The 115,343-nt window shown below is 72.1% G+C and carries 90 protein-coding genes and 12 pseudogenes (2 of these 102 only partly in view); 42 read left to right on the top strand and 60 right to left on the bottom strand.

The genetic code is table 11. The annotated features are described in order from the left end of the window. From NEH16_RS30820 to NEH16_RS30810, 3 genes are all read left to right on the top strand, one after another. Positions 1–1,321, top strand: the 3' portion of a protein-coding gene (locus NEH16_RS30820) for a hypothetical protein (protein WP_265546379.1). 239 nt of this gene lie to the left of the window's left edge; 1,321 of the gene's 1,560 nt are visible here — the last part of the coding sequence; its start codon lies beyond the left edge, outside the window; it ends in the stop codon at positions 1,319–1,321. Positions 1,322–1,561: 240 nt separating this feature from the next. Then, positions 1,562–2,188, top strand: a complete 627-nt coding sequence (locus NEH16_RS30815) for a hypothetical protein (RefSeq protein ID WP_265546377.1) — start codon at positions 1,562–1,564, stop codon at positions 2,186–2,188. A 126-nt stretch (positions 2,189–2,314) separates the two neighbouring features. Next, positions 2,315–2,845, top strand: coding sequence for an EF-hand domain-containing protein (locus tag NEH16_RS30810; protein ID WP_265546376.1), 531 nt, complete (start codon positions 2,315–2,317; stop codon positions 2,843–2,845). Positions 2,846–2,905: 60 nt separating this feature from the next. Here the strand turns inward: NEH16_RS30810 and NEH16_RS30805 are convergent, their stop codons facing one another. From NEH16_RS30805 to NEH16_RS30790, 4 genes and pseudogenes are all read right to left on the bottom strand, one after another. Next, complete coding sequence (locus tag NEH16_RS30805) at positions 2,906–4,864, bottom strand: amylo-alpha-1,6-glucosidase (RefSeq protein ID WP_265546375.1); 1,959 nt, start codon at positions 4,862–4,864, stop codon at positions 2,906–2,908. Next, a pseudogene (locus NEH16_RS30800) lies at positions 4,861–6,235 on the bottom strand (MGH1-like glycoside hydrolase domain-containing protein). Before NEH16_RS30800 ends, NEH16_RS30805 begins: the two are co-directional and overlap by 4 nt. Next, the gene (locus NEH16_RS30795; RefSeq protein WP_265546373.1) at positions 6,232–7,032 is read right to left on the bottom strand and encodes a sugar phosphate isomerase/epimerase family protein; all 801 of its coding nucleotides are present in this window, start codon (positions 7,030–7,032) and stop codon (positions 6,232–6,234) included. The pseudogene NEH16_RS30800 and the gene NEH16_RS30795 overlap by 4 nt, the downstream one beginning before the upstream one ends. 71 nt (positions 7,033–7,103) lie before the next feature. Continuing rightward, positions 7,104–8,150, bottom strand: a complete 1,047-nt coding sequence (locus tag NEH16_RS30790) for a zinc-dependent alcohol dehydrogenase (RefSeq protein ID WP_073969304.1) — start codon at positions 8,148–8,150, stop codon at positions 7,104–7,106. A gap of 136 nt (positions 8,151–8,286) precedes the next feature. On the opposite strand from NEH16_RS30790, the pseudogene NEH16_RS30785 reads away from it, so the two are divergent. The 5 genes and pseudogenes from NEH16_RS30785 to NEH16_RS30765 all read left to right on the top strand — a co-directional run bounded on the left by NEH16_RS30785 (position 8,287) and on the right by NEH16_RS30765 (position 13,848). Then, a pseudogene (locus NEH16_RS30785) lies at positions 8,287–9,689 on the top strand (ABC transporter substrate-binding protein). 33 nt (positions 9,690–9,722) lie between these two features. After that, positions 9,723–10,703 (top strand): carbohydrate ABC transporter permease, encoded by a 981-nt coding sequence (locus NEH16_RS30780; RefSeq protein ID WP_073969302.1) that lies wholly within the window; start codon positions 9,723–9,725, stop codon positions 10,701–10,703. A 113-nt stretch (positions 10,704–10,816) separates the two neighbouring features. Continuing rightward, positions 10,817–11,644 (top strand): carbohydrate ABC transporter permease, encoded by an 828-nt coding sequence (locus NEH16_RS30775; protein WP_073969373.1) that lies wholly within the window; start codon positions 10,817–10,819, stop codon positions 11,642–11,644. Between the two features lie 17 nt (positions 11,645–11,661). Beyond that, complete coding sequence (locus tag NEH16_RS30770; protein ID WP_265546372.1) at positions 11,662–12,876, top strand: ROK family transcriptional regulator; 1,215 nt, start codon at positions 11,662–11,664, stop codon at positions 12,874–12,876. Positions 12,877–12,999: 123 nt separating this feature from the next. Further along, positions 13,000–13,848: a Gfo/Idh/MocA family protein gene (locus NEH16_RS30765; RefSeq protein ID WP_265546370.1), complete on the top strand. Its 849-nt coding sequence runs from the start codon at positions 13,000–13,002 to the stop codon at positions 13,846–13,848. A gap of 40 nt (positions 13,849–13,888) precedes the next feature. Here NEH16_RS30765 and NEH16_RS30760 read toward each other — a convergent pair whose 3' ends face one another. Both NEH16_RS30760 and NEH16_RS30755 read right to left on the bottom strand, forming a co-directional pair. Continuing rightward, positions 13,889–14,332 (bottom strand): DUF2267 domain-containing protein, encoded by a 444-nt coding sequence (locus NEH16_RS30760; protein WP_073969299.1) that lies wholly within the window; start codon positions 14,330–14,332, stop codon positions 13,889–13,891. 125 nt (positions 14,333–14,457) lie between these two features. Then, entirely contained in the window at positions 14,458–14,889 is a 432-nt protein-coding gene (locus NEH16_RS30755; protein ID WP_073969298.1) for an Hsp20/alpha crystallin family protein, read from the bottom strand. Between the two features lie 124 nt (positions 14,890–15,013). Between NEH16_RS30755 and NEH16_RS30750 the strand changes: the two genes are divergently transcribed. Further along, the gene (locus NEH16_RS30750) at positions 15,014–15,637 is read left to right on the top strand and encodes a type III effector protein (RefSeq protein ID WP_265546368.1); all 624 of its coding nucleotides are present in this window, start codon (positions 15,014–15,016) and stop codon (positions 15,635–15,637) included. Here NEH16_RS30750 and NEH16_RS30745 read toward each other — a convergent pair. The 22 genes and pseudogenes from NEH16_RS30745 to NEH16_RS30640 form a co-directional block, all read right to left on the bottom strand. Then, positions 15,624–17,294, bottom strand: coding sequence for a glycoside hydrolase family 13 protein (locus tag NEH16_RS30745; protein WP_265546365.1), 1,671 nt, complete (start codon positions 17,292–17,294; stop codon positions 15,624–15,626). The two genes, NEH16_RS30750 and NEH16_RS30745, sit on opposite strands and share 14 nt — an antisense overlap. Beyond that, on the bottom strand, positions 17,291–17,962 hold the full coding sequence (locus NEH16_RS30740) for a class II aldolase/adducin family protein (protein WP_265546363.1): 672 nt from the start codon (positions 17,960–17,962) through the stop codon (positions 17,291–17,293). The genes NEH16_RS30745 and NEH16_RS30740 overlap by 4 nt, the downstream gene beginning before the upstream one ends. Beyond that, entirely contained in the window at positions 17,959–19,203 is a 1,245-nt protein-coding gene (gene otnK / locus NEH16_RS30735; RefSeq protein ID WP_265546362.1) for a 3-oxo-tetronate kinase, read from the bottom strand. Before otnK ends, NEH16_RS30740 begins: the two co-directional genes overlap by 4 nt. Continuing rightward, on the bottom strand, positions 19,200–19,892 hold the full coding sequence (locus NEH16_RS30730; protein WP_265546361.1) for an aspartate/glutamate racemase family protein: 693 nt from the start codon (positions 19,890–19,892) through the stop codon (positions 19,200–19,202). Before NEH16_RS30730 ends, otnK begins: the two co-directional genes overlap by 4 nt. Continuing rightward, positions 19,889–20,845, bottom strand: coding sequence for a hypothetical protein (locus tag NEH16_RS30725; RefSeq protein WP_265546359.1), 957 nt, complete (start codon positions 20,843–20,845; stop codon positions 19,889–19,891). Before NEH16_RS30725 ends, NEH16_RS30730 begins: the two co-directional genes overlap by 4 nt. A gap of 60 nt (positions 20,846–20,905) precedes the next feature. Next, positions 20,906–22,375, bottom strand: a complete 1,470-nt coding sequence (locus NEH16_RS30720) for an FGGY-family carbohydrate kinase (protein ID WP_265546358.1) — start codon at positions 22,373–22,375, stop codon at positions 20,906–20,908. Between the two features lie 61 nt (positions 22,376–22,436). Continuing rightward, the gene (locus tag NEH16_RS30715; protein WP_265546356.1) at positions 22,437–23,825 is read right to left on the bottom strand and encodes a GH1 family beta-glucosidase; all 1,389 of its coding nucleotides are present in this window, start codon (positions 23,823–23,825) and stop codon (positions 22,437–22,439) included. Beyond that, complete coding sequence (locus tag NEH16_RS30710) at positions 23,822–25,807, bottom strand: hypothetical protein (protein WP_265546354.1); 1,986 nt, start codon at positions 25,805–25,807, stop codon at positions 23,822–23,824. Before NEH16_RS30710 ends, NEH16_RS30715 begins: the two co-directional genes overlap by 4 nt. A gap of 104 nt (positions 25,808–25,911) precedes the next feature. Then, positions 25,912–28,428, bottom strand: coding sequence for an alpha-mannosidase (locus tag NEH16_RS30705; RefSeq protein WP_265546353.1), 2,517 nt, complete (start codon positions 28,426–28,428; stop codon positions 25,912–25,914). Continuing rightward, complete coding sequence (locus tag NEH16_RS30700; RefSeq protein WP_265546351.1) at positions 28,425–29,060, bottom strand: D-sedoheptulose-7-phosphate isomerase; 636 nt, start codon at positions 29,058–29,060, stop codon at positions 28,425–28,427. The genes NEH16_RS30705 and NEH16_RS30700 overlap by 4 nt, the downstream gene beginning before the upstream one ends. 130 nt (positions 29,061–29,190) lie before the next feature. Beyond that, positions 29,191–30,117: pseudogene (locus NEH16_RS30695) on the bottom strand (ROK family protein); the annotation flags it as partial. A 7-nt stretch (positions 30,118–30,124) separates the two neighbouring features. After that, a complete protein-coding gene (locus tag NEH16_RS30690) occupies positions 30,125–31,045 on the bottom strand; it encodes a carbohydrate ABC transporter permease (RefSeq protein WP_265546349.1) in 921 nt (306 codons plus the stop codon). Further along, complete coding sequence (locus tag NEH16_RS30685) at positions 31,042–31,977, bottom strand: carbohydrate ABC transporter permease (protein ID WP_265546347.1); 936 nt, start codon at positions 31,975–31,977, stop codon at positions 31,042–31,044. The genes NEH16_RS30690 and NEH16_RS30685 overlap by 4 nt, the downstream gene beginning before the upstream one ends. 17 nt (positions 31,978–31,994) lie before the next feature. Further along, the gene (locus tag NEH16_RS30680) at positions 31,995–33,395 is read right to left on the bottom strand and encodes an extracellular solute-binding protein (protein WP_265546346.1); all 1,401 of its coding nucleotides are present in this window, start codon (positions 33,393–33,395) and stop codon (positions 31,995–31,997) included. A gap of 294 nt (positions 33,396–33,689) precedes the next feature. Further along, the gene (locus tag NEH16_RS30675; protein ID WP_265546345.1) at positions 33,690–34,742 is read right to left on the bottom strand and encodes a LacI family DNA-binding transcriptional regulator; all 1,053 of its coding nucleotides are present in this window, start codon (positions 34,740–34,742) and stop codon (positions 33,690–33,692) included. Next, on the bottom strand, positions 34,742–36,592 hold the full coding sequence (locus NEH16_RS30670; RefSeq protein WP_265546344.1) for a hypothetical protein: 1,851 nt from the start codon (positions 36,590–36,592) through the stop codon (positions 34,742–34,744). Before NEH16_RS30670 ends, NEH16_RS30675 begins: the two co-directional genes overlap by 1 nt. Further along, positions 36,589–37,629, bottom strand: a complete 1,041-nt coding sequence (locus tag NEH16_RS30665) for an MBL fold metallo-hydrolase (RefSeq protein WP_265546343.1) — start codon at positions 37,627–37,629, stop codon at positions 36,589–36,591. The genes NEH16_RS30670 and NEH16_RS30665 overlap by 4 nt, the downstream gene beginning before the upstream one ends. Further along, positions 37,560–38,432, bottom strand: coding sequence for an MBL fold metallo-hydrolase (locus NEH16_RS30660; protein WP_265546341.1), 873 nt, complete (start codon positions 38,430–38,432; stop codon positions 37,560–37,562). The genes NEH16_RS30665 and NEH16_RS30660 overlap by 70 nt, the downstream gene beginning before the upstream one ends. A 111-nt stretch (positions 38,433–38,543) precedes the next feature. Further along, on the bottom strand, positions 38,544–41,687 hold the full coding sequence (locus tag NEH16_RS30655) for a GH92 family glycosyl hydrolase (protein WP_265546340.1): 3,144 nt from the start codon (positions 41,685–41,687) through the stop codon (positions 38,544–38,546). Between the two features lie 204 nt (positions 41,688–41,891). Beyond that, the gene (locus NEH16_RS30650) at positions 41,892–42,770 is read right to left on the bottom strand and encodes a carbohydrate ABC transporter permease (RefSeq protein ID WP_374215624.1); all 879 of its coding nucleotides are present in this window, start codon (positions 42,768–42,770) and stop codon (positions 41,892–41,894) included. Then, on the bottom strand, positions 42,767–43,672 hold the full coding sequence (locus NEH16_RS30645) for a carbohydrate ABC transporter permease (protein WP_073969367.1): 906 nt from the start codon (positions 43,670–43,672) through the stop codon (positions 42,767–42,769). Before NEH16_RS30645 ends, NEH16_RS30650 begins: the two co-directional genes overlap by 4 nt. 46 nt (positions 43,673–43,718) lie before the next feature. Next, complete coding sequence (locus NEH16_RS30640) at positions 43,719–45,026, bottom strand: extracellular solute-binding protein (protein WP_265546338.1); 1,308 nt, start codon at positions 45,024–45,026, stop codon at positions 43,719–43,721. A gap of 336 nt (positions 45,027–45,362) precedes the next feature. Between NEH16_RS30640 and NEH16_RS30635 the strand changes: the two genes are divergently transcribed. From NEH16_RS30635 to NEH16_RS30595, 9 genes are all read left to right on the top strand, one after another. Then, positions 45,363–46,646: a hypothetical protein gene (locus tag NEH16_RS30635; protein WP_265546336.1), complete on the top strand. Its 1,284-nt coding sequence runs from the start codon at positions 45,363–45,365 to the stop codon at positions 46,644–46,646. 111 nt (positions 46,647–46,757) lie between these two features. Then, complete coding sequence (yhfZ, locus tag NEH16_RS30630) at positions 46,758–47,696, top strand: GntR family transcriptional regulator YhfZ (RefSeq protein ID WP_265546334.1); 939 nt, start codon at positions 46,758–46,760, stop codon at positions 47,694–47,696. 99 nt (positions 47,697–47,795) lie between these two features. Then, complete coding sequence (locus NEH16_RS30625; protein ID WP_073969281.1) at positions 47,796–48,182, top strand: PRD domain-containing protein; 387 nt, start codon at positions 47,796–47,798, stop codon at positions 48,180–48,182. A gap of 36 nt (positions 48,183–48,218) precedes the next feature. Next, a complete protein-coding gene (locus NEH16_RS30620) occupies positions 48,219–48,575 on the top strand; it encodes a DUF2620 domain-containing protein (RefSeq protein ID WP_073969280.1) in 357 nt (118 codons plus the stop codon). Positions 48,576–48,623: 48 nt separating this feature from the next. Next, positions 48,624–49,961: a YhfT family protein gene (locus NEH16_RS30615; RefSeq protein WP_265546331.1), complete on the top strand. Its 1,338-nt coding sequence runs from the start codon at positions 48,624–48,626 to the stop codon at positions 49,959–49,961. Positions 49,962–50,009: 48 nt separating this feature from the next. Then, positions 50,010–50,963 (top strand): phosphotriesterase family protein, encoded by a 954-nt coding sequence (locus tag NEH16_RS30610; RefSeq protein WP_265546330.1) that lies wholly within the window; start codon positions 50,010–50,012, stop codon positions 50,961–50,963. 2 nt (positions 50,964–50,965) lie between these two features. After that, positions 50,966–52,081, top strand: a complete 1,116-nt coding sequence (locus tag NEH16_RS30605) for an aminotransferase class V-fold PLP-dependent enzyme (RefSeq protein ID WP_265546328.1) — start codon at positions 50,966–50,968, stop codon at positions 52,079–52,081. A gap of 2 nt (positions 52,082–52,083) precedes the next feature. Continuing rightward, positions 52,084–53,250, top strand: coding sequence for an alanine racemase (locus tag NEH16_RS30600; RefSeq protein ID WP_265546326.1), 1,167 nt, complete (start codon positions 52,084–52,086; stop codon positions 53,248–53,250). Between the two features lie 11 nt (positions 53,251–53,261). After that, positions 53,262–54,503, top strand: coding sequence for a phosphopentomutase (locus tag NEH16_RS30595; protein WP_265546324.1), 1,242 nt, complete (start codon positions 53,262–53,264; stop codon positions 54,501–54,503). A gap of 35 nt (positions 54,504–54,538) precedes the next feature. Here NEH16_RS30595 and NEH16_RS30590 read toward each other — a convergent pair. From NEH16_RS30590 to NEH16_RS30570, 5 genes and pseudogenes are all read right to left on the bottom strand, one after another. Beyond that, positions 54,539–55,338 (bottom strand): annotated as a pseudogene (locus tag NEH16_RS30590) (endonuclease/exonuclease/phosphatase family protein). Between the two features lie 38 nt (positions 55,339–55,376). Next, the gene (locus NEH16_RS30585) at positions 55,377–56,381 is read right to left on the bottom strand and encodes a YdcF family protein (RefSeq protein WP_265546322.1); all 1,005 of its coding nucleotides are present in this window, start codon (positions 56,379–56,381) and stop codon (positions 55,377–55,379) included. Positions 56,382–56,491: 110 nt separating this feature from the next. Next, positions 56,492–56,895 (bottom strand): annotated as a pseudogene (locus NEH16_RS30580) (RidA family protein). Next, positions 56,892–58,019 (bottom strand): mandelate racemase/muconate lactonizing enzyme family protein, encoded by a 1,128-nt coding sequence (locus tag NEH16_RS30575; protein WP_265546320.1) that lies wholly within the window; start codon positions 58,017–58,019, stop codon positions 56,892–56,894. Before NEH16_RS30575 ends, NEH16_RS30580 begins: the two are co-directional and overlap by 4 nt. Positions 58,020–58,048: 29 nt before the next feature. Next, positions 58,049–58,843: a creatininase family protein gene (locus NEH16_RS30570; protein WP_265546318.1), complete on the bottom strand. Its 795-nt coding sequence runs from the start codon at positions 58,841–58,843 to the stop codon at positions 58,049–58,051. A 41-nt stretch (positions 58,844–58,884) separates the two neighbouring features. Here NEH16_RS30570 and NEH16_RS30565 point away from each other — a divergent pair, with 41 nt between their 5' ends. Beyond that, entirely contained in the window at positions 58,885–59,841 is a 957-nt protein-coding gene (locus NEH16_RS30565) for an ROK family protein (protein WP_265546316.1), read from the top strand. A 22-nt stretch (positions 59,842–59,863) separates the two neighbouring features. Here NEH16_RS30565 and NEH16_RS30560 read toward each other — a convergent pair. The 5 genes and pseudogenes from NEH16_RS30560 to NEH16_RS30540 all read right to left on the bottom strand — a co-directional run. Further along, positions 59,864–60,634 (bottom strand): annotated as a pseudogene (locus tag NEH16_RS30560) (ATP-binding cassette domain-containing protein); the annotation flags it as partial. After that, positions 60,540–61,490 (bottom strand): ATP-binding cassette domain-containing protein, encoded by a 951-nt coding sequence (locus NEH16_RS30555; protein WP_265546314.1) that lies wholly within the window; start codon positions 61,488–61,490, stop codon positions 60,540–60,542. The gene NEH16_RS30555 and the pseudogene NEH16_RS30560, both read right to left, overlap by 95 nt. Continuing rightward, positions 61,487–62,392: an ABC transporter permease gene (locus NEH16_RS30550; protein ID WP_265546312.1), complete on the bottom strand. Its 906-nt coding sequence runs from the start codon at positions 62,390–62,392 to the stop codon at positions 61,487–61,489. The genes NEH16_RS30555 and NEH16_RS30550 overlap by 4 nt, the downstream gene beginning before the upstream one ends. Beyond that, on the bottom strand, positions 62,389–63,369 hold the full coding sequence (locus NEH16_RS30545; protein ID WP_073969266.1) for an ABC transporter permease: 981 nt from the start codon (positions 63,367–63,369) through the stop codon (positions 62,389–62,391). The genes NEH16_RS30550 and NEH16_RS30545 overlap by 4 nt, the downstream gene beginning before the upstream one ends. Then, complete coding sequence (locus tag NEH16_RS30540; RefSeq protein WP_265546309.1) at positions 63,369–64,943, bottom strand: ABC transporter substrate-binding protein; 1,575 nt, start codon at positions 64,941–64,943, stop codon at positions 63,369–63,371. Before NEH16_RS30540 ends, NEH16_RS30545 begins: the two co-directional genes overlap by 1 nt. Before the next feature lie 54 nt (positions 64,944–64,997). Between NEH16_RS30540 and NEH16_RS30535 the strand changes: the two genes are divergently transcribed. From NEH16_RS30535 to NEH16_RS30525, 3 genes are all read left to right on the top strand, one after another. Further along, the gene (locus tag NEH16_RS30535) at positions 64,998–65,873 is read left to right on the top strand and encodes an IclR family transcriptional regulator (RefSeq protein ID WP_265546307.1); all 876 of its coding nucleotides are present in this window, start codon (positions 64,998–65,000) and stop codon (positions 65,871–65,873) included. Between the two features lie 92 nt (positions 65,874–65,965). Continuing rightward, positions 65,966–67,087 (top strand): serine hydrolase domain-containing protein, encoded by a 1,122-nt coding sequence (locus NEH16_RS30530; RefSeq protein ID WP_265547446.1) that lies wholly within the window; start codon positions 65,966–65,968, stop codon positions 67,085–67,087. A gap of 49 nt (positions 67,088–67,136) precedes the next feature. Further along, positions 67,137–67,877: an alpha/beta fold hydrolase gene (locus NEH16_RS30525; protein WP_265546305.1), complete on the top strand. Its 741-nt coding sequence runs from the start codon at positions 67,137–67,139 to the stop codon at positions 67,875–67,877. Positions 67,878–68,027: 150 nt separating this feature from the next. Here the strand turns inward: NEH16_RS30525 and NEH16_RS30520 are convergent, their stop codons facing one another. Beyond that, a complete protein-coding gene (locus NEH16_RS30520; RefSeq protein WP_265546303.1) occupies positions 68,028–68,195 on the bottom strand; it encodes a hypothetical protein in 168 nt (55 codons plus the stop codon). A gap of 436 nt (positions 68,196–68,631) precedes the next feature. On the opposite strand from NEH16_RS30520, the gene NEH16_RS30515 reads away from it, so the two are divergent. The 3 genes and pseudogenes from NEH16_RS30515 to NEH16_RS30505 all read left to right on the top strand — a co-directional run bounded on the left by NEH16_RS30515 (position 68,632) and on the right by NEH16_RS30505 (position 74,263). Continuing rightward, the gene (locus NEH16_RS30515; protein WP_374215587.1) at positions 68,632–69,195 is read left to right on the top strand and encodes a TOPRIM nucleotidyl transferase/hydrolase domain-containing protein; all 564 of its coding nucleotides are present in this window, start codon (positions 68,632–68,634) and stop codon (positions 69,193–69,195) included. Between the two features lie 251 nt (positions 69,196–69,446). Then, positions 69,447–72,868, top strand: a pseudogene (locus tag NEH16_RS30510) (CARDB domain-containing protein). A gap of 102 nt (positions 72,869–72,970) precedes the next feature. Further along, a complete protein-coding gene (locus tag NEH16_RS30505) occupies positions 72,971–74,263 on the top strand; it encodes a haloacid dehalogenase-like hydrolase (protein ID WP_265546302.1) in 1,293 nt (430 codons plus the stop codon). A gap of 66 nt (positions 74,264–74,329) precedes the next feature. Here NEH16_RS30505 and NEH16_RS30500 read toward each other — a convergent pair whose 3' ends face one another. Continuing rightward, positions 74,330–74,935: a lytic polysaccharide monooxygenase auxiliary activity family 9 protein gene (locus NEH16_RS30500; RefSeq protein WP_265546301.1), complete on the bottom strand. Its 606-nt coding sequence runs from the start codon at positions 74,933–74,935 to the stop codon at positions 74,330–74,332. 271 nt (positions 74,936–75,206) lie between these two features. Here NEH16_RS30500 and NEH16_RS30495 point away from each other — a divergent pair, with 271 nt between their 5' ends. Beyond that, positions 75,207–75,989, top strand: a complete 783-nt coding sequence (locus NEH16_RS30495; RefSeq protein WP_265546300.1) for a calcium-binding protein — start codon at positions 75,207–75,209, stop codon at positions 75,987–75,989. A 41-nt stretch (positions 75,990–76,030) separates the two neighbouring features. Here the strand turns inward: NEH16_RS30495 and NEH16_RS30490 are convergent, their stop codons facing one another. Further along, positions 76,031–77,269, bottom strand: coding sequence for a hypothetical protein (locus NEH16_RS30490; protein WP_265546299.1), 1,239 nt, complete (start codon positions 77,267–77,269; stop codon positions 76,031–76,033). 117 nt (positions 77,270–77,386) lie between these two features. Here NEH16_RS30490 and NEH16_RS30485 point away from each other — a divergent pair, with 117 nt between their 5' ends. From NEH16_RS30485 to NEH16_RS30470, 4 genes are all read left to right on the top strand, one after another. Continuing rightward, the gene (locus NEH16_RS30485; protein ID WP_079193065.1) at positions 77,387–78,220 is read left to right on the top strand and encodes an IclR family transcriptional regulator; all 834 of its coding nucleotides are present in this window, start codon (positions 77,387–77,389) and stop codon (positions 78,218–78,220) included. Positions 78,221–78,359: 139 nt separating this feature from the next. Further along, positions 78,360–80,027 (top strand): OPT/YSL family transporter, encoded by a 1,668-nt coding sequence (locus NEH16_RS30480; RefSeq protein WP_265546298.1) that lies wholly within the window; start codon positions 78,360–78,362, stop codon positions 80,025–80,027. A 53-nt stretch (positions 80,028–80,080) separates the two neighbouring features. Beyond that, on the top strand, positions 80,081–81,148 hold the full coding sequence (locus NEH16_RS30475; RefSeq protein WP_265546296.1) for a hypothetical protein: 1,068 nt from the start codon (positions 80,081–80,083) through the stop codon (positions 81,146–81,148). A gap of 49 nt (positions 81,149–81,197) precedes the next feature. After that, entirely contained in the window at positions 81,198–82,472 is a 1,275-nt protein-coding gene (locus NEH16_RS30470) for an alpha/beta fold hydrolase (protein ID WP_265546294.1), read from the top strand. Positions 82,473–82,550: 78 nt separating this feature from the next. Here NEH16_RS30470 and NEH16_RS30465 read toward each other — a convergent pair whose 3' ends face one another. The 6 genes from NEH16_RS30465 to NEH16_RS30440 form a co-directional block, all read right to left on the bottom strand. Then, positions 82,551–82,718, bottom strand: coding sequence for a hypothetical protein (locus NEH16_RS30465; protein ID WP_265546293.1), 168 nt, complete (start codon positions 82,716–82,718; stop codon positions 82,551–82,553). Between the two features lie 67 nt (positions 82,719–82,785). Then, entirely contained in the window at positions 82,786–82,953 is a 168-nt protein-coding gene (locus tag NEH16_RS30460; protein ID WP_073969255.1) for a hydrophobic protein, read from the bottom strand. A 57-nt stretch (positions 82,954–83,010) separates the two neighbouring features. Next, on the bottom strand, positions 83,011–83,196 hold the full coding sequence (locus NEH16_RS30455; RefSeq protein WP_265546292.1) for a hypothetical protein: 186 nt from the start codon (positions 83,194–83,196) through the stop codon (positions 83,011–83,013). Beyond that, entirely contained in the window at positions 83,190–83,921 is a 732-nt protein-coding gene (locus tag NEH16_RS30450) for a 3-keto-5-aminohexanoate cleavage protein (RefSeq protein ID WP_265546290.1), read from the bottom strand. Before NEH16_RS30450 ends, NEH16_RS30455 begins: the two co-directional genes overlap by 7 nt. Positions 83,922–83,959: 38 nt before the next feature. Next, a complete protein-coding gene (locus NEH16_RS30445) occupies positions 83,960–84,463 on the bottom strand; it encodes a lamin tail domain-containing protein (RefSeq protein WP_265546288.1) in 504 nt (167 codons plus the stop codon). A gap of 195 nt (positions 84,464–84,658) precedes the next feature. Further along, a complete protein-coding gene (locus tag NEH16_RS30440) occupies positions 84,659–85,303 on the bottom strand; it encodes a hypothetical protein (RefSeq protein WP_265546285.1) in 645 nt (214 codons plus the stop codon). Positions 85,304–85,575: 272 nt separating this feature from the next. Here NEH16_RS30440 and NEH16_RS30435 point away from each other — a divergent pair, with 272 nt between their 5' ends. After that, entirely contained in the window at positions 85,576–87,129 is a 1,554-nt protein-coding gene (locus NEH16_RS30435; RefSeq protein WP_265546283.1) for an alpha/beta hydrolase, read from the top strand. A 31-nt stretch (positions 87,130–87,160) separates the two neighbouring features. On the opposite strand, the gene NEH16_RS30430 is transcribed toward NEH16_RS30435, so the two are convergent. After that, the gene (locus NEH16_RS30430) at positions 87,161–87,820 is read right to left on the bottom strand and encodes an MSMEG_1061 family FMN-dependent PPOX-type flavoprotein (protein WP_073969250.1); all 660 of its coding nucleotides are present in this window, start codon (positions 87,818–87,820) and stop codon (positions 87,161–87,163) included. A gap of 332 nt (positions 87,821–88,152) precedes the next feature. On the opposite strand from NEH16_RS30430, the gene NEH16_RS30425 reads away from it, so the two are divergent. Genes NEH16_RS30425 through fxlM form a run of 4 tightly spaced genes read left to right on the top strand, consistent with a single transcriptional unit; the run spans position 88,153 to position 95,192 of the window. Further along, the gene (locus NEH16_RS30425) at positions 88,153–90,012 is read left to right on the top strand and encodes an ABC transporter ATP-binding protein (RefSeq protein WP_265547444.1); all 1,860 of its coding nucleotides are present in this window, start codon (positions 88,153–88,155) and stop codon (positions 90,010–90,012) included. A gap of 37 nt (positions 90,013–90,049) precedes the next feature. Further along, complete coding sequence (locus tag NEH16_RS30420; RefSeq protein WP_265546280.1) at positions 90,050–91,492, top strand: NUDIX domain-containing protein; 1,443 nt, start codon at positions 90,050–90,052, stop codon at positions 91,490–91,492. Further along, entirely contained in the window at positions 91,480–92,841 is a 1,362-nt protein-coding gene (locus tag NEH16_RS30415; protein ID WP_265546278.1) for a phosphotransferase, read from the top strand. Before NEH16_RS30420 ends, NEH16_RS30415 begins: the two co-directional genes overlap by 13 nt. Before the next feature lie 11 nt (positions 92,842–92,852). After that, positions 92,853–95,192 (top strand): methyltransferase, FxLD system, encoded by a 2,340-nt coding sequence (gene fxlM / locus NEH16_RS30410; RefSeq protein WP_265546276.1) that lies wholly within the window; start codon positions 92,853–92,855, stop codon positions 95,190–95,192. Between the two features lie 260 nt (positions 95,193–95,452). On the opposite strand, the gene NEH16_RS30405 is transcribed toward fxlM, so the two are convergent. The 5 genes from NEH16_RS30405 to NEH16_RS30385 form a co-directional block, all read right to left on the bottom strand. Then, positions 95,453–95,719 carry a hypothetical protein gene (locus NEH16_RS30405; RefSeq protein WP_343299536.1) on the bottom strand — a complete coding sequence of 89 codons (267 nt, stop codon included), beginning with the start codon at positions 95,717–95,719 and terminating at the stop codon, positions 95,453–95,455. Continuing rightward, the gene (locus NEH16_RS30400) at positions 95,719–100,668 is read right to left on the bottom strand and encodes a sacsin N-terminal ATP-binding-like domain-containing protein (RefSeq protein ID WP_265546274.1); all 4,950 of its coding nucleotides are present in this window, start codon (positions 100,666–100,668) and stop codon (positions 95,719–95,721) included. The genes NEH16_RS30405 and NEH16_RS30400 overlap by 1 nt, the downstream gene beginning before the upstream one ends. Before the next feature lie 719 nt (positions 100,669–101,387). Next, the gene (locus tag NEH16_RS30395) at positions 101,388–102,371 is read right to left on the bottom strand and encodes an HNH endonuclease (RefSeq protein ID WP_265546273.1); all 984 of its coding nucleotides are present in this window, start codon (positions 102,369–102,371) and stop codon (positions 101,388–101,390) included. Positions 102,372–102,639: 268 nt separating this feature from the next. After that, on the bottom strand, positions 102,640–102,906 hold the full coding sequence (locus NEH16_RS30390) for a hypothetical protein (RefSeq protein WP_265546272.1): 267 nt from the start codon (positions 102,904–102,906) through the stop codon (positions 102,640–102,642). A 3-nt stretch (positions 102,907–102,909) separates the two neighbouring features. Next, the gene (locus NEH16_RS30385) at positions 102,910–103,671 is read right to left on the bottom strand and encodes an AAA family ATPase (RefSeq protein ID WP_265546271.1); all 762 of its coding nucleotides are present in this window, start codon (positions 103,669–103,671) and stop codon (positions 102,910–102,912) included. Here NEH16_RS30385 and NEH16_RS30380 point away from each other — a divergent pair, their 5' ends adjacent. The 3 genes and pseudogenes from NEH16_RS30380 (at position 103,672) to NEH16_RS30365 (ending at position 106,134) form a co-directional block, all read left to right on the top strand. Continuing rightward, on the top strand, positions 103,672–104,331 hold the full coding sequence (locus tag NEH16_RS30380; RefSeq protein WP_265546269.1) for a hypothetical protein: 660 nt from the start codon (positions 103,672–103,674) through the stop codon (positions 104,329–104,331). A gap of 129 nt (positions 104,332–104,460) precedes the next feature. Further along, positions 104,461–104,882: pseudogene (locus NEH16_RS33755) on the top strand (acyl-CoA dehydrogenase family protein); the annotation flags it as partial. A 151-nt stretch (positions 104,883–105,033) separates the two neighbouring features. Then, positions 105,034–106,134, top strand: a complete 1,101-nt coding sequence (locus NEH16_RS30365) for an NUDIX hydrolase (RefSeq protein ID WP_265546266.1) — start codon at positions 105,034–105,036, stop codon at positions 106,132–106,134. Positions 106,135–106,177: 43 nt separating this feature from the next. Here the strand turns inward: NEH16_RS30365 and NEH16_RS30360 are convergent, their stop codons facing one another. From NEH16_RS30360 to NEH16_RS30350, 3 genes and pseudogenes are all read right to left on the bottom strand, one after another. After that, the gene (locus NEH16_RS30360) at positions 106,178–106,732 is read right to left on the bottom strand and encodes a hypothetical protein (protein ID WP_265546264.1); all 555 of its coding nucleotides are present in this window, start codon (positions 106,730–106,732) and stop codon (positions 106,178–106,180) included. Between the two features lie 170 nt (positions 106,733–106,902). Then, a complete protein-coding gene (locus NEH16_RS30355) occupies positions 106,903–107,856 on the bottom strand; it encodes a hypothetical protein (RefSeq protein WP_265547441.1) in 954 nt (317 codons plus the stop codon). A 23-nt stretch (positions 107,857–107,879) separates the two neighbouring features. Then, positions 107,880–108,715, bottom strand: a pseudogene (locus NEH16_RS30350) (SDR family oxidoreductase). Between the two features lie 142 nt (positions 108,716–108,857). Here NEH16_RS30350 and NEH16_RS30345 point away from each other — a divergent pair. Then, complete coding sequence (locus NEH16_RS30345) at positions 108,858–109,223, top strand: hypothetical protein (RefSeq protein WP_265546262.1); 366 nt, start codon at positions 108,858–108,860, stop codon at positions 109,221–109,223. A 91-nt stretch (positions 109,224–109,314) separates the two neighbouring features. Here the strand turns inward: NEH16_RS30345 and NEH16_RS30340 are convergent. Next, positions 109,315–110,891, bottom strand: a pseudogene (locus tag NEH16_RS30340) (amidase family protein). A 134-nt stretch (positions 110,892–111,025) separates the two neighbouring features. Here NEH16_RS30340 and NEH16_RS30335 point away from each other — a divergent pair. Further along, positions 111,026–111,217: pseudogene (locus tag NEH16_RS30335) on the top strand (VOC family protein); the annotation flags it as partial. 23 nt (positions 111,218–111,240) lie between these two features. On the opposite strand, the gene NEH16_RS30330 reads toward NEH16_RS30335, so the two are convergent. Continuing rightward, on the bottom strand, positions 111,241–112,371 hold the full coding sequence (locus NEH16_RS30330) for an NADAR family protein (RefSeq protein WP_265546257.1): 1,131 nt from the start codon (positions 112,369–112,371) through the stop codon (positions 111,241–111,243). A 168-nt stretch (positions 112,372–112,539) separates the two neighbouring features. Between NEH16_RS30330 and NEH16_RS30325 the strand changes: the two genes are divergently transcribed. After that, positions 112,540–113,709 carry an aromatic ring-hydroxylating oxygenase subunit alpha gene (locus NEH16_RS30325; protein WP_265546255.1) on the top strand — a complete coding sequence of 390 codons (1,170 nt, stop codon included), beginning with the start codon at positions 112,540–112,542 and terminating at the stop codon, positions 113,707–113,709. A gap of 15 nt (positions 113,710–113,724) precedes the next feature. Here the strand turns inward: NEH16_RS30325 and NEH16_RS30320 are convergent, their stop codons facing one another. Further along, a complete protein-coding gene (locus NEH16_RS30320) occupies positions 113,725–113,847 on the bottom strand; it encodes a hypothetical protein (RefSeq protein ID WP_265546253.1) in 123 nt (40 codons plus the stop codon). On the opposite strand from NEH16_RS30320, the pseudogene NEH16_RS30315 reads away from it, so the two are divergent. Further along, positions 113,791–114,138 (top strand): annotated as a pseudogene (locus NEH16_RS30315) (MFS transporter); the annotation flags it as partial. The gene NEH16_RS30320 and the pseudogene NEH16_RS30315 sit on opposite strands and share 57 nt — an antisense overlap. 6 nt (positions 114,139–114,144) lie before the next feature. On the opposite strand, the gene NEH16_RS30310 reads toward NEH16_RS30315, so the two are convergent. Further along, positions 114,145–115,343 carry the 3' portion of a carboxylesterase family protein gene (locus NEH16_RS30310; RefSeq protein ID WP_265546251.1) on the bottom strand. 16 nt of this gene lie beyond the right edge of the window, so the window shows 1,199 of its 1,215 coding nt (coding positions 17–1,215); the start codon falls outside the window, past its right edge; the stop codon is at positions 114,145–114,147.

The raw sequence follows: 115,343 nt of genomic DNA, 5'->3' as shown, positions 1-115,343 counted from the left end.
CGCCGCAGTGCTCGACAAGGTCAAGAAGAACCTCGAACTCATCGACACCTTCGTCAAGGGCATCCACGTTCCCGCCAACGCGGGCTTCGCCCAGCAGGCATCCGCGACCGCGAGCGAGGGGCTCAAGCATTCCACCGGCGCGTCGGGGACCGCCGCCGCATCGGAGAACCTCGTCACGGAGACGGCCGGCGCCCTACTCAGTGGAATGGAGGCGGTCAAAGCCAGGAAGGACGCCACGAAGCACAAGGACGGGGCCGCCTTCCACACGGCGGACAAGAAGGCGAACTCCAAGACGGCCGACGCGGTCGTCGGTGCCGCCGGAGCGGGGAACTACGCGCTCGGCATCGCCAAGGAACTGACGAAGGCGCAGATGGCGGCGCACGCCGCGACGGCATCCGAGGTCAGCGGTATCGGCTCCGGCGTGGTGGGAGCGGTGAAGGGCGCCCGCGCGGCGACACGGGTCGGGCTGACCGCTCGCAAGTACCACGCCCTGAAAGGGCTCGAAAGGCACGACCGCACCGACGAGGAGGCCATGGCCCGGCTGGATCTGGCCCGCCGGGAAGCCGAACAGGCCGCGGACGACGCGTACGTCGCGCTGGACGGTCACTGGGACCACGAGGGCGAGGACCGGATGGCCCGTGTCTCCCAGGCCATCGATGCCGCCTGGGCGGCGACGGGCGCCGCCCGTGACGCCGCCGCCGACATCCGGCGCGCCGAAGACGCGAACACCATGAACACCGTGCACACGTACGCGCTGGGCAAGCAGCGCAACAAGATCGGCAAGCAGGCGGCCACCGCCGTGGGCGAGTCCGCCAAGGCCGCGGGCGGCATCGTGACGGCGGTCGCCGCCACAGCGGGCGGAGCCGGTCTGGCGAGCAATCCCGTCGGCTGGGGCCTGGCCGCCGGAGCAGCCGGCCTCATCCTCGGCGTCACCGCGTACAAGGCGGGCCGCGCGGGCATGAAGCGGTACGACGGGGTACGCCACCCGGAACGCTGGGCGGCGGCAGACGAAACCCCGGCTCCGCCCGCCTCTCGGCCCGACGCTCTGAAGGAAGCCTTGAAGTTCTGGAAAAAGGTCGAGAACGGCGAACGCCAGGCCATGGCGCGCAGGATCTACGGACTCGCGGCGGGAGCGGGTATCGAAGGGAGCGGCCAGACGTCGTCCGGCATGCGCGACTCGGCCAGGGCTCTTCTCGTCGCTCTCAAAGCGGGCCCTGACAACCATGGCTTGACCCCGGACGAGTGGGCGGAGTCCCTCAACGACCCCGACAGGAGTGCCGCGTGGGTCAAGGAGATCGCCGAGCAGTTGTCCTCGGCCTGACCCGCGCACATGGCAATGGCCGGCTGAACGCACGCGTGCGTGCGGAGAGGGCGCGGGACGACACACGGTCTTCGCGGGCGATCAGCACCCTTGCCCGGATCGGGGGAAGGGAACTGATCACAGCGCAGTCGTGTCACAAGGGAGTAGGCCATGGTGACGAGCCGGGCAGAGATGAAGTTCAGGCATCCACGTCATGAGCGGCGAGGTGAGGCACGGCTCCCCGCTGTCCTGGCGACCCTTGTGGCGATCGTGCTCTACCTGGCCCTCCCGCAGCAGCTGCTGGTCGCTCCGCGGTTCGTCCTGCCCGGACTGGAAGTACTGCTCCTCGTTCCCCTGGTGGCGATCAATCCCCGGCGTCTGACCCGCCAGACCCGGACGTTCCGCGTGCTGTCCCTGACGCTCGTGCTCGTGATCGCGGCGAGCAACATGACCGCGCTGGGCATCCTGATCCACGAACTGATCCACGCCGGGGTGAAGGACGGCCCCGGGCTGCTCACGGCCGCCCTGCAGGTGTGGCTGACGAACATCATCGTGTTCGGGCTGGCCTTCTGGGAACTGGACCGGGGCGGCCCCGTCACCCGGACGCAGGCGCCCCGCGACGAACTGCCCCTGGCGGACTTCCGGTTCTCCCAGGACGAGAACGACGACGCGGTCCAGGAGGTCGCCGACGGAGCGAGCGTCTCCTCGGACTGGGTGCCGACCCTGGTGGACTACCTGTACATCTCCGTAACCAACTCCACCGCCTTCAGCCCCACCGACACCATGCCGCTCTCCAGCCGCGCCAAACTGCTGATGAGCATCGAGAGCATCGCGGCACTGACGACGTCCCTGCTCGTCATCGCCCGCGCCGTCAGCATCCTGCATTGACCGGGCGCAGCGCTGCGATCACGGTCTCGTTCGGGTGAACGCCGTGTGAGCGGGGACAACGTCTGACAGTTCGTCCCTAGGGTTCGTCATGCGAAGTACGCGGATTGTCTGAGGGGTGAGGTGCTCATGCGCGCTGAAGCGGTCGAGCGGGTCCGGCTGGTGTTCACGTTGTTCGATGCCGATGGGAACGGGGCGATCGAGGCCGACGATTTCGAGCTGATGGCCCGGAGGGTCACGGCTGCGGTTCCTGAGGCGGGCGCGGAGAAGCGCGATGCGATGGTGACTGCCTTCCGGACGTTCTGGAAGGCTCTTGCCGAGAACGCGGACACCAACCGCGACGGCAAGGTGGACCCCGAGGAGTTCCGGACGGTGGTCCTCGACCCGCAGCGGTTCGGTCCGGCGCTCGCGGAGTTCGCCGGGGCGCTCACGGGTGTGGCGGACCCGGATGGTGACGGGCTGGTCGAGCGGGAGACGTTCATGGCGGTCATGGCGGCCATCGGCTTCGCCCAGCCGAACACCCGTGCCCTGTTCGACGCGCTGGAGCCCGTGGGCACGGAGCAGGTAGCGGTCCCGGCCTGGAGCGAGGCCATCAGGGAGTTCTACACCCCCGACGCGACCGGGGTATCGGACCACTTGGTCGGACAGCCGGTGGGCTGAGAGGCGGGACCGCCCGGGGCCGCTCCCGCCTCGTGGACGACTCCGAAGAGGCAGCGCTGGTCAGTGCTCCGTCTCCCGTAGGGCCGTGAGCACGGCCAGCGGTGTCGCGGCCGCCCACGCCTGCGGTGAGCAGGAGTGGGGGTACGGCACCGGTCGGGGGTGCTGGGAGCGCGCGTAGCCCGCCATCACCTCCGGGAGTCGGTGGCCGTGGTGGGCCGACGCTTCCAGCAGGCCGAGGGCGACCTTGCGTGTCTCCTCCTTCAGGCCGCACCGCGCCAGCCCGAGCAGGATGACCGCGTTGTCGTGCGGCCAGCAGGTGCCCCGGTGGTACGAGAGCGGGTGGTAGCCGGGCCGGCCGGATGCCAGGGTGCGGATGGCCCAGCCCGAGAAGAAGTCCGGCTCCAGCAGGCGTCGGCCCACGCGCTCCGCGTGTGGCGCGTCCAGGATGCCGGACCACAGCAGATGGCCCGCGTCCGAGGCCAGCGAGTCGACCTGGCGGCCCCGGCCGTCCAGGGCCAGCGCCGGGAAGTCGGGGCCGGGCATCCAGAAGTCCCGCAGGAACCTCTCCCGCAGGTCGGCGGCAGCGCTGTCGAGGCGGTCGGCGTACGCGGCGTCGCCCCACACCGAGCGGGCCAGCCGCGCGGTGCGCACCAGCGCATCGTAGGCGTACCCCTGCGCCTCCGCGACGGCGATCGGGCCCTCGGCCTGGGAGCCGTCCAGGAAGCAGATCGCGCCCTCGGAGTCCTTCCAGTTCTGGTTCACCAGGCCCTTGGGGTCGGGCGAGTAGACCAGGTAGCCGGACTCGTCCAGGCCGCCGTCGCGGAACATCCAGGACACCGCGGCCCGCGCCTGGTCTTCGAGGCGGGTCGCGAGGGTGCGGTCGCCGGTGGTCTCCGTATAGCTGTCCAGGAGGACCGGGAAGAGCGGGGTGGCGTCGACCGAGCCGTAGTAGCGGCCGTACGGGACCTGGCGGAAGTGGGCCAGTTCGCCGTGCCGGATCTCGTGGACGATGCGGCCCGGCTGTTCTCCCCGGTCCGCGTCGTACGCCGTGCCCTGGGTCGCCGCGAGGGCGCGCAGGGTGCCCTCCGCCAGTTCGGGCCGGTAGGGCAGCGCGAAGAGGGAGGTGAAGAGCGAGTCCCGGCCGAAGAGCGTGAGGAACCAGGGGATTCCCGCCGCGGGCACCAGGACGCGTTCGCCGTCCGGGCCGTTGGCCGGAACACGCAGCGCCGCCAGGTCGCTCAGCCCGCGTGCGCACGCGTCGGCCAGGCCCTCGGGTGCCCCGGCGGGGATGGGCAACGGAGACGCCGTGAAGGCCGCCGTGTCCGCCGCGTGCTCCGCGACGGCCTCGGCCGGGGTGCGGACGGCGGCCGGAGCGGGTGCGCCGTGGGCGAACGCCGTGACGGTGAGCAGGAGTTCGGCCGCGCCGTGGGAGGGCAGCTCCAGATGCCAGTCCAGCCGGTGGGCGGTGTCCGGTGCGCGCACCGGCCGGATCGCAGCCGGGGCGGGGGACGACCGGACGGTCGTACGCGACCGCCATGCGCCTCGCTCGTACGTGAAGGTGACTCCGTCCCCGTCCGTGCTCGCGGTGCGCCGGGCGCCGTCCTTCTCGTACCGGCGCTTGTCGGACCGCAGCTCGAACTGGTCCGCGAAGTCGGCGTCCGCGGTCAGGGAGAGGACCGCCTCGACGGGCACCGGGCGGTTGTTGACCAGTCGCAGAGACTCCGTCAGCACACCGGCGGAGACGGCCTGTTCGCAGAAGACGGTGTACGCGGCCGGCTCGTCCCGGGTGCCCGGCGGTGTGAGGACGCAGAGGGCGGACGCTTCACCGGACGACGGCACCAGTACCTCCGGCGCGGCCCCGTCGACGGTCAGGGTCCATCGGCTCAGATGCCGGGCGTCGCGGTGGAAGAGTCCGTCGGGGGAGGTTCCGCGGCGGCCTCTGACACCGCCGTCGGGTCCGAGGACGGCGAAGGTGCCCGCGTGGACCAGGGTGGTGTCCGGTCCGGGAGCGCCGTTCATGTGCGTACTCCGATCGATAGCGCGTCCGGGGAAGCGGGCTCGTCCGCCAGCAGGTCGAGGGTGAGGGCCGCGGTCCAGCCGAAGGCGCGGGTGCCGCGGGCCTCGGCCGTGAAGGGGTCCACATACTCCGCGAAGGAGCTGGTGCCCGCCGCGTCGAGCATGGCCGCCCGGAGCACGGCCGCCTCACGGGTCTGGCCGTACTGGCGCAGCCCCCGCTCCAGCAGCCAGCTGGTGTTGAACCAGGCGGGGCCGCGCCAGTAGCGCGACGGGTCGAAGGCGTGCCCGGTGAGGTCGTACGAGGGTGCCATAGGGATCCGGCCGAGCAGGAACCCGCTCCCCCGGGCCGTGGCGAGCAGGGTGTCGGCGGTGTCCCGGGGGAGGCCGGGGACGATGAGCGGGACGAGCCCCGCGACGCTGCGCTCGGGATCAGTTCGTCGGCGACCAGGTCCCGGGCGAGGAACATGCCGTCGGCGCGCGACCAGAGCCGCTCCACCAGGGCGTCGGTCAGGCGGGCCGCCCGCTCCTCGTGGGGGCGGGGTCCGCGCCGGTTTCGGCGGCGATCCGGGCCAGGGCGTGTTCCGAGACGATGAGCAGCGCGTTGACGCAGGGGTCCTCGACGGCGAAGGCGTGTGTGCCTCGCGCGTCCGCGTAGCCGCTGTCCCGGTAGTCGGTGGCGAGCCGGACGTACCGGCCGTAGTCCAGGTCGGTGGGGCGTTCCGCGGCCTGCCCGTGGGCGAGGTCGGCGCGCCGGTACGAACCGGGGGCGGCCGGTTCGACGCGCTGCAACGGGCCGTCCCAGCAGGGGCTGTTGTCCATGCCGGGCTCCCACGGGTGCACCATGGCCGCCAGGCCGCCGCCTCCGAGGTCGCGGCGGTCCGTGAGGTAGTCGTGCCAGGCCACCAGCCGGTCGTACAGCCGGGGCAGGAAGCGGCGGCTGCGGGAGGTCTCCGGGTCGGCCCGGTGGACGAGCCAGGCGGCGAGCGCGTGGACCGGGGGCTGGACGATGCCGGAGGTCTCGGTGCCCGCCGGGGCTCCGGAGGGGGCGCCGGCGGTGGAGGAGCGCCAGAAGTCGGGGCTGGGGAAGTAGGCGTCGAGGGGTACCTCGGGGCTGAACACGATGTGGGGGACGCGGCCGTCGGCCCACTGGGCGCCCAGCAGGCTCTCCAGCTCGCGCTGGGCCCGTCGCACCGAGAGATGGCGCAGTCCGATCGCGATGAAGGCCGAGTCCCAGCTCCACTGGTGCGGGTACAGGCCGTGCGACGGGACGGTGGAGGAGCCGGTCCAGTTGGTGAGGAGTACCCGTGCCGCGCCGCGCCGAAGGGTCAGGTCGTCGGCGGCGGCGGGCACGGGGGTTTCGAGCAGCGAGGTCACGCGCCGGACCTCCGGAGGAAGGACGGGATGGACCGGACGGCCGCGAGGGGGTCGCCGGTCAGCCGGCACTCGGCGGCGAGGTAGCCGTCGTAGCCGATGCTGTGCAGCGCCCCGATCCAGGCCGGCCAGTCGAGGTGTCCGGCGCCCGGCTGGAACCGGTTGGAGTCGCTGACCTGGGCGTGGCCGATGTACGGGGCGGCCGCCAGGATCGAGGCCGAGGGGTCGGCCTCCTCGATGTTCATGTGGTAGCTGTCGATGCCGATGCGGACGGAGTCCAGGCCGACCGCGCGGATCAGGTCGACGGCCTGGTCCAGCCGGTTGACCATGTGGTCCTCGTACCGGTTGAGCGATTCCAGGTAGAGGGTGACGCCCTCCTGGCGGGCGTGCTCGCCCAGCTCGGTCAGACCGGCCAGCAGCACCTCGCGGTCCTGCTCCTCGGTGCGCGGCGGCTCGAAGGGCGGGAGCCTGCGCGAGAACATGCCGTACGACGCGGGGGTCTGCACGCCGAGCGCGCCGATCTCGGCGGCGACGGAGAGCTGCGACTTCATCTGCTCGATCGCGTCGCGGCGCAGGTCGTCGTCGAAGGCGGCGAAGAAGTGCAGCATCTCGACGCAGACGGTCGGCATGACCACGCCGTCGGCGAGGGCCTGCTTCAGCTCGGGCAGCCGGTCACGGAAGTGGAAGTCGCCCTTGGACCGCAGTTCCACGGCGTCGTAGCCGGCGTCCTGGGCGAAGGCCCACTTCTCCTGGAGCGTGTCGCCGGGGAGGAGCTGTTCCTGGCAGGCGGTTTTCAGCATGGGATGCCTTTCGGCGCCGGGTGGAGGGCGCTCGGGGTTCTGGGGGGGTGGGGTCGGGGGCGTACGCCGGTTCAGAACTCCAGGACGACCTGGAGGGCGTCGGCGGGCTTCTCGTCGAGCAGCACGTAGGCGTCGGCGGCGTCGGCCGCCGGGACGACATGGCTGACCAGGGACTCCACATCGACCTGGCCTTCGGCGACCAGCGACAGGAAGGTCTGCTGGAGCCGCTCGACGGTCCAGCGGCCCGCGAGCTGCGGGGGGACCCCGCCGATCTGGGAGCAGATCAGCTGTACCCGGTTGTGGTGGAACTCGTCGCCGAGGCGCAGCCCCGCGCCGTCGCCCTGGTAGAAGCCGGACGCCACGACCCGGCCGCCGACGGTGACCGAGCGGACGGCCTCGTGCAGGGCCGGGTAGACCCCGCTGATCTCGATGGCGACATCGGCGCCCGCTCCCCCGGTGGCCTCCCGGATGCGTTCGGCGACGCTCTCGGTGCGGGCGTTGAGGGTGTGGCGCGCGCCGTAGGCCCGGGCTGTCTCGAGCCGGCCGTCGAGCGCGTCGACCGCGGTGACGCGGGCGCCGTTGAGCTGGGCGAGGCGGGTGGTGAGCAGGCCGATGACGCCCTGGCCGAAGACGGCGACGTCCTCGGCGAGGTGGATGTCGGCGGCCAGGATCGCGTTGTACGCGATGGCGCCGACCCGGGCGAAGGCCCCGGCGAGCGGTTCGAGACCGGCGGGCAGGGTGTGGCCGACCATGCGCTCGGCCGGGACGATGCCCTCGCTGCGGTGGCCCCAGATGCCCCAGACCAGGTCGCCCACGGTCGGCATGCCGGGCGTGCCGACGAGTTCCGGGGAGACCTCGGTGACCTCGCCGACCTCGGAGTAGCCCCAGCCGGCCACCGGGTACTCGATCCCGGCGGCCCCGTCGCGGAAGATCCGGGCCTCGGCGTCCCAGGTGCGCGTGAGGTAGGGGTTCGTCCCGCGATAGGCGGTGAGTTCCGTTCCTGCCGAAATGCCGGAGTAGCGGGTGCGGACCCGCAGATGCCCGGCGGGCAGCGGAGCGCTCTCGTGCTCGGCGACTTCGACCTGACGGGGGCCGGTGAACTGGACGACGCGTTCCACGGGGAGCTCCGGTAGCGCTTGGAGGGGTGTTGCTCGCTGACTTCCGTCGAAGATATCTCAGAGTTATGTCTTGTCAACACGCAAAAGTAATGCTGAGATGCGTGAGGTAAGTGCGTAAGTGGCGTGAGGACAGAGCATGGTGATGAAGACCCGACGGTCGAGGGTGACCCTGTTCGGGCTCGCCGCGACCCTGGCCGGGGGCCTGCTGGCCGGCTGCTCCGGCAGCTCGGGCGCGGAGCGGCCCGACAACAGGATCACGGTGTGGTCGCAGGAGAACCTGCCGCCGCGGATGGCGGCGACCAGAAAGGTCATCAGCCGCTTCGAGAAGGAGAGCGGTGTCAAGGTCGACCTCGTCGGGGTCGACGAGGCACAGCTGCCGCAGCTGATCATGTCCGCGGCGGCGGCCGGCAAGCTCCCCGATGTCATCGGAGCGGTCCCGATGGGCCAGGTCTGGCAGATGTACGGCAACGGCCTGCTCAACACCGAGGTCGCGAACCGCATCGTGAAGGACCTGAGGCCGGACACGTTCAACAGCAACGCGCTCGCGCTCACCTCCGACGGGGGCACCCGGCTCGGCGTCCCCTCCGACGCCTGGCTCCAGATCCTCGTCTACCGCAAGGACCTGTTCGCCAAGGCCGGGCTCGACGCGCCGGACGACTACCGAAGCGCCCTGAAGGCCGCCGCCGCGCTCGACAAGGGCGGCCGGGACGGCATCTCGCTGGCCACCGACCCCTCGGACGTCTTCACCCAGCAGAGCTTCGAGGACCTCGCCCTGGCCAACGGCTGCCAGCTGGTCGACGAGGCGGGCAAGCCCGCCCTCGACTCCCCCGCGTGCCGCACGGCCTTCAAGGCGTACGACACCCTCGCCCGCGAGCACGGGGCGCCCGGCACCCAGAGCGTGGACACCACCCGCGCCACCTACTTCGCCGGCAAGTCCTCGATGATGGTCTGGTCGTCCTTCCTGCTCGACGAGCTGGCGGGGCTGCGCTCCGACGCGCTGCCCAGCTGCCCGGAGTGCAAGAAGGACCCCAAGTTCCTCGCCCGCAACACCGGGGTCGTCACCGCGCTGAAGGGGCCCGACGGCAAGGAACCCGCGCAGTTCGGCGAGATCACGTCATGGGCGGTCACCAGGACCGCCGAGACGGGGGCCTCCCGGAAGTTCATCGAGTACATGATGGGCAAGGGGTACGCCGACTGGTTCGGCATGGCCCCGGAGGGCAAGCTCCCCGTCCGCACCGGTACGGCACAGAAGCCCGGCTCCTTCGAGCAGGACTGGCGCGCCAGCGTCATGGGCGTCGACCACCGCGAATCCATGCAGAAGGCGTACCCCCGGCCCTGCTGGACCAGCTCGTCAAGGGCGTCGGCGGCATGCAGCGGTGGGGCCTCACCCAAGGGCAGGGCACCCTCGTCGGTGCCACGAACGGCGAGCTCCCCGTCGCCAAGGCCATCGGCGCGATGACCAGCGGCCAGCTGTCGCCCGACCGGGCCGCCGAGGAGGCCGACGAAGAAGTGACCGCCCTCCAGAAGTCCCTCCAGTAGCCCTACGCCGCTCCCCCACGAGGTAACCGTCCCATGAGCACAATCACGAGCGGCGCGAAGAAGCGCCGCGTCCCATCGCAGAGTTCGAGCAGGCGGGAGAACCGCGCGGGGCTCGCCTTCGTGACCCCCACCTTCCTCGTGGTCCTGGTCGTGGTGATCCTGCCGATCCTGTGGACCGTCCTGCTCGCCTTCCAGAACGCCAAGCTGGTGAACATCCAGGAGAACGGCCTCTTCGGCCGCTGGACCCTGGACAACTTCTCCCAGGTCTTCGGCTCCCCCGGCTTCTGGAGCAGCCTCGGCACCACCCTCCTCTACACCGTCGGCGCCACCGCCGGCTCCGTCGTCCTCGGGCTGGTCGCCGCCCTCGCCCTGCGCAAGCCCTTCCGTGGGCGGGGCGTGCTGCGCGCCGCCATGCTGCTGCCGTACGTCGCGCCCGTCGTCGCGGTCTCCTTCGTCTGGGAGGTCGCGCTCAGCCCGCAGTACGGCATCGTGAACGAGTGGGGCCGCAAGCTCTTCGGGTGGGACGACCCCATCGCCTTCCTCTCCACCAGGTCCTACGAAGTAGGTTTCCTGGGCGTCCACTTCGACATCCCGCTGGCGCTGCTCACCGTCATCGCCTTCGAGACCTGGCGCTACTTCCCGTTCGCCTTCCTCTTCATGCTCGCCCGCCTCCAGGCGGTACCGGCCGGCCTGGAGGAGGCCGCGGAGGTCGACGGCGCCACGCTCTCCCAGCGCTTCCGGCACATCCTGCTGCCGCAGCTCATGCCCGTCATCGCCCTGCTGTCCGTCCTGCGCTTCATCATGACGTTCAACAAGTTCGACGACATCTACCTGCTCACCGGCGGCGGTTCCGGCACGGACGTGGTGGCGGTGCGCGTCTACGACTTCCTCACCTCGCGCTTCGACGTGGGGGCCGCGTCCGCACAGGCCCTCGTCCTCGCCGTCGTACTCATGGCCCTCCTGGGCATCTACTTCAAGTTCTTCGGCAAGAAGATGCAGGAGGAATCGGCATGACCACCGCCCCCACCCTCACCCGCGACCGCACGGAGCGCACCGGCCGCCCGCTGCCCGCGCCACGGCGGAACCGGCTCACCCGGGCCCAGTTCGAGGAACGGTTCTTCGGCGTCATGCGCTGGGTGGTGATCGTCTTCCTCGCCGCGATCACGATCGTGCCCTTCTACTACATGCTGATGCTGTCGGTGAAGCCCATCGACGCGCTGCTCCTCGACCCGGGCAACCTCTGGGTATCGGCGAAGGACTTCACGCTCGACACGTACGAGAGCGTCCTCAAGTCCTCGGAGGACGGCGGCCAGGGCTTCCTCGGCATGCTGGTCAACTCCGCGCTCGTCGCCGTCGCCACGGTCCTGCTCACCCTCGCCGCCGCCGTACCGGGCGCGTACGCCGTCAGCCGGCTGAAGTTCTTCGGCAACCGCCAGGTCAGCGCACTCTTCCTGGCCGTCTATCTCTTCCCCGCCACGCTGCTGGCCGTGCCGCTGTTCGTCATGTTCGCGAAGATGGGGCTGTCGGGAAGTCTGGTCGGGCTCGCCATCGTCTACATCGCACAGACCGTGCCGGTCTCGATCTACATGCTGAAGAACTACTTCGTCACCATCCCCTTCAGCATCGAGGAGGCCGCGGCGATCGACGGGGCGTCACGGCTCCAGACCGTACGCAAGATCATCCTGCCGCTCGCCCTGCCGACCCTGATGGCCACCGGGCTGTACGTCTTCATGATCGCCTGGAACGAATTCCTGTTCGCCCTCCTCTTCCTGGCGGCCGACCCCGACCGGTGGACGGTCTCGCTCGGCCTCCAGCAACTGGCCAACGGCATCGAGGTGTCCAAGACGGTGCTGATGGCCGGATCGGTCGTGCTCACCATCCCTGTGGTACTCCTGTTCTTCTCCGCCGAACGGCTCCTCACCGAGGGCCTGACCAGCGGTGCGGACAAGAGCTGAGGGTGAGGACCACGGGGATGGCACGGAACCAGGCCGGCGCGGGACATCTGCTGCAGCTCATCCGCAGCGGCGAGGCCACCACGCGCGGCGAGCTCCAGCAGGCGACCGGCCTGTCCCGCTCCACGGTGGGACACCGGCTCGACCAGCTCTTCGGAGCGGGGTGGCTGCGCGGCGCGACCGGCACCTCCACCGGCGGACGCCCCTCCGCCCGGCTGGAGTTCGACCCCGGGCACGCCGTCGTGCTCGTGGCGGACCTGGAGACCCGGCACGCCCGCGTCGCCGTACTCGACCTGGCCGGCACCGTCCTGGCCGAACACACCGGGGCCCTCGTCATCGCCGACGGCCCCGACATCGCCCTGGACCGGCTGGCACGCTGGTTCGGCCCGCTGCTCGCCGAGGCGGGCGTGGGGGCCGAGCGGGTGTGCGGCATAGGGCTCTCCGTACCGGGGCCGGTCGACTGGGAGACCGCCCGGATCGTCCAGCCCCCGATCATGCCCGGCTGGGACAGCTTCCCCGTACGGGAACGGCTGCGCGAAGCATGGGCCGAGCACGTCGGGCCGATGCCGACCGAGGGGCCGCTGCCCGTGTTCGTCGACAACGACGCCAACCTGATGGCCCTGGCCGAACAGCGGGCAGGCCACCCGGACTGCAGCGCCTTCGTCCTGGTCAAGGCGTCCACGGGGATCGGCGCCGGCGTCGTCGTCAAGGGCGAGGTCTACCGGGGCATCGACGGCGGAGCGGGCGACATCGGCCATATCCGGCTGCACGACCGTCCCGACGCCCTGTGCATGTGCGGGTCCTACGGGTGCCTCGCCGCCGTCGCCAGCGGACGGTCCATCGCGAGCCAGCTCACCGCGTCCGGGGTGCCCACCGCCTCGGGGTCCGACGTGCGCGACCACCTCGCCGCCGGCCAGCCCGACGCCGTCCGGCTCGCCCGGGAGGCGGGGCAGCGCGTCGGCGAGGTCCTGGTCACGGTCGTCACCCTGCTCAACCCCGGCGTGCTGATGCTCAGCGGCGACCTCGCGGGAACCCCCTTCCTCACCGGCGTACGCGAACTCATCTACCAGCGCGCCATGCCCCGTACCACCGCACACCTCCAGGTCGTCACCTCCGAACTCGGCGACCGCGCCGCCCTGGTCGGAGCCGCCCGCATGGTGATCGACCACCTGTACGCCCCCGACCGCGCCGACGCCCGCCTCGCGGCTCTCGCCAGGAGCGCGAACGGCGTCTGAGACGGCCCGCGCCCCGGGACGCCCGGCGCGAACGCACCGCACCCGCACATCGACGGAGAGCACCATGTCCAGCACCACCCCCTGCCGCCCGCCTGGTCCCATGAACCTGTCCGCACCGGCCTCGTGGGCGCGGGCCCGTGGGCCCGCGCCATGCACGCCCGGATGCTGGCCGCCGGGCCGGAGACGGTGCTCGCGGGGGTCTGGGCCCGCCGCCCGGAAGCGGCGGCCGAGGTCGCCGCACCCTACGGGGCGCCGGTGGCGGGCTCCTTCGAGGAACTCCTCGACACCTGCGAGGCGATCGCCTTCGCCGTACCGCCCGCCGTGCAGGCCGCCCTCGCCCCACGCGCCGCCGCCGCGGGCCGCGCCCTCCTCCTGGAGAAGCCGCTGGGCGCCGACCTCGACACCGCACACGCGGTCGCGGACGCCGTCGCCGAGCACGGGGTGATCTCCCAGCTCGTCCTGACGAAGCGCTACCACCCGGTCACCCGCGCCTTCTTCGCCGAGGCCGCCGGGCACCAGGTGACGGGAGCCCGCTCCTGCTATCTGCACGGGGCCTTCCTCGGCGGGGAGTTCGCCACCTCCTGGCGGCTGGAGCACGGCGCCCTGCTCGACCTCGGCCCGCACCTCCTCGACATCCTGGACACCGCGGTCGCGCCCATCGCCTCCGTACGGGCCACCGGCGACCCGCGCCGATGGGTCGAGCTGACCTGCGAGCACGAGAACGGCGCCGTCAGCCAGGCGTCCCTCTCCGGAAGCGTGCGACTGCCCCGGGCGAGGACCCGGGTCGAGCTGTTCGGCCCCGACGAGGAACTGGTCTACGACACTGCCGGCATCGACCACGAGGAGTGCTGGCCCGTCCTGCGGCGCGAGTTCGCCACCGCGATCCGCACCGGCGTCGGGACCGGCATCGACGCGGCGCACGGCCTGAGCCTCCAGAGGCTCCTCGACATGGCCGCCCGTACGACCGGGTGACCCGGCTGCCGGCTCCCGGGCAGGAGCGGGCCACTTGTGATTACGCGGCCCGGGCGAGTTCGGCGCGGCCGAAGAGCAGCGCGTAGCCGGCGGGGAGCTGGTCGAGGACGCGGGTGATCAGGTCGGGGCCCGCGTGGGCGGCGACGGCCGAGAAGACGGATCCGGTGTCCCAGCGGGTGGGGGCCAGGGGGGCGCCGGAGCGGGTGGCCAGGTCCTTGACGAACGCCCAGCCGGTCAGCGGCTGGAGGCCGGGGACCTGCGCGGTCAGGACCCGCGCGGCCTCCGTGGGCAGGCAGGCGGCCAGGTCCACGCGTTCGTCGCCGGTCAGCTGGCGCCCCAACCCCGCGAGGACCAGGCGGACTGCTTCCTCGGCGCGCTCGCGGGTGGGGTAGGCGCCTTCGTAGCGGACTTTCTCCAGCAGTTGTTCGTACGCCGTCGAGTACTGCTGCTGGTGCCCGAGTGGTGCGCGTACGTCGGTGGTCACTGCGGTCTTTGCCTTTCTCGAAGCCGGAGTGGAGTGGTGCGTCGGGTCAGGTGGGGTGGCCGAAGAGGAGGCGGAGGGCGGAAGGGCCCGGTCGGGCCCCCGCCCTCCGCACGTACCGGGCGGCCTCAGCCGGAGATCTCCTGGCGTCCGGAGCCGACGCCGACCGCGATCTTGCGGGGCTTGGCGCGCTCGGCGATCGGGATGCGCAGGGTGAGGACCCCGGCGTCGTAGTGGGCCTGGATGCGCTCGGTGTCGAGGGTGTCGGCGAGCACGATCTGGCGGGAGAAGACGCCCAGCGGCCGCTCCGACAGCTCGACCTGTACGTCGTCGGACTTCGCCACCGGCCGGCGCTCGGCCTTGACGGTCAGCATGTTCCGCTCGACGTCGATGTCGATGGCGTCCGAGGCGACGCCGGGCAGATCGAACGCCACCACGTACTCGTCGCCCTCGCGATAGGCGTCCATCGGCATGACCGACGGCCTCGACCAGGTGCCCGGGCTCATCATCTGCTGTGCCAGCCGGTCCAGCTCACGGAACGGGTCAGTGCGCATCAACATGGAAAACACCTCCAGCGGGTTCAGGCAGTTGCTGCCAATGCGCCTCACTGGCACTGTTGTAACATGTCATCCAATGGATGACAACCAAGATGTCATCCGAACGATGACGAAGAAGGAGGGGCCCATGGCCGCGGCCGATCAGCCGTCCTCGCCGGGCACCGGAGCTGACGGTCCGGTGTCGTTCCTCGCCGCCGCGGCGGCTCTGCAAGCCATCGACGATGCGCTGCGCGAGGCCCGGCACGGAGCCGCCGACACCCCTGCGCCCGGTCCGGAGCAGGCATTGGCCTCCTTGTCGCTGCTGCGACAGGTGCGCGAGCAACTCGCCGGGTGGGAGACCGGTCTGATCGAAACGGCCCGCGACGCCGGGGCGAGCTGGGCGGACCTCGCCCCTCCGCTGGGCGTCGCCAGTCGCCAGGCCGCCGAGCGCCGCTACCTGAGGGGCCGCCCGGGCCCGGCGGGTACGACCGGCGAGCAGCGGGTCCAGGCCACGCGCCAGGCCCGGGCGGCCGGCCGCGACTCCGCCGCCTGGGCCCGACGCAACGCGGCCGACCTGCGCCGCCTCGCCGGCCAGATCATCGCGCTCACCGATCTTCCGCCCGCCGCCCATCGGCCTGTCGGTGAACTCCGCGCGGCCCTGGCCCACGACGACCCCGCCGACCTGATCGCCCCGTTGGCCGCCACTCGCCACCACCTGACCGGTACGCATGGCGACCTGGCCGCCCAGACCGACGACCTCACTCCTCCCTGACGTCCGTCAGCCAGGCCGCCTCGTCCGGGAGCAGTGCGTCCTGGGGCGCGTCGGCGAGGGTGCTGGTGAGCAGGGGGGAGTGGTCGGTCGGGAGCCTCATGGGCCCGTGGGAGAGATTCACTACGCAGCGCAGGTTTCCGGCGTGGAAGTCGAGGATTCCCGGAGCGCTCCCGCCCTGCCAGCGCAAGGGTGCGTCGGTACCGGTGCCGGCGCTCATGTACGTGCGCCGCAGGGCCAGTGCCCGCCGGTACAGCGCCAGCATGCTGTCCGGGTCGCGGCGTTGCGCCTCGACGCTCAGGGGCCGGTACGAGGCCGGCTGCGGGAGCCACGCGGGGCCGGGGCCGAAGCCGAGCGAGGGACCGGTGGTGGCCCAGGGCAGGGGGACCCGGCAGCCGTCCCTGCCCTTGCGGCGTCCGCGTGACCGGTCGTGCACCGGGTCCTGGAGGACGTCCGCGGGCAGGTCGGCGGCCTCCGGCAGACCCAGCTCCTCGCCCTGGTAGAGGTACGCGGCGCCGGGCAGGGCCAGGAGGAGCAGTGCGGCGGCGCGGGCCCGGCGGGCGGCGCGACCGGGGTCGACGGAGGGGGCCCGCCCGTCGGTGAGGAGCCAGTCGTCGGGGTCGACGCCGGGGGGCAGGGCGAGCCGGGAGGCGTGCCGTACGACGTCGTGGTTGGAGAGCACCCAGGTGGGGGCCGCGCCGGTGCCGGCGGCCAGGGCGAGGGATCGGTCGATCGTGGCGCGCAGGGCGTCGGCCTGCCACGGCGTGTTCAGGAAGTCGAAGTTGAACGCCTGGTGCAGCTCGTCGGGGCGGGTGTAGAGGGCTCGGCGGTCGAGCGCCGCCCAGGATTCGGCCACGGTGGCGCGCGGCGGGGTGTAGGCGTCGGTGACGCGGCGGAATCCGCGGAGCAGGCCGTGGACGTCCTCGCGGTCCCAGAACGGGTGGTCACCCTGCCAGCCGTCGCCGACGATGCGGTGGTGCACCTGGGCGGGGCCGAGGTCGCGCAGGGGGTCGGCCAGGTCCTTGGCCATGCCGTGGGCGACGTCGAAGCGGAATCCGTCGACGCCCCGGTCGAGCCAGAAGCGCAGGATGTCCTCGAAGTCGGCGCGTACCTCGGGGTGGCTCCAGTCGAGGTCCGGCTGGTGGGGGCCGAACAGGTGCAGGTACCACTGGCCGTCCGGAACCCGGCGCCAGGCGGGGCCGCCGAACACGGACTGCCAGTCGGTGGGTGGGGCGGTGCCGTCACCTCTGCCGTCGCGGAAGACGTAACGGGAGCGGGCCCCGCTGCCCGGAGGTGCGGTCAACGCCTTCCTGAACCAGGCATGTTGGTCGGAGGTGTGGTTGGGCACGATGTCGATGATCACGCGCAGGCCCAGCTCGTGGGCGCGCCTGATGAGGTCGTCCGCGTCATCGAGGGTGCCGAAGCGCGGGTCGACGGCGCGGTGGTCGGCGACGTCATAGCCCCCGTCGTGCATGGGCGAGCGGTAGAACGGGGTGATCCACACGGCATCGGCCCCGAGGTCCGCGATGTACGGCAGCCGGGCGGTGATGCCCGGGAGGTCGCCGAGGCCGTCGCCGTCGCTGTCGCTGAAACTGCGGACGTAGATCTGGTAGACGACAGCGGTGCGCCACCACTGGTCGGTGGTCCGGGTCGTGCTCATACGGGGTCCTCGGTGGGCTGTTCGGCGGTCCGGCGGGTCCGGGCGGTGAGGTGGGCCCGCTGGGCGGGGGTCAGGGTGCGGACGCGGGGTGCGGGCGCGAGGGCGAACTGGAGGCGGCTCGCCTCTTCGAGTTCGACCGCCCTGCCGACGGCCTCGTCGAGGTCCCGGCCGACGGCGACCGGCCCGTGCTGGGCGAGCAGGAAGGCGGCGGTGTCCTCGGGCAGGTGTCCGACGCCGTCGGCCAGTTCGGGCGTGCCGGGGTGGGCGTATGGGAGGAGGGGCACGCGGCCCAGGCGCATGACGGCGTACGGGGTGAAGGGGATGAGCGCGTCGTCCGGGTCGTCGGGTTCGGTGCAGGCGAGGGCGACCGCGTAGGTGGAGTGCAGGTGGACAACGGCGGCTGCCCCGGCGAGGCGGTCGTGGACGGCCAGGTGGAGGGGCACCTCCTTGGTCGGTGGCGGCCCCTTCCGGACGCGGCCGCCGCTGTCCAGCAGGCTCAGGCCGCTCGCCTCCAGTGCGGCGAGGGGACGGCCGGTCGGGGTGGCGAGGATGCCGTCGGCGGTGCGGAGGCTGAGGTTGCCCGAGGTCCCGGGGCTCAGGCCGAGCGCGGCGAGGTGGCGGCCCGCGGCGGCGAGCGCGGCCGCGGGGTCGGTGTGCGGGCCGGTCACAGGTGGTCCTCCGCCGTCGTGAACAGGTCCTCGGGTCCGAAGTTGCCTGATTTCAGGGCCAGGTTGAGGGGGCCGCCGCGGTGGTCGGCGCTCGTCCACGGGATGCCGGGGGCGATGGCGGGTCCGACGGTCAGGGCCCGGATGCCGAGTGCCGAGACGACGGCCCCGGACGTCTCGCCGCCTGCGACCAGGAGGCGCCGGACCCCTCCGGCGGTGAGGTCGCGCGCGCATGCGGCGAGGGTTTCCTCCAGCGCCGTGGCGACTCGTTCCGCGCCGAACTCCTTCTGGGCGTCGCGCACTTCTTCACGGTGGTCGGCGCTGTACACGAGGACGCCGTTGCCGGTGTCGAGGTGCGGCCGGGCCCAGGCCGCCAGGTGGCGGGCGGTGGCCGGCGGGTCGGCCACGGCATCCGCGACGGGCACTTTGCGGTGCGGCAGCAGGCGGCGGGCGTGGGCGGTCTGCGCGATCGTCGTCTCGGACACGCTTCCGGCGAGGACGGCGAGCGGGCCGGGTGCGGTGGGGATCGTGGCGGCGGCCGGTGCGGCGCCCGGCGGCAGGGCGAGGGCGAGACCGGACCCGCCGGTGACCAGCGGCAGTTCGCGGGCGCACTGTTCGACGGCGGCGAGGTCGGCGTCGTCGAGGGCGTCGGTGACCAGGACGCGGGCGCCGCCGACCGCGGTGAGCCGTTCGACGTGTGCCCGGGTCGCGGCGGCTCCGGCGCGCAGGACCGCATGGGGCAGCAGCCCGACCGGATGCCGGGTCTGCGCGCCGAGCACCCTCACCAGGTCCGGGTCGGTCATGGGCGTCAGCGGATGGTGACGCATACCGCTTTCGCTCAGCAGCCGGTCCCCGACGAAGAGGTGGCCCTGGTAGACCGTGCGGCCGTTGGCGGGGAAGGCCGGGCAGGCGATCGTCCAGGGTGCGCCCGTCGCGTCGAGCAGGGCGTCGATGACGGGCCCGATGTTGCCGCGCGGTGTCGAGTCGAACGTGGAGCAGTACTTGAACCAGAACCGCGTACACCCCTGCTCCCGCAGGGCGCGGTGGGCGTCGAGCGCGGCCCGGACCGCGTCGGCGGCGGGCACGGTGCGGGTCTTGAGGGCGACGACCACGGCGTCCGTTTCGGGCAGGGGGTCCACGGGCGCGCCGATGGTGATCACGGTGCGGCGGCCCGTGGCGACGAGGTTGCCCGCGAGGTCGGTGGCGCCGGTGAAGTCGTCCGCCATGCAGCCGAGTACGGTCATGAGCGGGCGGTCTCCTCGGGCCGGGCCTCCCCGTACAGGGAGGCGAGTTGCGCGACGCCGCTGCGCGGCGAGGTGAGCACCGGCACGCCGAGAGCGTCGTCCGGCAGCGCGGTGAGCGCAGCTGCCATCGATGCCTGGGCGAGGACGAGGACATCGTGGTCGGCGGCCAGACGGCGCGCTTCCTCGGCGATCAGGGCGTCGTGGCGGTCCTGGTCTCCGGCGGTCCGAGCGGCGTACGCGCCGGGGCAGACCGTGGTGTCGAGGGTGACCGGGGTGCCGGCCTCGGCCGCCTTGCGGGTGACGAGCCCGGCCGTGGGAGCGAGGGTCGAATCGAGCGTGGCGAGGACCGCGATGCGGATTCCGGTGCGGACGGCCGCTTCGGCCATCGGCTCGTCTACGCGCAGCACGGGCAGGGCGGTGAGCGCGCGGACCTCCTCGGCGGCGGGCCCCAGGGAGGAGCAGGTCACGAGCACCGCGTCGGCCCCGGCCGCCTCGGCGTGTGTGACGTACGCGGCGAGACGGGCGGTGGTACGGGGCAGCCGGCCGTGGGCGATCGTGTCGGCCAGGAGGCTTTCGTCCACGACGTGGTAGGGGTCGACGCCGGGGGCGAGTTCGGCGAGCAGGGGCGTGAACACCGCGGGCAGGGAGGCGACGGTGTGCACGAGGCACACACGGGGGCGGCGGCTCATGCGGTCACCGCCGCGGCGGCGGGCGCCTGCCACCAGGGGCGGCCGTGGGCGTCCACGATCTCACCGAGCCCGCGCAGCCGGTCGGTGCCGGGGCCGCGCAGTGCGGCATCGCGGTCGCCGGTCAGGGCGTCGGTCCACAGGGCGCGTCCGGCGAGGAATCCCGAGGCTCCGGCGCGGCAGGCCGCCTCCACGGCGGTGGGGAAGTCGGCGGGGGCGACGCCCTGGGACAGGACCACCCAGGGGACGTCGACCACGGCGTCGATGCGCTCGCACGCGGCGGTGAGCCGGGTGAGCGGGCCGGTGCCGCCGTCGGGGACCTGGCCCTTGTAGAGGGAGGGCCGCAGCGGCGCGAGTTCGCGGGCAGCCTCCACGATGGCGTCGTTGAGCCGGAAGGTGCCTGCGGCCTCTTCGGCGGGGGTGGGCCGGGCGACGGGTTCCAGGACGGAGGCCAGTCCGGCCGCTCGGCACAGGTCCACGAAGCGGGCAGCGAGGGCCACGCGTTCGTCGCGTCGGTCGTCGCGGCGCCAGATGACGAGGAGTTTCAGGCCGTGGGTGCCGTCGGCGGCGGCCGCCGCGGGGTCGATGTCCGGGTCCAGGGAGGTGTCTTCGACGGGCTGCCCGGGTTTTTGGTCGAGGGCGTCCACGGCGAGGATCGGGGCACAGCTCGCCGGGAGCACCTGCTCCGCGACGAGCCGGTGGTAGCCGTAGTGGCGGTCGATGAGGAGCGCGGAGGCGTACGGGCCGAGCGTGCGGGCGACGGCGAGCTTGAACTCGGTGAGGTCGTCGTCGGGGACACGGTCGCCGGGCACCCCGGCGCGTTCGGCCATCATCGTGCGCAGCGAGTCGCGCTGGTCGGCGGCGACCATCGCGAAGGTGCCGGTGGGGCGGGCGAGGCGGCACGGGGCGACGGAGCCCCCGGCGAGCTGGGCGGGGCGGTCGGCGCGCGTGGTCATGGTGGGGTCTCTCCGGTGTGTGCGTCGGGTGGGGTGGTACGGGCGGCCTCGGCCGCAGGGTCACGGGGGTGGCGGTGCGACCGCTGCCAGGAAACGGTCGTGGTGGAAGGCCCGGTGGGCCTCGGCCGTCGCCGGGTCGGGGACGACCGGGTCCGAGGGTGCGGTGGGCGCGGCGGGGTCGAGCCCGAGGGCGGCGCCCGCCCAGTGGGCGGCGCCGAGGGCGGGCGCCTCCGGTTCGGCGCACAACCGGGTGGGCCAGGGGCAGACGGCTGCCTTCAGTTCGGTCCACGGGCGCAGCCGGGTCGAGCCGCCGAGCAGGGTCACCGAGTCGGGGGCGGCGCCGCACACGGTGGCCTGGACGTCGGCCATCCAGCGGGCGTGGTGCGCGGTGCCCTCCAGGACGGCGCGGGCCAGGTCCGCGGGGCCGTGGCCGAGGCCCAGGCCCCGGAGGTCGAGCGTCGCGTGCGGGTCGGGCCGCGGTGCGCTGCGCCCGCCGGGGTACGGGGTGAGGACGAGGCCGGTGGGTGTCGCGGGCAGCGACCGGACGAGGCGTTCGAACGCGGCGTACCGGTCGCCGCCGCTCGTACCGGTCAGGAACCGGTCGCAGACCCATTCCACGAGCACTCCCGAACCGCGCATGCCGGCGAGCAGGATGTAGTGCTCCCCGTTCGCGTGCCTCCCCCAGGACATGCCCTCCTCGGCGGCTGCCGCGTGGTCGGGTGGTGTGGCGCTGACGGTGAGGACGGCCTCGGCGGTTCCCATCGAGTCGGCCACCTGCCCGGCCGTGCGTGCTCCGGCCGCCCAGGCGCCGACGAGGTGGTCGTGTCCGGCGACGACGACGGGCGCCCCGGCGCGCAGGCGGTGGCGCAGGGCGACGGGCCGCGTGACGGTGCCGACGGGGTCGCCGGGCGCGTGCACGGGCGGCATGTGCCGCGTGGTGAGCCCTGCCTCGGTGAGCAGTTCCTCGATCCATCGCTTGTGGTGCGGGTCCCAGGCCATGGTGCGCTGGGCGAAGGTGGCGTCGGTGCCGAGGCGGCCGGTGAGCGCGTGGACCAGCAGGTCGGCGGCGCCCGCCCAGGTGTGCATCCGGGCGGCCGTCTCCGGTTCGCGGTCGGCGAGTTCGCACCATTTGGCCAGGGGCACCTTCGCGCTCGGCAGGACGCCGGTGGCACGGTGCAGGGCGCCGGAGCCGAGCCGCGCGCCGAGGCTGTGGGCGTACGGGGCGGGCTCGGGGTCGGACCAGGCGCGCAGGTCGTCCAGGGGCCGGCCGTCGCGGTCGAGGGGCGCGCCCGTCTCGGCCATGCCGGTCACGCCGATCGCGTCGGGCGGCCGACCGGTGGCGTCGGCGCAGTCGGTCAGGGCGTCCAGGGCGGCGGCGAGTACGCCGTCGGCGGGGTGCCGGTACCCGGGGGCGACGGGTGTGCGGCGTACGGCGCGGGCGAGCACGGTGCCGTCGGTGTCGCTGATCAGGGCCTTGATGTGGGTGGTCCCGATGTCGATGCCGGCGAGGAGCGGTGATCGTGTGTTCATGCGGTGCCTCCGGTGCGCGTCCGCGACGGGGGCGTGGGGCCTGCGGCCGGTGCCGGTGGGGTCATCGCGGGATGCCGCCCGTGCGGGCGGCGCGGGCGTACCAGTGACCGCTGTCCTTGACGGTGCGCCGCTGGGTGGAACGGTCGACGTGGACGAGGCCGAAGCGCGGCCGGTAGCCCATCGCCCACTCGAAGTTGTCCAGGAGCGACCAGTGGTAGTAGCCCTCGACCGGAGCGCCCTGGGCGAGGGCCCGGTGCACGGCCTTGAGGTGGGCGTGCAGGAACGCGGTGCGGGGTGCGTCGTGGACGGCGCCGTCGGCATCGGGCTCGTGGTGGTACACGGCGCCGTTCTCGGTGATCAGGAGGGGGACGCCCGGGTACTCGCGGTGCAGGCGCAGCAGCAGGGCGGTCAGGTCGTCGGGGACGATCTCCCAGCCGAGGTCGGTGCGGTCCACGTCGGCCCGGCCCGGTTCGACCCGCCAGGGCCAGGGGCCGTCACCGGGGCGGGCCGAGACGATGCGCCGGGTGTAGTAGTTGACGCCGATGAAGTCGCTCGCGGCGGCGATGGTGTCCGGGTCGCCGTCCTCGATGAAGTCCAGGGCGCCCACCGCCCGTTCCCAGTGGGTGCGCGTGTCGTCGGGGTAGCCGCGGCCGTGCACCGGGTCGAGGAACCAGCGGTTCACGTAGCCGTCCGAGGCGTGTGCGGCGGCCCGGTCGGCGGCGCTTCCGGGGTTGTCGGGTGTGTGGGGGAAGAGGCTGTAGGCGATGCCGGTACGGGCGTGTGCGTCGCCGTCGTGCAGCACGCGCGCGGCGAGTCCGTGGGCCAGCAGCAGGTGGTGCATGACGGTCACGGATGCCTTGAGGTCTCTCTCGCCCGGTGCGTGCAGGCCGAGTTGGTGGCCGAGGAGGCCCACGATCCAGGGTTCGTTGACGGTGACCCAGTCGTGGACGCGGTCGCCGAGGCGGTCCTGGCACACGGCGGCGTAATCGGCGAACCGGTGGGCGGTGTCGCGGTCGCGCCAGCCGCCGCGGTCCTGGAGGGCCTGGGGCAGGTCCCAGTGGTAGAGGGTGACGAGCGGGTGGATGCCGTGGGCGAGCAGGTCGTCGACGAACCGGTCGTAGTGGTCCAGGCCGCGCTGCTCGGCGCGTCCCGTGCCCTCGGGCTGGATGCGGGGCCAGGCCAGGGAGAAGCGGTGGGCGTTGGTGCCGAGTCCGGCCATGAGGGCCACGTCCTCGGAGCGGCGCCGGTACTGGTCGACGGAGACGTCGCCGGTGTCACCGCGCTCGATGGCACCGGGCACCCGGCAGAAGCGGTCCCAGACGGATTCGCCCCGGCCGTCGGCGTCCACGGCGCCCTCCACCTGGTAGGCGGAGGTCGAGGTGCCCCAGGAGAACCCGTCGGGGAAGCGCAGGGTGCCGAGTGTGCTGTCGCGGGGGGCGGTGCCTGTCACAGGTCCTCCTGGAATTCGGGGAGTTCGCGGGCCCGCTCGCAGGCGTACAGGAGCACGCCCGCGGACCAGGCATGGGAGAGCGTGAGGAGCATGCCCTTCGCCTGGAAGCACTCGGTCTGGTAGAAGCGTTCGCTGACCATGCCCCGGTAGGCGTTGAAGTCGCCGTCGGCGCGGGCCACGAACTGCCGGAAGCAGTCGAGGTTCTCGCGGGCCGAACTCAGGTAGTAGGGGTCGCCGAGGTGTCGGGCGAGCCGCACCCACTCGGGCAGGCAGATCAGGCCGAAGGCGTGGAGGTGCTGGTTGGACGGGGACGCCTGGTCGCCGCCCCGGGTGCGGAAGCCGTAGCGGCCCAGCAGGGTGTGCTCCGCGAACGCGACGTCGTAGCTGTACCGGAAGGTGAGGGTCCAGTCGGCGGCGCGCCGGGCCAGGCCGAGCCAGCGGCCGTCCCGGTCGCCCGCTTCGTGGAGCAGCGTGTACGCGATGACCGCGTTGTAGCCGTCCTCGGAGGTAGGGGCGAGGGACACGTCCTCGGGCGCGCCGCACAGGAACTCGGAGCGCACGTCGTCGGCGAACGCGTCTCCGGCCCGTCGTGCCGCGTCGAGGTACGCGGGCTCTCCGAACAGGTCGGCGGCCTCCACCAGGGCGGCGATCCAGGCGAGCCCGGCGGCGCCCTCGTGGTCGAGCGGTTTGCCGGTTTCGGTGTCGTGGGCGGCGGCGAGGCGTCCGGTGAGGGGGTCCTGCCCGGCGAGGGCGGCGGCCAGGTTGGAGCGTACGGCCCGGTCCCATGCGGGGTGCTCCGCGCCGTGGGCCCGCTCGGCGGCGAGGGCGCGCAGCGTGAACAGGGTGGCGTCGCCGAGCGTGCGGGCGTGCACGCGGCACCGGTCGCCGGTCCATCCGGCGGACCAGCCGCCGCTCGCGCTCCACTGGCCCCAGAACGTGCCGCCCGGGGTGAGGTGGGCGCAGATGTGGTCGATGACGGCGGCCGCGTCACGGGCCATGGTCTCGTCGCCGACGCGGCGGGCGTGGAGCAGCAGGGCGTACGCGTACGGGGTGCCGCTCACCCAGGAGACGTGCATGGCGGGCCGGTCGCCGTTCTCGCCGAGGGCTTCCCGGTCGAAGGCGGCGGTTTCCAGGAGGACGGGCGGGTCGGGGCGGTAGTGCCAGCGGTGCAGTCCCTCGGCGGAGAGCCGGGCGGCCTCCTCGATGCCGATCCAGGCGGCGGGCTCCGGGTGGGCGGGGGTCGCCCGGTGCAGGGTGCGCAGCACGGGGGCGTAGGCGTGCGGGTCGGTGTCGTGCAGGTGGACGGTGAAGCGCAGGGTGCGCTGCTCGCCGGGCTGCCAGAGGTGGGTGGGGGTGTCGGCCGGGCGCGGGGTGCCGGAGCCGTAGTAGGAGACGGGCTCCTCGCGGTACGGGAAGTGCAGACGCAGAACGGGTCGGCCGCCGTCGTCGGCGAAGCCCACGCCCTGCTCGCCGAGCGGGCCGTGCTCGGCGGTGGCCAGCGCGGCTCCGCCCTCGGTGTCGCGGGCGAACACGGCGGGCGTGGCGCACCGGTCGGCGCGCAGCGACCAGGCGGGCGAGGTCAGGCCGGTGGGGTCGGCGGCGCACTCGGCCGGGTCGGGGTGGTAGCGGGGGTAGGGGCGGGTGCAGTCGGCGCGCCGGTTCTCGCCGTAGAAGGCGCCGGGCACAAGCCAGCCCGGATCGTCGCCCGCGCCGAGCCGCAGTTCGACGCGGAGTCCGGCGGCGAGGGCCCGGTCGGCGACGCGGTCCACCGTGAGGGTGGCCTGGTAGGACGGCTCGTCCCGGCGCGGGGTGAGGGTCAGCCGCGCGGCGAAGCCGTGGGCCTCGCCGCGCAGGTGGAGGGCGCCCGAGGGGTCCCGGACCAGGTCGTCGGCGGGGACCGGCAGCCGCCCCTCGTCCGTCAGCAGCATGACGACGTAGGGCAGTTCGGCCAGGCCGCCCTGTGCCCGGGTCCGAAGTGTCACGCCGTTCCCGCTCGCGGCAGCGCGGTGCGCCGTCATGCGTGTTCCCGTCTTCCAGGTGTACGGAGCGCCCGCCGGGCCCTCGGCTTCGTCGGGTCGGGTGCCTGTCAGGCGCCGATCGGGCCCGGCCGGGCCGCGAGTGAGGCGCCCCCGGGTGCTCCGAGGGGCCGTTCGAGCAGGTCGGTCTCGACGACCGGTGACGCGGGGTCGCGAGGGATCCGGAACGTCTTGATCTCATGGGGCCCGAACTCGGCTTCCACACAGCGCTGTTCGCCCAGCATGGGCAGGGCGACGCGCACCGTGGCGGGGCGGCCCTGCGACTCGTACCCGCGCACGACGAAGTCGCCGTCCTCGCCGCCCTTGACGACGGTGACCACGACACCGCCGGCACCGTCGTCGGCCCAGCTCGCGCGCTGGGGGACCGGGCCGGTGTGGAAGGTCTCCAGGAGGGCGAACGGGGGCTGGTTGAGTTCGGCGGCGCGGCGGACGGGGTCGGCGGCGCGCCAGTCGGCGCCGTGCGGGAGCAGCGCGTAGCGGAACTCCTGGCGTCCCTGGTCCAGGTAGTCGTAGACGCCGTCCTCGTCGAGGATCCTCGGCTCGTGCCAGGCGTACACGGGGCTGCGGAGGGCGGTCGTGCCGATCTCGCCGCCGAGTACGTCGTGGCCGTGCTTGCTGTCGTTGAGGACGGCGAGTCCGGCGCGGGTGCCGCCGGGCAGGGTGCCGGTGACGTCGACCCAGGCCTGGGTGGGCTCCTCGGTGCCGTCCGGGATGCGCTCCAGGTGGCCGTACGGGATCTCGTGCGTGGCGGTCACGTCGGTGAGGGCGGTCGGGAACCGCAGTTTGAGCAGCTTGAGGCGCTCGTGCCAGTCGACCACGGTGCGTACCTCGACCTGCCGGGCGCCCGCCGACAGCACGATCTCCTCGGACATCGTGGACGTGCCGTACGCCGACTCGACGCGCAGCACGGCGCGGACCGGGCCCGATTCGACCAGGCGGACGCGGCTGGGCGTGAAGGAGCCGATCGCCCGGTCGTAGGCGCGGACGCGGTGGCCCCAGGTGTCGCTGGCATCGTCCACGACGACGGCGTGTGCTCCGGGGCGTTCGGGGATCAGTTCGGCACCGGTGGCCTTGTCGTACAGGGAGGAGAGCCAGCCCGTGGCGGGGTCGACCGTCAGGCGCAGGTGCTCGTTCTCCAGCGTCGTGCCGGTGGCGCGCACCGGGCTGTCGCCGCCCCGGTCGGCGCCGGGCAGCAGGTGGTAGACGCGCAGGCCGAGCGGCGGCACCTCGGCGCGGAAGGCGAGGCGGCCCCGGCTGCCCTGCATGGTGGATTCGGAGCGGGTGAGCTGGACCGGCACGGGGGCGCCGGTGTCATCGGTCAGGCGCACGGCGGCGGCCTGCGCGTACTCGAACTCGACGTCCGACTCCAGGGTCCACGGGTGGGGGTTGAACACGACGAGGGGGACTGTTTCCTCGCGCAGCGGGATGTCGACGCGGCGGGCGATCGCCTGCACGGCGCGGTTGAACACCTCGGCGGCGATCGAGCGGGCCCGCCCGTAGTCGTCGCGGGCGTCCTCGTAGGCGGACCGGATCGAGGTGCCGGCCAGGATGTCGTGGAACTGGTTGAACAGGACCAGCTTCCACGCTTCCGTCAACTGGTCCGCCGGGTATGCCTCTTCGGCAACGGCGGCGGCGACGGCGGCCCATTTCTCGGCGCGCTGGAGGTCGTTCTCGGCGCGCCGGTTCCACGCCTTGACGCCGGAGTGCGCGGAGTAGCAGCCCGGCCCGTGGTGCTGGAGCTCGCCCGTGTGCACGGGGATGTCGTCGCGGTCGCGGACGCGGGCGAGGAACTTCTCGGGGTGGCTCTGCTCCATGCGGGGCAGGCCGCCGAGTGCGTCGAGGCGGGCGATGGAGTCCAGGTTCGCCTTGGTGGGGCCGCCGCCGTGGTTGCCGACGCCGTAGAACACCATCAGCTCGGGTTCGTCCGGCGGCATCATCGCGAGGGACTTGTCTATGTGGTTGCCGATGTCCTTGCCGGGGGTGCAGTACTCGTTGGGCAGCCGGTAGGCGATGACCCTGGAGCCGTCGGGGGCCTCCCAGTGGAAGAACTGGCCGGGCAGCACCTGCTCGTGGGGCCCGGGCCGCAGGAACACGTAGCCGTCCATTCCGGCGCCGCGCAGCAGTTGCGGGATGGTCGCGTTGTGGCCGAACGGGTCGAGGTTGCAGCCGACGGTGGCCGCCTTCCCGAACTTCTCGATCAGGTAGCGCTGCCCGTAGAGAGCCTGGCGGACGAAGGACTCACCGGAGGGGATGTTGCAGTCCGGCTCGATCCACCAGCCGCCGACTATCTGCCAGCGGTCTTCGGCGACCCGCTTGCGGATCTCCTCGAACAGCTCCGGGTCGTGCCGCTCGATCCATTCCAGGTACATGACGGAGTCGCAGGTGAACACGAAGTCGGGGTACTCCTCCATGCGGTCGACCGCGGAGCGGAACGTGGCGCGGATCTCCTGGAGCCCTTCGGGCCAGCGCCACAGCCATACGGGGTCGATGTGGGCGTTGCCGACGAGGTGGAGGGTGCGCTCGCGCGAGGCGGGCGACACGGGCGGGGTCGGGTCGGGGGTGCTCATGCGGGGGTCTCCTGCCGCGCGTCGGTAAGGGGGGCCGGTGCGACGCCCGCGGCCCAGGCGTCGACGTGCTCACTGAGCAGGTGGAGCAGCGTGAGGTGCATCTCCTGGATGCGGGCGGTGGCGGTGGCCGGGGCGACCAGCACATGGTCGGCGTGGGCGGCGGCCGGCATGCCGCCCTGCTCTCCGCCCGCGAACAGCACGGTGACGGCGCCCCGCTTGCGGGCTTCCTCCAGGCCGCGAATCACGTTGGCCGAGCGGCCGGAGGTGGTGAAGCCGACCACCATGTCGTCGGCGGTGGCGAGGGCTTCGACCTGGCGGGCGAAGACCTCCTCGTACGCGTAGTCGTTGCCGATGCAGGACACCACGGACGGGTCGGTGACGAGGGATACGGCGGGCAGGGCGCGGCGTTCGCGCAGGTAGCGGCCGATGAACTCGCCTGCGAGGTGCTGGGCGTCGGCGGCGCTGCCGCCGTTGCCGAAGGTGTAGAGGCGGCCGCCGCGCCGGAACACGCCGATGAGGAGGTCGCCGACCGTGTGGAGGGCGGGCAGCACCTCCTCCAGACGGCGGGCGGCGGCGAGGTGGTCGTCGAGTTGCAGCGGTGCGGGGACGCGGCCGGGGGCTGGGGCGGACATGGGGCTCCTGATTGCGGTGGGGGGCCGGGCGGTCAGGCGACCGGCAGGGGGCGGGGTCGTCGACGAGGCGTTCGAGGGCGATGGCGGCGGCGCCGAGGACTCCGGCCCGGTCGCCGGCCCGGGCGCGCACGATGCGGGCGTTCGCCGCGGGCCTCATGGCGAGGCGGCGCGTCTTCTCCCGCACCGGGGACAGAAGTTGCTCTCCGGAGCGGGTGACGCCGCCGCCGAGGACGACCAGCTCGGGTTCGTAGAGGTTGACGATGGAGGCAAGGCCCTCGGCCAGCAGGTCGGTGGTCTCGTCCCACAGCGCCGTGGCGAGGGGGTCGCCGTCGCGTGCGGCGGCGGCGACGTCGGCGGCCGTGGGCCCGGGGTGGGGCAGTGCGGCGAGAACGCTCCGCTGGTCCCCGGCGGCGAGGGCCTCACGGGCCCGCTCGGCGATGGACGTGCCCGAGGCGTACGCCTCCAGGCAGCCGGTGCGGCCGCAGCCGCGACAGGGGCGGCCGTCGGAGCGGACGGTGACGTGGCCGGGCTCGCCGCCGTTTCCGGTGGCGCCCCGGTAGGTGCGGCCGTCGAGGACGACGCCGCCGCCGATCCCGGTCGACACGGTGAGGTAGACGAGGTGGCGGGTGCCCCGGCCGGCTCCGAAGCGCCACTCCCCCGCCGCGCCCGCGGTGCCGTCGTTGTCGAGGACGGTGAGCAGTCCGTACTGCTCATGGGCGAGCCGGGTGATGGGGATGTCCAGCCAGCCCGGCAGGTGCGGCGGTGCGATGAGGACGCCGCCCGCCGAATCGAGCGGACCGCCGCAGCCGACTCCGCAGCCGGCCAGTCGGTCGGCGGCCCGCTCCGGGGCGATCCCGGCCGCGGTCAGCGCCTCCCGGCCGAGTGCGAACAGCCGTTGCAGAGCCGCTTCGGGGCCCTCCTCGGTCCGCGTCGGGCAGGTCACGAAGGAGCGCGCGGTGCCGTCGCCGGAGACCACGCCCGCGGCGAGTTTCGTGCCGCCGATGTCGAGGGCGAGCACGGCGCGGTCGCCCGGGGCCCGGTCGTCGTAGAGGATCATGGACAGGTCAGCCCTTGCTTCCGGTGGTGGCGATGCCCTCGGTGAAATGCCGCTGGCAGACGAAGAAGGCGATGATCATCGGGACCGTCACCACGACGCTCGCCGCGCAGACGATGTCCCAGCGCATCTCGCCGCCCGCGCCGAACTGGTCCAGCACGGCCTTCAGCCCGCGCGGAACGGTGTAGAGCTGCGGGTCGCGCAGGTAGACGAGCGGCCGGACGAGGTCCGTCCAGGAAGCCTGCACCTCGAAGACGAAGGTGACGATGAGCGCGGGCCGGCACAGCGGCGCCGCGATGCGCCAGAACATCGTCCAGTAGGAGGCTCCGTCGATGCGCGCCGCCTCGAACAGCTCGCGGGGCAGGCCGAGGAAGAACTGGCGCAGCAGGAAGATGTAGAAGGCGCTGCCGAACAGGTTCGGTGCCCACAGCGGGACCTGGGTGCTGGCCAGGTGCAGCCAGTTCCAGATGAGGTACTGGGGGACCATGGTCACCACCGCGGGCAGCATCATCGTGCCGATGACGAGCGCGAACAGCGCGTCACGCCCGGGAAACCGGAAGTAGGCGAAGCCGAACGCGACGAGGGCGCTGGAAACGGTGACCGTGACGGCCGCCGCGAGGGTGACGGCGATGCTGTTGCCGACCCACTGGAGCAGGGGGACGGCCCGCCAGATCTCGGCGTAGTTGTCCAGCTGCCACACACGCGGGATCAGCGCGTTGTCGAAGACGTCGGTCGAGGGCTTCAGGGAGGCGCTGATCAGCCACAGGAACGGATAGAGGAAGACGCCGGCCGCCACCAGGAGGCTCGCGATCCGCAGGGCCTTGCGCGCGGGCCGTTCGGTCTCCCGGCGCCGGGGCGCGGTGCGCGCGACGACGGCCGCCGGGGAGGCGGGAGCCTCGGTGGGCTCCGGCCGGGCGGTCAGCTGGGTCATCGCTGGTCCCCCTCGTAGTAGACGAACCGCTTGCTGACCTTGGCCTGCACGATCGTGATGAGGAGGATCACGAGGAACAGCAGCCAGGCGAGGGCCGAGGCGTACCCCATGTGCATGTACTGGAACGCCTGCTGGAAGAGGTACACGACGTAGAAGAGGGCGGCGTCGTTGTTGTACGTCTGCGAGTTGGAGCTACCGAAGAAGGCCGTGTACGCCTCGGTGAAGGTCTGCAGCGCGGCGATCGTGTTGACGATGAGGGTGAAGAAGAGGGTGCCGGATATCTGCGGCAGGGTGACGTGCCAGAAGCGCCTCCCCCGTCCCGCGCCGTCCAGTTCCGCCGCCTCGTAGAGGTCCTTCGGGACGCCCTTGAGCGCCGCGAGATAGATGATCACGGTGGATCCGACCGACCACAGGCTGGTCAGGACGAGTCCCGGCTTGACCCAGGAGCCGTCGGTGGTCCAGGCCGGGCCCTGGATGCCGACGAAGCCGAGAACGTGGTTGATCAGGCCGACGTTGCCGTTGAACAGCAGCAGGAAGAGGATGCCGACGGCGACGGACGGTGTCATCACCGGCAGGTAGAACAGCGTGCGGAAGATCCCGGAGGCGCGGCCGGCCCTGAGCAGGAGCATCGCCAGGAGCAGGGCGAACGCCATGGACAACGGCACGCGGAGCGCCGCGAACACCAGGGTGTTCAGCAGGGACTTGGTGACGGCCGGGTCCTGGAAGAGCTGCCGGTAGTTGGCGAGTCCCACGTTGTGCGAGGCGCCGATGCCGTCGTAGTCGGTGAAGGACAGGACGAGGCTCGCGATCATCGGCCCCGCCGTGAAGCCGAGGAAGCCGACGATCCACGGCGAGATGAAGCCGTACGCGGCCCAGGTCTCACGACGCCGCCAGACGCTACGCGGCTTGTGGCGTACGGGTGTTGTCGTCACGGGATGCGCCACTCCGGTCACCTCCGCCCCTCGTTGGCGAGGTCGAGGGCGCTCTGCGCCTCGCGCTGCGCCTGGTCGAGGGCCTGCCGCGGGGTCTGCTCACCGGACAGGACCCGGTTGACGGCGTTCTGCCAGGCCGTCTTGAACTCGGTGCCCGCCGCGTTGGACGGTACGGAGAAGCCCTTGCGGGCGAGGTCGAACACGATGCGGGTCGCCTGGTCGAAGGCGGCGTGACCCGTGGGCTTCCACACGTCGTGTTCGATGATCCGGTCGGCCTCGATGTTGGCGGTCACGTCCCCGGTGTAGGGCGCCCCGGCCTTGCGTACGTCCTTCGCCTTCGCCCGCGCCGCGTGCACCCACGACGACGTGGACGTCATGTTCTTGATGAACGTGCAGGCGGCCTCGGGGTGCTTGGCCCCTTTGGGGATGGCCCAGCCGAGCCCCGAGGCCCAGTTGAGGGTCTTCCCCTCGCGGTCCTTGAAGACGCCGGCCGCGAGATCGACGTCGGGCGAGGCACCGGCGAGCACGTTCACGTACCAGTCCTCCATCGGGTACGAACCGACCTGGTCCTTCACGAACTGGTTCTTCGCGCCGAACTGGTCGAAGGAGTCGCGCAGCGACTTGAAGCGGCTCCAGCCGCCCTGGGCGTCGATCAGGCTCACGGCGTACGCGAGGGCCTGGACCGCTCTGGGGTCGTCGAGTTCGGCGGTGCGGCCGTCGGCGCTGATCAGGTCGGCGCCGTTGGCCTTCGCCCACAGCGGGAAGAACTCGGGGATCTTCGGGTCGAAGCCGATCCGGGTCAGTTTCCCGTCGTTGTGCCGGGCGACGGTGCCGGCGAGCTTCTTCAGCCCCGTCCAGTCCCCCGTGTCCACCTGGGCGGCTTCGGTCCCGGCCTGGTGGAGCACCCGGTCGTTCGTCAGCAGCAGGCGGCTGTCGTACGAGTCGGGGAGGGCGTAGACGACACGGTCGAGTGAGCCTTCGGCGATCGCGTTCGGGTAGTAGTCGCCGGTGTCGATGTGCTCGCGCGCGAGGCAGTCGGTGAGCGGCAGCAGCGCGCCCCGCGCCGCGTAGCCGCCGATGAGGGTGCGGTCCATGTCCACCACGTCCGGCGGGTCGCCGGCGGCGACGGCGGAGAGGAACTGCTGCTCGTCGAAGGCGCCTTCGTTGACCTTGACCGTCAGCCCCCGCGCCTTCAGCGCGGTCCGCGCGGTGTCGAGGCGGTCCGCGGCGAGGGCGTCGCCCAGACCGAAGCCCATGGTGGTGAACGTGTCGGAGCGGGAGTCGGCGAAGGTCACTCCGCCGCATCCGGTCAGTGCGGGAAGCAGGACGAGGGCCGCGACCAGGGCCTGTCCGGCGGACCGTGGTCCCGTTGTGCTGCGGAGCGCCCGGTCGCGGGGCTGAGGTGGTGGAGCCGCCATGGTCTCTCCTTCGAGCGGCGGGCCGGCTGCGGGGATCGACGTCCACGCGGGTCGCGGGGCGGGCGCTGCGGCTCTCGCCCCCCGGTTCCGCCGTGTGGCATCGTTCCCACATGAGAACGTAGCCACATCGGGGACGAGCGTCAACGGTTCAACCGGCCCCGGCTGGGGCGATTTCCCGGACGAGCGGACCCGAGCCGCGCTCAGCGGTGGCGATTTCGGGGACACGGGGGCAGGGCGCGGACACGCGGACCGGCCGCCCCTGCGCGGGGGCGGCCGGTCCCGGACGCGCGGCGGTCAGCCCCTGGGTGGCGCGGTGGAGCCCCGGACGATCAACTCGGGCTCCAGGAGTGTGTGTTCGCTGCGCCCGCCGCCGCCCCTGGCCATCCGGGCGAGGAGCGCTTGCGCGGCCTCGCTCCCCATGCGGAAGACGGGCTGCCGTACAGCGGCCAGCCCAGGGGCCACCATCCGCATCCAGCCGAGGTCGTCGAAGGCGATCACGGAGACCTCGCGCGGCACCGAGGTGCCCCGACGGGCCAGCTCCTGCCAGATCAGCTCGGCCATCACGTTGTTGGCGGCGAAGACGGCGGTCATGTCGTCGTTCGCGGCGAGGAAGCGGGCAACCTCCTCGTCGGGCGGCCCGGCGGTCTGGCTCAGGTCCAGCACATACCGGCGCGACACCGCGAGCCCAGCCGCCCGCATGGCTCCGCGATACCCCTTGAGGCGGCCCCTGCCGGTGTCCCAGCGGATCTCGTCCACGACGAGGCCGATCCTGCGGTGGCCGAGAGCGAGCAGGTGCTCCACGGCCAGGCGGGCGCCCCGCTCGCTGTCGATGGTCACCGCGTCACAGCCGCGCACCCCCGACCGGCGGTCCACCTCGGCCACCGGCACCCCATGCCCGACCAGGGTCTCCGTGGCCACCCTGCCGACCGGGGCGAGCAGGACCCCGTCGGCCCGCATGGCGATGAAGGCGCGCGCCCCGGCGAGTGCGCGCTGTTCCTCGCCGTGGTCGTCGACGAGGACCATCTGGAAGCCGGCGGCGGACAGGGCGTGCTCGACGCCCGCGGCGAGTTCCGCGTAGAACTGGTTGCGCAGGTCGGAGACGAGGAGTCCGACGCGCTCGCTGGAGCGGCCCTTGAGGGTGCGGGCGCTGACGTCGGGGACGTAGCCGAGCTGCTCGGCGGCCTGCCGCACCCGCTCGCGGATGTGGTCGGCGACGTAACCGTGCCCGCCGAGGGCCCGGGAGGCGGTGGAGTGCGAGGTGCCGGCCGCGTCGGCGACGTCGCGCAGTGTGGCGCGGACCCGTCTGCCTCCGGCCTGGCCCCCGCGTCCCGCAGTACCGCTCGCCATCAGTCGGACCCTTCCTTCGCCGCGTGACCGTGTGCCGTGCGCCAGCGGGCCCACAGCTGCCGCAACGCAGCGTAGTCGACCTCTTCCAGCGGCTCGCCGGTACGGTCCATTTTCGTCGTCAGGTACAGCGCCGGGACGCCGAGCTCGTCCTTCACGGCGGTGTAGGCCCGCCACTGCTCCAGGTCCGGGGCGCACCAGTCGTCGGTGTCGACGAGGAGGTCCGGGCAGCCCGCGGAGGCGACGGCGGCCCGCTGCCGCATCTGCGGGACGATGGGGGCGTACGGGTCGGGGTCGTCCAGCCGCAGCATGTCGTTGAGCCGGATCATGTCGGTGACGTCGGCGAAGGCCGGGTGCGGGGTGTGGGTGACGACGAGGGCGTCCGGCTTGGCGGACTTCGCCGCGCGGTACATGACGCGGAGGTAGCGGTGCAGCAGGGCGATGCCCCAGCTGTCGCCGTGGTGGCGCAGGCTCTCACCCGTCGGGGTGTCCGCCGTGAAGTCGATCTTGAGCCCGTCGGCGTCGAGGCCCTCGGGGCTCAGCATGTGCCGTACTGTCTCGGCCAAGTGGTCTCGGGCGTCCGGGTGTTCGGGGTCGAGCACGACGGGCGCGGCGTCGGCGGTCCGCACGCACCACGCGTCCGGGACGCCCTCGTGGGCCCAGGCCCGCCACCACAGCAGTACCCGCTGTCCGCGAGCGTGCCGCTCGGCGATCCACGCGCGCAGGTCCGGCCAGCGCCGCTCGTCCGGCTGCCACCGCCCGTACTCCTCCTGCCACTTGTCGTCCACGACAACGGTTCCCGGGACCAGCCCGTGCCCTTCCAGGTGGGCGAGGTGGGCGTCGTACTCGGCGCGGCTGCTCAGCAGGGGTGCGGCCAGTCCGGTGTCGCGGGCGCGCGCCATCTGCGCACCCCAGCCGCAGAACATGGGCTCGGACCACCAGGCGGGCCGCTCGCCGGGAGCCGTCGCCGGGCGGGCCGACCAGCCGCGCTCCGTGAGCCAGTCGTGGTGCGCGCGCAGGGCCTCGTACGGGTCGCGGTGTCCGGGCGAGACCAGGACCGAGGGTGTGCTGTACGCGCCCTCCACGCGGGTATGGCCTTCGTGGTCGAGCGCGAGGTGGAAGCCGCCGTCGGAGGGCTCGTACGTGAGGCGGGTGAAGGTGAGCGCGTCGACGGGCGCGCCGACGCCCAGCCGGCACCAGCCGTCCGCGGCGTCGGCCCGTTCCGGTGCGATGTCGTCGGCCATCGGGGTGCCGGTGAGCGCGAAGGCCAGCGGCGCGGGCGTGAAGAACCAGTGCCCTCGGCCGGGCCGTGCGTCGCCGCAGACACCGATCGTGGCGCTTTCCCGCGCGGTCCGGGTGAGCCGGCGCGGCGGACCGGGGTTCGGGGTGAACAGGGTCGCCCAGTCGTGGCCGCTGGGGCGGAGTCCGCCGCCGCGCCCGCCGAGCGCCGCCCGCACGGCGAACAGCCGGGACGTACGCAGGGCGCCGCCGCCCTCGACGGTCCAGGTGAACTCGGGGCCCCGGGGGCCGCAGACGACGCGGGTGCGGGCCGTCCGCCAGGCTGTGCTGCGGCGCTCAACGGTGACGACGGGGTGCCCGGAGCCCGATGGCCCCGCCTCGAACTCCAGACGCGGCGGTCGGACGGCGACCGTCTCGTCGCTGCGGTCGGTGCGGTCCAGGGCCGCGTGCAGTTGCAGGAGTACGGGGTGGGCGGGGCGGGCGGCGTCCGCCGGGCCGTGCAGGAGGGCGGTCAGCCCGTCCGGGGCGACGGTCATCCGCCATCCCGGGCCGGTGACATGGATCCCCTGCTCGTCGTGGTGCGCTCGCACAGTCGGCGTGTCCGTGATCGTCATCGCACGCTCACCAGGGCCTCCGCCTGCTGCCCGAAGGCCATGCGCCCCACGGTCAGGTCGACGGCGAGCCGGACTCGTTCGCTCGGCGGGCAGCCGTCGGGTATGCACACCGTGACGTCGACCTCGCGCACTTCACCGGCGCGCAAATCGACTTCCGCGACCAGTGGTTCGGCCGACCAGCCGGTCGGCAGCACCGTCCGCAGAGTGGCGCGGTCGGGCGTGGGGAACGGGTTGCGGACCTCGATCCGCAGCGGAACGACGCCGCCGGGAGCCACCGCACTGCGGTACGGGGCGATGCGCGCGCCGAACCCCTCGGCGTCGAAGTCGACCTCGCGCGGCAGAATCTCCCGGTGCAGCCGGGCCAGCTTCTCGCCCTGGCGCAGGAGCATGTCGAGATAGCCGTCGGTGACCTCGTACGGGAACCAGTGGCCGCTGATCATCAGCTCGGGGCGCAGGGTGCGGTACAGCTCGGCGCTGCGCACGAAGTCGTCTACGCGGAATCGGTTGCGGTACTGGTAGTTGAGGAGTTCGGGCGCTCCCCCGCCCGGGCTCCAGGCGGTGTTCTGCTGGTCACCGGTGGCGATGACGCGTCGGCCGTCCGCGGTGAAGGAGTACGCCGCCGCGTAGAGCGTATGGCCGGGCAGCTCGTGCACCCCGATCTCGTACTCGCGCCAGCGCACCGGGGCGGCGTCGGCCAGCACCCGGTCGACGGGAATGGGGTCGTACCACAGGCACGGCAGGTCCCAGCGGAGCGGCGCGGTCAGAACGGGCGCGATGTGGGCGGGGGACCAGATCTCGGTGCCGTGCACCTCGCGCAGCAGGTTGAACCCGGCGACGTGGTCGTCGTGGTAGTGCGTGGGCAGCGCCACCTCGACCCGGTCGATGCCGTGGTCGCGGCGCAGCGCCTCGATGGAGGCCAGCAGAGGGCGGCGGGATGAGCGGTCGTGGCCGCCGGGCAGTCCGGTGGTCAGGTCGAAGCCGAAGTCGATGAGCAGCGCGGTTCCGTGCTCGGAGAGCAGGGCGTAGGAGTTGGCCATGCTGGTGGTGTTGCGCAGCAGGTGGGGGTGACCGTCTTCCAGGGGCTGTCGAGGAGGGGCTCGGGCAGCCAAGGGGTGGCGCGCCGCATGTCGATCAGGTCCTGGAGGTGGCCGCGGAGCCGCTTCACGGACGCGGGCGGGTCGGTGACCGGCTCGCCGTGCGAGGGGAGCAGCATCTCCGGTTCGTGGTCGAGCAGTTGCATGCAGGAGAGGACGGTGGCCGCTGCTCCTTCCATGCCCGCGTTGGGGTGGAAGCCGGTGTACGCCCACTGCGTCGCCGCGAGCGACCACAGCCGGCCCTCCCCGTGGACGAGGTCCCCGGTGAACGCGAGCCGGCGGCCGTCCAGGTCCACGAGGTACCCGACGGATCCCACGGTGTGTCCGGGCAGCGGCAGGGTGTGGACGTCGAAGGCGCCGTGCCGGACGGTGCGGTACTCGGCGACCGCGCCGGTGACCGGCACCTGTTCCAGCAGCGAGAACCGGTCCTGCCGCACGTCGTAGTCGTTGTCCAGGGGGCGTGTGCGCCAGTGCTCGTCGACGGATTCGATGAGGTCACGCTCCACCGGCGGCACCCATATCCGGATCCCGGCCGCGACGGCCCGGGCGAGCCCCTGCACCTGGTCGCGGTGATGGTGGGTGACCAGGATGTCGGTGACCCGCTCCACGCCCAGGTCGTGAAGGTGGTCGAGGACTGCGCCCGACCCGAAGTCGATGAGCAGCGCCTCGTGTTCGTGGTGGAGCACGTAGACGTGGCAGGTGTCCTCGAACCGGTGGACGTGGTCGGTGATGCGGGTGAGGCCCACGACGGCTGGTCCTTCCTTCCCGCCCGGCCGGGCGGCATCGTTCTCATGTGGGATCGATCCCACATGAGAACGATGCCGCAGGGCCCCCGGGGCGTCAACCAACCGGGGGGATCAGTTCTCCGCCTCGCCCACCCCGACCGCGAAGACGTGCATCTGACCTCCCGTCGTCCGCTCCGGCAGCGTGACGGACGCCACCGTCCGGTGCGGGTCGACGGGGACGGACGTCGACCAGATGTAGACCGTCATCTTCTCGGGGGTGCCGCCCGCCATCTGCCGTTCCGGCATGGTCGCGGCCGCCGTGTTGCCCGGGGGCGGCGCGGTGGCCCCGTCGAGGTGCCAGTCCCCCAGGGTCACGGAAGCGCGCCGGGTCGTGCCGTCGGTGTAGTGGACGGTGACCTCGCCGGTGGCCGCGCCCTCGTTGCCCGCGCCGAGCAGGCCGAGCCGGCTCTGTCCGGGCGCCGCGTGGACGGTGACGGTCTGGCCGTGCGCGTTGATGTTGTCCGGGCTGCCGGGTGCGGCGTCGGGCCAGCGGTAGCCGATGCCGTCCACGGTGACGTCCTGCCCGGGGACGAGCCCGTCCTCGGCCAGCTCCTCGGCGACGAAGCTTCCGCCGTAGCCGTTGAAGTCGCCCACGGGCCGGGTCGCGGTCGACGTCCCCGCCTCGTCCGCCCACGGCAGCACGGAGGTGGTCCCGCGCGGCAGGACCGACACCCGGATCGCGGCGGACGGCAGCCGCTTGCCGTCTGCGGTGGTCGCGTCGACCGGGATGACGAGGGAACCGGCCGGCGTGGCCGCGGGGACCCGCACGCGTACGGACGCGTGGCCACCGGTGGCGGTGACGCCTGCGGAACGGTCCACGGTCACCCCCTCGGGCGGGCGCAGCCGCCAGTGCACGGGGCCGGGGCGGCCGCCGATCCGGTGGAACTCCAGCCGGGTCGCCGCCGAGGTCCCGGGCGCCGCCGTGACGGGTGCGGCGGAGGCGATGGCCGGCGCGCGTCCCTCCGCGTACGAGGGATACAGGTCGCCCTCGGCCGTACCCCAGTCGCTCGACCGGTTGCTCGTGAGGCGGTAGTCGAGGCGGGCGGTTCCGCGCAGGGAGTCCGCCGGGACCCAGTTCGGCGCGTGGGCCCGTCCGTCCAGCCGCACGTCGGCGACGTAGACCTGGTCCTCGCGTGCGCGCGGGGCGCCGATCCGCAGGGTCCCGGCACTCCCCCGGTCGATGGCGATCGCCGGGAACGCCGGTGTGGAGAGGGCCAGTCGGGCCGTTCCCAGCGCCTCCGGGTACAGGCCGATGCTCGCCCACACATACCAGGCCGAGAGGGCGCCGAGGTCGTCGTTGCCGGGCAGGCCGGCCGGTCCCGTGGTGAACCGGTCGAGCATGCGCGGCACCACGTCGTTGGTGTGGTTGGGCGCTCCGAAGGCGTGGTAGGCCCAGGGCGCACCGAAGGTGATCTCGTTGCCGATCCAGGCGTACGGCGTGCTGGACCCGGCGTCGACTTCGGTGAAGTGGTCGTCGAGCCGGGCCGTGGCCTGCCGGTTGCCCCCCATGCCCGCGGCGAGCGCGGCGAGGTCGGGGCCGGTCATCCACTGGTACTGCGCCGCGCTGCCCTCCTGGAACCCGGCGAGGGATGCCGGGTTGGCGGAGTTCTGGAGGGTGCCGTCCGCGAGCCGTGGCCCCAGGCTGCCGTCCGCGCCGTCGACGAGGTTCTGCCAGTTGTGCGCGGTACGCATGAAGGCGCGGCGCCGGGCCGTGTCGCCGTTCGCCGCCGCGAGCCGCGCGACGGCGAAGTCGTCCACGGCGTATTCGAGGCTGGTCGCGGCCGAGGAGCCGAGCGGGGAATCGCCGTTGCGCAGGAAGCCGTTGGCTCGCCACTGGGCCACCGCCTGGCGTTCCACATAGCCGTCGGGGCGCTCGGGCCCCGCCCGGGTGGCGGCCTCGACCGCGTATTCCAGGGCGCCGTCGAGGTCGAAGTCGTGTGCGCCGAACGCCCATGCACTGGCGAGCATCACCGGGGCGGGGTCGCCGACCATGCCGTTGGTCTGGTTGTTCAGGAGCGTCCAGCGGGGCAGCCGGCCGGACTGGTCGGCGGCGTCGACCATGGACTGCGCCATGTCGGATGCGCGGTCCGGGTCGAGGAACGCCAGCAGGGGTGTCTCGGTGCGGTACACGTCCCAGCCGGAGAAGTTCCCGTACCAGGTGCGGCCGGAAGCTACTCGGTGGATCTTCCCGTCGAAGCCGCGGTAGCGGCCGTCGACGTCGCTGAGCGTGCGAGGTTCGAGGAGGCAGTGGTAGAGCGCGGTGTAGAAGACGCGGGTGCGCTCCTGGGAGCCGCCGGCCACCCGGATGCGCCGCAGTTCACTGTTCCAGGCGTCGTGGGTCGCGGCGGCCAGGTCCTCGACCGAGGCGAGGTGCCGGGTGCCGGCGAGGTTGGCGGCGGCGCCGGGGGCGCCCGTGTAGGAGATCGCGACGCGGGCGTTCACGGCGCGGTGCCGGGCGGTGTCGAAGGTCAGGAAGACGCCGTTCCCGTCCTTTCCGCCCTTTTCGGCCAGGGTGCCGGCCGCCCGGTGGACTTGGTCGCCCTGCCAGGTGCCGTGTGCGGTGAACGGCCGGTCGAACACGATCCGGAAGGACAGGTCGTAGGGCGCCTTCGCGCTGCAGATGCCGCCGCTGCTCACCGTGCCGCTCACGGTACGGTCGCCTTCGACGCGGGCCGTGACACCGGCTGTTCCGTTGGCGCTGCCGGACGTGTTCAGGAGTACGGTCCCCTTGCCGTCGTGTCCGGCGGGGAAGGTGAAGCGGCCGGCCGCGGCGCGCGTCCCGGCGGCGAGGCGGGTGTCGACCCCGTTGTCGGTCCGGACGTGGTAACTCCCGGGTGACGCGCCCTCGTCGGCATGGTCGAAGGTGGCGACGTAGTCGTCGGGGTGCGTGGCCGGCGACCGGCCGATGTCCCCGGGGACGGGCTGCACGGGTACGTCGCCGAACGCGGTGCAGCCACCGCCGGACAGGTGTGTGAGGCTGAACCCTTTGAGCCGGTCGTCGTCGGCCGCGTACTGGCCGGGCGCCGGCTTCACCGTGTCCGGACCCCACTGGATCATGCCGAACGGGGCGGTGGCCGCCGGGTGGGTGTTGCCCCGGGAGAAGTTCTCGCCCATCGCCTTCTCCACGGCCGGTGAGCTGGGCGCGGTGCCGGTGAACACGTCGACGAGGGAGGCCGGGTCCTCCGGTGACGCGGGCGTCGGCGCGGCGGCGGCCACGGGGGCGAGGGGGCGGGCGTCAGCAGGAGGCCGAGGCCCAGGGCCGCCGCGAGCAGCGGTCGGGCCCGTCGGCGGCGCTCCGGCGGCACGGCCCTGTTGTCCGGTAGGGATGGGCTGTTCATGCGGTCTGCTCCTTCTGGGGTCGTCGGATCGGGGTGGGCCGGATGTTCCGCGCCCGCTCTCCTGACGGCGTGCCGCGCGGTCTCAGCCCTTGAGCCCTCCGCCGAGCCCGAAGCCGCCCCCGAGCTTGCGCGAGGCCAGGACGTACAGGAGCATCGCGGGCAGCGAGTAGAGGATGGAGTAGGCGGCCAACTGGCCGTAGGCGACCGTCCCGTACTGGCCGAAGAAGGTGAACAGGCTGACGGCGGCGGGCTCGCGCTCCGGGGACTGGAGCAGGACGAAGGGGATGAAGAAGTTTCCCCACGCGCCGATGAACGTGAAGACGGCGACGACCGCCATGCCCGGTGCCATCAGCGGCAGCACCACATGGCGCAGTGACTGGAGGCCCGAGGCCCCGTCCACCCAGGCCGCTTCCTCCAGGGACACGGGCACACCGTCCATGAACCCCTTGGTCAGCCAGAGCGAGAAGGGCAGCGTGGCCGTGGCGAGGAAGAGCATGGTGCCCCACAGCGAGTCCACCAGCTCGATGCGGACGAAGAGCTCGTAGACGGGAACCATGATCGCGGTGACCGGGAGGCCGGTGGCGAAGAGGACGCCGTAGAGGAGCGGGCGGCGAAAGCGCAGTCGGTAGCGGGAGAGCGGATAGGCGGCGAACACCGAGACGACCATGTTCACCAGCGCCGCGCCGCCGCACAGCAGGAGGCTGTTGAGGATGGGGCGGATGCTGGTGCTCCAGTTCAGCACCGCGGAGAAGTTGCCGAGCGTCAGGTCCGGAACCGCGGCGCTCGCCGTCGCCTTCGCGTCGACCGAGGCGACGAGCAGCCAGACGAACGGGGCGGCGAAGCACACGGCCACGCCCAGCAGCACGACGTACACCACGGTCGTGGAAGCGGAGCGGCGCGGCAGGCTGAGCCGGGTCAGCGAGAGCGCGGACGGGGTGGGCGGGTTCGCGGGGGAGGTCACTGGTTCAACTCCGGCTTCAGGAGGCGCAGGTAGAGGAAGGAGAAGACGCCGCCGATGGCCAGGAGGACGAGCGCGATGGCGGTTCCCTGTCCGAGCTGGAAGAACTTGAACGCCTGCTGGTACATGTACAGCGGGATCGTCTCGCTGGCGCCGCTGGGGCCGCCGCCGGTCAGGACGAAGATCAGCGTGAAGACCGCCAGCGTCTGCAGGGTCACCACCATGAGGTTGGTGAAGACCGAGCGGCGGATCATCGGCAGCGTCACCCACCACAGGCGGGCGGCGCCGCTCGCTCCGTCGGTCGCGGCGGCGTCCTCGATCTCCGGGGGTATCTCGTCCAACGCCGCGGTGTAGACCATCCAGGAGAAGGCGGTACCGCGCCACACGTTGGCGAGGACCACGGTCAGCATGGCGTGGCTGACGAGCCAGTCGGGCGCGGGCAGGTGCAGGGAGGTCAGGACGGTGTCCAGGGTGCCGCCGTCGGAGAAGAACGCGTACAGGGTGAATCCGGCGACGATCTCCGGCAGTACCCACGCGCCGACCAGCAGGACCCCGAGCGTGGTGCGGATCCACTGGGCGCGGCCTCGCATGAGCAGGGCGAGCGAGAGCCCGAGCCCGTTCTGGCCGAGGACCCCGGAGGCCAGGGCGAAGACGAGGGTGAGCAGCACCGACGAGCCGAACTGGTGGTCGCCGAGCAGGCGGGTGAAGTTGCGCACCCCGACGAAGTGCGGGTCACGGGCCGCGCTGCCGGTCAGGGCCGTGTCGGTGAACGCGGCGTACACGCACCACAGGACGGGCCCGACGAAGAACACCGCGAGCAGGGCGAGCGCGGGCACGAGCGGGAGCGAGCGGCGGAGCCCGCGACGGGCTCGGCGGGGTGGCGGTGGAGCGGCGGGTGCGCGCACCTGTCCGCGCACCCGCTTCTCGGCGGCCGGGCGGGCGTGGATCGCCTCAGTCACGGTCCTTCACCTGCCCGTCGCCGAGGTCGTCGCGCAGCCCTGAGGCGTACGCGCGGGCGGCCTCGGCCGGGGTGGCGTGGCCGGTCATCACGTCCTCCATGGCGATCTGGGCCCGGCTGGAGACCATCAGGTACGCGGCCTGCGTCGGGCGGAAGCTCGTCGTCCTGAGCAGGTCGGCGAAGAGTGCGTTGGTGGGCAGCGAGTCGAGGTAGGCGCGGTCGCTCAGGACGTCCTGGCGGACCGGGATCTGGGCGTTCTCGATGGCGTACTGGAGGGCTCGGCGGCGGCCGGTGGCCAGGGTGATGAAGCGGAACGCCTCGTCGGGCACGGCGCTGTGGCCACCGATCGAGAGCATCCAGCCGCCCGACAGGCTCACCCGGCCGCTGTCGCCCGGGACCGGGCCGGTCCGGGTGGGCATGGCGACGACTCCGATGTGCTCGGTCCACCCCGGCCAGGGCGCGGAGCCGCCCTTGATCCAGGTCTTCGGCGTCCAGGAGCCCTCGCCGAGGGCGATGCCCACCTCTCCGGCGGGCAGCATCTCCGAGACGATCTTGTCCCGCACGGTCGGGTTGAACGACATCTGCGGGGTGGGGCCGAGCCCTTCCCGGAAGACGGTGTCGACGAAGGCGAGGGTCTCGCGCAGTCCCGGGGTGTCGCCGGTCCAGGTGCGGTTGCGGGCGTCGTAGAAGCCGTCGCGCGTCCCGTACAGGAGCATCAGCAGCCCCTGGGTGGTGGTGGCTTCGCCGAGGGCCTTGGTGGCGTAGATGTTGAGCGGCACCACTCCGGGCACGCGACGGCGGATGGTGCGGGCGGCGTGCAGCAGATCGGCCCAGCTCCGCGGCGTCCAGGCGGTGGGCAGGCCGGCCTTGGCGAACACCCGCTTGTCGTAGAAGACGGCGCGTACGTCGGTGCCCGTGAGGACACCGTAGACGTGGCCGTCGTCGGCGCGGGTGGCGGAGCGGGCGGTGGCGTCGAACTGCTCCCAGTCCCGCCAGCGTCCGAGATGACGGTCGAGCGGCTGGAGGTAGCCCGCCTGCACGTCGGCGTTGGTCATCACGGTGTCCTGGAAGACCACGTCCGGTGCGCTCGGCGCGGACCGCTGCATCAGTTCGATCTTGGTGGCGAAGTTGCCCTGCTGGTCGGGGATGGGCACGAGTTCCACCCGTCGCCCCGGCACCGCCTTCTCGTACGCGGCGGCGGTGTCCTTCATCTGACGGTGCACGATGTCGTCGGCGCCCCAGAACGGGTAGGCGACGCGCAGTGACCGCTCCCTGCCGGACGCCGTGGCACAGCCTGTCACGGCGAGCGCGCCCAGGGCTCCGGCGCCGGCGGCGAGAACGGCCCGGCGGGCGGGACGGGCCGGGGCACTCCACGGATGCGGACTACCGGCACGGCCTGGGGCGGCGGGGTTGGGTGGCGGCACGTTGTCTCCCGGGGTAGGTGGTCCGGCCCGGTCCCGGTGCGCGACCGCCGCCGCTTCGGGCGTCTCCGCGACCTGGGATCGATGCCATGTGGGAACGTAGCCACTTGAGTTGACAGCGTCAATGCTCCGCACGGAAGTAGGACCGCCGTGTGAAACAGCGTCGACTACGGCAGGACTGCTGCGCATCGGAATGAGTTGGACCAAACCGCCCGGATGACCGCACTGCTCATATCCCTGGCGGAGACCGTCGCCCTCCTGATCATCCTCTGCCTGGGGTGGGTGGTCTGGGACAGGTCCGCGCGCAGCCGTTGGGAGGCGTGGGTCGCGGTCCGCGCGACGCGACGGCTGCGCAATGCCGTGGTGCGCCTGAGGCCGAGGGAGGGTCCGGGGGTTCCCCGGCCTCCGGAGGTCCAAGGCGTTCCGGTCCCTCCGGGCGTGACGACGGTCGCGTGGACTCGTGTGGTGCGGGCCGTCTACTTATGGTGCGCCGCAACGCCCGCGGCACTCGCCGTACACCTGGTGAAGCTGTGCTGGCTCGTGGTGGTCCTGCTCAACGTCGGCACGCTTGCCGTCGGTCTCCAATACATGACGGTGCACCCGTCGAGCAGCGAGCTCCCGGATCCTCCGTTCTGCTTGCGGGCGGACCGGATCAGTGGATCGAGCGGGCCCTCGACCGATGCCGACGAGTGCCTGGACGCGGTGAACCTGCTCGTGAGGGTCTGGCAGAACGGGCCCCATTGGGTGCGGGAAGCGGTGGGCCCCGTGATAGCCGATCCGTCGGCCGACCCGCTGGAGACGGCCAAGACCCTGTCGGTGGTCGTGCTCCTGCTGATGCTGGCCTCGGTCGTGCGCGCCGCCTGGCCGCTCCTGCACCATGCGCGAGGGGTCGATGCCCCTGCCGCCGTCGGTTGGCGGTCCAGCGCGGCCCGGTGGCAGCCAGTGGTGGCGCTGCTCGCCGTCTGCGGGAGCGTCGGGCTCGCTTACGAACGCGTGTCCCCCTACGACCTGCACACGCCACGGGTCAGCTTGAAGGCAGCCGAGCGCGCGGTGTGGACCGCGTGGCGGGTCCGGCACGGCCGCGTACATCGGGAGCGGCGCGGCGAGTTGAAGAAGCACGCAGCACAAGTGGTGGGCGCTTTGCGGGCCATGGAGGCCAGGCAGGACCGGGAAGCCGTCACGGGGAAGGTCTTCGAGGAGACGGCGGCCATGCTGCTGAAGATCGCCGCGCGGTACGCCCAGGGGCGCACCCTGGCCCTCTTGGACCCCGAAGACCTCGAGGGCGTGACGCCGGCGGTGAGCCGGGAGTGGGTTCGGCTGGTCGCCTTCGGCACGGTCGTGATCGGCACGGTGACCGGGGCATTGGCTGCGGGGATGCCACCGGAGGCGGCGACGCCCCTTATCGGGGCAGTCTCGCTGGTCGCCTGGGGCGCTCTGTACGGGGGGCGGCTCGCGGGCACCGACCTGGTCGATGTCATGCGAGGCCAGAGTCGCAGCTAGGAGCCGGGCTCGTCGACCGGTTCCGCGCCCTCCAGGTAGCTCCTGTGCGGAGCCAGGCGGCTTCGGTGCGGAGCCTTGTCAATATCCAGAATCCTGTTTACTGTTCTTTTCGTGAACGCCTTCGATGACCGCTTCCTCACGCGCAACGGACTGGCCGCCCGCCAGCTCGCGGTCCTGCTGCTCAACCACGAGCCGGACACGCGACTGCCCCGGGTGCGGGACTACGCGGAGGAACTGGGCTGCGGAAACGGTACGGTCCAGGCGGCCCTCCAGCTACTGGAGGAGTCCGGCGCCATCAAGACGACCGCCCGAGGGCACCTGGGCACCTTCCTCGCCCACTCGGACCGCTCCATACTCTGGCGGCTCTCCGGGCTCGGGACGCTGCTGGCCGCGATGCCGCTGCCGTACTCCCGCCGGTACGAGGGCCTGGCCACCGGGCTCCGCGGCGCCTTCGAGGAGGCCGGCGCGCCCTTCGCGATCACCTTCATGCGCGGCGCCGGAGCCCGTACCGCGGCCCTGCTCGAAGGCAAGGTCGACCTCGTCGTCCTGTCCCGTTTCGCCGCCGACGAGCTGATCGCCGAGCATCCGGTGGAGCTGGTGGCGGAGCTGGGGCCGGCCACCTACGTCGGCGCGCACGGCATGCTCCTGCGCCACGGCGTGGATCTGGACGCCCCGGGCCTGCGGGTCGCGGTCGACCACGCGTCGGAGGATCTGCGCATGCTGGTCGACCTGGTCTTCGCCGGGCGCCCGGACGTCCAGCGGGTGGAGGCCTCGTACATGCAGCTGCCCGACCTCTTCGCCCGCGAGGAGGTCGATGCCACCGTCTGGAACCTGGACGAGGTGCAGGACCGGCTCGGGTTCGGGGTCGACGTGCTTCCGCTGGGGGACGAGGTCACCCGTGAGCTGTCGCTGCGCAACTCGAGCGCGGCCGTCATCGGGCGGACCGAAGGGGCCAAGTCCCTGGCCGCCGTCCGGGACTCCCTGGATCTCTCACTGATCACCTCGCTCCAGCGCGAGGTGATCGAGGGCACTCGGCTGCCCTCGTACTGAGCCCCGGGCCGGATCGGGACGAAGGTCCTGCCCGCGACGGGACCTTCGGCCTCATCAAAATACAAAATCCTGGTTACTGTCGATTTTAGGAGGATCGCCATGGACGACCAGCTGGCCCTGCGGCTTCAGCTCTTCCGCGAAGGCGGACAGATCAAGCCCGAGGTCGCCGACTTCGTCACGGCCGAGCTGGCCGCCCTGGAGGCGGAGGGCAACACCGTGACCGAGGCGACCGCCGGCATGCTCACCAGCCACCTGATGATGGCGCTCACCCGGCTCCTCGACGGCGAGGCCATCGAGCAGTTTCTCACCGACGACCAAGTCGCCGCCGAACTGGCCGGACATCCCGAGGCCGTCAGCCGCGCCCGTGCCGTCGCCGAGCGCGCCCGCCGCGAACTCGGGGCCGCCCTCCCGGAGTCCGAGGTCAACTTCCTCGGCATGCACCTCGCGGTCCTGGCCCAGCAGGCGCCGGCCGCGCCCTCCTCCTGAACCACCCCGTCCCCACCATCCGGAAAGAAGCAGGACATGACGAAGATCCTCGCCGGCGGCGTCGGCAAGACCGAGGTCACCCAGACCATCAAGCAGCTCGGCATCGACGGCCTGGAGGTCACCGCCTCCAGCGACATGGACGCCGCGATGAAGCTGCGTGTCGGCCAGGCCGACTTCTACCTGGGCACCTGCCACACGGGCGCCGGTGCCTCGCTCGGCGTCCTCGTCGGCCTGATGGGCAGCGCCGTCTGCCACACCTTCGGCCGCACCATCCCCACCGAGGAGCAGGTCACCGCCCTGCTGGACGAGGGCAAGAAGGTCTTCGGCTTCTCGATGGACCAGATCGACACCATCGCCCCTCTCATGGCGCGCGCCATCGCCGCCCGCGGCTGACCCCAGCCACCCCACTCTGAATCACCCCGGGCACGAAGGAGTGACCCCGTGAGTACGACACTCGCAGCCGGTACGAGCCTCGACTTCTCGCTGGCCCAGCAACTGACCGTCATAGCCCTCTGTGCGCTGACCGCGTACATCTCCCACATGGCGCTGGCCGTCTTCAACGACGGTGTACGACCGTTCCTCCTGGACTTCATCCAGGGGCGCACCACGCGCAGCGCGACGACGGCGGTCTCGTTCGGCCTCTCGGCCGGGTTCATCTTCGGGCTCGGCGCCCCGATGGCGCTGTCCACCGGTGTGCTGAACCCGTGGCTCCTCTTCCTGCCCACCGACATCCTCGGCATGCTGTCGCCGAAGAAGTGGCTCGCGCCGATCCTCGGCGGGGCCTGGGGCGCGGTCGTCGTCTTCGGGCTCAACGGTGCCAACAACGTGGCCCATGACCTGCCGGTCGACTTCATCACCGCCATGCAGCAGATGTCGACCCCGATCCTCTTCCTCTTCACGCTGTTCCCGGTGCTGGCCATCACCAAGCAGTTCGGGCGCAAGTGGGGCGGCATCGCGGGGCTGCTGGAGTTCGCCCTGGTCGTCATGACCATGAAGCTGTGGCCCAACATGTTCGCCGGGGCGCTGGCGATGGCCGTCGGTGTGCTGATGCTCATCGGTCTCGCCGTCGCCAAGGACGTCGCCCAGCGCAAGGCGGACCGGGCCGCGGGCGTGAGCGAACCCGTCGTGGAGGGCGACGACCCGATGGCTTCCCTCTTCAGCGCCAGTGCGGCCCGGCTGCGCAGGTACCTGCCCCTGTTCATGGTGCTGGGCGCCGGAGTCTGTGTGCTCGCCCAGATGCACATATTCGGCGGCGGCGAGGCGACCAGCTTCCTGATCGCCAAGGGGCAGTACTCCGAGGCGGCGCAGGTCGACTTCTACCGCGTCTTCGGCTTCATCCCGCTGATCGCGACCACCGCGCTGGCCTCCGGCGCGTACGGCATCGCGGGCTTCACCCTCGTGTACCCCATCGGCTATCTGATGCCGAACCCGTTCCTCGCCGCGATCGTCGGCGCCCTGGTCTTCGCGGCCGAGGTGCTGGCCCTGTCCTACATCGGCAAGCTCCTCGGGCGGCTGCCCAGCGTCCGCGACTCGTCCGAGCACCTGCGCAGCGCGATCAGCGAGACGCTCCAGCTGGCGATCCTCTTCGGCTCGCTGATGGCGGCCAACGCCATGGGCGGCGGCCTCGGCATCCTCACCGTCGGCGGGCTCTACCTGCTGAACGAGGCGATGGGCCGGCCGGTCGTCCGGATGGCCGCGGCACCGGCCGCGGTGATCGTCGGCGGCATCCTCCTCAACCTCCTCTACTGGATGGACCTGTTCACACCGATCAAGGGATAGCCCCACTCCCCCGGATCACGCAGGCCGACCCCAGAAGGACCCCCCACGATGAACAGCCCCGCCCCCGTGCTGCGTACCGTCCTCGGAGACATCGCCCCCGACGCGGTACGCGGCCCCGCCCTGGCCCATGAACACCTCGTCCTCGACCTCGACCACCGGGGTGACGGCGGCGCCGTGCTCGCCGCCGGCCGGCACACCGCCGCCGTCACCGCCGAACTGGCCGCACTCCGCGAGGAGTACGGGCTCGCCCTGGTCGTCGAGCTGACCTGCCGCGGCATGGGCCGGGACATACGCGCCCTGGCCCGGATCTCCCGGGACGCCCAGGTCGCCGTCGTCGCCGCGACCGGCTGGTACTACGAGCCGTTCCACACCCCCGAGATCGACAGCGGCAGCGTCGGGGACCTGACCGCCACCCTCGTCCGCGAGATCGAGGACGGCATCGACACCACCGGCATCCGCCCCGGTGTCCTCGGCGAGATCGGCAGCCACGGGGACGTCCCGACGCCGCCCGAGAGCAAGGTGCTCCGCGCCTCGGCGCGGGCCGCCCTCGCCACCGGGCTCTCCGTCGCCACCCACGCCCAGCTCGGCCGCGGCGGCCTCGCCCAGCTGGAACTGCTCACCGGCGAGGGGCTGCCGCCGCACCGGATCTCGGTCGGCCACCAGGACCTGCTGGACGACCCGGCGGTGCACCGGGAGCTGGCCGCGAGCGGCGCGTACGTCGCCTTCGACACCGTCGGCAAGGACGGCTACCAGAGCGACGAAACCCGGCTGAGGCTCCTGCTCGCGCTCCTGGAGGCAGGGCACGCCGACCGGGCCCTGCTCAGCTGCGACATCTCCCGCCACGGCTACCTCGCCTCCGAGGGGGGCCAGGGCTACGGCCACCTCTTCGGGAGCTTCCTGCCCAAGCTCCGTGCGGCGGGCGTGGGCGACGACCTGACCGACCTGTTGACCCGCCGCAATCCGCTGCGCTTCCTCAGCGGCGCGGACGTGGAAGAGAGCTGACCATGCACCCCGTACTCCCCCAGACGTTCCCGCTGGCGACCGTGGCCCCGGCCGACGCCGTCGCCCGGCAGTTCCGGCTCATCGAGGCCACCGCCCGCCACTTCGAGGGCCCGCAGCTGTTCGCCTCCGACGCCGGGGTCGTGCCCGGCCTCGGGCGCCCCGCCACCACCGCCCGCGTCGAGTCCGTCCTCGCCGACTACTTCGGTGCCGAGGGCGCCGCCTTCGTCCAGGGCGCGGGCACCGGCGCGATCCGGGCCGCCCTCACCGCCGCCGTCCGGCCGGGCGACCCGCTCCTCATCCACCGGGCGCCCGTCTACCGCACCACCGAGGTCACGCTGCGCGGCCTCGGGGTCCGGACCGTCGAGGCCGACTTCAACGACCCCGACGAGCTGCGCGAGGCGCTGGAGTCCGGGCGGTTCCGCTGGGCGTACGTCCAGCACACCAGGCAGCGGCTCGCCGACTCGTACGACCCGGGCGCGGTCCTCGCCGCCTGCCGGGCGGCCGGCGTCCGCACCGTCGTCGACGACAACTACGCCGTGATGCGCACCCCGGCCGCCGGGGTGGAGCTGGGCGCCGACGCCTCCTGCTTCTCGCTGTTCAAGCTGCACGGCCCGGAGGGCGTCGGCATCGTCGTCGGCGCCGGTGACCTGATCGAGCACATCCGCCGCGACAACTACTCCGGCGGCGGCCAGGTCCAGGGGCACCAGGCGCTCGACGCACTGCGCGCGCTCACCCACGTACCGCTCATGTGGTCCGTGCAGTCCCAGGTGGGCGCCGAGGTCGCCGAGCGGCTGGCCGCGGGCGAGGTGCCCGGGGTCGCCGAGGTCCGGCTCGCCAACGCGCAGGACCGGTGCCTGCTCGTCCGGCTCGACCGGCCCGTCGCCAGGGAGCTGCCCGCCGTCGCCGCCCGCTTCGGCGCGGCCCCGTACCCCGTCGGTTCCAACTCCCGTTACGAGATCACGCCGCTCTTCTACCGGATGTCCAGCTCCGCCCTGGACGACTCCCCGGAACTGGCCGACTGGACCGTGCGCATCAACCCGATGCGGGCGGGCGCGGACCTCGTCATCGAGATCCTGCGCCGCTCGCTGGCCGCGCTGAACGACCCGAAGGGCCGCTGACCGTGTTTCTCGACACCGTACTGACCCGTAATCCCGGGCTCGTCGACGCCGCGGCCGCACTCCACGACCAGGGCGCGATCCCGCCGGACACCTATGTGATGGACCTGGACGCCGTCGAGGCCAACGCCGCTCTGCTGGCCGCCGAGGCCGAACGGCTGGGCGTCTCCCTCTGGTTCGTCGTCAAGCAGTTCGGCCGCAATCCGGAACTGATCCGGGCCGTCGCCCGGCACATCCCCCGGTACGCCGCCATCGACCCGCCGGAGGCGCGCACCCTGCACGCCTCCGGCGCCCGGGCCGGCAATCTCGGCCATCTGGTCCAGATCCCGCGCCGCGCCCTGCCCGAGATGCTGGCGTGGCGTCCCGAGACCGTCACCGTCTACGACCTGGACAACGCCCGCGCGGTCTCCGACACCGCGCGGCGGCTGGGGTTCGTGCAGGACGTCCTGATCCGTCTCGAAGGCGCCGAGGGAAGCATCTACCCCGGCCAGGAGGGCGGCGTCCCGCTCAGTCGGCTGGACGCCTTCGCGGAGGCCGCCGAGCGGCTTCCCGGCATCCGGATCGCGGGGGTCACCGCCTTTCCGTGCGTGCTGTGCGACCCGGCGACGGGTGCCCCGTCCGCCACACCCAACTTCGCCCTCGCCCTGAAGGCCCGCGAGGCGCTGGCCGCCCGCGGCCACACGAACCTCCTGCTGAGCGCCCCCAGCGCCACGTCGATGGCCTCCCTGCCGCTGCTCGCCGAACTCGGAGCCACCCACGGCGAGCCGGGCCACGCCCTGACCGGCACGACCCCGCTGCACGCGCTCGACCCGGCACAGCCCGAGACCCCCGCCTACGTGTACGTCACCGAGGTCGCCCACACCCTGGACGACGGCCGCCCCGCGCTCTTCGGCGGCGGGTTCTACGCCCGCTCCCACATCAGGAGCGCCCTGCTGCCGCGCACCGGGGCACGGCTGGACGTGCTGGACGCACCCGCCGAGAACATCGACTACTACCGGCTGCTCGACGCGCCCGCGCCCGGACAGGACGTCCGCGTCGGCGACACCGCGCTGCTCGCCTTCCGCACCCAGATCTTCGTCACCCGCTCGACCGTCGCCGTCGTCTCCGGACTGTCGTCCGGTGCACCCCGTCTCAACGGTCTGTACGACGCCCAGGGCCGGTCCCTGAGCTGAGGAGGCACCCCATGGCCAAGACCGTCATCGTCGTGATCGACGGATTCGGCATCGGCGCCATGCCCGACGCGGGCACCACGCGCCCCGGCGATCTGACCGCCGACACCTGCGGGCATGTGCTGGACCACTGCCGGGAGGCGTTCGGCCGCCCGCTGCGGCTGCCCGTGCTGGGTTCGCTCGGCCTCGGGCTGGTCCACCCGCACCCCGATCTCGCCCGGCGCACCCATCTGCCCGTCGCCGCGGGCCGGGCGGCGCTCGGCTATCCGGGCGCCGACACCTTCGCCGGCCACCAGACCATGATGGGGGCGGACTTCAGCCGGGTGACCGTGGCGCGGCTCGGCGACCACATCGAGGAGGTGACCGCCGCGCTCGAAGCGGCCGGTCACCGGGTCGGCCGGCTGGACGGCAGGCCGCTCCTCGTCGTGGACGGCTCGGTGCTGGTCCACGACAACCTGGAGGCCGACCCAGGCATCAACTGGAACGCCTCCGGGCGGCTGGAGGACCTGCCGTTCGACGGGCCGGGCGGCATCCTCGCCGTGGCCCGCACGGTGCGCGCCGTCGCGCCCGTGGCGCGGGTCATCGCGGTGGGCGGGCACGCGGACGGACCGCTGGAGCGGTTCGTCCGGGCCGGCGAGGAGGGCACGGTCGGCCTCGACACCCCGGCCACCGGCTTCTACCGCAACGGCGGCCTCGAAGTGCAGCACCTGGGCGCCCGGATCGACCACACCCGCCAGCTTCCCGACCTGGCCGCCCGCGCGGGCATCCCGGTCACCCTGGTGGGGAAGGCCGCCGACATCCTGGCCTGCGAGACCGCGAACCGGTTTCCGGCCGTGGACACCGCCGACGTCCTCACGCACACCCTCGAAGCGGTACGCGCCCGCGGCGACGGCCTGGTGGTCGCCAACATCCAGGAGACGGACCTGGCCGGGCACCAGCAGGACACCGAGCGCTACGGACGCCTCCTGGAACAGGCCGACGCGGGCCTCGCCGCGCTCGTCGCCCTGCTCGACGCGCCGGGCGACCGCCTCATCGTGACCGGCGACCACGGCAACGACCCGACGGCCGGGCACGCCTTCCACACCCGCGAGTACGTCCCCGTGCTCATCCACCGGCCCGGCGAGGACGGCGTCGAGCTGCTGCCCGACGCGGAAAGCCTCGCGGATGTCGGCGCGACGGCCGCCGTAGCCCTGTCGCTGGACCCGGAGGCCCTGGCCAACGGCCGGGAGCTGCGGACGGGGCGACGGGCGGCCTAAGGGCTGTCCGGCGGAGGGCCGAGCGGCATACCTCGTTACGTCCGACTCAGATCGGCCTGCACCAGATCGTGGTCCGACCACGGCGTCAGGTGCACCCGTTGCTCCGGCGCATCGAAGCCACGGAGGAAGATGTAGTCGAACTTGCTGCGCCAATCGGTGGTCGGCTCGCACATGCCCGTCCCGGAGGGGCCGCACGCGGGGTCCGCGTCCCGGGCCATGGCCCACATGACGGTGAGTTCGGGGGCTTCCGGCACCGCGTTGAAGTCGCCGAGAACGATCGTGCGGTCGTACTCGGCGACCGCCCTCGCCAGCACGCGGGTCTGCTTCACGCGGACGGGTTCCTGCCGCCGCTCGGCCAAGTGCGTGTTGAAGACCCGGACGGGGAGGCCGTCCACGAGGGTCGTGACGGCCAGGTAACCGCGGTCCTCGGAACCGCCTTCGGGGTACTCCACGTTCACACGGTCCGTCATCGGGGCGGCGGAGAGGATCGCCTGGCCGAAGCCCCCGGGCTCCATGGCACTCCCCCGCATCGGCTCCAACTCGGCAGGACGGACCCGTACTCGACGTGGTAGGCCAGCCCGTACCGGTACCGCAGATAGTCCCGGATCCTCTCGACGTCACCCACGCACGCCTCTTGCAGGCCGATGACCTGCGGCGCGTACGTGGCGATCTCCGCCGCTCTGCCGCCGTTCTGCCCGCCGCCCCTGCAGGGGTTGCAGATGTTCCAGGTCATGACACGGTTCGGGACGACCTTCTCAGGGGCATCGGCCGGCAGCGGCTTGGCCGTGTAGGCGCTGTTCGACGCGCTGGGGCCGACGAACAGCAGACAGGCCATGACCAGCGCGCCCGCAAGCCACCGCGCGCCTCTTCCGGTCACCCCAGCCACCAGATGAAGACGCCGCTCAGCAGGACGAGCAGGAAGAGGACGGCGTTGGTGCGGCGGTAGGCGACCAACAGGGCCACGAACTCGCGGATCATGGCGCTCGGCCAGAAGTACGCGGCCGTCGGGGCGCCGATCACCTGGCCCCGCACGCCGGTGCGGCGGGCGGTGATCGCTGCGCGGAAGACGTGGTAGTTGCTCGTGACGATCACGCACCGGTAGTCCGGATTCGCCTGTTCCATCAGGGCTTTGCTGAACGTCAGGTTCTCGTCCGTGGTCGTCGAGCGGTCCTCGCGTTCGATCAGGTCGGCGGGGAAGCCCTGGGTGACCAGGTAGTCGGCCATCGCGTGGGACTCCGGCAGCTTCTCGTCGGGTCCCTGCCCTCCCGAGGCGAGCAGGACCGGGCGCCGGCCCTTGCGGGACAGCCTGGAGTGCTCCTTCCGAGCCCGGTCGAGACGGCCGGCCAGCAGCGGGGGCACGGTGGTGCCGCCGATCAGACCCGAGCCGAGTACCACCACGTAGTCCGCCCGGCGCCGGATGCGCAGACGCCCGTACAGACCGCCGTAGACGAGGAAGCAGAGGAACAGGAAGGCGACGTATCCGGCGAGCGCCACCGCCGTCGCCGCCACCACCAGAAGCGTGTGGGTGTGCAGCACCAGCGAGGTGATCAGCAGCACGAGAAGGGCGACCAGGGCGATGCCGGCTCCCAGGGACAGCAGGTTCGCCGGGCTCCTGCCCTCCTTGCGGACCATGGTGATGCCGTTGGCGATGAGGAACCACGCAAGCGTGACGACACCCACGCCCGCGAGGGTCAGCAGCACGACGACCAGGTCGCGGCCCAACTGGGCCCGCTCGGAAGCCACATGAAGGAGGAGCCCGATCACCGCGAAGACGGTGGACAGGCCCAGCAGGACCGCGTTGCTCAGTCGGCGGCGGTCTCGCACCACACCGATACAGAACAGGAAGAAGCAGACGAACGACGGTACAAAGGCCACCATGCGCCGATCCTACGAGGCGTGGCGCGGACCTCGGCCGGGCGGGGGCGGCCCTCGGTGTGGGCCCGGGCCGGCTCGTCGTCGGACGGGCCGGCCCGGGTGCGTACCGCCGGTCAGGAAGCGCGGCGCAGCGCCACCACGTCGATCTCCACGAGGATGCCCATCAGCTGGGAGCCGACGGTGGTGCGCACCGGCCGCGGGTCGTTGAAGTGCTCCCGGTACACGCGGTCGAAGCCGGCGAAGTCGCGGTGCACGTCCTGGAGGTGGACCGTCGCCTTGACCACGTCGTCGAGTGTGAGCCCGTCGGCGGCGAGGAGGGCGCTCACGTTGGCCAGGACCTGGCGGGTCTGCTCCTCGATGGTGTCGGCCAGTTCGCCGGTGGCCGGGTCCTGGGGCCGAAGCCGGAGGTGAAGAGGTACGGGCCGGCGGCGATGCCCTGGCTGTAGCCGCCGATCGGGGCCGGGGCTCCGGCCGTGGTGACGGCGCGGCGCGGGGTGAGGGGGCTGTCGGCGGTCATTTGGTGAGGTCTCCTTCCGCGGCGTTGACCCCGGCGTAGTGGCGGAGCTTGTCCTCGTCGACGGTGACCCCGAGGCCCGGTCCGTCCGGGACCCGCAGGCTGCCGTCGGTCAGCGTGAGCGGCTCGATGATGTCGTCCGCGTGCAGGTAGTACATGGAGTCGATGGCGCGCGACAGCACCGGGGTGCTAGCGACGACCGCGAGGTGCGCCGCCGTGGCGATGCCCAGTTCGCCGCCGCTGTGCAGGTTCATGCCCAGGCCGAACGTCTCGCAGTGCGCGGCCAGCGCCTTCGTGGCGGAGATGCCGCCCCACTTGTAGACGTCGCCGTGGATCACGTCGACGGCGTTCAGCCGCATCGCGGGCGCGAAGTCCTCGAACCGGACCACGCACATGTTGGTGCACAGCGGGATGCGTACCTTCTGGCGGACCTGGCTCATCCCCTCGATCCCGACGCAGGGGTCCTCCAGGTACTCCAGGTCCAGTTCCTCCAGCGCGATCCCGGCCCGGATCGAGTCGGGCACCGACCAGGCGGCGTTCGGGTCGACGCGCAGGTTCACCTCGGGCAGCGCGGCGCGCACGGCCCTCAGGATGGCGACATCGCCCTGGACGTCCTTGGTGCCCTTGAGCTTCACGGCCGTGAAGCCGCCCTCGGCGACCACGCGCTCGGTGTGCTCGGCCAGCGCGCGCGGCAGGTCCTTCGCGCCGGTTCCGGGGGCGTCGGCGCGGGTGATCAGGGCGGTCAGCGGCACCTCGTCGCGGACCGGACCGCCCAGCAGGTCGGTGACCGACTGCCCGGTGATCTTGCCCATGGCGTCCCAGCAGGCGACGTCGATCGCGGCGAGGGCCGCGTACCCCAGGTAGCCGTAGAAGAAAGGCACCATGTGGTGGCGGCGGTGGAACGCCTCCAGGGCGAACGGGCTGGTGCCGATCAGCTCCTCGGCGAGGTCGCGGACGATCGCGGCGACCGGGCGGCCCCACATCGTCTCGCCCCAGCCCTCCACGCCGGAGTCGGTCCGGATGCGCACCACGGTGCGCGTCTCCCCGGTCTTCGTCTCGAAGGAGCTGGTGAACGGGTTGACCAGGGGCAGGTTGACGACGTGGACGTCGACCTCGGTGATCTTCATGTGCACTTCCTTGTGTGGGGTGGTGGGGGTCACGCGAGGGGGCGCGACGCGGCGTCGAAGGCGAGTACGGCGCGGGCCAGGCCGCGGGCGCGCCGGTCGAGCAGCCGCTCGCCGTGCTCGGCGTCGGCACCGGCCGCGTCGTCGGTGGCGCCGCCCACCCGCTCCCATTCGCCGTGCCGCTCCACGGTCAGTCCGGGGTAGGGCGGCTTGTCGAAGAGGGGCGGGGGGTCGACCGGTGCGTTCCCGGCCCGCTCGGGGCGTACCAGCTCCGGCCGCGCGGCCAGCATCAGCGACGTCTCGAACCAGCCGGCGTGGCCGGGCACCAGACCGTCCGGTTCCGCCGTGTCGGCGGGCTCACCGGTGTCGGTGAGCGTCCAGTACGAGCACGCGGCGGCCGTCACGTCGGCGCGCAGCGCGAAGCGCTTGACCGCGAGCCGCATGATCTCGTCGTTGCCGCCGTGGCCGTTGACGACGAGGACCCGGCGGTAGCCGCAGGCGGCCAGCGAGTCGAGGAGTTCGTCCAGCACCATGCCGAGCACCGGCGCGGACAGCGTGAGCGCCGCCGCGAACAGGTGGTGCGGGCTGTGTCCGTACGGCAGGGTCGGCAGGCGTACGAGGGAGGGCACGGCCTCCCCGGCGGCGGCCCGCTCGTCGAGCAGGGCCAGGGCCCGGGAGACCACGGCGTCGGCGAGCATGGTGTCGGTGCCCATCGGCAGGTGCTCGGCGTGCTGCTCCTGCGAGCCGATCGGCAGGACGGCGATGGCCCCGGGCGCCGCCGCCCGCGTCTCGCGCCAGGTGGTCTCGGTGAGATTGCGGTGGGTCATGCCGCTGTCTCCCCGGTCCGGGGGCATGACAGAGTCGGCGCATGGCGCATGAACGTATTCCTTTGCGGTTGGTTCCCGACCTGCGGCCGGACGAGCCGGCCGGTCGGGACGGCGGTGTGCTGGGCGCCGTCGAGGTGCTGCCCGGTCTGGTGCGTGCCGCGCTGCTCACCCGCGCCGGGGCCGTGCGCGCGCGGGCGGAGGCCCGCTTCGACCCGGCCGGCTCGGACCCGTCCCTCGTGGACGCGGCGCTGCGCGAGGCCGCTGCGGTCTTCGACGGGCAGTCGCTGCTCGGGGTCGGCGTGGCGGCGGCCGGTGTGGTGGACCCCGTGGCGGGCCGGATCATCGAGGTGAACGACGCCCCGGCGCTGCGCGGCCACCCGGTGGCCGACCGGCTCGCGGAGCTGTCGGGCGCGCCGGTGCGGGTCGAGCACCGGGCGCGGGTGCAGGTGCTCGGTGACCGCTGGTTCGGCGCGGGGCGCGGTCGGCGCTCGTTCGCCTCCGTCGCGACCGGCGACGTCCTCGGCGTCGGCATCCTCTACGAAGGCGAGGTGCTCGCTCCGCCCGGCGGTCGCAGCGGCGCCCATATGACGGTCACCGCGAGCGGTGAGTTCTGCACCTGCGGACGGCGCGGCTGCTGGAAGACCGTGGCGACGACCCGCTGGCTGCGTGAGCGGGCCGCCGAGCACGGCTTCTCCGGGGGCGAGGCCACCCTGGCGGCCCTGGTGGCGTCCGACGCGCCGGCCGCCTCCCGTCTTGTCGACCGGTACGCGGAGAACTTGGTGCTGGGCCTCGCCACCGTCCAGCAGTTGTTCGCGTGCGGCCTGTTCGTGCTGCACGGCGAGGCCCTGGACGGCGGCGAGCGGTTCCGGGCCCTGGTCGAGTCGCGGCTGCGGGCCGACGCGCTCGGCGGCGGCGAGCTGCCCACGGTGGTCCTGGGCGAGGCCGCGGACACGGGCACGCTGCTGGGGGCGGCGGGGCTGGTCCTGTCGGGGGCCTAGGACGGACGTCACGCGCCGACTCCCCGAGGATTCGGCGGCCGGGTTCGGGAACGGGCACGGCGTCCAGGAGGCGCCGGGTGTACGCGTCCTCGGGCGCGGTGAACACCTGGTCCGCGGTGCCGGACTCGACAATGCGGCCCTGTCGCATCACGGCCACCCGGTCCGCGATCTGCCGCACCACGGCCAGGTTGTGCGAGATGAAGAAGTAGGTCAGGCCGAGGCGTTCCTGGAGGCCGGCGAGCAGGTCGAGGACACGGGCCTGCACGGAGACGTCGAGGGCGCTCGTCGGTTCGTCCAGCACGACCAGGCGCGGTTCGAGCGCCAGGGCCCGGGCGATCGAGATGCGCTGGCGCTGCCCGCCGGAGAACTCGTGCGGATAGCGGTCGAGGATGCCCGCGTCCAGGCCGACGGCGTCGAGGAGGTCCCCGGCCCGGTCGCGTACCTTCGCCCGGCCGCGCCGCCCGCGGGCCCATTCCTCGTGGGTGACGAGCGGCTCCCCGATGATGTCGGCGATCCGCAGGCGCGGGTTCATGCTGGAGTACGGGTCCTGGAGGACGACCTGCATCTGTCGGCGCAGCGGCCTCAGCGCCGCCCCCTTGAGGGCGAGGAGGTCCGTGCCGTCGAACCGTACGCTGCCGGCGGTGGGTTCGAGCAGGCGCAGCAGCAGCCGAGTGAGCGTCGTCTTGCCGCAGCCGGACTCACCGACCAGGGCGAACGTCTCGCCCTCCCGGACGGTGAGGGAGACGTCGTCCACGGCGACGCTCGGCGGGCGGCCGGGGAACTCCTTGCGCAGTCCTTCGATCTCCAGCAGCGGGGTCGTGGTCATGCGACGGGCTCCAGTCGGGGGTGGCGGCCAGCAGCTCGCGGGTGTACGGGGCGGCGGGGCGCGTGAAGACCTGTTCGACGTCGCCGGTCTCGACGACCTCGCCGTGCCGCATGACGACGACGCGGTCGGCCGTCTCCGCGACGACGCCCAGGTCGTGGGTGATGAGCAGGACGGCCATGCCGTGGCGCCGCTGGAGCCGTACGAGCAGTTCCAGGATCTGGCGCTGCACCGTCACGTCGAGCGCCGTGGTGGGCTCGTCCGCGATGAGGACGCGGGGGCGGGCCACGAGTGCGGAGGCGATCATGACGCGTTGGCGCAGACCGCCGGAGAGCTCGTGCGGGTACTGGCGGTAGCGCCGCTCCGGGTCGGGGATGCCGACCTCGTCCAGCGCGGTCAGCGCGGCCCGGCGGGCCTCGGCCCGGGTGTGGTCGCCGTGCAGCCGCAGCACCTCGGCCACCTGGTCCCCCACTCGCTGGAGGGGGTCGAGGCTGGTCATGGGGTCCTGGAAGACCATGGAGATCCGGGCGCCGCGGATCTTGCGGAGTTCCTTCTCGCGCAGGGCGAGTACGTCCCGGCCGTCGAGCAGCACCTGGCCGCCCGCGTACACGCACGGGGGCTCCGGGTTCAGGCGCATCGCGGACAGGGCGGTGGCGGACTTGCCGCTGCCGGACTCTCCGACGACGGCCAGCGTCTCGCCGGCGGCGACCGAGAGGTTCACTCCGCGTACGGCGTGCACGGTGGAGGTGGCGAGCGCGAAGTCGACGCGGAGGTCCCGGAATTCGAGGACGGGCTCGGCGGGCGGGGTCTGTGCGGAGTCGGTCATCGGCGGTACGCCTTCGGGTCCGCGACGTCGCGCAGCGCGTCGCCCAGGATGTTGATGGAGAGCGAGGTGAGCATCAGGGCGATGCCGGGGAAGACGGCGATCCACCAGGAGGTGCCGAGGTAGAGCTGTCCGTCGGCGAGCATGCCGCCCCAGGTCACCGTCTCCTTGGGGACGCCGAGGCCCAGATAGCTGAGCGACGCCTCGGCGACGATGGCGGACGCGATGTGCAGCGTGCCGATGGTGGCCAGCGGCGCCATGACGTTGGGCAGCAGGTGGCGCCGCATGATGGCGAGGTCTCCGACGCCGATCGCGCGGGCCTCGGTGACGAAGTCGCGGGTGCGCAGCGACAGGACTTCGGAGCGCACCACCCGGGCGTACGACACCCAACCGGTGACGCCGATCACGAGGATCACGTAGCCGAGGCCCGAGCCGACGAATCCGACGACGGCGAGCGCCAGCAGGATCGCGGGGAAGGCGAGCTGGACGTCGGCGAACCGCATGACGACCCGGTCGGTCCAGCCGCCGAGGTATCCGGAGGCGAGGCCGGCGACGGTGCCGATGACACCGGCCAGCAGGGCCGCGCCCGCACCGACGAGCAGGGAGACCCGGGTGCCGTAGACGACGCGGGAGAGCAGGTCGCGGCCGAGCTGGTCGGTGCCGAGCAGGTGGGCGCTGTCGCCGCCGGACTGCCAGGCGGGGGGCTGGAGCCTGCCGAGGAGGTTCTGGGCGGCCGGGTCGGCGGGGGCGATCAGCGGTGCGAAGAGCGCGCACACGACGATCAGGAGGAGGAAGACGAGCGCGACGGCGGCGAGCCGGTTGCGGAGCAGTGAGCGCAGCACGGAGGGCTGGGCCGTGACGGGGGCGGGGGCGGTGGGAAGGGCCGTGGGGGCGGTGGTGGTCATCGGGAGTTCCTCACCCTCGGGTCGAGGAGGCCGTAGGACAGGTCCACGAGCAGGTTCACCACGACGAAGGTGGCGGCGAACAGCAGCACGGTGCCCTGGACCAGGGGGAAGTCGCGGTTGGCGATGGCTTGTACGGTCAGCTGGCCGACGCCGGGCCAGGAGAAGACCTGTTCGGTGAGAATCGCGCCGCCGAGCAGGCTGCCGATCTCCAGCCCGACGACCGTCACCACGGGCAGCGAGGCGTTGCGCAGGCCGTGCCGGAGCACGGTGCGTACCGGTCCGAGACCGCGGGCGCGTGCCGTGCGGATGTGGTCGGAGCCGAGCACGTCGATCAGTGAGGAGCGCAGCAGTCGTGCGACGACGGCGACGGAGTAGACGGCCAGGGTGACGGACGGCAGTACGAGGTGGGCGAAGGTGCCGTATCCGGAGGCGGGCAGTGCGTGCAGGCCGACGGCGAACACGAGGATGAGCAGGATGCCCACCCAGAAGGCGGGGGTCGACTGGCCGATCAGGACGGCCGTGATGACACCGCGGTCGGCGGCCTTGCCGCGCCGCATGGCCGCGATCGTGCCGGCGGGCAGGGCGATCACCAGCGTCACCACGAGGGCGCCGGCCGCGAGCAGCAGCGTCGCGGGGATGCGGTCGGCCAGGACGGCGCGGACCGGCTGGTTGTAGAAGAGGGAGTTGCCGAAGTCGAAGCGCGGCAGGCCCCACAGGTAGTCCAGGTACTGCGTGAGCAGCGGCCGGTCCAGGCCCAGGCTGTGCCGCAGCACGGCCTCCTGCTGGGCGGTGGCGTCGGGGGGCAGCATCACCTTCACCGGGTCGCCGGACAGGCGCACCAGGAAGAACACGACGGTGGCGGTGCACAGCAGGACCAGGAGTGCGGTGCCGAGCCGGGAGGCGGCGGGCCGCAGCACGGTCCAGGCGCGGCTGGGCCCGGAGAGCCGTACGCCGGGTGCGGTCAGGGTCCGGCTCATCACACGGCCACCTTCGCGCTCGCCATGTCCAGCACCCCTGCGGCGCCGGGCGTCCAGCTCGGCCGGGTGTTGTGCACGTAGATGTTGTCGATCTGGTAGAGGGGCACGAACGGCGCCTCGTCCTTGATCAGTTGCTGGAGTTCGGAGAAGGCGCGGCGGCGCACGGACGGGTCCACGGACAGTTCCTCGCGGTCCACGAGCTGGTCGGCGCGCTTGTGGTGCCAGCGGCTCTGCCGCCGGTCGCTGCGCACGTTCGACTGGAGCATGCTCTCGCCGTCCATGGTCCAGACGGTGGACGCGGCGAGATAGACGGGGCCGAGCGCGCCGTGGTTGGAGGAGGTCAGGCGCTGGGAGTACGTGCCCGGGTCGAGCAGGTTCACCCTGGCCCGGACACCGGCGCGGGCCAGCAGGCCGGCGATGGCCTCGGCCACGTTGGCGTCCAGGTTGGAGGCGGTGATCGAGGTGCTGATGCCGTCGGGGTGCCCGGCCTCGGCCAGCAGCGCGCGGGCCTTGGTGAGCGAACGCTCGAAGGGCTTCACGGAGGCGTCGAAACCGAAGGCGCCGCGCGGGATCATCGCCGGCACCTCGGTGGCCTTCCCGCCGAGCACGGCCTTGATGAGCAGGGGTACGTCGATGGCGTGGTTGAGCGCCTGCCGTACGCGCCGGTCGCGCAGCGGTCCCTCGGTGAGGGTGTCGAGCGACAGGTAGGAGGTGCGGATGCCGGTGTGGTGGCCGATCTCCACGCCCGGGTAGCCGGCCAGCTGCTGCGCCGCGTCGGGGGTCATGCCCGCCACGATGTCGACGCCGCCGCTCTGCAACGCGGCCAGTGCGGATGAGGAGTTGGGGGCGGGTACGAAGACCAGCTCGTCGACGTGCGGGCGGCCCTGCCAGTGGTGCTCGAAGGCGGCGAGGCGGAGTTCGTGGTCGCGCTGCCAGTGCCGGAACGTGAACGGGCCGGTGCCCACCGGGTGGGCGGCGAAGCCCTCGTCGCCGACCTTCGCGAGGTAGCGCGGAGGTACCACGACGCCGCCGAACAGGGACAGCTTCGCGGGGAGGATCGGGTCGTGCACCGAGGTGCGCACGTCGACCGTGTACGGGTCGACCACCTTGACGCCCTCGACGTAACGCAGCTCCACGATGGGCGACTTCGTCGCGGGGTCGAGCAGTCGCTCGATGCTGAAGCGGACCGCTTCGGCGTCGCACGGCTCCCCGTTGTGGAAAGTGACGCCCCGGCGCAGCTCGAACCGCCACACCTTGGGCTCAACCGCCTTCCAGGACAGGGCGATCCGCGGCCGGAGCGTGTTGTCGCGGCCCCGCGTGGTGAGCGTGTCGAACATGTTGATCAGGGCGTTCATCGACGTCATGTCGCCCTGCTTGTGCGGGTCCATCGTCTTCGGGTCCCCGGTCTGGGAGACCCGCAGCACATTGCCGGCCGAGGCCGCCGACGGGGCTCCGCACCCGGTCAGCAGGGCGGGGGCCGCGAGGGCGGGCACCGCGAGGCCGCTCAGACGCAGCACCGAACGGCGGGAGTACCCGAGTCCCGGGCCGCCTCCCCCTTCACGTATTCGTTCCATTGGGCAACACACTCGTTCCGGTGAATGGAATGCAGTTCGGGTAAGGTAGGCCACATGGGGAAACCGGTCAACAGTCGTTCGCAGAAGCAGACCTCCGCCGCGGTGCCCGTCGGCGCCGCCGGAGCGGACAGCGCACCGCCCGCGCCCGGCCCGGTGGACAAGGCGATGGAAGTCCTGACGGCCCTCGCCGGGGCGGGCGCCCCGCACCGCCTCGCGGACCTCGCCCGGAGCACGGGACTGGCCAAGCCGACCGTGCACCGGCTGCTGCGCGCGCTCGCCGCGTCCGGTTACGCCGAGGCGGGCCCGGGCGGCAGCTACCGCCCCGGGCCCCGCCTCCTCGGCCTGGCCGCCGGCGCGCTGGCCGACGACGCCGCTCTGCGCCGGGCCGGGCCGGTCCTGGACGAACTCCGCACACGCACGGGGCTGTTCGCTTCGTACGTGGTCCGCGACGACCGCACGGTCATCCATCTCGACGTCCGCGCTCCGGCGCAGGACTTCGGCCTCGACCTGAGCCCCGGCTTCCGTGAACCGCTGACCGCGGGAGCGGCGGGGCTCGCCCTGCTGGCCGCCCTGCCGGACGCGGAGAGCGAACCGCTGTCCGCCGGCGCCGATGAGGCCACCCGCGCGGTCCTGTCCGCCGCGGCCCGTGACGGCTACGCCTTCGACGGCACCGACGCCTGGCTCGACCGCCGCGCGCTCGCATCTCCGGTGCGCGATGCGGGCGGCCGCGCGGTGGGGGCCCTCGTGCTCTCCGGCCTCGCCTTCACGCTCGACGAGGCGGCGGCGCGGCTGTACGGGCCGATGGTGCGGTCGGCCGCCGCCGCGGTCTCGGCCGGCCTGGCCGCGCAGCCCGGCGCACGGCTCGGACTGGTGCCGGGCCCCGACGCGGGGACGACCGGTGGCAGCGGCAGGGCGGAGGAGACACGGTGAGCGCGGACCGGAACACGGGGACGCCCGTCGAGGCGGGAGGGGCTGCCGTCGGCCCGGGGGCGTGCGGGGCGGGTGGGGCCGCTTCCGGCCCGATGCCTGCCGGCGCGCGCGGGACCGCGTCCGGCCCGAGCGGCCCGGCGGCCTCCGAGGCGCGCGGGACCACCCCCGGCCCGAGCGGCCCAACACCCTCCGATGCGCGGGCCTCCGCCCGCCGCCGGCTGCTGGAGGAGGGGCGGGAGCGCGGGCTCTACTCCGGTGCCGCCTGGTCGCTCGGCGACGCGGAGGGGCCGTGGGACCGGGGCTGGACGGGCACCCGCGCGGACAGCGGGCCCCCTCTGGACGGCAACGACCTGTGGGACCTCGCGTCCGTGACCAAACCGCTGGTGGGCCTGGTCGTGATGGCTCTTGTCGACCGGGGTGACCTCCGCCTCGGCGACACCGTCGGACAGCATCTGGCCCGCTACGCGGACAGCCCGCACGCTCCCCGTACGATCGCCCAACTCCTCGACCACACCTCGGGGCTGCCGGGCGGGGTGCCGCTCTACCGCGAGCACCCGACCCGTGAGTCCCTGCTGACGGCGCTCGGCACCCTGCCGCGCACCGCCGCGCCCGGGACCCGGGTCACGTACTCGTCCCAGGGGTTCATGCTGCTCGGCCTCATCGCCGAACAGGCGTCGGGCCGGGGCCTGGACGAGTTGGTGGGCGAGCTGGTGTGCGCGCCTCTCGGCCTCACCGACACCTGCTTCCGTCCGGCTCCCGCCCAACGGGGGCGCGCGGTGGCCACGGAAGCCTGCCCCTGGCGCGGGCGGACCGTCGTCGGTGAGGTGCACGACGAGAACGCGGTGGTACTCGGCGGCGTCGCGGGACACGCGGGCCTCTTCTCCACGCTCGCGGACCTGGAACGCATCGCGCTCGGTCTGCTGGGCGGCGGTCCCCCGCTGCTGGAGCCGGACACCCTCACGCTGATGACCGCTCCGCGCACCGACCACCTCAACCTGCGGCGCGCCCTGGCCTGGCAGGGGCAGGACCCGACCGGCTCCCCGGTGGGCGACACCTTCGGCCCGGCTTCGTACGGTCACACGGGGTTCACCGGGACGAGCCTGTGGCTCGACCCGGCGGCCGGCCGCTACGCGATCCTGCTCACCAACCGCGTCCATCCCAGCCGCGTGGAACGCGGATTCACCGAGCTGCGGCGGGAGTTCCATACACTCTGAACGCGGAGCCTGACGGCGGCCCGCATGCGGAGCAGCAGGACGTCAGGAGATGGCTTTGCCCGATCACCCGAACGACACCGCCGACGTCGCGTCTCTCGCGCTCGTCGGCGGTCACCGCTCCGTGCGGCGTGCCCGGGCCGCGGTTCTCCTGCTCCACGGCGGGCGCGCCGACGCACTGGAACCCCCTGCGGCGCTCAACCTCCCCGCGCTCCGCGTGAAGCCCTTCGCCACGAGCATCCGGCGAGCGGTGGCCCACGAGGACGTGCTCGTGGGCCATGTCCGCTACCGCCACCGCGGCTGGAACGGCCATCACGCCCACCCCGTCGCCGACGCCCGCCGCGCGCTGAGCGAGCTGTACGAGGTCGCGGGCCCCGTCCCCGTGGTGCTCGTCGGTCACTCCATGGGCGCGCGGGCAGCTCTCCGCGCGGCCGACGATCCGCAGGTGAGGGGCGTGGTCGCGCTGGCGCCCTGGTGCCCGCCGGGCGAATCCGCCTCCCATCTCGGAGGTCGCACGGTGATCGCCCTCCACGACGAGAGCGACCGCATCACCCGGGCCGGGGACACCTGGGCATACCTCACCCGCGCGCAGGCCGCCGGAGCCGACGCCTACGGCCTTCGCATGCCGTACGGAGGACACACCATGCTCCGTCGCGCCCGCCAATGGCAGCGGCTCGCGGCCGAGGCCACCACGGGGCTGCTCGGGCGCACTCCCCTCCCGAGCCCTCTGACGGAAGACCTCACATGGTCCGGCGAGCCGGTCCCGGCCGACGGTCGACCGCCCCAGCGGTGACGGTCCGCCGAGTGCTCCGGACGGTGGCCGGGAGGCAGGTCGGCGGCCTCCCGGCAACCCCGGTCCTCGCCCCGGTGAGGGTGTGCGGCGCCGGGCAGCGTGCGGCACCGATTGCGCCGACCCACTGCGAGGGGGCCGGCGCAGTGCGCGTTACGGGCGCGGTATCTCGGTGGTGACCTGGTCGTACCGGACGAGACGGGGGGTGAAGGAGTACGAGGGGTGTCTCTGCTGAAGGCGTGCCGTGGCGTCGTCGAGATACGCCCACATGTCGGCGGGCTCCGCGCCGACGCCGAACGTCGCGTCGTTCAGCACCTCCATGTCGGGACTCGCAATGTATGCAACGTACTTGAGCGTCTGACTGCCACTGGCCATGAGTGTCTCGGCCTCCTTCGAGGTGCCTTGCGGTGTGCGCTCGCCCCCGCCGGCAGCGGTGTCGGCGGCCTGGGCTGTTCCGGTCGTGGTGAGAAGCGTTGTTGCGGCGGCTGCCCCGGTGCCGCCCAAGAGTGTCCGCCGGGAAATGTCTGGCACAGTCCTCCCCCTACTTCGATGGCCCTGCCTGCGAGGGCTCGAAGTTGACGTTACAGCGACGTCTTCGCCGTGGAAGGGCCGTCGCGGTGAATCGTGTCCGGTTCCGGAAGCGCCATCGGCTGAGGAAGAGGCGCCCCTCGGGATGCGACGGCCGGGCGGTTGCGAAGCGCTCCTCCAGGAGCCTTAATCCCGTGCGGTGCCGTCGGTCGACGGGCAGACTCGCCCCGTGACGGATGAAGGAGCCGCCCACCCCGCAAGCCCGGGAGCACGGACGGCGGTGCTCCTTGAAGGGCGGAGCGATCTCGCGGCCGTTGAGGCACTGGCCGCCCGGCGAGGGCGGAACCTGGGCGCCGAGGGGGTGCTCTGCGTGGCCATGGGTGGCGCGATGAGCGTCGGACGTTACGCCGAGCTCCTCGGCCCGCCCGGCCTCGGCCTGCGCCTCACGGGCCTGTGCGACGAGGGTGAGAAGGGCTTCTACGAGCGTGCCTTCGCGCGGGCGCAGGCACCCCTTGGGGACATCTACGTGTGCAGCGTAGACCTGGAGGACGAGCTCATCCGTGCGCTCGGCACGGAGGGGATCGAGGAGGTCTTCCGGGCCGAAGGCGACCTTCGTGCCTGGGAGTCCTTCCAGCAGCAGCCCGCGCAGCGGGGGCGGCCCCGCCACCAACAGACGCGGCGCTTCCTCGGCACCAAGAAGGGCCGCAAGATCCGCTACGGCCGTCTCCTCGTCGAAGCGCTGCCGCCGGGCCGGACACCGCCCCCGCTCGACAGCCTTTTCGCGGCCCTGTAGAGCCGCGCCTCCCGTATGACGGGTGACGCCTTCGGGCCCCCGTTCCGTTTGCCGCGTACTGCCTCATTCCCGACCACTGAGTGTCACAGCACGGTCAGAACCGTTGACAAATCTTTAACCTGTCAGAAATCTATCTCCAAGCAACCGCAAAACCTTGACTAGTTCACTCAAAAATCAATCAAACCCTCTTCTGAACACGGGACTTCACCCCAGCTCAGCCCTCTCCCCACCCCTTCCGAACAGAGGACAGCATGAGACGGAAGTCATCCGTCCGACGGCTGGTCACCGGGCTGCTCGCGGCCTGTCTGATCCCCCTCGGGCTCCTCCCCGCGACAGCCCACGCCGCCGCGCCCCAGGCCGCTGCCGCCGGGCCCAACCTCGCGCTGGGCCGCCCGGCCACCGCCAGCGGTGCCAACGGCGAGTACGGCGCGGGCAACGTCACCGACGGCAACCAGGGCAGCTACTGGGAGGGGCCCGCAGGCGCCTTCCCGCAGTGGGTGCGGGTCGACCTCGGCGCCAGGACGTCCGTCGACGAGGTGACCCTCAAGCTCCCCACGACGTGGGAGGCGCGCGACGAGACGCTCACCGTGCAGGGCAGCACCGATGGTGACACCTGGAGCACCCTCTCCGGCTCCGCCAAGCGCACCTTCACTCCCGCCGCCGCCGGCGCCGTGACCATCGGCTTCGGCGCCACCGACGTCCGGTACGTCCGGGTGCAGGTCACCGCCAACACCGGCTGGCAGGCCGCGCAGCTCTCGGAGCTGGAGGTCCGCGGTGCGGGCGGCGGAACCGACCCGGGTGACCCCGGCACCCCGCCCACCGGCACCAACCTCGCCAAGGGCAAGCCCGTCGAGGCCAACGGCTACGTCCACACCTTCGTCCCGGCCAACGCCAACGACGGGGACGTGAACACGTACTGGGAGTCCGCCGGACTGCCGGGGCAGCTCACCGTGAAGCTCGGCGCCGACGCGGAGCTGTCCGCCGTCGTCGTCAAGCTCAACCCCGGCACCGCGTGGGGCGCACGGACGCAGGCGATCGAGGTGAGCGGCCGCGGCCAGAGCGCCTCCGCCTTCACCACGCTCAAGGCGCGCGCGAACTACGACTTCAGCCCGGCGGGCAACAAGAACACCGTGACCATCCCGGTCTCCGGCCGCGCCGCCGACCTCCGGCTCGCGCTCAGCGCCAACTCCGGTGCGCCCGGCGGCCAGATCGCCGAGGTCGAGGTCGTCGGCACCGCCGCGCCCAACCCGGACCTCACCCTCACCGACCTGAGCTGGACGCCCGCCTCCCCGTCCGAGAAGGACGCGGTGAGCGTCAAGGCCACCGTCCGCAACGCCGGTACGGCCGCCTCCCCGGCGACCACCGTCGCCGTCAGCCTGGACGGTACGGTCGCGGGCACCGCCGCCGTCGGCGCGCTCGCCGCCGGCGCCTCGGCGACCGTCACCGTGGACACCGGCAAGCACCCGCAGGGCTCCTACGCGGTCTCCGCCGCCGTGGACCCGAACAACACCGTCGTCGAGCAGGACGACAGCAACAACAGCCGGGCGGGCGCCACACCGCTCGTCGTCGCACAGAGCCCCGGACCCGACCTCCAGGTCACCGGCATCGCCACCAACCCGGAGAGCCCGGCGAGCGGAGCGAGTGTCAGCTTCACCGTCACCGTGAAGAACCGCGGCACGAGCGCCGTCGCGGCGGGTACCGTCACCCGGCTGACGGCCGGGACGACCACACTCAACGGCACCACCCCCGCCGTCGCGGCGGGCGCCTCCGTCCAGGTGCCGATCTCCGGCACCTGGACGGCGACCAACGGCGGCGCGACGCTCAGCGCGAGCGCCGACGCGACGAACACCGTCGCCGAGACCGACGAGAACAACAACACCTTCGCCCGCTCCATCGTCGTGGGCCGGGGCGCCGCCGTGCCGTACACCGAGTACGAGGCCGAGAACGGCACGTACACCGGCAAGCTGCTCACCAGCGACGCCAAGCGCACCTTCGGCCACACCAACTTCGCCACCGAGTCCAGCGGGCGCAAGTCGGTGCGGCTCGACAACACCGGTGAGTACGTCGAGTTCACCTCTACCAACCCGACCAACTCGATCGTGGTGCGCAACTCCATCCCGGACGCCGCCGGGGCGGCGGGCAGTCCGCGACGCTCAGCCTCTACGCGGACGGGAAGTTCGTCCGCAAGCTCGACCTCTCCTCGAAGCACTCATGGCTCTACGGCTCGACCGACGACCCCGAGGGCCTGACGAACACCCCCGGCGGGGACGCGCGACGCCTCTTCGACGAGTCGAACGCGCTGCTCGCCCAGACCTACCCGGTGGGCACCAAGTTCCGGTTGCAGCGTGACGCCGGGGACTCCGCGGCCTTCTACATCGTGGACCTGGTCGACCTGGAGCAGGTCGCCCCGGCGAAGACGAAGCCCGCCGAGTGCACCTCGATCACCGAGTACGGCGCCGTCCCCAACGACGGCATCGACGACACCGACGCCCTCCAGCGCGCCGTCATGGCGGACCAGGCCGGGCAGATCTCCTGCGTCTGGATCCCGGCCGGGCAGTGGCGCCAGGAGCAGAAGATCCTCACCCCCGACCCGCAGCACCGCGGCCAGTACAACCAGGTCGGCATCAAGAACGTGAGGATCGTGGGCGCCGGCATGTGGTACTCGCAGCTCTACACCCTCACCCAGCCGCAGGACGCCGGTGGCATCAACCACCCGCACGAGGGCAACTTCGGCTTCGACATCGACGACAACACGCAGATCTCCGACCTCGCCATCTTCGGCTCCGGGCGGATCCGCGGCGGCGACGGCAACGCGGAGGGCGGCGTCGGCATCAACGGGCGCCTGGGCAAGAACACCAAGATCTCCAACGTGTGGATCGAGCACGCCAACGTCGGTGTCTGGGTCGGCCGCGACTACTCCAACATCCCCGAGCTGTGGGGGCCGGGCGACGGCCTGGAGTTCAGCGGGATGCGCATCCGCGACACGTACGCGGACGGCATCAACTTCACCAACGGCACCCGCAACTCGACCGTCTACAACTCGTCCTTCCGCAACACCGGCGACGACTCGCTCGCCGTCTGGTCGAGCAAGTACGTCAAGGACACCTCCGTCGACGTCGGCTCCAACAACCACTTCCGCAACAACACGATTCAACTGCCCTGGCGGGCCAACGGAATCGCGGTCTACGGCGGCTTCGGGAACACCATCGAGAACAACGTCGTCTCCGACACGATGAACTACCCGGGCATCATGCTCGCCACCGACCACGACCCGATCCCCTTCAGCGGCCAGACGCTCATCGCGGGCAACACGCTGAACCGCACCGGCGGTGCGTTCTGGAACGAGGACCAGGAGTTCGGCGCCATCACGCTCTTCGCGCAGGCGACCAGCATCCCCGGCGTCACCATCCGCGACACCGACATCCTCGACTCGACGTACGACGGCATCCAGTTCAAGACGGGCGGCGGCCAGTACACCGGGACGAAGATCTCCGACGTACGCATCGACAAGTCGAACAACGGCTCGGGCATCCTCGCGATGAGCGGTGCCCGTGGTGACGCGACCCTCTCCAACGTGACGATCACGAACTCGCGCGACGGCGACCTGCTCGTCGAGCCGGGCTCGCAGTTCACCTTCACGGGCAGCCCCACGAAGGGAGCCGCCAAGCGCTGACCCGCCACCCGCGCGTCGGCCCCGCCCGCGTCTCCTCGGGGACGCGGGCGGCGCCGCGTGCCCCCTCTACATCGCCGAAACATTGATGTACGGTCCACTCGCATGCGTACCCGACTTGTTCTCGCATGGACCTCGGCCCTGACGGCCGCACTCGCGGTCGCAACCACCGCCGGCCCCGTGTCGGCCGCACCAGCCGGTCGCACGGCCGTGACGCCGACGACGGCCCGCTGCCCTCAGCTCTCCGACGACCTCCCCTGGTACGGCGACAACCGCGCCCGGCTGCAACGCGTGATCGACGAGCGCGGCACCTGCCACGGCAGAGGTGGACCGCGACCGGTCGCGGCGTTCGACTGGGACAACACCATCACCAAGAACGACGTCACCGACGCCACCATCAGCTGGTCCCTGCGGCACGACAAGATCCTCCGGCCCGCCAGCTGGAAGGACACCAGCAAGTGGCTGACCGGCACCGCGGACAAGGCCCTCACCGACGCCTGCGGAACCGAGGTGAAGGTGGGGGCGCCCCTGCCCACCTCCACCAACGCCCGCTGCGCCGACGAGATCCTGCAGATCCGCGAGGACGGCCACACGATGAGCGGCGAGGCCGCCTTCGCCGGGACGTGGAACCACCGGCGCACGGTGCCGCAGTACGCGTGGGTGCCGCAGCTGTTCGCCGGACACACCGTCCCCGAGCTGCGCGCGTACACCGAGGCAGCGCGCGCGGAGGCCCTTGCCGCGCCGGTCGGGGCGACGCGTACGGTCGGCACCCACGTCCTTCCCGCCTATGTGCGCTACTACGAACAGCAACGCGACCTCGTCCGGACGCTCCAGAAGGCCGGCTTCGACGTCTGGATCGTCTCGGCGGGTTCCGAGCCGGTCACCGAGGTGTGGTCGCGCGGCATCGGGATCGACCGCGCGCACACCGTCGCCATCCGGTCCGTGCTCGACCGCAAGGGCCGCATCACGACCAGCAACGAGGGCTGCGGCGGCGTGGGCGTCACCAAGGGCGAGGCCATCCCGTACATCGACGGCAAGCGCTGCTGGATCAACCAGGAGATCTTCGGGATCAAGGGCCGGGCCGCCTGGCACCAGCAGGCTTCCCACCGGCGGATCGCGCTCGGCGGCGGTGACGCCGACACCGATGTGACGTTCGTCGGCGATGCCACGGGCGCGCACCTGGTGCTCAACCGCAACAAGAACGAGGTGATGTGCCGCGCCTACGACAACGCCGACGGGCGCTGGGTCGTGAACCCCATGTTCATCGAGCCGCTGCCCCGCAGGACCACGGCCTACCCGTGCTCGACCGCCGCGTACACCGAACCGGACGGCACCCTCGCGCCCGTGCGGCGTGGCGACGGCAGCGTCGTACCGGATCAGCAGGACACGGCGTACTGACGGGCAGGGGGATGCGGGAAGCCCCGTCGGCGCAGGGGGACACCCTGCGCCGACGGGGCTCGTGGCTCAGCCGAAGTTCAAGTCGCTGCACCACATGTATGCCTGGTCGAGGTGCGATGCCTGCCAGATCACGAACATGACGTGGTGTCCGCTGTAGCCGGAGGTCTGGACGGGGAACGTGATGTCCGTCGCCGGCGCATAGCGGCCGGTCTGCGTGATGAAGTCGAGGTTCCCCCAGCCCAGGGTCTGGGTCTTGGGGTCGAAGCCCTGCTTGCTCACGTAGACCTTGAAGTAGTCGGCACCGTGGGACGCCTGGTCGCGCAGGTGCACCGAGAAGTTGTTGCCGACCGTGGTCGTCTTCCAGGCTCCGGGCTTGTCCAGGCTGGCGTTCCGGGACAGGTTGTTGCTGCACAGGGTCCCGTCGGGGGTCTTCGCCTGGAACTGGCCGCCGAGACCATCCCGTAGAGCGCTCATCCAGTTCCACATGGTGTCGCTGTTGGCCTGCCATGCCTGCCAGCACATGGGGTCCTGCGTCTGCATGGCCGGGTCCATGTGGTTGCTGCCCCATGTCTCCCAGCACTTGTACGCGCGGCTCGCGGGGTCGACGATCGTGCCGTGGGCCTGGGCCGGTGCCGACCAGGCCAAGGCGCCGACGACGACGGCGAACAGCATGACGAGTGACTGGAGGGGCCGACGGAGGTACGACCTCGAACACCCGGTTAACGGACTCTTGTTGCGCATGTGGGGGGAACTCCTTCCAGTGGCAAAGCTGACGTGGGAGCGCTCCCAACGGTACGAGATTCGCGTGACATGTCAATGAAACAAACCAAGTCGATCACGAGCCGGGCCATGGCACCGAGCCGGTAGGCGCTCTTGCGGATTCGGGCCGGCACGGGAGACTGCCTTGACCACCCGGTCCACCGCCACCCCGAGATGAGGTCCCATGAACCGGAACCGAGCCGCCGTCAGCGCCGTCGCCGTGACCCTGTTATCCGTCGGCTTCGCCGTCGGCCCCGCGGCCACCGGTGCCGTCGCCGCCCCGGTCAGCGAGGCGAAGGCACGCGTCGGGGCCGACTGGGGAACGCAGTCGATCGTCTTCACCGCCGCCGCGGGGCAGACCAACGACCTCCACATCTATTCGATGTACACGAGCGACGGGATCCGCCGGATCGGCTTCAGGGACGCGGTCCCGCTGGAACCGGGCGAGCACTGTGCGTACTCCGGTCCCGAGGACTTCACCGTCGTCGTCTGCGAACTGCCCGCCGAGAGCGCCCGGCCCGACAGGATCGACGCATTCCTCGGCGACGGCGACGACACGATCGCCGCCTTCGATCCCGGTATGAACACCGTCAGCGGCGGCCCGGGCGACGACGTATTGCACGCCCACACCGCCCGCACGGTGCTGGGTGACGCCGGGGACGACATGGTCATGGGGCCCGCCACCCTGTACGGCGGCGACGGCATGGACCACCTGATGGGCGACGGCGGGAACCAGCGGATGTGGGGCGGCCGCGGCGACGACATGATCGAGGGCTACGAGGGCGACGACATCGTGTACGCGGGCCCCGGCGACGACCACGTCATGGGCGGGGACGGCCGGGACATACTCCTCGGCGGCTCCGGCGACGATGTGGTGCACGGCGAGGGCGGCGACGACTTCGTCTGCGGAGGTACCGGGAAGGACACCCTCGACGGCGGGGACGGCCGCGACATCGTCCTTCCGTAGGCGGGTCAGGCGCCGGTGCTGCCGGCACCGGCGGGCGCGGCTCAGACCGGCAGCAGGCCCGGGAACCGGCCGTGGCCCGCGTCCGGTGCGGTGACCGCCAGCCAGCCGTGGCCGCGTACGACCGTGTCGAGGACGCCCACCAGGTCCGGGTCGACCGACAGGGCTCCGCACACGTCACGGACGCCGCCCGTGATGTCGTCGGGGTCCTCGTCGTCCTCGTCGTCCTCGTCGTCCCAGCCGCCCTCGGCCGCGTACTGCCGGATCACCCGGCCCTCCTCGGCGGCGAACCAGATGTCCGCGCCGCCGGCGTCGTCCACGTAGAAGAGCTGGGCCCTGCCGCACGCGGCGCTGACCCGCTCCACCGTCTCGACCATGTCATTCCAGTCGTCGTAGCCGACAAGCTGGCGGAACTGGCCGAACACCAGGCGCCAGCCGTCGAGTTCCGGGGTCACGAAGGCCCGGCTGATGCCGCGGGACGGGTCCTCCGGGCTCGGACTCCGTATCTCCTCGCACATCGCGGCCGCCACCCCCGCCCGGACCGTCACCGGGCGGGGATCGTGCAGGCCCAACGCCTCGAAGACGCCCTCGTACGTCGACCCGGGCACGGCCAGCCACCAGGCGCTGAGCTGGGTGTCCGGCACCGCGCGCACGCCGCCCGGGAGCTTCACCCGCACCAGCCGCTCCACCAGCATCCGGTCGCGTCCGTCGAGCGCGTCCAGCCCGCCGCCCTCGATCAGGACGCCGAGCGCGCCGCGCCGTACCGGGCGGGGCGAAGCCGGATCCCGGCGCAGTTCCCGGAGGCGCGGGGCGTACGAGTCCCACATGGCGCTTAGGTACTTACCGGGGTCGCCGTAGAAATCGTCGCCCCGGCCGGCCTTCTCCACCAGTGCCCGCAGCCCGGTGTCGGAGTCCACGCGCAGCCTGAGCAACCCCTCGAAGCCGCTGCCGGACAGCCGGTCGGGTTCGAGAGCCAGTGCCGCGTACCGCTCGGCGCAGCGCTCGTCGAAGACGCGCAGCAGCCGGGACCGGAGCCAGTCGTCCACTTCCCCGCCGCGCGCCGCCACGAGGACGGCGTCGAAGGCCGGCGGTCCGATGCGGCCCAGCACGTCCCCGTAGACCTTGAGGCGCTGGGGCGATTGGTTCGCGTACACCGCTCCCAGCAGTCCCGGGAGCGCGTCCTCGCCGTGGGCCGCCAGCCGCTCCGCCGCCGCGGTCACGCGTGCCGGGTCGCCCGCGGCCAGGTCCTCGATGAGTTCTTCGATCCCGGGTTCGATTTCCATCGGGGGATCCTAACGAAACACCCTTGACACCACGTCCCCCTGATCACATAGTTCTCCCCGCTGAGCGCAACGGCGTTGCGCTCAGCGCACCGGATCAGCGAGGAAAGGGACGAGGCCATGAACGAGGTGAACGGCGCGTCCGCCGGCGGCACCGCACACGAGGCCGGCCGGCACGACGACGCGGACTTCCTGGCCCCGCCCCAGCCCGGCGTGCTTCAGGGAGCGGACCGCGCCCTGCTCGCCCTGCTGTCGTTCACCGAGCGGCGCCCCGAGTGGGGAGTGAGCGAGATGGCGCGCAGGCACGGCTGGGACAAGGCGGTCGCGCAGCGCATCCTCACCACGCTCGCCTCCCGCTCCTTCCTGACCTGCGACACCACCACCCGCCGCTACCGGCTCGGGCCCGCCGTGTCCCGGCTGGCGCGCGCCGGGGAGCACAGCGGTGTGCTGCCGTCGCTGGTCCGGCCGATCCTCGCCGGGCTGCTGCGGGAGACCGGCGAGAGCGTCGTACTGAACGTGCCGCAGGGCGCGGGATACCGGTGCGCGGCCGCCGTCGACGGCACCGGACCGGTCCGCTACACGGCGATCCTCGGTGCCGTGATGCCCGGCCACGCCGGCGCTTCCGGCCACGCCATCTTCGCCCACTACTCCGAGGCGGAGATCCGCCGCCTGTTCGGAGCCACCCCGCTCCAACGCTTCAACGACCACACCGTCACCGGCCTCGACACCCTTCTGGCCCGGTACGCGGACGTGCGCTCCCGGGGGTACAGCGTCAGCCACGGCGAGTACGACGAGGCCGTCGCCGCCGTGGCCGCCCCCGTGTTCCAGGCCGGCAGCATCGCCGCCTCGCTCACCGTCATCGGGCCCGCCCACCGCGTCACCCGGGCCGTCGACCGCATCACCGAACTCGTTCTGGCCGGGGCCGAGGAGGCCACGGCCGCCTTCGGCTCCTGACCCGCCCGGCCCGGCGGCGCTGTCCGACGGGCCGCATCCGTACGACGTGCGTCGTGCCGGAGTACGCGCGGATCACCGCAGCCTGCCCGAAAAGCCCCTCCCCGTCCCGGGGCAGGGCCCACCCACCAAGGGGTGTTCCGTGTCGCATCACACCTCGCCGTCGGCCACCGCGCCGCCGCCCTCCGACTCCGGCCCCGCCGCCGCATCCTCCGGCGCCGGCCACCCCCGCGTGCGCGAACCCGTCGTGTTCGTCGTCCTCGCCGTGCTGTCCGTCGTCGGCGCCGTCATCGGCGCGGACCTCGTCGCCAAGCTGGGGATCTCCGCCAACACCTCGGTCGTCGGCGCCCTGATCGCCATGCTCATCGGCCGCATCCCGCTCGCCGGGCTGCGCTCGATGCGCTCCGTGCACCGGCAGAACCTCGCCCAGAGCGCCATCTCCGCCGCCACCTTCGCCTCCGCCAACGCGCTGCTCACCTCGATCGCGGTGCCGTACGTCTTCGGGCGCGAGGACCTGGTGTGGCCGATGCTGGCCGGCTCCTTCGTGGGCCTGCTCATCGACACCTGGGTGCTCTACCGCTCCTTCGGCTCCCGGCTGCTGCCCGCCGACGCGGCCTGGCCGCCCGGGCAGGCCGCCGCCGAGACGATCAAGGCCGGTGACAAGGGCGGGAAGCGGGCCCTGGTGCTCGGCGCGGGCACGCTCGTGGGGCTCGGCGGAACGCTGTTCAGCCTGCCGCTGTCCGCCGCCGGTGTCGCCTTCCTCGGCAACGTCTGGGCGCTGCTCATGTTCGGTGTGGGGCTCGGTCTGCGCGAGTTCAGCCCCGACCTGTTCCACACCGACCTCGGGGCCGGGTACGTGCCGCACGGCGTGATGGTCGGCGCGGGCGTCGTCGCGCTCGGCCAGGCGGTCGTGCTGCTGGTCCGCCGCCGCTCGGAGCAGCGGCCCGCTGCCGCGGCGACCGTCGCGGGACACGACGAGACGACCGCGTACACCGTTGACGAGAAGGCACTGCGCCGGGCGCTCGTACGTGGCTACGCCCTGTTCGTCGCCGGGGCCGTGCTGCTCGCCGTCCTCGGTGGGCTGATCGGTGACATGAGCCCGCTGGGGCTGCTCGGCTGGGTGCTGTTCGCCGCGTTCGCCGCACTCGTGCACGAGCTGATCGTCGGGCTCGCCGCGATGCAGTCCGGCTGGTTCCCGTCGTTCGCCGTCACCCTGATCTTCCTGGTCCTGGGGCTGCTCATCGGCATCCCGTCGGTGCCGCTCGCGCTCCTGGTCGGTTACGTGTCGGCCACCGGCCCCGCCTTCGCCGACATGGGCTACGACCTGAAGGCCGGGTGGCTGCTGCGCCGCGAGCACCGGCCCTGGGACCCGTACGAGCGGGAGGGGCGCCGCGAGCAGTTCCGCGCGGCCCTCATCGGCTTCGCCGCGGCGCTCGTCGTGGTGGCCGTCCTGTGGCAGTCGTACTTCAGGCAGGGGCTGATCCCGCCCGTGGCCAAGGTCTACGCCGACACCGTCAAGAACGGCCTGGGCGAGCCGGGTGTGCTGCGCACCCTGCTGCTGTGGGCCATCCCCGGCGCCGCCATCCAGCTGATCGGCGGCACCAGGCGGCAGATGGGCGTCATGCTCGCGACCGGCCTGCTGATCCTCACCCCGAACGCCTGCTGGATGGTCCTCGCCGCACTCGCCGTGCGCGTCGGCTACCGCAGGTGGCGCGGGCCCGCCGCCGACGAGGAACTGAACCTGGTCGGCGCCGGCCTCATCGCGGGCAGCTCCCTGGGCGACTCCGCCCAGATCATCAAGGCGAGCTGACCCCTCCCCCAAAACCACCTTCGCTCACCCGCACCACCGCAAGGAGAAGATCCATGGAGATGTTCAGCCGGCTCGAACCCCGGTCCGAGTACCTGAGCTACGAACTCGCCCTCGCCGCGCGCAAGCTCGTCGAGCAGGTCATGCTCGTCAAGCCCGGCGAGCACGTCGTCCTCACCGGCGACACCAGCAGCGACCGCCGTGTCGTGGACGCCACCGCCCAGGCCGTCGCGGCGGCCGGGGCGCACCCCGTCGTCGTCTGGTACGAGACGATGCCCAGCTCCTCCATGGAGCCGCCGCGCCCCGTCGCCGGGGCCATAGCCGACGCCGACGTGTGGATCGAGTTCGCCGTCTCGTACGTGATGCACTCCGACGCGTTCCGCCGTGCGATGGCGAACGGCTGCCGCTACACCAACCTGACCGCGATGGACGTGCACATGCTCGTCGCGACGGTCGGCCGCCCCGACTTCGAGGGCGTCATCAAGCTCGGCAAGGCGCTGGTCCGCCTCCTGGAGCAGGCGGACGAGGTGCGCATCACCTCCGCCAACGGCACCGACATCACCGGCCGCAACGGCGACCGCCCCATCAACCTGCGGGGCAAGCCCGCCGAGAATCCCGGCGAGACCGTCATGCTCTCCGGCCAGATCTCCTGGAACCCGCTGGAGGAGACCCAGGACGGCGTGCTCGTCTTCGACGGCGCCCTGTGGCCGCCGGACCAGCTCGGTCTGCTGCGCACCCCGGTCCGCTGCACCGTCGAGAAGGGCGTCGTCACGAAGATCGACGGCGAGGGTCAGGACGCGGAGATCTTCCGCCGCTGGATGGAGTCCTGGGACGACCCGAACATGTTCCGCGTCGCCCACTGGTCCCTGGGCTTCAACCCGGGTGTGCCGGCGCCGACCGGCCGCATCGTCGAGGACGAGCGCGTCTTCGGCTGCGTGGAGCTGGGCATCGGCACCAAGGGCGCCTGGATCGGCGGCGAGCCGTGGGTGTCCGCCGCCCACACCGACGGCTCGATCCTCGGCCCGTCCATCTTCCTCGACGGCGAGTGCGTCGAGAAGGACGGCGTGTACGTGCACCCCGAGCTGGTCGAGATCTGCCGCGAGCTGGGTGTCGCCGGCTACTGACCGCCGCTCCCCCGCCCCGCCCCCGTACACCCCGCCCCAGGAGCCGGACTTGACCGACGACCAGATCACGTACCGCCACAGCGGCCTCGTCTGCACCGATCACACCCTCGACGTACCGCTCGACCACGCCCGGCCCGACGGGCCCGGCATCTCCGTCTTCGCACGGGAGGTCGTCGCCGAGGGCATGGAGGGACGTGAGCTGCCGCGGCTGCTCTGGCTCCAGGGCGGGCCGGGCGGGCGGGCGGAACGTCCCAACGCGGCGGGCGCCTGGCTGCGCCGCGCCCTGAAGGAGTTCCGCGTCGTCCTCCTCGACCAGCGCGGCACCGGCCGGTCCACCCCGGCGGACCGCACCACTCTGGCCGGCCGGGCCGACGCGGCGCAGTACCTCACTTACTTCCGGGCCGATTCGATCGTCCGCGACGCGGAGCTGCTGCGTCGCCGGTTGCAGGGCGACCGGCCCTGGACGGTCCTCGGCCAGAGCTTCGGCGGCTTCGCCACGCTCACCTATCTCGGCCTCGCCCCCGAGGGTCTGGACCGGGCCCTGATCACCGGTGGCCTGCCCACGCTCACCGGTCACGCCGATGACGTGTACCGCGCGGCGTACCGGCGTACGGTCGCCGCCAACGACCGGTACTTCGAGCGCTACCCGCTCGACCGCGTCCTGGCCGAGCGCGTCGCGGCGCACCTGGCGGACCACGATGTCCGGATGCCGTCGGGCGAGCGCCTGTCGGTGCGGCGGTTCCAGACGCTCGGGATCACGTTCGGCACGGCGTCGGCCTTCGACTCCCTGCACTACCTGCTGGAGTGCGCCTTCGTCCCCGGGCGGGGCGGGCCGGTCCTCTCCGACACGTTCCTGCGGGGCGTCGACTCCGTCGTCTCCCTCGCGCCGCGTCCGCTGTACGCGGTGCTGCACGAGGCGATCTACGCGCAGGGCGGCCGTCCCACGGCGTGGTCCGCCGAGCGGGTCCGGGCGGAGTTCCCCGAGTTCGACGCCGCCGCGGGCGGGCCGCTGCGTTTCACGGGCGAGATGATGTACCCCTGGATGTTCGAGGAGGATCCGGCCCTCGTCCCGCTGAAGGCGACCGCGGACGCGCTCGCCCACCGCACCGACTGGCCCGCCCTGTACGACCTCGACCGCCTCGCGGCCAACACGGTGCCGGTCGCCGCGGCGGTGTACCGCCAGGACATGTACGTCGACCACGACCACGCCCTGACCACGGCGTCCCGGGTGCGCGGCCTGCGCACCTGGGTCTCCGAGACCCATCTGCACGACGGGGTGAAGGCCGACCCGGGGGTCCTGGACCGCCTTCTGTCCCTGTCCTAGGGGAGCCGCCGGACACGGAAGGAGCCCTCGACTGCGAAGTCGAGGGCTCCTTCCGCGGCAGGGCTGCGAGGCGGCAGGTCACCGCCTGCGGGCCCAGCCGCTGCCGATCCCCGCCACATGGAGGGCCAGTGCGGTGAGCCCCAGCAGCATCACGTTGGTCGAGGAGAAGGTGTCGTTGGTGCTGATATCCGCCGCGTTGATCAGGAACGACACGAAGAACAACACCGCAGCGACTATGCCGAGCATGGCAAGCCCCTTTCGTAGAAGTGAAATTCCTTGTAATCCGTCAGAACAGACCCGGGCAGCGAGGAATTCACCACCGGTACCAGCGGCCCCGCTTCCCGTTCGCCGTCGGCCGGATCACGAATCCGAGCAGCCAGACCACCAGCACGATGACGGCGATCCACCACAGCGCCTTCAGTGCGAATCCGGCACCGAAGAGAAGCAGAGCAAGCAGAAGAACAAGAATGACAGGAACCATGATTATCGACCTCCGAGACGTCCTGTGCCCCGGAGAAACGGCTTCACTCACCTGACTTTACGTAGAACTTACGCCCGCCCGACGGAAGAGCGACAGAAGGGTCAGGGCCGCGGCGACATCGCTTCCGGTCCAGTGGGCGACCACCGCGCCGGGGTACGGCTGGTCGCGCCCGGCAGGCAGGCCGGTGAGCCGGACGACCTCGATCAGCGCGGTGCCGTCGACGGCCTCGACGGGGATCAGCATGTGCGAAGCCGTTCGTGCTGGATGATGCCCCGTGCCGCGCGGACGAGGGCCGCGTTGCCGGCGGCGGGCTGGCCGTCGGGGAGGTTCAGCACGTCTTCCATGCCGATACGAGTGTCCAGGCGTTGCGCGGCCGCGAGTCGCAGGACGGGCCAGGCGGAGGCGTCTTCGCCGTGCAGCAGGATCGGGGCGGCCGCCGAGGAGAGTTCCGCCAGCAGCCCCTCCGCCGCGTGGACCGCGTCCGGCGTGCCGGTTGCGATGACCTCGGCCAGGACGCGCAGGACCCGGGCGGATCCGGGCCAGTCGAGGAACCGCTGCGCCGCGGGGGTTCCGGAGTAGATGCCCGCCTCGACGCCGACCCCCCGCTCCAGCAACGCGGCGGCGACCTCGGCGGCACCGTCCTCGTGCCAGTTCACGGAGGCGTGGTCGGGGAGCACGGTCCAGGACCGCACATGCGCGGCACGCAGGTGCGGATCCGGCACCGCCCAGGCGCCGGTGGTGACCCCGACCGGAACGCCGGGCGCAGCGGCCCGCACCGCGCTCACCGCGGCGGCGACGGCGGCCGCCTCCAGCGTGTCCTGCCCGTCGCGGTCCTTCGGGTGCAGATGGATGTCCTCGGCGCCGGCGGCGACGGCCTCATGGGCCGCCACCGCCAACTCGGCGGCCGTGACCGGAAGACGGGGGCTCTCAGCGCGACTTCGCGCTCCGTTGATGCAGACCTGCAGCATGCTGCCATGGTCGCAGCCCGCGTCGGTTCCCGCCCGCGTTACCCGTGATAGGTGATGTAGCCGTTGCCGTCGCGGTCGTTGGCCTTCTTGGTGTAGGCGTGGACGTCCGCGCGGGCGCCGGAGGGCTTGTAGAGGTAGATCGTGTCCTTGTCGTTGTTCCAGATGAAGTTGCAGTTCTGGCGGTAGACGACGTTCTTGGCATCGGAGTCGGTGCCCCGGTTGCCGCGGAGCTTCACGTAGTCGCCGGGCTGCAACGTGTGGGACTTGGTGAAGGTGAACTTGTTCCCGGTGGCGTCCTTGACGACGTAGCCCTTGAGGTTGACCGTCGTGCTCCGCGAGTAGTTCTTGATCGTCAGGTACTCGCTCGCCGCGTTGCCGCCGGAGCACTTGTTGGAGTCACGACCCGGTGCGTCGTACTGGACGCCCTTGATCTTCAGGACCGAGGAGTACTCGGCCGCCTGGGCAGGAGTGCCGGCGACGAGGCCGAGCGAGACGACCGAGGCCATGGTCGCGGCGGCGGTCAGGGCGTGGCGGGTGCGCATGGCGATTCCCCCTTGTTGGTGCGGATGGAGCGCCCCAGAGCCTACCGATAATGTGACCATACGGTGAACAGAACTAGGAGATTGTGCGTACGCCGACGGCGTTCGGCATCACGAGCGCGCGAGGTGCGGACGCCGTTCGGGCCGGGCGTCCCGTCAACGACGGGGCGCCCGGCCCGGGGTCGCCGGAGCGGGTGGTCAGTTCGTCCAGAGGACCGGGCTGTCGCGGTACGCGTCGCCCTCCTCGAACGAGGCGACGGTGATGGGGTCGGTCTTCGTGGCGCTGAGCGAGCACGTCTCGTACGAGGCGCCCTTGGTGGTGAAGTCGCGCGGGGCCGTCTCACTGTCGCACTTGCCCGGGAGGTCGCCGATCAGGATGACGCCCGTGGGCGCGCCGCCGGCCAGGTTGCCGCGCAGCCGCAGCGACGAGTACGAGAGGTCGGTGCCGCCGACGTTCTCGACCTTCATCCGGATGTAATAGGGCGTCATACCCTTCGCCTTGTCACCGAAGGGGGCCATGTCGGCCTCGGTGCCCTTCTCGATCGCGGTGACCGTGATGGCGACCGTGCCCTCCTTCGACGTCCCGTACTTGAACGGCACGACCGCGCGGTCACCGACCTTGAGCTTCGTGCCCGGTGCGGCGACGTCACCGCTGGGCGCGGTGGAAGCGTCGTCGCTGGGCTTCGCGGAGGGGCTTTCGCTGCTCGGGGCGGGCGAGGCCGAGGCGGAGGCCGAAGGCGATTCCTGCCCCACCGCCCCGTCCTCGCCGTCGTTGCAGGCCGTGAGCCCGAGGCCCAGGGTGGTGAGGGCAACTGCGAAGACGATGCGTCCCTTGCGTATCATTTTGACCTAACTCGCGATAAGGGCTGCGCTGTTCGACAGCCGGAACGGACATGCGGGCGACACGGCGACGGCAGTGCGTCAATGGGGCGCGCCGCGACGCCCCACTCACCCTGGTCCAGGAATGACACAGGCTCGTCCCAGCGACGGCACAGCCCCGCGACGGCGACGACGCCCACCTCTCGGAAGCGGCTGTACGCTGCACTTGTTCGACGGGCATCAGTTCGGGCGCGCGGTCACGGGGCGCGTCCAGGGGCGGGAACACGGGGTCTTCCATGAGCGACGCACAGCCAAGAGGAAGCCGCGGACCGGGCGTCCCGACCGGTGCGCGCATCGTCCTGGTCCTGGTGCTCATCGCGCTCGGGACGACCGTCTCCTGGCTCCGGTACGACGCACGGCACCCGGCCCCGGAGCCGCGCACGGAGTTCACCGCGACCAACCCGCCCGCCGGTCTGCCCGCCGCGCTCACCACCGGTCAGCACCTCCGCTGGTCCCGCTGCACCTCGCCGCCGACCGCGCGCGAGGGGTACGAATGCGCTGTCATGAAGGCCCCACTGGACTACCGGAAGCCGGACGGCCGGACGATCGACGTCGCCCTGATACGCCTCAAGGCCACCGGGCCGAACAGCCGGCGCATCGGTTCCCTCGTCCTCAACTTCGGCGGGCCCGGCGTGTCCGGCGTGAACGGACTGCCCGCGCGCATCCGCCAGTTCGGGCATCTGCTCGACCGCTACGACCTGGTCTCCTTCGACCCGCGCGGCGTGGGCGCGACCATGCCCGTGCGCTGCGGGAAGACAGCGGACGACACCGCATTCGAGGGGGACGACGCCTGCGCGAAGCACTCAGGGGCGATCCTCCCGTACATCGGCACCTCGCGCACGGCGCGCGACCTCGACCTGATGCGCTACCTCCTCGGCGACCAGCGGATGCACTACTTCGGCGTCTCGTACGGCACGGCGCTCGGCGCGGCGTACGCCCATCTGTACCCGGCGCACGTCGGACGGCTCGTCCTCGAGGCGTCGGTCGATCCGACCGTGGACCTCGACGAGGAGCAGGTGGCGCAGGCCAAGGCGGTCCAGGCGGCGTTCGACCGGTTCGCCGTGCACTGCGCGGCCCGTATCCGCGACTGCCCGACCGGCGACGGGCCGGAGGAGGCCGCCCGCCGCATGGCGCGGCTGGCCGACCGCCTGGAGAAGAAGCCCGCCCCGGCCGGCGGTGGCAGAACCTACGACGCCGACGACCTCGCGTACGCCGTCAGCGACCATCTCACCCGGGGTACGGACGGCTGGCCGCCCCTGGCCAAGGCGCTCACGGCGCTGATCGACCACAACGACGGCCGCGCGCTGGCCAAGGGATCGGACCGCACCGGTTCCGCCGACCGGTCGGCGTCCCCGCAGGACAGCAGCCGCGCCGCCCTGATCGCGATCACCTGCGCGGACTCCAGCCTGCGCAACGGCCTCGAACGCCTGGACAGGGAATCGAAACGCGTCGAAGCCGCGTCGCCGGTGTTCGGCGCGGCCTGGTCCAGCGGCGTCTACCTCTGCTACGACTGGCCGTTCGACGGCGAGCGGGTCACCCCGCAGGTGAACGCCGAGGGCGCGGATCCCATCCTGGTGGTCGGCGGCGTCGGTGACCCGGTCACCCCGTACGGCGGTTCCCAGCACATGGCCCGCGCTCTGGGTGACGGTGTGGGCGTGCTCCTGACGGCCGAGGAGGAGGGCCACGGGACGTACCCGCAGAACCGCTGCGTCGTGAAGGCGGTGGACCGATACCTCCACACGGGGCGCACGCCGGCCCCGGGGACGGTGTGCCGGGGGGACATGTCCTAGGGCCGCGCAGGGTTCGGCAGCCCTCGGCCCGCTACTCGTACCGGTACTTCAGCGAGTCCGCCTCCGCCTGCTCGATGTCGGCGATCGTCAGCTCGGGCATCCGTAGCTGAGCGAGCGTCACCTCGGCGGAGGTCGGCTGGTCGTCCGGCGACAGCCACTGCTCCGGCTTCCAGGCCCCGCCGCGCAGAAGGGACTTGGGGCAGTGCGGGTAGACCTCCTCGATGCCCACCACCAGCGCGCTGGCCGGCGGCTTGCCCACGGCGGTCAGCTGCTCCAGCAGCTCCGGGCGGGTGGAGACGCACGCCCGCCCGTTCACGCGGAGCGTCGTGGTGCGCCCCGGGACGAGGAACAGCAGCCCGGCCCGGCCGGTGGCGATGACGTTCTGCAGGGTGTCCAGCCGCTTGTTTCCGGTCGCGTCCGGTATCGCCACCGTGCGCGGGTCCAGGACGGCCACGAACCCGGCGGGCCCGCCGCGCGGGGAGACGTCGCAGCGCCCTTCCGCGTCCGCGCTGGCGACCAGGACCAGTGACGAGCAGGCGATCATCCGCCGTGTCTGCTCGGTCAGTTCGTCCGTCTGCTTGCGCAGCGCCGTTTCCTTCGGGAGTTCGTACGCCTGGCGCAGCGCCTCGTGATCGCGTACGGCGTCGGCGCGTAGCGCGTCGTACGCGCTGCCGGTGAGGAGTGTCGTCATACGGCGACCTTACGGGTGGGGCCCGGACGGCCGCACAGGGCCCGCAATCCCCCGCAGGGGTGAGCCGACCTCATCGAACGAGTTTCAGCGGCGCCATCCCAGAGGCCCCATGGCCTGACCGCACGATGAGAACTTGTGTTCACACAATGCCCTCCGATCCGGCCGTTACGGGACCGGATCCGCCGCGTTTTTAGAGCATCAGTGCCACATCGACGCCCAGACGGAGGAACGCCATGCAGCCCACCCCTCCCCCTCGCAGCAGCCCCCCAAAATCGAACAGCGGCGTTCCGGGACCGCGCACCGTCCCCTTGGCACCCGACCCCGAGCCGCAGATGCGCTACGTCGACCTCACCGGCAGCCACGAGGCGGCCGGCCGGTCGATCCGGATGCGCGACATGGCCCGCCGCCTGCCGCAGCTGGTGCGCCGCTCGCTGGCCCTGGCCTGGCGGGTCGACCGCCGGGCGACCGTCGGCCTGCTGCTGTGCCAGCTGGTCACGGGGGTGATGCAGGCCCTGGGCCTGGTCGCCGTCGCGGGCACCCTGACGGCCCTGCTGCGCGACGGGGACGTCTACCACCGCCTCCTGGAGGCATGGCCGTCCGTCGCCCTGCTCGCCGGGGCCGCCGGGGTGCGCGCCCTCCTCGGCATCACGGTCAACTGGCTCTCCTCCAGGCTGGGTCCGCTGATGTCCCGCGAGGCCGAGCAGATGCTGCTCACCGGCTGCGCCGAGGTCGAGTTGTGCGCGTACGACGACCCCGACTTCAACCGCGACCGCGAGGCCGCCGACCGCGGCGCCCAGGTCACCGGCGACCTCATCAACCAGGGTCAGGACCTGATCGCCTCGGCCGCCGCCTTCCTCGCCGGGGCCGTCGTGCTCGCCGGGGTGCACTGGGTGCTGCTCCCCCTCCTCGTCGCCGCGAGCCTGCCGCAGGCCGTGGCCCAGGTCAGCGCCGCCCGCGTGCGCTACCTGGCCAACCTCCGCAGCAACGGCGACAACCGGATGCTGTCCGTGCTGCGCTGGCACATCTACACCAAGGACGCCGCCGACCAGATCCGCGCCGGCACCATGGCCGACTTCCTGTCCGGCCGGTACCGGCACACCGTCGCCCGTATCAACGACGAGGACCGGGCCGCGGCGGACCAGGGCGCGCGGATGTCCCTGGTCGGCGCGGTGTGCGGGGGTCTGGGTTCGGCGGTCGTGTGGGCGGCGGTCGTCTGGCTGCTCGCGACCGGCCGGATCAGCGTCGGCCATGCCGGTACGGCCGTCTTCGCCCTGCAGACCGTCGGCATGTCGGTGCGCGGCCTGGTGGCCGTGGGCGCACGCGCCGTGCGGACGGGGCTGTACATGGACGACTGGACCGGCTTCCTCGACAAGGCGGGCGGCTTCCGCATGCGCCGGGGACCCCACCGCCCCGCGCCGCCGGAGACGATCGAGGTCAGGTCGGTAACCCACCGTTACGCGGGCAAGGAACACGACGCGCTGTCCGAGGTGTCCCTCACCCTGCGCCGGGGCGAGGTCACCGCGCTGGTGGGCTTCAACGGCTCGGGCAAGTCGACGCTGTCGAAGCTGGTCAGCGGCCTCTACCTGCCCACCGAAGGGCAGGTGCTGTGGGACGGCGTCCCCACCACCGAGGCCGACCCGCAGGCGCTGTGGCGGCACGTCGCCCTCGTACCGCAGGATTACGCGCACTGGCCGCTGACCGTCCGCGAGAACGTGACCCAGGGGCAGCCCAGCGCGGGTGGTGACGCGGCGGTCCGTGAGGCGTGCGAGGCGGCCGACGCCGACGAGGTGGTCGACAAGCTGGGCTCCGGCCTGGACACCCTTCTGGCCCGCGAATGGCTGAACGGCCAGGAGCTGAGCGGCGGCCAGTGGCAGCGCATCGCCCTGGCCAGGGCGTTCTTCCGCCGGGCGGGGCTGCTGGTCCTGGACGAGCCGACGGCCAACCTCGACCCGCGAGCCGAGTTCCGCATCTTCCAGCGGCTGCGGGCCCTCGCCCGGGACCGGGCGGTGCTGCTCGTGACCCACCGCATCGCGAACGTCGCCGTCGCCGACCGCGTCGTCGTGCTCGACGCGGGGCGCGTCGTCCAGGAGGGCACCTACGCCGAACTGGCCGAACAGCCCGGACTCTTCCGGCAGTTGCTGTCCTACCAGATCACATCCGAACCGGACGACGAGCACGAGACCCCCGCGTAGCCTCCCCGTACCCCTGCCGCCGTCCCGAGGTATCGACATGTCGCTGACCCGCTCCCACATCCGCGCCACCACCGAGGAGTACCTGGCACGCCACCCGCACGAGCGAGAATCCCTCGCCGGGCTGCTGTCCCTCCTGGACGGCGCCGACGATCCGGCCGACCGTGCGACGCTGCCCGCCCACGTCACATGCAGCGCCGTCGTCATCGACCGCCGGTGCCGGGTCCTGCACATCCGGCACCGGGCCTCCGACGGCCTCGTGCTCACGCCGGGCGGCCACACCGAGTCCGGCGACCGCAGCCTGCTCACCGCCGCACTGCGCGAGCTCCAGGAGGAGACCGGCATCCCTCCGGGCGCCGTATGCCTGACCCGGCAGGTGCTCGGCACCCCCATCGACATCGACGTGCACGACATCGACGCGCGCCCCGCGAAGGGCGAACAGGCGCACCGGCACTACGACTTCCGCTTTGTGTTCCACCTCGCCGACGAGGAGCCGCCCGCGCTCGCTCTCCAGGACGAGGAGGTGTCCGGCGCCCAGTGGCTCCCCCTGGCGGACGTCAGGTCGTCGACCCTCCGTACGAAGCTCCTTCAGGCGCAATGCGACGGGCGGCCCGAGCCCGTGAACGCCTCCGCGCTCATCCACGACGGCAACGGCCGGTACCTGCTGCACCTCCGGGACGCCAACAAGCCGTGGATCTGGGAGTCGGGGTGCTGGTCCCTGCTCGGCGGTGGCCGGGAGCCGCAGGACCGCACGCTGCTCGACACGGTCGTCCGGGAGCTGCGCGAGGAGGCCGAGCTGACGGTCGCCGGCCTGGCGCCGTACGCGGTCGAGCACGTCACCGGCACCGACGGGACCCGGGTTCCGGTCCAGGTGTTCACCGGCCGCTGGAACGGCGACCCGGCCCGGCTGCCGCTCACCGAGGGCGTGATGGTCGCCTGGGTGCGGCCGGAGAAGTTCCCGTACATGACGATGCTGCCGTCGACCCGGGCGCTCCTGGAGCGGCACGCGGCCGAGCACGATGCGCCCGCGGGCCCGGCGGCGGGGACAGTCCTGAACGTCGTCGGCGTCCACCTCTACCTGGAGCGGGACGGGCAGGTCCTGCTGGGGCTGCGACACCCGGACTCGGCGTACGCGGGCAACACCTGGCATGTGCTGGCGGGCCACTGCGAGGCGGAGTCCGCGACCGCATGCCTGGTCAGGGAGGCGGACGAGGAGGCGGGGCTGGTGATCGACCCGGCGGATGTCGAGCTCGTCCACACGGTGCACATGGTCGACCGGCCGGGCGGCAGCCCCCGGGTCAACCTGTTCTTCCGCGCACGCCGCTGGGAGGGCACGCCCGAACTGAGGGAGCCGGACAAGTGCGTGGCCTGGCAGTGGTGGAACGCGAAGGATCTGCCCGAGCCGCTCGTTCCCTACACGCGCGCCGCGATCGAGGGCATCCGGGCCGGACGCGTCTACACGGAGCTGGGGTGGGCACGTTGACCCGCGCCGACGCGCCGGTGGACGCACACCTGCTGGCCGTGCGCGACGGAGTGCGGGGGCCGGAGGTGCTGCTCTCCCGTCGGGCCGGTGGCGGGTACGCGAGCGGCCTGTGGCACGCGCCCTCGGGCCATGTGGAGACCGAGAGCGTGGTCGACGCCGTCGTACGCGAGACGCGGGAGGAGACCGGTCTCGTCGTGGATCCGGCGGACGTGCGCGCGGCGGTCACGGTGCACCACCGGCCGCCGGTCGGCCGGGCGCGGATCGGGGTGTTCTTCGAGGTGCGCCGGTGGGACGGCACGCCGTGCGTCATGGAGCCGGACAAGTGCGACGCGATGGGGTGGTTCGCGCTGGACGAGCTGCCCGAGCCGATGGTCGCGTACTGCCGGGCGGGCCTGGACGCGTACCGTGCGGGTGCCCACCTGGCCGTGCATTTCCAGGAGCCGGGTGACCCCATCGCGTACGACCCGTCCGCGGACCGGTTGCTGCTGATTCCCGGCGCCGCCCCGGAGGGTGCGGTGCGGGCCTTCGCCGAGCGGGCGGTGGGGCGGATCGCCCGTTGGGCCGATGTCTCCTGGGCGAGGGAGGAGAGCCGCGTCTGGCGGGCGTACGGCGCCGAGGGCGGCACCTGGTACGTCAAGATCCACCAGAACGGGCGTTTCCACCGGCGCGAGGTCACGGCGTTACGGGGCTGGGCCACCGGCCTCGGTGCGGCCGCGCCCCGGCTGGTGGCCGCCGACGACACCTTGCGGGCCGTCGTGCTCACGGCGGTGGGAGGCCGGTCCCTGCACGGTGCCGCCCTGGCGCCCGAGCAGGAGCGCAAGGCCTTCCACCGCATCGGCCGGCTCGCGGCCGCCATCCACAACAGCGCCGCGCCGCGCCGACCGGGTGGCAAGGTCCTGCCCGTGGGCAAACTGGAGCGGCACCTGGACGGGGCCCGGCCCCATCTGGCGGACGGCGACGAGGAGTTCGTGCGCACCACGGTCAAAAGCGCCGCCGCACTGCCCACCGTCCCCACGCACGGCGACTTCCAGCTGCGCAATCTGCGCTGGGACGAGGAGGCCGGCACGCTGTACGTCATCGACTTCGAGCGCTCCGAGGACGGCCCGGCCATAAGGGACTTCGTCCGGCTCTCGGACAGTTGGCACGGCCGCCCCGACCTCCTGGCAGCCGTGATGAACGGCTATGGGCGCGCCTTCACCCGCGAGGAGGAGATCCAACTCGCGGTCCTGGCAGCCCTGGACTCCGTCTCCGCCATCTCCTACGGCGCCGCGCACGGCGACCCCGAACTGGTGGAACGCGGCCGACGCACCCTGGCCCGGCTCCGCGCCGAACACCACACCACCCCATGAGGAGCGACACGTTGACGTACACCACACGCGATCAGTGGGAAGCGCACTTCGCTGAGGGCCGGGGTTTCCGGCAGCTGGGCGAGCGCGAGCGGGAACTGCTCGCCGAACACACCGGCGGCGGGCGGGCGCTCGATGTGGGCTGTGGCACCGGCGAGTTGGCGGCGTATCTCGCGTCGCTCGGCCACACCGTGGACGCCGTCGACTTCGCCGACACCGCTGTCGCCCGTGCGCGGGACGAGCACGCCGATGTCGAGGGCGTGCGGTGGCTGTGCCTGGACATCGAGCGCGACGACCCGGCCCCGCTGCACGCGGACGGCTACGACCTGGTCGTGTTGCGCCTGGTGTACCCCTTCCTCAGGGACAGGGGCCGCGTCCTGCGTTCTCTCGGCGGGCGGCTCCGGGACGGCGGCGCTCTCGTCGTCATCACCCCGGTGGCGCGGACCACGCCCGAGGAGCGGCGCGGCATCGCCCTGGACGAGGACGAGATCGCGCTCCTCGGCGCCGGCTGGAAGTCGGTGCGGCGGCTGGACGCGGACGGGATGGCCTTCCTGATCCTGCGCGGCCCCTCCCCTGTCGGCACCCGGGCCGTCGAGAAGAGCCGTCCCACGACCCACGCCCTGACCGGCGCGCTCGCCGTCGTCACCGACGACGCCGGCAGGGTCCTGCTCGGCCGGTCGCACCGCGGCGTGCTCGAGCTTCCCGGTGGCAAGACCCAGGGCCCGGAAGGCTTCGCCGAGGCCGCGGCCCGCGAACTCCTCGAAGAAACCGGCCTGGTGGCCGATCCGGCGGACGCGTACGTGGTCACGATGCTGGTGGACGACAGCCACGGCATTCCCCGGCTCACGGCGGTCGTCCGCGTCACCGCCTGGTCCGGGACACCGGCCAACCCGGAGCGGGACAAGTTCGTCCGGTGGGAGTTCGCCGACCTGCACGCGCTGTCCCGTATCGGGGAAGTGTTCCTGCCGGCCGCCCGGGCGTTGGACGCCGTGTGGCCCGGGGTCGTTCCGGGCCTGCCGCCCGTGGCCTCCTACCCGCTCGCCGCCGATCGTCCGGCCGTGCCGGGTGAGCCGGCCGAGGCCGTCCGGCTGCGCCGTGCGATGGCCGATCTGGTGACCGCCGGCGGTTGGGCCCCGTCCGAACCGGTGCGCGAGGCGCTGCGGAACGTGCCGCGCCATCGGTTCGCCCCGGAAGCGGATCTGGCGACCGCGTACGACGGCGGTGACCGGGCCGTCGTCACCCGGCGCGACGAGACCGGGGTAGCGATCAGCTCGGTGTCCGCGGCCTGGCTCCAGGCCGACATGATCGAGAGCCTGCGTCTTCGGCCGGGTGCGCGCGTGTACGAGGCGGGGTCCGGTGGCTACAACGCCGAGCTGATCGCGCATGTCGCAGGCCCCGGGGGGCGGGTGGTGACCGTCGACATCGACCCCTGGGTCGTACGCCGCACCCGCGCCTTCATCGCGGAGGCCGGCAGCGGACGGGTCACCGCGGTCGAGGCCGACGCCGCGCTCGGCGCCCCGGCCCACCTCGTCCCGCGCGGCGGCTTCGACGGCAGCATGATCACGTACAGCTGCTGGGACATCGCGCCCGCCTGGCGCGAGCAACTGGCCGAAGGCGGGCTCCTCGTCCTGCCGTTGGAGATGGGCGGCTACAGCCGGGCGGTCGCGTTCGAGCGGCGCGGCGAGGTGCTGCACGCCCGCCGTTTCACGTACTGCGGCTTCGTCCGCGACCAGGGCCGGCAGGCCCGCTCCACCCCGGTCGTGCCGCTGCTCGGCGGCGCGCTGACGCTGCGCTTCGACGAGGGCGCGGCGGCCGGCGCGGAGGGGGTGGAGGAGGCGCTGCGCGGGCCGCGTCACGAGGTAGCCACCGGCATCACGATGGGGGCCGGGACCGGCGTCTACTTCGGCTCCCTCCAGCTGTACGCGGCCACCACCCTGCCGGGCTTCTGCCGCCTGCGCGCCGACGAGGACACGGAGGTCGTCGCCGTGGCGGAGGGCCGTGACGCGCCGGCCGTCCTCGGTGATGCCTCGCTGGCCTATCTGGTCCACCTGCCGGCCCGGCACGGTGGGCGTTCCGAGGACAGGGAGTGGGTGGTCCACGCCTTCGGCCCGGAGGGCGCGCGGCTGGCCGAGCTGGTCGCGGCGACGGTACGGGCGTGGGACCGCCACATCCGCACCGCCGACGACGACCGGCACGCCGATCTCGTCCTGACCGTCCACCCGGCGGGCACCCCGGACCATCTGCTGCCGGCCGGGGACGTCCTGGACAAGGCGTCCTCCCGGCTGGTGTTCCGGTGGCCGGGCCGGAACGGACACCTGCCGGGCCCGGCCCGTGTGACCGGGCTCGCTAGTTGACACCAGGCCACGTTCACGACCTGCACTGATGCCAAGTAGCTTCAGTCGGAGTCGCAGAATCAGCGAAATAGTTGACACTTTGGTACAGCACAGGTTATGAGGCGCTTGTCGCCATAGCGAGGCCAAAAGCCTTCTCCAGACAGGGTCTGGAATCGCGAGCGGGCTGGCAGCTCTCAAGGCTCGCGGTCCCTACCCGTTGTCGACAGGCATGTGCTGGCATGGGCACAGTTCGACCTCGTTTGCTACGGGGAAGGTTCCGGTCACCCCGGCGGTAGTTCGAACCTCAGACGCATGGCCGTGCCGACGAGGCGGTAGCCGGCGAGGCCGGGAGCGCTGAACGGGTTAGGGAGGGGCGTTATGCGTCGGTGGGCGTTGTCCAGGACGTGGGTGACGTAGACGATGGTGTAGGTCTCGTCCGGGCGTAGGTGACTGGCTCGTTCGACTTCGGACTCGCCGAGTTCGAACTCGCCCCGGTCCCCGGTCGAGGCCTTCACCTCGTACAGGAGGGTGCGATCGCCGTCGTGGATCAGGAAGTCGTAGCCGAGGCTGTCGTCGCCCGAGCCGTCGGCGAGGACATGCTGGCGTAGCCCGGACTTCCAGGATTCTTCGCGGGGGACGCCGTACTGCCGCTCCAGCCAGGCGGCCACGGCCACCTCTCCGGCGAGTCCGACGGCCCTGTCCCTCTGGGGGTCCCGGGGACGGCCTGGTATCCCCCGCCACGACCGGCGACCGCGGAGGTGGTTCGTTGTCTCGGGAGGGCGGGCGCCGACGGTGTCCCGGGCTGTGGGGAGGCAGCGAGTTGGTCGGGGGTGAGGTCGGCGGCGACCTGTCGGGCAAGGTCGCGCAGGTGGTCGGGGCTGATCGGAAGGGCACGGCCGTTCAGGAGAAGTGACGGGCCCGACGGCGCGGCAGGGAGCGAGGCACTACCGACGGGCGGGCTCGGCGGTAGGGGCGCGGGTTCGCGCAGACCGAGGTCGGCCGCCCGGTCCGTGGCGGGCATGTCCGCGGGCCAGTGACTGCGGGTCTGGAGCCAGGCGATGAGCGTGCGGGTACCGATCGGCTCGAAGTCGAGCAGGCCCTCGGCGTCCATCGCCGACGCGACCTCGGTGGCCGACGGCAGGGAGGGGATCTCACGGCCCTGGCGGTTCAGCCAGGCTTCGATGCGGACACGCAGGCGGGGAAGGCGCGCGTGGATGGTGTCGACGCAGTCCTCGTGGATCTCGGCCACCGTGCGCGGGCGGTGCTGCCGGGCCGGTGTCGGGGGCAGGTGCGTGACCGTCCATTCCTCGGCGTGGACGTCGAGGAGGTCAGCAGGAAGGTCCCAGTGTTCGAGTCCCCACCGGGGGTCCGGCTCCAGTCCGGGGAGCGAGCGCAGCCGAACGTACTCCGTGAGGGGGGCGCCCGCCTTGTGCGTGGCCACGTAGGCGTCACGAACGCGGTCGGCCATTCGGGCCCGGTTCAGCTGCAACCAGGCCTGGAACTGGCGTTGGTGGGTCTCCGCGTTGTCGACGGTCAGCAGACCCAGTGTCTGCCAAGCCTGGTTAGCCTCGGCCAGGGGCACTCCCAGTGCGGACAGCATCCGCTGCCAGTCGGCCTCCTCCACGAGTCCCAGCAACTGGTCGGTGCGGTCGGCATCGAGCCGGGCGACCAGCCAGTCGTGGAGTTCGCCGCGATCGTGCAAGGTCTCCTGTCCGCGTTGTAGTTCCTCGGCGAGGGCGAGGTCAACGCAGGCGAGAAGGGGGACGAGTCGGGCGCTGCCGGAGCGGATCGAGGCACGGTCGGCGAGCACCGCCTCCAGGCGCTGTTGCGGGATGGCGAGCACGGAGGCAATGTCCGCCTCGGTGACGTCCGCGACGGTCCGGTCCAGCCGGTTCAGTGCGATGAACGCCAGCTGTACCGCCGTGCTCAGATAGGGGGCGCCGATCAGGGTACTCAGGGCGGTCGCGGCTACCTCCAGCACATGCCAGCCGGAGCGCTGCCCTGCGCACACCACGACGAGCCGGGGTTCGTCCGGATCGTCGTGGAGGAGGGAGCGGTCATCGCCGGAGGCGTCGAGGGCGTGCCCGGCGATATGGGTGACCGCGGTCCGCGCCATGACGACGCCACAGGATTGAAGCCGTTGCCTGACGCGGCGCGCCACGGGGACCGTGGCGCGGGAGGACCGCTCCTCGTCGAACTCGACCAGCGCGACCATGAGGGCCTCCAGCCAGGGCCCGGCCAGGGCAAACAGCGGTACTCGGGGTGCGTCGGCGATCGGCAGCTGGTCGACCCACACGTCGAGTTCCGCCTCGCTCGTCGGCCGGATCACGAAACGGCCCTGTGCCTCCAAGTGCGCGTGAATGCGCTGGCCCAGAGCTCTGTCGTCGACCGGCAGGAGCAGCAGGGGTGCCTCGTCGAGCAGCCTCCGCTGCTGGGTGCCGCGGATGTCGGCCACGTAGACCGGCTCCGGCTCAGAATCAGCTGCCAGCACTCCCAGTGTCCCGGCCCTGCTCACAAGGAGTTCAGGGAGGACCCCGGACCGCCACCCGCCGCCGAACCCGTCCGGAGGAAGGAGGTCCGCCCAGGCCTGTTCGTAGGCCCGCCGCAGCAGATGCCCAAGGCGTCCCTGCCGTAGCTGGGGCACACGGCGGAGTAGGGCGGGCAGGTGGCGGAGCCGGTCCGCGGCGGTCTCGGGATCGTCCCAGCGGCGTACGCCGAGCAGCTCCAGGCGTTTGAGCACGCGGTCCGACTGCCGTCTGCGCAGCGCGGCGGAGGCGACGGTGAGGAAGGCGGGTGGCGCCTCCCCCGAGGCCCACCACCACGCCTGGCTGGCCGTGGTGAAAGCGGGAGTGTCTTCGTCGTCACCCGTCTGGGGAATCCACGGGACTCGGAACAGGAAGGCCGCCAGCGGGGTGGGCCACAGTGTGCCCTTCTGATCCGAGCCGCCCGCGAAGCGGAACTCGAGTGCCTCGGCGTCCCAGATGTCCAGGCCGTGGACAATCAGTTCGGCGTAGAGCCGACGACTCTCCTCGTCGAACGCGGCGTATTCCCGCTGGCCGGGAAGAACGGCCACCCTCTTGCGGGTCGGGCGGTACTCGACGGTCAGGTAGAGATCGTCGCGGCGCTTGGGCCAGCGCTGGGCCGTCGACTGCCATTGGGTCCGCTCATCCGGGTCCAGGTTCAGGGCCCACAGTCCGGGAAAGCTGGACGGACGGTTGAGATGCTGCCCCTTCACCGCCTGGGACGTTGCCACGTAGGTCGGTAGCAGGCCGTGCCGGACACCCTGGTGTTCGAGGAAGCGCCGCAGAGTCTGCGCGTCGGTGCGGGTGCCGGCGCAGATGTCGTGGGCGGGGCGGACAAGCCGATCGGCGGCGGCGACAAGGTCACGGGAGACAGCTTCGGTACGGTCGAAAAAGCGGACCAGTGCCCGGTCGATCCCGCCGTGCCCGCCTGTCCAACCATCTCCAAACATGGCCTCCGTAACGGGCACCCAGGTCTTGCGGCCCGGCACCAACAGCCCCTTGATCACAGGCCGCTTGCCGTGCCGGTCCACTGAGGACGCCCACAGGGCGCAGGCGAACAAGAGGTGCTCGCGCAGAGCCTCGTCGTCCTCACGGACCTTGCGCATGGCGTCGCCCAGCACTTCCAGCAGGGCTTTCGGGCTGTAGTCCCGTACCAGCCCCTGTTCCTCCAGCCAGGTACGACCGCGGGAGCGCCGGCTGGTCTTCCGTCCCGCCCAAGCGATCTCCGTGTGGACGAAAAAGATTCTCTTCGCGAGTCCAGGTGGCAGGGCGGGCAGCGCGGCCGACGGGCCATCCGGGCGGAAGAACAACCCGGGATCGCCGGCCGGCGCCCGCTTCCCGTCGACCGTGAGGACGACTTTCCTCCCCTTCAGTTCCTCGCCAGTGCGAGCGAAGCAGACCGAGAGGTCGTGGTAGTAGTCCGCCCACATTCCGGCGTCGAACTCCCCCTGGGCGAGGGCCGAGGCTACGCTCTCCGCCCAGTCGGCGAGCACTCTGACAGGCGGGTTGAGACCCAGTCCACGGGCCGTACCCAGCGCCGCCAGCCGCTCGGCGCGCCGGGGATGGAGTTGTGGGTCAATGACGTGCTTGACCCCAGCGGCAGCCACGGCCTGCGGTGTCAACACGCGAGCCTGGTCGGGGCCGCGCCACAAGTAGCCGCAGCGGTACGCGGTGCGGGTGCCCGCAGGGTGCAGTACCGGCATGAACGGAACGGCGTCGAACTCACGGTCCTGTGCTTTGAAGGCCAGCTCCAGGCGCCGAACCTGGTCGTGTTCCCAGCACATCAGGTCGATGAGGGTGCCTGCGGGCAGCATGACGCGTCCTTCGTCGACCAATGCGGTCGTCCGTGCGCAGGCCTCGGCCGCGGTGTCGAGCAGCAGGTCATTCCATTGCGTGGACTCCATCACGGTGCGTCGGCTCACGTCCGTGTGGAATGGCGCGTTGACGAACCCGCGCACCGGGCAGATCTGTTTTGTCCCCATGGGCAGGAACGTGTAGAGCCTGCCGCGCTCCAGAGGGTCGCCCGCGGGTACCGCCACGCTGACCACAGCCGAGTTTCCCAGTGCCTGCCAGCCGTCCTTCAGCGGTCCGGATCCCAGACCGGCGGCGATGGCTTCGCGTGCGCGCTCGCTGTCCACTGCGGCCGTCACCATGATCAGGCGGGTGCGACGGCGCAGTGTGATCTGCTGGATCTTCAGATCACGAGAGATGAAGAGGGTGTCCACCTTGCGTGTGTAGACGCTGGGGCGCCCCCGGCCGCCCGCCCGGTGCGTGACGGTCACTTTCCCGAGGCGGTCCAGGAAGAGTTCGAACGGCGCCCCGTCATCGGTCAGTTCCCGCAGCTGGCGTACCGCTTCCAGCCTGGCCTCGGCGGACCGCAGCGGGAGCCGGACCACTGTCACCATTCCCCGTCGGCGGAAGGGAGCCACCGCAGCCGGGACGTCGTCCACCGGCACTGGAACCTTCAACGATGACAGGTTCGCGCGCAGTTGGTCGGCAGCCTCCGGGTGGCCGGGCACGACATGGTCCGCCAACCAGCCGAAGTCGTCGTCCTGAGCGAAGCGGAAGCAGAACCCGTCGAAAGCCTTGGACGCGGAACTCGTGACGCTGTACATCTCTGGGGCGGAGGTGAGCTGAAGCACGCTCTTGAAGCCGACCCCCTTGTGGCCGATACCTTCGTCGGGTCGCTTGCTCGACAGGCCGATGCTGCACAACGCCTCGAAGTTCTTGTACCCGAGAGGCCTTCCGCCATTCGCCACGTAGAGGACGCCGTGTTCGCCCTCGTCCTCGTCTAGGACAATCTCTACGCGGCCATCGCCGTGCCGGGCGCGGTGCGCGTCGTGGGCGTTCTGAAGGAGTTCGACCAGCACGCGCCCCTCGTACTCAGGCGAGAGCATCTGTTCGGTGACTTCTTTGAGTTCGCGAGCGGCACGACGCCCGCGCTTCAGGTCGGCGAGACACCCCTCGGCCTCCATGACCGCCGTCGCTACGACCCGCTTGCGCCTGGCCGAACCGACGCGACCCGTGGACCGCCCTGCTCGCTTCTGTCCGTCGGTCACTCTTGCCCCCGGAAGCCTTCTGACAACTACTCCTCCCGACGATAGGGGTGACCACTGGCTTTCGGACGCACAACCCGAAGCACGGTGGTCGGCTAGGAGTCATCGCCTTACCGACCAGTACGAACGCCTGTACTGAAGGAGTGGCAGCCGGTTGCCGTGAAGGCGTACAGCACACCCCAGGCGAAGATCTCGGTGCGACCCGCTGTGGCGTCCCGGTGGTACTCGGGGCTCAGCCAGTCCGGAGTCCCGGTCGGCGCGCCAGGACGGATGACCGCGGTGCCGTCGGCGACGTGGGCGATGCCGAAGTCCAGCACCCCGCGCCCTGTCCGGGGCCAGGATCACGTTCGCGGGCTTCAGATAGCGGTGGACCATCCCATCAGCAGGCGCAACCACCTCCTCCTATCGCGGCAGTTACCACTTTGATCTGCAAATCTGCGATCTCTGCCGCTACACCAGCCGCAACCACCGCGTCCGGCACTCTGAGCGCACCCAATCCACGAACCCTGACTGAAGATCCGGGAGTCCGGAACGTCCGGCAACAAGCAGTGTCCGAAAGCGGAGAGTGAATCACCGGCGGTAAGCCTCGTCATGGTGCGCCTAGCCGTGCCTGTGCCTCGTCACCCGACGGCGCGGCATCACCGCGATGGGCCAGCGCGCCGCCACCGCCGCCAGCACTGAAGGGCTCTCCGTCCTTGGTCTGGCCTGTTCGTCCCGGCCCCCAGGCCTGTCAGGCGAGCATCAAGCGGGGCTACCCGCTCAGGCGGGTGGGTCGGGCGGGGTGTGTCGGCGCGGAACTCGGCGAGCGACTGCTCGACACCGGCAATGGTCAGCCGCCAGAAGTCCCAGCCGTCGATGTCATCGCTGCCAGTGGCGGCCCGGGCCGCGGAGTTCGGGGTACCCCAAGGACGCTTCCAGACGCTGATGCGGCCGTCCGCTTGCAGAACACCCGGTTGCGGCTTGTTGCTGTGACGGCCGATCAGTGGGATGCCAGCGGTCAGGTCGGCCGGGTCCAGGTCCTTGAGCAGGTCCCGCACGTCGACGGTCGAACGTCCCGGGTCGATGACCGGGGTGCCGGGATGCTCTGCCGAGGACTGGTCGGGCTCATTCCTCGTCAGAGCACATGCACGGTGCAGAGCCAGGGCAGCGGCGGCGGCTGCGCTCCACTGCGCTGTTGTCGCCGTTCTCCCGGCAATCAGGGCCTGGACGCTGGGCAGGTCGCCCGGTATCTGGGCGAGTACCGCGATCTCGTCCATCAGGAGGAGGCGTTGGTCTTTGATCTGGGTGGCGTTAAGCGCCAGGATCCGTATGGTCTCGTCGGCGCGGCAGACCCCGCGGTGTGCCTCGTCCTTGGAGTAGGGGGTGTGGCTGCGCCGGGCGTAGCCGGCGGTGTCGAACCCGAGCAGGTCGGGATCGCCGATTCGGGCCGGGTCCAGGAGCATCGGCTGTTCCAGGCTCAGGTCGTCGTGCTGGCGCCAGGCGCGCGGCCCGGCCAGCAGTGGGAACCGGCTGCCCTTGGCACGGCCTTCTCGTGCACCGTTGAACCGGGCTCCGCCGCTGTTGCAGTGCTTGCATGCGATGCGGTAGTTGTCTCGTGTAGGCGAGCCACCAGTAGCCGTCATGGCCTGATTCGCCGAGCACTTCGGACTTCGGCCGGAAGTGGTCGACGGTGATATCAGCGCGCTGGATTGTGGTCTCGCAGTACCAGCACTTTTGTCCGACGAGTGCGAGCAGGGGGTCGCGTACCTCGTCATCGGTCCAGTGCTCCGTGAAGGCGCGCTTGGTGTTGCTAGCCATCGCGGCCCGCACGGCGTCCAAGGTGGTTTTGGTCTTGGCCACCCACGCCTGCGGGGTGGTGAGTCCGCTCATATCCACTGTGTCGCATCGGCGTCAGATCACCGACGCGAAGTGCTCGTTGAAGAGTTCGGCGACCATGGCCTCCAGGACCTGCGGTGGCGGAGGGTTCGTGCTGGTGACGGCCTCGACGAGAGCACGGCGTCTGCGGTGGAGTTCGGCAAGGAAGGCCATCACGAGAGGATCACGGTTCGCGGTGGAAGAGCCCAGTGCGTCGAGTTCGTCGGTGACCTCGCGGAGCTCCGTCTGCCACACCGGGTCGTGGGCCGCTGCCGGCAGTAGCGTGTACTGGCGGTCAATCAACTTCTAGGTGGGTTCGTCGGGTTGGCCGGGCAGCCCGAACAGATCGGTGGTCAGCAGACCGCCGACGCCCTGTCCCCGCGGGGTGGCCTCGGGAGTTACTGCTGTGGCCTGGCCTTCCTGATCGGTGGCGATGATCCGGATCTGCTGGCGGGTCATGTTGGATACCAGCAGGGGTTCGTGGGTGGCCGTGATGAACTGCGAGTCCTGATGTGCCCCGAGTACGGCGCGCACAGAGCTGTACCAGCGCCGGCTCCATTCGGGGTGGAAGTGTGAGTCGGGCTCGTCCGGGAGGAAGAGCGACTCCTGTGCGCGCTGGAGCCGCAGAAGGCCCAAAATGGTCAGGAGTTGCTGCTCTCCGGAACTCAGGTCGTCCAGGCCGAGCATCACGGCGCCGATCTTGTGCAGGCGGACGTCGACGGTCAGGTATCCGGCGTCGAGCAGGGTGGTGAGCAGCCCGAACATCGACAGATCACTGTCGAAGAGGTTACGGAAGGCCTGGACGTCCTCGGTGGTGCCCAGCACGTACAGACGGCCTATGAACGTGCTCCGAAACGCGCCTACGCGATGCTCCGAGACGCGGAGATATCCGCGCCCCTGGCCCGCTCCCTCGTCAGGCGGCGCCAGATCTTCCACGCCGGTGGCAGCAGCCGCGGACCCGGCCGCCTGCGAGTCCCCTCGAGGGACTGCTGCTTCAGCCCCGAGGAAGTCCCTCAACTGCTGCCGCATGCCTGGTTCGACGACCACCTCGCTCACCTCATCGAACACATGCAGCAGGTCAACAGCTCGACCGTACGCCACCTGCGGCGAGCGGCGTCCCTGAAGTTGATGGAGATGACCGCCGGCGGCACCTGGGCTGAATGCGCCAAGACACTGGGCACGCTACGCGGCAGCGTCGTCAGTACCTTCCATGTGCTCGGCCGGACGATGCCCGGCAAGCTGTGGAAGGAGTTCGAAGCCGGCGTCGAACGGATCGCTGCCGAACTCGACAGCAACCCCAACCGAGTCAACTACGCACGACGTCGTCAATCCATAGCCACCTGGCGGATGCCGGCGCCCGACTGGCCCGGGCTGTGCGACGGAATCCCCAAGCTCGGGCACCTGGCACGGCAAGAGCCTCACCTCGCCACGGGTCTCGTCTGGGCTGAGGTCACCCAGTCCGAGCACCTCAACTGCTCCTTTCTTACCTCCCCGGCTCTTGGCGGACGGGACAGGAAGCAGCTGGCCGACCAGATCGCCCAGTTCCTCACCCCGGCACACCAGAAGGCCGGACGCCTCGAGCTCCGCAGACGGCTCGACCTGTACGCCGTCCGCCTCGCCGTGCAATGCGACTCCGCACCCCCCGGCTCTTTCGGGCAGGGCACTTCGACAGCTCAGCTGACCAGAGCGCAGTCGGCGAGGTATGAGACCCAGCGGATGTCCTCGTGAACTCTCATTTACGACCGAGCCCGGCCGAAGCGAGGTCGGGCTGAGCCGGGACGCGCTACCGGTACGGCGTCTTCGCAGCGAGTCGCCTCCGACTGGACGCTCGGGTCACCCGGCCCCATGAAGGCCGCGGCCACGCGGCCGGCCGTCGGCGTGATGGCGCTCAGCATGGCCCGCGCCGCCTGCGAGCACGCCCTGGACTACGCACGCGAGCGGGAGCAGTTCGGCAGGAAGATCGGCGGCTTCCAGGCCATCGTCTTCAAGCTCGCCGATATGAAGACCCGGATCGACGCGTCTCGGATGCTGGCGTGGCAAACGGGCTGGATGGCGCGCCAGGACAAGCCCTTTGCTCAGGCCGAGGGCTCCACGCCAGCCGGACGGCCGTGCGTGTAACCGACGAGGCCATCCAGATCCTCAGAGGCCATGGCTACACGCGCGACTACCCCGTCAGGCGCATCCACCGCGACTCCAAGGTCTTCACCATCTTCGAAAGCGCCGGCGAGATCCGGCGTCCGGTCATCGGCCGCGCCTTGACCGGTCTGCCGGTCCACTGACGGAAGCTTCGTCGCCTGGACAGCAGACAGTGCCAACTATCCCGCTTTTATGCCAACTAAAACGCCTCGTCACAGCCCGGCGGGCGGCGGACGCGGTTGCGGCGGCCACGGCAGAATCGTGACCGCCCAAGTCCCCCTGGAACGGAGAAAGATGACCACCGCATCCGCACCCGACGACATTCCCGGCGTGGAGATGAAAGACGAGGCGTACGGGGCCCTGCGCGCCTCGGCCGCGCTGTGGGCCGGGACCAGTGTGCTGATCACCGACCGGCGCGGTCGGGTCCTGCTCCAGCGCGTCCCCTACCGGCCGACCTGCCTGCTGCCCGGCGGAGCCGTCGACAAGGGCGAGTCACCGGCCCGGGGCGCCGCCCGCGAGCTGGAGGAGGAGCTGGGCGTCGCGGCGACCGTCACCCGCGGGCTGGCCGTCGACTGGGTCTCCCCCGTCGGCCGGGCGGCGCCCCCGGCGCTGCGGTTCCCGGGCGAGCTGCTGCACGTCTTCGACGGGGGCGTCTGGGGCGACGACCGGATCGCGGCCGTCCGGCCCGCCCCGGGCGAGATCGAGGGCATCGAGTTCGCGGAACCGGCCGCCCTTCCCTCGCTGATGTCTCCCGGCGACGCCCGCCGCGTCCTCTCCGCGCTCCGCGCCCGCATCAACGGCGCCGGTCCCGTGCTCCTGGAGGACGGCCTCCCGATCGCCCCCACGGTCCTCGACCGGGTCGGCGTCCTGCGTACCGCCCGGGCCCGTCATCACCTGCCGTTCCACGCCGGGCCCGTGCCCGCCGGGCTCACGGTCCGGCAGTCCTGGGTCTGGGCCTTCGCCCCGGACGGGCGGGTCCTCCTGCTCCTCGAACCGGACACCGGCGCGCCCTGCCTGCCCGGCGGCACGACGGAACCGGAGGACGGCGGCGACCCCCTGGCGACCGCCGTCCGGGAATGCCGCGAGGAGGCCGCCGCCGAACTCGGCAAGACCCGCTACCTCGGGTATCTGTCCGACGCCTCCGGCCCGTGCGCGAGGGTCCGTTACGCCGCCGTGCTGGCGAGCCTGGGCGAGGCCGCCGCCGATCCGGCCACCGGTCAGACGTACGTACGCATCCTGGCGACCCCGGAGCAGGCCCTCGAGTTCTTCGACTGGGGGCCGTCCGAGGCGGCCGAGCAGCTTGCGGCCGCCCACCGGGGCCGCGCCGCGCTCGGCATTCCCGAGGCCGTGCACCCCCAGCCCGTCACCGAAGTCGTACGCCCCACCACCTGGTAACGCCCCTGCCGTACCGAAGCACGGGCGGGGGCGGATGCCGGGCTCAGCAGGGGCGGATGTGGAAGACGGGGGTCCAGGAGGCGGTGCCGGTGCCCTTGGCTACGTGGGACCAGCGCTCGCTGCCGTCGCTGTTGTAGAAGCGGGCGCGGGTGCCGGAGGTCTGGTTGTTGTTGAAGGTGCCGTCGCCGATGCCGTTGAAGTCGTAGTAACCGCAGCGGTAGTAGTCGTAGTTGACGCCGCGCCCGTCCGTGATGCACAGGTGCCCGTTGCCGCAGGCCAGGGCGGTGCCGGGCGAGGCCAGGCGCCGGGTCTCGGATTGTCCGGGGGCGGGGAGCGTGACGGTGCCGCCGGGGATGTCGAGGGTGTTCGCGGAGGTCTGGCGGGCCCGGGGCTCCTGGGCGCGTACCGCGTCGACCTGTCGCTGCAGCTCCCCGGCCTGCTGCTCGGTGAGGCCGGCGGCCCGCGCCTGCGCGGCGTAGGTCCGCTGTCCGCCGGGGGCGGCGGGGGCCATGGCGTGAGCGGACAGGGTGGGACCGGCGATCAGGGCCGCGGCGGCGGCCATCAGTCCGGCGGTACGGCGGAACGAGACACGCTTCAAGGTCTTCTCCTCGGGTTGGCCGTGCGCCTCTTTGAGGTGCACGGCCAGCCTTTCCAACTGAGCGCCGCCTCAAGGGACATAGCGGCGATGTTCACCGTTGAGTGGTGCAGATGCCTTTTTTCGTACGCTCAAGGATTCACCGCGCGTCTGTGTCAAGCACGGCCGTACGTCTACGCGAGCACCCATCGCGGCGGGTGGCCGGGCTCCGCCGGGCAGACGAAGACGTGCAGGTCGCGGTCCCGGCCGAAACGGAGCCGCGCGGGCTGCGCGGCTGAGAAGCCGCCCCGGATCGACGCCTTCCCCCGCAGCAGCGGGTCCCGGTCCTCCCGCGGCGCCCAGCTGTGCGAGCCGCCGTCCCACTCGTATCCGTCCGCCGTCAGCAGCAGCTCCATGGGGGCGCCGCAGGAGGCGCAGTCGATGGCCATCGGGCCCGTGGACGCCCAGCTCGGGTAGCCGCCGACACGCCAGCCGGGAGGTATGGACAGGTCGTACTGGTAGCTCGGGGCGTCGGGCCCGTGTTCCGCCACCTGCGCGTCGTCCCACGCGTCGATGCGCGCGATCAGGGGCGCGGGCAGCGTGTCGTTCTCCGCCCAGGGGTAGGTGTCCACCTCTTCCGGGTGCAGCACGCACGGTTCGGGGAGTTCGTGCTCCCACCGCAGCAGGGGCGCCTCGGGCGGCGCGGCGAGAAGGTGTTCCGCCCGCTCGGTCCGCGCGGCCTGCCTCCAACGCAGGTGGTAGCGGCGCTCCAGGTGCGGGCCGTGGGTGAGCGGGCAGCGGAAGAGCTGCACCAGGTCCGCGCCGTCGGGCCCGCAGGCGAGACCCGGGATGTCGCGGCGGAAGAGCTGGGCCAGCCCGGTGAAGGGCGCCGGGCCGTCGTCGCGGGAAGGCTGCCTGCTCGGCGGCCACACGCCTGCGGCGCGGGCGCTGCGGATCTCGTCCGGTGCGTACCCCTCGGTCTCACGCCGGTGCGGCTCGTGGCAGAGCGGCCACGGTTCGTCCGCCGGCCACAGCATCGGCCCGCCGATATGGCTGTCGCGTCGGCCGGGCCGCCCCGGCCTGGGGTGCAGCCGCGTCGTCCGGGCCCGGTAGGGGGCCAGCTCCGGGAACACGGCCTCCACGGACACCGGTCGGGCCGGTGTGGTCCTCGTCATGCCGGGTCCCCTTCGCTCAGGAATTCCCGGGCGCCCCGGAGGCGGGTGCCGAGCTTCCGCCGCGTGGCACGGCAGTCCAGTCGTACGTCGATCCCGCCGGGCAGGCCGGAATCGCCGCGGCGCGCGGCGGGCAGCCGCGCGGGGTCGAGGCCGTCCCGGCGGGCGATGAGCTCGCCCAGCTGGTGGCGGCTGAGGGCGTCCGGACCGGCGAGGTGGAAGACCCCGGCGGCGTCGGAGCAGGCGATCTCCCACAGGGCGGCGGCCAGGTCGCCGACGTGTACGGGACAGCGGATGTCGTCGGTGAACAGGGCGCCTTCGCGGGTGCCGTCGGCCAGGGCGTGCACCAACTGCTCGTGTTCGGAGCGGCCGTTGCCGATGATCAGCGAGGTGCGGACGACGGCCGCGTCGGGGCTGACGATACGGACGGCCGTCTCGGCGGCGGCCTTGGCGGCCCCGTACGGGGTGAGCGGGTCCGGCAGACAGGACTCGTCGTACGGGTCGCGGGCCGCGCCGGAGAAGACCGCGTCGCTGGAGACATGCACCAGGCGGAGGCCGCGCTCGGCCGCGGCCAGAGCGACCCGGACGGCGCCCTCGGCGGTGACCGCCCAGTCCGCGCCGCCGCTCGTCGCGTTGATCAAGGTGGTCGGGGCCACGGTGTCGAGGAGCTGTTCCAGGCGCGCCGGGGCGCGGAGGTCGAGGTGGTGCCAGGCCGCCCGGGCCGGGTCGCCGGGGGGGAATGGTAGGTGGCGGCCGGGGGCCCGTCCGAGGAGGCGGCCTGGCGCACCAGCTCGGTGCCCAGCAGGCCGCTGCCGCCGATGATCAGCACAGTCATGCCGCCCCACGCTACGGGCGGTGACGCCGCCGTTCGGCACCGCCTCGGCGGAACTCGCGTGGCTGGAAAGCGATCTTCCGTATCTGGTTGAAGGCGCAAATAATCGGGACTCCCCCTCTCGGACGCAAAGGCGGCGATCACGATGAGCTTCAACCATCGCAGGTACACCGGGGCCGCTGCCGCGGTCTGCGGAGCGGCCCTCGCCGTCGGCGCGGGCCTCGCTCAGCCCGCCGTCGCGCAGTCCCCGGGCGTCGTCTTCTACACCGGCGCGCACCAAACGGGCGCGGCCACGTCCGTGGACCTCACCAGCACCGAGTGCCACAACCTGGCCGCGCCCTCGGCCTCCGCGCTCAACTACGCGGCCGTGGACGTCGACGTGTTCTTCAACGCCGACTGCCGTACCGGCGCCCCCGGGACCGACGGCGACCTCGGCTTCGCCCTGGGCAGCCTGCACACGGCGGACTTCCCTTACCGGGCGGTGAGTTACCGGGTCCGCCCCATCGGCTGACCGGTCAGCCGACGCCCACCCGGGTCACGACGGCCGGCGGGAGTCGACGGGGCGGGCCCCGCTGGAGACCCGCCCCGCCCCTCGGGCCCGTTCAGCCGGTCGGCAGCGTCGGCAGGTACCGGGCGCACGCCGCCCGTCCAGCCGGTGTTCCACCGCCGCCCCCAGGGACAGAAGGCCGGCGTCCTGGTTCTTGCCCGCCATGAGCAGCAGCCCGACCGGCAGTTCACCCACGAAGCCCGCGGGCACCGACAGCGAGGGATAGCCGGCGACGGCGGCGGGTGTCGACGACGGGATCACGTCGTTGTCGCCCCGGCCGCAGTCGGTGGTCCACGCGGGCGGGTTGGCCGGGGAGGCGATCGCGTCCAGGCCGTGTTCGGCCATGACCTCGTCGATGGAGCGGCGGGACAGGTCCGCCAACTCGGCGCGCATCGCCAGGTACCGCGGGTCGGTGGTGGCCGGTGCGACGAGCGCCTGCTCGAAGAGTTCCTGTCCGGCGAAGCAGGTCTGCTCCTGCGGATGGGCCCGGTTGAAGTCGATGAGTTCGGCCAGGTCGCGCGGCCCCTTTCTCGTCGCGAGGTACGCGTCGATGTCCCGGTGGAACTCGCTGAGCAGGGCCGGGAATTCGAGTTCGGCCAGGCGTTCCTGGTATGGAAGGTCCACCTCCACGACCTCGGCGCCCGATGCCCGCAGCCGCTCGGCGGTGCGCGTCATGAGGGCGTCGACCCCGGCGCCGAGCACCGGCAGCCGCCACAGGCCGATCCGCTTGCCGCGCAGTGCATCGGGGCGGGTCGCCGCTGTCGCGAAGTCGGGGGCCGGGTCGCCGCTGAGGACCGACAGGGTGAGCGCGGCATCGATCACGTTCCGGGCCATCGGGCCCGCGGTGTCCTGTTCGGCGGAGATCGGGACGACGCCCGACTGGCTGACCACCCCCAGGCTCGGCTTGAGGCCGACGACGGCGTTCATCCCGGCGGGGCAGACGATGGAGCCGTCCGTCTCGGTGCCGATCGCCACCTGCGCCAGCGACGCGGCGAGCGCGGCGGCCGATCCGGCGGACGAGCCGCAGGGGTTGCGGTCCAGGACGTACGGGTTGTGGGTCTGGCCGCCCACCGCCGACCAGCCCGATGTCGGCCTGGCTACACGGAAGTTGGCCCACTCGGAGAGATTGGCCTTGCCGAGGATCACCGCGCCGCCCGCGCGCAGCTTCGCGACCAGCTCCGCGTCGGCCGCCGGCGGCTTCCCCGCGAGGGCGAGCGACCCGGCGGTCGTCTCCATGTCACGGGTGTTCACGTTGTCCTTGAGCAGGACGGGGATGCCGTCGAGCGGACCGCGCGTCCGGCCGAGGCGGTGCCTGATGTCACTGGCCGCCGCCTGCCCCAGGGCCGTGGGGCTGGTGCGCAGGACCGCGTTGATCTTCGGGTCGACGGACTTGATCCGCCGCAGGTAGGCGAGGGTCAGCCGGACCGAGGACAGCGATCCGCGGGCCATGCGCGCCTGGAGTTCGGGGATGGTGACCGTGTCGAGGTCGATGCCGCCGACCAGCGTGGATTCGGCGGATCGCGCCGAGCCGCCGGGGCGGGACTGGGCGGCTGCCTGCGGACCGGGCGCCACCGCGATCAAGGGGGCCACGATCAGGATCGCGGTCATGGCCGCCATGCTTCTCGTCTTCATGGCGGACACCCCACTACATGGAGCCGGGACGGCACAAGAGGCCCTCTCCGCAGGCCCGTTCGGACCACTCGCCCCCTCTATTCAAATTTGACTAGACTGAAAAGCATGAGCGAGAAGACGATCCCGATCCTGCCCTGCCGGGCGAATCGCCCACCCTCGTGCAGTTGCTGCGCCTCCTGGTCCTGCGTGCGGACGCCGCCGGGCGCCTCGGGGACGACGCGACCGCAGCCTCCGCGCTCGCCCGGGCCGCCGCGCTCCGACTCACCGCGCGGGAGCGCGAGTCGGTGCGCGACGACCTGGAGCGCCTTCGGGAGCTACGGGACTGAGCCGGCGCCCGGCGCAGGGCGGATCAGGTCCGGAGCAGCTGCCGGGCGAGGAGTTCGGAGCGGGTCAGCTCCAGCAGTCGGCCCATCCAGTTGCGCCCCCGGTCGTCGGGGACGTCTCGCCAGAAGGGGGAGTCCTCGAAACCGGTGTAGCTGATCCTGGCGTCCCCGGTGGAGAGGAGGACCTGGGCGAGTTCGGGGTGCTGGGTGAACTTCGCGCGCAGGAGTCCGGCCATGACCGCGAGCCGGACGCCGGGCCAGTCGCTCCGGCGCGCAGCCCGTCCGCCCAGGGCGTGCGCCTCCCTGCCGGAGGCCGCGTCCCGGATCCTGCTCCGGCCGGAGGCGTCGGCCGCCGACAGGGCCCAGTATCCGTGCTGTACGGAGGCGTAGGAGTCGCCGGCGAACTCGACGGGTGCGGGGTAATCGTTGCGGAGCACGAACAGCCCCGGCTCGTCCGGCCATCCCCGCGGGTAGACGGTTTCGTGGGAGACGAGCACCGGGCGGCCGGCGACCGCGGGATCGTCCGCGTACCGCACGGCCTGCCGCTCCCGCTCGTCCCGGACGGCGTCGCTCGTGCGGGCGAAGTAGTCCAGGGCGCCCTGGTGCATCTCCGGGGTCACCACCGGTCCGTCGCCGTCGACGGCCTCACCGATCTCCGTGAGCAGGATCCGCAGGGGGCGGTCCTGGAGGTCCATGTCGCCGAGGACGTAGACCCGCAGGTGCGCGGGAACGGCCAGGTAGGCCGCGCGGAGCAGTTCCCGGTTCGCCTCGGTCGGCTGCTGCTCGTACTGCCGGATCGCATCCCGGCAGCGCTGACCGGCAGTTGGCCGCCCGCTCAGCTCTTCGACGCGGTCGGCGGCTTCCAGGACGAAGCCCTCCGCTGTCAACGGTTCGCTGTAGCGGGCCTCCCACTTCGACGGCGGGTCCGGCGGCGCCGGAGCCTCCGGGTCGGTCACCGCCCAACGCCCCGTCGCCAGCTCCTTCGCGAGGCCGGCCAGGTCCGTGCGCTCCCCGCAGGTGATACTTCCGTCCGCGAAGACGATCAGGTCGTCGAGGTAGTACCCGCCGCCCATCTGGTGCCGCCGCCAGATGTGGCACCAGACCCCGTCGATTCGTTCCCCATCCACCATCCGATACGTCGGTCCCCGCCATGTCATGGGCGCACGCTATCGCCTTCGGCACGATCATGGAGAGGGCCCTACGACCGAGGATCACGCGGCCCCCCGGGCAGCCGCCGTCACTGGTCCGGACGCGCTCGACAGGGCAGCCGGAGCCGGCGCGGTCATCATGAGGTGGGCGGTGTGTCCCATCTGCGAGGGAGAGGCATGAAGGAGACCGACGCGGACGTGGTGCGGGCCGAGCTCTCCGGGGCTGTGGATCTGCGGCGCGTCGGTGCTGACCCGGACTACTGGTACCCGGTGGCGCTGACCCGGGACGTGCGCGTCGGGAAGGTGGTCGCGGCCGTGTTCGCCGGTGAGCGTCTCGCGCTGTACCGGGGGAAGAGCGGGGCCGTCCACGCGCTGGAGGACCGGTGCGCGCATCGGCAGGTTCCGTTGAGCATGGGCGTCGTGGAGGGTGACGTGCTCCGGTGCCGGTATCACGCGTGGGCCTACCGCGGTGACGGCCGCATTTCGCAGATCCCGTATCTGACGAAGGAGGACCGCAGGCCGCCCCGCGGTGTGCGCGGCTTCCCCGTGCGCGAGGCGTACGGTCTGGTCTTCGTCTTTCCCGGCGATCCGGACAAGGCGCAGGCCACCGCGCTTCCGGAGTTGCCCGCCTTCAGCTCGGGGCAGTACAAGACGCTGACGTACTCGCGGGTCGTGCGCTGCCACTACTCGTTCATGCACGAGAACCTGCTGGACATGAACCACCAGTTCCTGCACCAGGGTGTCGTCGGCCGGCTCCGTCCGGAGCTGATCGGCCAGCGCAGCGACGGCCGGTCGGTGGAGGCGAGGTATCTGTTCACCCACGCCGGAGGCAAGCGCAACGCCGGTGCGAGCGTGCTGGCGGCCGAGGGCATCTCGGGCGGCTCCCGCGACGTGATGACCATCCGCACCGAGTACCCGTACCAGACCCTCGATCTGGTGCCGGAGGGCGCCGACCAGCCGGTCTTCAGCCTCTGGGCGGCGTACGTGCCCGTGGGCGCCGACCAGCGCGCCTGCCATGTCTACGGGCTCCTCATGATCAAGAAGCCGCGCGTGCCCGCCGTGCTCACCGTGGCCGCGCCCCTCATCCGGCGCTTCACCGAGCGCATCTTCGCGCAGGACCGCATGGCGGTGCAGGCGGAGCAGCGGGCGTGGGACGAGCAGGGCGAGGACCGCAACCACGAGGTGTTCTCCCTGATCCTGGACGTACGCGAGGCGCTGCGGTCCAACGGGGTCCCCCTGGCCGTCTCGGCGGGGCCGCGCGGCGTGGAGCCCTGCGCGGGTGCGGCGGGGATGTGCGGGGGCGGAGACCCGGAGCCTCTGCACACGGACGCGGCGCCTGCGCGCTGACGGCCCCGGGACCGGTCAGCGCCCGGCCAACAGCCCTTCCACCAGGGCCTTGAGGCCGTCCCGGTAGGTGCCCTCGGCCGCGCCGGACTGGTCCTGGCCCCGGTCGCCGCCGCCGCGACCACGGGTGTCGCTCCCCACGAGGCCGGCATGGCCTCCGGCCTGATGAACAGCTCCCGCCAGCTCGGCGGCTGCATCGGCCTGGCGGCCCTCGCCACCGTTGCCGCGCACCACACCGGCCCGACCACGGACCCCGGCGCGCTGAACGACGGCTATGCCCTGGGCCTGGCCGTGGCCGCCGCCGTCTTCGTACTCGCGGCCGCGGTGGCCGTCGGGGTGCTTCCGCGCCGCCGGTCCGTCGCCCCTGTCCGGCGGTCCACCGAAACCACAGAGAACCAGTTGGAAGGCGCACCGACGGCCACTGACGTCTGAGCCCCGTCAGCGCGGCAGCGCCGTGAGCGGTGCCGGCAGCGGTCCCGGGTCGCCGGTGCGGGCGAAGGACGCCCAGGCCGCGCGCACCCCCCGGCCCACCGCGTCCACCTCCGCCCGGTCGAGGTCGCCCAGCATCGGCGCGTGCCGCCAGGCGCGGGCCGACCCCAGGAGCAGCGGGATCTCGACGCAGTGCGTGGCGCCGTGCGGCGAACCGGCGGGCCGCCAGTCCAGCCGGTAGCCGTGGGCGCGGGCGCCGTGGCGTTCCAGCCGGGCGTGCAGGTCCCGCAGGGGCTCCTCGTACAGCCGTCGGGTGCGCTCGGCGACGCTTCCCGAGTCGGACGGGCCCTCGGGGAAGGCGGACATGTCGTCGGCGTTCCATCCGTACAGCACGTCCGGGGCGGGGCCGGTGAAGGGGGCGGGCCCGGTCTCGGCGGGCAGCGGTGCGACGCCGCCGACCGGGCCGAACGGCGGGGCCAGGAAGTTTCCGGTCCGCCGCTGGTGGTCGGCCGCGGTGCGCGCCTGGGCGGCGAGCAGGTCCGCCGCCGGGGCGGTGCGGGGGTCGGCGCCGAGGTGGGCGGCGAAGAGCCTTCCGGTCTCCCGTGCCTCGGCCGGGGTGCGGGTGGCGATGGACAGGGGCGGGCTCTGGAGGATCACGCGCCCGAAGAGCCCGCGCGCTTCGGGGACGCCCAGGAGCAGCAGGGCGGACAGGGCGCCGGCGGACTGGCCGAAGACGGTGACGTTACGGGGGTCGCCGCCGTGGTCCGCGATGTGCGCCCGGACCCAGCGCAGCGCCTCGATCTGGTCGTACAGGCCGAGGTTGCCCTCGCTGACCCCGTCCTGGAGGAGGTAGCCGAGGGCGCCGAGCCGGTAGTTCGCGCTGACCACGACGACGTCCTGTTCGGCGGCGAGCGCGCTGCCGTCGTACCAGTCGAGGATGCCGGCGCCGCTGCTGAAGCCGCCGCCGTGGAGCCAGACGAGGACGGGGCGGCCCGTCGTCGCGGGGGCGGCGGGTGCGATGACGGTGAGGTGGAGGCAGTCCTCGCTCCGCGGATGCCGGCCGGGCGGCGGGCCCATCAGTGCTTCGAGGCGGGAGGGCGGCTGGGGGCAGACCGCGCCGGGCCCCGGTGCGGGGTCCTCGGCCGTCGCGGGGCGCGGCCGGGCGAAGCGCGACGCCGTGGCGTAACGGATGGGGCCGGTACGGACCG

Origin of the sequence: Streptomyces drozdowiczii (genome assembly GCF_026167665.1) — a bacterium.
Lineage (GTDB): Bacteria > Actinomycetota > Actinomycetes > Streptomycetales > Streptomycetaceae > Streptomyces > Streptomyces drozdowiczii_A.
The sequence above is the reverse complement of the archived record's forward strand: the minus strand, read 5'-3'. Positions and strand labels throughout refer to the sequence as shown.

Coding starts and splice junctions, on each gene's coding strand:
- NEH16_RS30810 (WP_265546376.1), top strand. CDS start 2,315: ATGCGCGCTGAAGCGGTCGAGCGGGTCCGGCTGGTGTTCACGTTGTTC.
- NEH16_RS30805 (WP_265546375.1), bottom strand. CDS start 4,864: ATGAACGGCGCTCCCGGACCGGACACCACCCTGGTCCACGCGGGCACC.
- NEH16_RS30795 (WP_265546373.1), bottom strand. CDS start 7,032: ATGCTGAAAACCGCCTGCCAGGAACAGCTCCTCCCCGGCGACACGCTC.
- NEH16_RS30780 (WP_073969302.1), top strand. CDS start 9,723: ATGAGCACAATCACGAGCGGCGCGAAGAAGCGCCGCGTCCCATCGCAG.
- NEH16_RS30775 (WP_073969373.1), top strand. CDS start 10,817: ATGCGCTGGGTGGTGATCGTCTTCCTCGCCGCGATCACGATCGTGCCC.
- NEH16_RS30770 (WP_265546372.1), top strand. CDS start 11,662: ATGGCACGGAACCAGGCCGGCGCGGGACATCTGCTGCAGCTCATCCGC.
- NEH16_RS30755 (WP_073969298.1), bottom strand. CDS start 14,889: ATGTTGATGCGCACTGACCCGTTCCGTGAGCTGGACCGGCTGGCACAG.
- NEH16_RS30750 (WP_265546368.1), top strand. CDS start 15,014: ATGGCCGCGGCCGATCAGCCGTCCTCGCCGGGCACCGGAGCTGACGGT.
- NEH16_RS30745 (WP_265546365.1), bottom strand. CDS start 17,294: ATGAGCACGACCCGGACCACCGACCAGTGGTGGCGCACCGCTGTCGTC.
- otnK (WP_265546362.1), bottom strand. CDS start 19,203: ATGACCGTACTCGGCTGCATGGCGGACGACTTCACCGGCGCCACCGAC.
- NEH16_RS30730 (WP_265546361.1), bottom strand. CDS start 19,892: ATGAGCCGCCGCCCCCGTGTGTGCCTCGTGCACACCGTCGCCTCCCTG.
- NEH16_RS30725 (WP_265546359.1), bottom strand. CDS start 20,845: ATGACCACGCGCGCCGACCGCCCCGCCCAGCTCGCCGGGGGCTCCGTC.
- NEH16_RS30720 (WP_265546358.1), bottom strand. CDS start 22,375: ATGAACACACGATCACCGCTCCTCGCCGGCATCGACATCGGGACCACC.
- NEH16_RS30705 (WP_265546353.1), bottom strand. CDS start 28,428: ATGAGCACCCCCGACCCGACCCCGCCCGTGTCGCCCGCCTCGCGCGAG.
- NEH16_RS30700 (WP_265546351.1), bottom strand. CDS start 29,060: ATGTCCGCCCCAGCCCCCGGCCGCGTCCCCGCACCGCTGCAACTCGAC.
- NEH16_RS30690 (WP_265546349.1), bottom strand. CDS start 31,045: ATGACCCAGCTGACCGCCCGGCCGGAGCCCACCGAGGCTCCCGCCTCC.
- NEH16_RS30680 (WP_265546346.1), bottom strand. CDS start 33,395: ATGGCGGCTCCACCACCTCAGCCCCGCGACCGGGCGCTCCGCAGCACA.
- NEH16_RS30675 (WP_265546345.1), bottom strand. CDS start 34,742: ATGGCGAGCGGTACTGCGGGACGCGGGGGCCAGGCCGGAGGCAGACGG.
- NEH16_RS30670 (WP_265546344.1), bottom strand. CDS start 36,592: ATGACGATCACGGACACGCCGACTGTGCGAGCGCACCACGACGAGCAG.
- NEH16_RS30665 (WP_265546343.1), bottom strand. CDS start 37,629: ATGGCCAACTCCTACGCCCTGCTCTCCGAGCACGGAACCGCGCTGCTC.
- NEH16_RS30635 (WP_265546336.1), top strand. CDS start 45,363: ATGACCGCACTGCTCATATCCCTGGCGGAGACCGTCGCCCTCCTGATC.
- NEH16_RS30625 (WP_073969281.1), top strand. CDS start 47,796: ATGGACGACCAGCTGGCCCTGCGGCTTCAGCTCTTCCGCGAAGGCGGA.
- NEH16_RS30620 (WP_073969280.1), top strand. CDS start 48,219: ATGACGAAGATCCTCGCCGGCGGCGTCGGCAAGACCGAGGTCACCCAG.
- NEH16_RS30610 (WP_265546330.1), top strand. CDS start 50,010: ATGAACAGCCCCGCCCCCGTGCTGCGTACCGTCCTCGGAGACATCGCC.
- NEH16_RS30605 (WP_265546328.1), top strand. CDS start 50,966: ATGCACCCCGTACTCCCCCAGACGTTCCCGCTGGCGACCGTGGCCCCG.
- NEH16_RS30595 (WP_265546324.1), top strand. CDS start 53,262: ATGGCCAAGACCGTCATCGTCGTGATCGACGGATTCGGCATCGGCGCC.
- NEH16_RS30585 (WP_265546322.1), bottom strand. CDS start 56,381: ATGGTGGCCTTTGTACCGTCGTTCGTCTGCTTCTTCCTGTTCTGTATC.
- NEH16_RS30575 (WP_265546320.1), bottom strand. CDS start 58,019: ATGAAGATCACCGAGGTCGACGTCCACGTCGTCAACCTGCCCCTGGTC.
- NEH16_RS30570 (WP_265546318.1), bottom strand. CDS start 58,843: ATGACCCACCGCAATCTCACCGAGACCACCTGGCGCGAGACGCGGGCG.
- NEH16_RS30565 (WP_265546316.1), top strand. CDS start 58,885: ATGGCGCATGAACGTATTCCTTTGCGGTTGGTTCCCGACCTGCGGCCG.
- NEH16_RS30555 (WP_265546314.1), bottom strand. CDS start 61,490: ATGACCGACTCCGCACAGACCCCGCCCGCCGAGCCCGTCCTCGAATTC.
- NEH16_RS30550 (WP_265546312.1), bottom strand. CDS start 62,392: ATGACCACCACCGCCCCCACGGCCCTTCCCACCGCCCCCGCCCCCGTC.
- NEH16_RS30545 (WP_073969266.1), bottom strand. CDS start 63,369: ATGAGCCGGACCCTGACCGCACCCGGCGTACGGCTCTCCGGGCCCAGC.
- NEH16_RS30540 (WP_265546309.1), bottom strand. CDS start 64,943: ATGGAACGAATACGTGAAGGGGGAGGCGGCCCGGGACTCGGGTACTCC.
- NEH16_RS30535 (WP_265546307.1), top strand. CDS start 64,998: ATGGGGAAACCGGTCAACAGTCGTTCGCAGAAGCAGACCTCCGCCGCG.
- NEH16_RS30530 (WP_265547446.1), top strand. CDS start 65,966: ATGCCTGCCGGCGCGCGCGGGACCGCGTCCGGCCCGAGCGGCCCGGCG.
- NEH16_RS30525 (WP_265546305.1), top strand. CDS start 67,137: ATGGCTTTGCCCGATCACCCGAACGACACCGCCGACGTCGCGTCTCTC.
- NEH16_RS30520 (WP_265546303.1), bottom strand. CDS start 68,195: ATGGAGGTGCTGAACGACGCGACGTTCGGCGTCGGCGCGGAGCCCGCC.
- NEH16_RS30505 (WP_265546302.1), top strand. CDS start 72,971: ATGCGTACCCGACTTGTTCTCGCATGGACCTCGGCCCTGACGGCCGCA.
- NEH16_RS30500 (WP_265546301.1), bottom strand. CDS start 74,935: ATGCTGTTCGCCGTCGTCGTCGGCGCCTTGGCCTGGTCGGCACCGGCC.
- NEH16_RS30495 (WP_265546300.1), top strand. CDS start 75,207: ATGAACCGGAACCGAGCCGCCGTCAGCGCCGTCGCCGTGACCCTGTTA.
- NEH16_RS30490 (WP_265546299.1), bottom strand. CDS start 77,269: ATGGAAATCGAACCCGGGATCGAAGAACTCATCGAGGACCTGGCCGCG.
- NEH16_RS30485 (WP_079193065.1), top strand. CDS start 77,387: ATGAACGAGGTGAACGGCGCGTCCGCCGGCGGCACCGCACACGAGGCC.
- NEH16_RS30475 (WP_265546296.1), top strand. CDS start 80,081: ATGGAGATGTTCAGCCGGCTCGAACCCCGGTCCGAGTACCTGAGCTAC.
- NEH16_RS30465 (WP_265546293.1), bottom strand. CDS start 82,718: ATGCTCGGCATAGTCGCTGCGGTGTTGTTCTTCGTGTCGTTCCTGATC.
- NEH16_RS30460 (WP_073969255.1), bottom strand. CDS start 82,953: ATGGTTCCTGTCATTCTTGTTCTTCTGCTTGCTCTGCTTCTCTTCGGT.
- NEH16_RS30455 (WP_265546292.1), bottom strand. CDS start 83,196: ATGCTGATCCCCGTCGAGGCCGTCGACGGCACCGCGCTGATCGAGGTC.
- NEH16_RS30450 (WP_265546290.1), bottom strand. CDS start 83,921: ATGCTGCAGGTCTGCATCAACGGAGCGCGAAGTCGCGCTGAGAGCCCC.
- NEH16_RS30445 (WP_265546288.1), bottom strand. CDS start 84,463: ATGCGCACCCGCCACGCCCTGACCGCCGCCGCGACCATGGCCTCGGTC.
- NEH16_RS30440 (WP_265546285.1), bottom strand. CDS start 85,303: ATGATACGCAAGGGACGCATCGTCTTCGCAGTTGCCCTCACCACCCTG.
- NEH16_RS30435 (WP_265546283.1), top strand. CDS start 85,576: ATGAGCGACGCACAGCCAAGAGGAAGCCGCGGACCGGGCGTCCCGACC.
- NEH16_RS30430 (WP_073969250.1), bottom strand. CDS start 87,820: ATGACGACACTCCTCACCGGCAGCGCGTACGACGCGCTACGCGCCGAC.
- NEH16_RS30425 (WP_265547444.1), top strand. CDS start 88,153: ATGCGCTACGTCGACCTCACCGGCAGCCACGAGGCGGCCGGCCGGTCG.
- NEH16_RS30420 (WP_265546280.1), top strand. CDS start 90,050: ATGTCGCTGACCCGCTCCCACATCCGCGCCACCACCGAGGAGTACCTG.
- NEH16_RS30400 (WP_265546274.1), bottom strand. CDS start 100,668: ATGGAGGCCGAGGGGTGTCTCGCCGACCTGAAGCGCGGGCGTCGTGCC.
- NEH16_RS30395 (WP_265546273.1), bottom strand. CDS start 102,371: ATGACGGCTACTGGTGGCTCGCCTACACGAGACAACTACCGCATCGCA.
- NEH16_RS30380 (WP_265546269.1), top strand. CDS start 103,672: ATGCAGCAGGTCAACAGCTCGACCGTACGCCACCTGCGGCGAGCGGCG.
- NEH16_RS30365 (WP_265546266.1), top strand. CDS start 105,034: ATGACCACCGCATCCGCACCCGACGACATTCCCGGCGTGGAGATGAAA.
- NEH16_RS30345 (WP_265546262.1), top strand. CDS start 108,858: ATGAGCTTCAACCATCGCAGGTACACCGGGGCCGCTGCCGCGGTCTGC.
- NEH16_RS30330 (WP_265546257.1), bottom strand. CDS start 112,371: ATGACATGGCGGGGACCGACGTATCGGATGGTGGATGGGGAACGAATC.
- NEH16_RS30325 (WP_265546255.1), top strand. CDS start 112,540: ATGAAGGAGACCGACGCGGACGTGGTGCGGGCCGAGCTCTCCGGGGCT.